The following is a 113865-nucleotide window of genomic DNA, read 5'->3' on the forward strand; positions in this document are numbered from 1 at the left end:
TCCCCGCTCGAGCGCCGGAACACCGTGACCATGACCGTCACCGAGCAGACGCTGTACCTGACACTCAACGGCACGAGCCTGACGACCGCGGTGCACGAACACTCGATCGGCTGACGGTCTGCGCGGCGTCACCGCGTTTCGTCTCGTCGCTGCGCTCCTCGCTCAACGACCCGCGAGGGGCACGAAAGGCCCCGCCCGCAGTAACGCGGGACGGGGCCTTCACGACGGAACGGTCAGCTGGTGAGGTCGGCCGCCGACGGCATCCGACCGGCGATCTCCTCGATCAGGTCGTCGTCGACGCGCGCGTTCTCGAACGGCGCCTCGATCTCGGCCCGGCTCAGCAGCTCGCTCATGCGGCGCTGACGCTGACGCGTGATGAGCGTGACGACGCGACCCGAGCGGCCGGCGCGGCCCGTGCGGCCCGAGCGGTGCAGGTACGTCTTGTACTCATCCGGCGCGTCGGCCTGGATCACGAGGTCGATGTCGTCGACGTGGATGCCGCGGGCGGCGACATCCGTCGCGACGAGCACGTTCACGCGACCCGAGGTGAGGCGCTCGAGGTTGCGCGTGCGCTTGCCCTGGTTCAGGTCGCCGTGCAGCGAGACCGCCGGGATGCCGGCGTCGTCGAACTGCTCGGCGAGCATCTCTGCGTAGGCCCGAGTGCGGGCGAACACGAGGGTCTTGCCCTCGCGGTCGACGAGCGACGTGAGGATGTCGGCTTTGTCGCGGTGCTCGATCACGAGCACGCGGTGCTCGATCGTGCTGGACTCCTGGTCCTCGCCGGCGACCTCGTACACGGCCGGGTCGACGAGGAACTCGTCGACGAGGGCTGCGACCTCACGGTCGAGCGTCGCCGAGAACAGGAGCTTCTGGCTGCCTTCGGCCGTGTGGCGCAGGATGCGCTGCACCGGCTCGACGAATCCGAGCTCGCACATGTGGTCGGCCTCGTCGAGCACCGCGATGCGGCAGTCGGAGAGGTCGAGCTTGCCCTGGTTGATGAGGTCCTCGACGCGACCGGGCGTGCCGATCACGATGTCGACGCCCTTCTTGAGGGCGCCCACCTGGCGACCCTGCGGCACGCCGCCGTAGATCTGGGTCGTGAACAGTCCGACGCTGCGGGCGATCGGCTGGATCGTACGGTCGATCTGCAGCGCGAGCTCACGCGTCGGCGCGAGGATGATCGCGCGCGGCGAGCGTCCGAACTCGCGACGCTTACCGGCCTGCGACTGCAGCACCTTCTCGACGAGCGGTGCGCCGAAGGCGATGGTCTTGCCCGAGCCGGTGCGTCCGCGGGCGAGCACGTCACGACCCTCGAGCACGGCGGGGATGCTGGCGGCCTGGATCGGGAACGGCGTCTCCGCGCCCATGTTCGCGAGCGTCTCGACGATGTTCGACCCGAGGCCGAGGTCGGCGAACGTCACGTCGTTCACCTCGACGGCCTGCACGGCCTTCGCCTCGAGACGCTCGTGCACGACGTCTTCGGTCGGCTCGAAGGATGCCTTCGGCGTCGCGTTCCAGTCGCTGCGGCTCGGACGCGCGTCGCGGCCGGCGCGGTCCTCACGGCGAGGACGCTCGGTGCGGTACGCGCCGCCGGTCGAGGGGCGCGAGCGCTCGTCGCGTCCACCCTCGATCGCACGCTGCGTGCGGTCACGGTCGAAGGCGCGACGGGCACGGTCGGCGTCGTAGGAGCGTGCAGGGCGATCGGATGCTGCGCGGTCGTCGCGCTGCGGGCGCGCATCGCGATCGAAGCGAGGACGCTCGGCTCCACGGTCGGAGTACCGGAGACGCTCGCCACGGTCATCACGACGCGGGGCACGGTCACCGTAGCCACGGTCGTCGCGCTGCGGGCGTGCGTCGCGGTCGAAGCGGCGGCTCCCGCGGTCATCGCGGTCGAAGCGCGGACGCTCGCCACGGTCGTCGCGGCGCGGGGCGCGCTCGTCGAAGCGACGGCCGCCGGACGGACCGTCGTTGCCGTAGCGGGGACGCTCGGGCCGCTCGCCGAAACGAGGGTTCTCGTCGCGACGATGCGGAGCCTCGCGGCGTCCGGACTCGGCGCGGTTGCGGATGCCGCGCGCCTCGTCGCGACCGGCGCGCTCCTGCGAAGACCAGCGCTGCTTCGGAGCCCCGCCCTCATCGGCTGCGCGGTAACCGCGGTGGCCGGGGCTGCGGCTGCCGGGACGGCGGTCGAAGCCGGCCGCCGCAGGACGCCGCTCTCCGGCATCCGCTCGTCCGCCACGGGCGTCGCGGGTGTCGCGGGCTCCGTCGCGTCCGCCGGCGTGACGGTCGTGGAACGAGGTCTTCTTGGCGCCGTAGCGCGGTTCGAAGTTGGCGGCGGGGCGTCCGCCGCGGGGCTTCTTGTTCTTGGGCATGGGATGTCCTTCGAGTTCTCGCACGAGAACAGCGCTGCCGCGCACACGCGCGAGCACCCGGCATCCGATCGAGGAATCGAACTGCGGGTCCGGACTGTCAGCGGCCGGGGCCATTCATGTGATGGTTGATTCACGTCGATCGACGCTCACCATCGGCCCCTGGGCTCACACTTCTTGCACAAAAACGTCCGCGTCCACACGCGGGTGCCCGAAGCCGACACTCCCAGCGTACCGGTCCCGCCTGGGAGTCCGCCTGGCCGCTCTACGATGGCGGTGTGAACTCCGCATCCCCCACCGGCAACCAGGTCCATCTCCAACTCGGCGAGGTGTCGGCGCAGATCGCGCAGGTGGGCGCGTCGCTCCGCTCGCTGCGCATCGGGTCGGTCGATCTGGTCGCGCCGTATCCCGAAGATGCTCCGACGCCGTCGGGCTCCGGCGTGGTGCTCGTGCCGTGGCCCAACCGGGTCCGCGACGGCCGGTGGGACGACGACGGCATCGAACGACAGCTGGCCATCACCGAGCCGAAGTTCGGCAACGCCAGCCACGGCCTACTGCGGTTCACCGCGTACGAGATCACCGAGGGCGCGTCGGCCGCCACTCTGCGCGCATGGGTCGTGCCGCAGACCGGATACCCGTACCTCCTGGAGACGAGCGTCACCTACACGCTGCGCGCCGACGGCATCGACGTCGAGCACGTCATCACGAACCGGTCCGAGACGCCTGCGCCGGTCGCGGTCGGGTCGCATCCGTTCCTCACGATCGGCGATGTCGCCGAGGCGGACCTCGTGCTGCGGGTCTCGGCGGACACGGCGATCGAGACCGACGAGCGGATGCTGCCCGTCGGCACCCACCCGATCGACCCCGCCGTGCGCGACGGGGTGCGCGTCGGCGACGTGTCGCTCGACACGGGATTCATCGATCTCGAGCGGGATGCCGACGGCCTCGCGCGCCACTCCCTCACCGCGCCCGACGGCCGCCGCCTGACGCTGTGGCAGGGTGAGGGCTATGAGGTCGTGCAGGTCTTCACGACCGACAAGTACCCCGGACGCCCGCTCGCCGTCGCGATGGAGCCGATGACGGCTCCGGCCGACGCGTTCAACAGCGGCACGGGACTGCGCCGACTCGCGCCGGGCGAGACCTGGACCCTGCGCTGGGGCATCACACTCGACTGAACCCGCTACTCGGCGCGCTCGCGCAGCTCCCGTCGCGTGAGCTGCGGCGCGTGCGGGAGGCCGGATGCCGGAGCCGACGAGGCTCCGGATGCCGTGGCACCAGCGAGCGCGGGGCCGTCCGTCCCATCGGGGGTGGCGTCTGCGGCATCCGGCGGTGCCGAGTCGCCGCGCTTGCGGGCCTGTCGCCGCTCCTTCGCGCCCTCGACGAGGTTGTACAGCGTCGGGAGCACGATCAGCGTGAGCACGGTCGACGAGAGCAGTCCGCCGATCACGACGATCGCGAGCGGCTGCGAGATGAAACCGCCGTGACCGGTGATGCCGAGCGCCATCGGGGTGAGCGCCAGGATCGTCGCGAGCGCGGTCATGAGGATCGGCCGCAGACGCTTCTCACCACCCGCCATCACCGCCTCGGCGGTCGACAGCCCCTTCTCCCGATACTGGTTCACGAGATCGATGAGCACGATCGCGTTCGTCACCACGATGCCGATGAGCATCAGCACACCGATCAGCGAGGCGACGCCGAGGGGCACGCCCGTCACGACCTGCAGCAGGATCGCCCCGGTCGCCGCGAACGGCACCGAGATCAGCAGCAGCAGCGGCTGACGCAGCGACTTGAAGGTCGCGACCATCACGACGTACACGATGAGGATCGCCGCGAGCATCGCGAGTCCGAGCTGCGAGAACGAGTCTGACTGCTGCGAGGCGACGCCGCCGACCTCGGCCGAGGCGCCGGCGGGCAGATCGACCGCGGCGAGCGCCTCGTTCACCGACTGGGTCGCCACGGCGAGGTTGTCGGATGCCGGGGGCACGGTGATCGTCGCGGTGCGGCGACCCTGCTCGGTGGTGATCGAGGTGGGGCCGTTGCGCTCCTCGACGGTCGCGAGGTCCTGCAGCTGCACGATGCCCGTGGGGGTGGGGATCGTGAGCTCCCGCAGCGCCTGCGCGGTCGTGGGCGGTGTGGCGTTCGCGAGGTAGACGGTCAGCGAGGAATCGTCGATCTCGACCGATCCGAGCTGCTGCGGACGCATGGTGTTCGACACGATCGCGCCGACGGCGACCTCCGACAGACCGCGGGCCGCGGCGGCGTCACGGTCGACGACCACGGCGAGGTAGGGCAGGGCTGCGGCGAGGTTGTCGGTGACCTGGCCGATGCCGTCGCGTCCCTCGAGCTCGTCGACGACGGCCTCGGTGGCGGTGTTCACGTCGTCGCTGCTCGATGCGCTGACGGTGATCTCGATGTCGCTCGATCCGAAGCCGGTGGATGCCGCGACCGACACCTCTCCGACGTCGGTGAGTTTCTCGATCGCGTCCTGCACCTCGGCACGAAGCGCCTCCTGATCGGCGTCGCTGTCGGTGAGCACGGAGTAGGTGACCCCGGCGCCGCCCGAGAACGCGTCACGGAGCGCGGAGCCGCTGGAGCCGATCGACGCCTGCACATGCTCGACGCCGTCGATGTCGAGCAGGGCGTCCTCGACCGCGATCGCGGCCTCCGACTTGGTCTCCAGGCTCGCGGTGGGGCCGAGATCCTGCGTGACGGTCATGGTGTTCTGGCCGGAGTCGCTGAGGAAGTTGACCTTCATGAGCGGTGCGGCTGCGATCGTGCCACCGAGCACCACGATGGCGAGGAGCACGGTGATCCACGAGTGCTTGAGCGTCCACCCCAGGATCGGGCGATAGCCACGCTGCAGACGGGTCGGCGGAGCATCCGGGTGCTCCGGGTCGATCCGCGTGCCGCTGTCGTCGAGCAGCGGCTTGCCCGGGCGGAGGAACCAGTAGGCGAGCACCGGCACGATCGTGAGCGACACGAGCAGCGAGGCGATCATCGCGATCGACACGGTCATGGCGAACGGCCGGAACAGCTCGCCGACCGCGTCGCCGACGAACACGAGCGGCAGGAACACCGCGACGGTCGTGATGGTCGACGAGGTCACGGCCATCGCCACCTCGCGCACCGCGAGGCGGATCGCGTCACCCTTGTCGGCGTCGCCGACGTAGTGCCTCTTGATGTTCTCGATCACCACGATGGAGTCGTCGACCACACGTCCGATCGCGATGGTCAGCGCGCCGAGGGTGAGGATGTTGAGCGAGTAGCCGAACGCCTGGAGTCCGATGAAGGTGATGAGCACGCTCGTCGGGATCGAGATGGCGGTGACGAGCGTCGACCGCACCGACAGCAGGAACACGAGGATGACGAGGACGGCCATCACGAGGCCGAGGAGTCCTTCGGTGGCGAGGGTCTCGATGGACTGCACGATGAACGGCGCCTGATCGAAGATGATCGTGAACTCGGCATCCGGCAGCGCCTCGCCGATCTCGTCGAGCGCGGCGATGATGCCCTGCGAGACCTCGACCGTGTTCGCGGCGGGGAGCTTCGTGATCGAGATCGAGAGGGCGTCCTCACCGTCGACCCGCGAGATCGACGACACCGGATCGCTCTCCTGCACGACGGTCGCGACGTCGCCGATCGTCACATCGGTCCCGACGAGGGGCAATGCGGCGATCTCCTCGACCGAGGTGATCTTCGCGCCCGTCTGCACCGTGAGCGTCTGCCCGTTCTCGGTGATGTCTCCGCCCGGGAACAGGGTGCCGTTCTGCTCGAGCGCGTCGCTGATCGCCTGCGCGCTCTCTCCCTGCGCGGCGAGTGCGGCGACGTCGGGCGTGATGGTGATCCGCTGGCCGACGCCGCCGATGATCTGCGCCGCATTGACCCCGTCGACGTCCTCGAGGTCGGGGATCGCGACGTTCTCGAGCTGGGTCTGTGCGTCGTCGGCGTTCTCGAAGCCGGTCACGGCGACCTGGATGACCGGGAAGTCGTCGACCGACACCGCGAGCACCTGGGGGCTGACGTCTTCCGGCAGCTGCGCCGAGATGCGGTTGATCGCCTGCTGCATCTTCTGCTCGGCGGTGGCGAGGTCGGTGCCGTAGGAGAACGTCGCCTGCACGACCGACGCATTGGTGGTGCTCGTCGCGGTGGTGCTCTCGAGTCCCGGCACGCCCTGGATCGCCGCTTCGATCGGTGTCGACACGTCGTTCTCGACGACCTCGGGAGAGGCACCGGGATAGGTCGTCGTGACGACGAGGTTCGGAAGCTCGAGTGAAGGGATGAGTTCTTGCTTCAGGTTGGTGAGAGCGAGTCCGCCGAACACCGCGGTGACGATCGTGATGAGAGCGATCAGGGCGCGGTTCTTCAGGCTCAGGACGGCGAGTTTCGACACGGATTCTCTCTCTGTCGGTCAGGCGGTTGCGGCGGCGGTGGATGCGGGTGCGGACGCCGGTGCGGGACAGAGGATCCCGGCGAGGGCGTCTCGGATCAGCTCTTCGTCGAGCGGCTCGTCGTGGATCTGCGAATGCCAGAGTACGCCGTCGATGAAGACGGCTGCCGCCCTGGCCCGGTCGCGGCCGTGCACGGGTGCCATGAAGCCGACGATCTCATCGGACCACTGACGCGCGAACGCCCGCACGCGAGGGTCGTGGACGGCGGCGGTGACCACCGCGCGATCGGCATGCACGGCGCGGGCGTCGTCGAGCGCCTGCCGGACGAGACGGGCGATCCCGGTGGGCGTGACGCCCTGGGCGACGACCGCCTGCCGGGTCTCCTCGATGCGCTCCTGGATCTCTGCGGCGAGCGCACCGAGGGCGGCTTCGCGGAGGTCGTCGAGCGTGGCGAAGTACTGCGTCGTGGCTCCCAGCGGCACGTCTGCGCGGCTGGCGACCTTGCGGTGGGTGAGCGCATCGACGCCCGCCTCGACGATGAGTTCCGCGGCGGCTGTGACGATCGCGCGGCGGCGCGCCTCGGGGTCGCGGCGGCGCCGGGTGACCTCGCTCATCCGACCTCCTGTACGGGCGTACATGTACGTTTGTACATTTTGGCCCGCGAAGCTGGGTGTTCGCTCGGCGTCGACCGGTCGGCGCCGTTGACGTCTGCCCTCCGGGAGTTGTGAACGCGCACCCTCTACCGTGTCGGAGTCCCCGCACCGCCTGTCGAGAGTCACATATGTCCGCCTCATCCATCATCCGCGCCGAAGGTCTGGTGAAGACGTTCGGCACCGGCGACGAGATCACCCACGCCCTCCGGGGCATCGACATCGCGTTCGATCCGGCCACCATCACCGCCCTCATGGGCCCGTCCGGCTCCGGCAAGTCGACTCTCCTGTACAACCTCGCCGGACTCGACACCCCGACGGCGGGTCGGTCGCTGCTGCAGGGCGTCGACATCGCGGCCCTGTCTCGGCCCCAGCTCGCGGAGTTCCGTCGCGACCACGTCGGCTTCGTGTTCCAGCAGTACAACCTCATCCCCTCGATCACGGTGTTCGAAAACGTCGCGCTCCCGGCTCGGCTCGCGAAGCGGCCGGTGGATGCGGAGCACATCCGTCGCGTGATCGCAGAGGTCGGGCTGCAGGGGCGGGAGAACCGCATGCCGAGCCAGCTCTCCGGTGGGCAGCAGCAGCGTGTGGCTGTCGCTCGCGTCATGGCCGCACGTCCCGAGATCGTCTTCGCCGACGAACCGACCGGGGCGCTCGACACCGCCACCGGGGCCGCCGTGCTCGCCCTCCTCCGGCGGTCGGCGACCCAGTACGGTCAGTGCGTCGTGATGGCCACCCACGACCCCTCCGTCGCCGCGCAGTGCGACCGCGTGGTGTTCCTGCGCGACGGATCACTGGTGTCGCAGATGGCCTCACCCACCGCGGAGAGCGTCGCCGAGAAGCTCGTCGAACTGCGCGAAGGCGCGTGATCGTGCGCCACCTCGTGATCTCCGATCTCCGGCACTCGCTGCGCATCTGGGCCGGATCGCTCTTCGTGCTCGCCGTCGCGCAGATCTGCTCGATGGTCGTCCTCGGACTCCTCATGGTCGGCGTCGAGAACATGTGGATGCTGGACGCCGACCCCGCGTCCCTCCCCCGCGTCGTCGACGCCGACGGCACCGAGATCCCGCCTGAGGCGGTCGCGTTCACCCCGGGCGGGATCGTGAGCGCGACGTCGGTCAGTTTCGTCATCCTCGCGGTGGTCGCTTCGCTGACGGTTCGCAACGTGATCAACTCGATCGTGTACCAGCGCCGCCGTGTCATGGCGTTGTGGCAGCTGGCAGGGATGACCGACCGGCAGCTCCTGGGCATCCTGCGCGTCCAGGTCGCACTGCTCTCCGGAGCCGCGATCCTGATCGCAGCGCCCGTGGCGGTGCTGCTCACTCCGTCCGTCCTCGATCTGCTGCGCGCCACCGACCTGCTCTTCGCCCCTCCGATGACGACTCGGTACGTGTTCGGAGGCTATGCGATCGGCGCGGCCCTCGGCGTCCTCATCTGCGTCCTCGCCGTGCGCGGCGCGAGCAAGGAGCTGAAGTCGCTCAGTCCGCTCGAAGCGATCCGCTCGGAGGGCGTCCGGGAGATCCCGATGACCCGCCGTCGCTGGATCTCCGTCGGCGTCTGGGGCGTCGTCGGCATCGCGGCCGCGGTCGCGGCTCTCTCGGCGAAGACCCTGTCGGGCGCCAGCGACGCCTCTCTCCTGGCCGCCCTCATGGGCGTCGTGGTGGTCAACGTGGGCGGCCCCGTGCTGATCGGCGGTCTCGTGAACGGCTGGACGAGGCTCGTACCCGAGCATGTCTCGGCATCGTGGTTCCTCGCCCGCAAGACCCTGCTCGCGGCGACGGCCCGCCTCGTATCGACCGTCGGATCCGTCTCGACGGCCGTCTTCCTCTTCGTCGCCATGTTCTCTCAGCAGACCGCCGGCGGTGGCGAGGCCCAGGCAGCGGACTTCGTGCTCATCGCCGGCTTCCCGCTGGCGATCTCGATCGCGGGCTCGATCGTGGCCGTCTTCATGGCGGGCCAGCAGCGCGAACGGGAGATCCACCTGGCCGAGCTCGCGGGCGCGACCCCCGCTCAGCAGACTCGCCAGGCCGTCTTCGAAGCGGTGATCGTCGTCGTCACCGGCGCTGCGATCGGCCTCGCGCTCAGTGTCGTCATGCTCGGCCTGACCATCCCGACCCGGCTCGCCGTCACCGGCGACGGGTCCCTGCACGTCGCGGGAGAGTACTTCGCCGGCATCGCGGCGACGCTGCTCCTGCTCAACATCGTCGCGACCGTCGCGCCGACGCTGATCGCCCAGGCGGCGCGTGACCGGATCGCCGTGCCGGAGTGAGTCAGGCGGCGGATGCCTCGACCTGGCCGCGCTCGAAGTAGGCGACGAGGTCGGCATCCAGCTCAGGGATCTCGATCGCCGAGCCGTCGCCGCGCAGCGACTCGGTCGCGAGGATGCCGGCGGCCACCGCCTCGCGAGCGGCGATCGGCGACGTCTCGGTGAGCCCCCCGTCGCGGACGAACCGCAGGAACTCCGCGACGAGCAGCGCGTCGGCACCCTCGTGACCGGCGTCGACGACCTCGGGCACGAGGAACGTCTCGTCGGCAGCGGCGGCACCACGATGCCGACGGTTCCACAGGCGCACCTCGCTGCCGGCGGTGTCACCGACGTTCTCGATGCGCCCCTCGGTGCCGATCACGGTGTAGTTGCGCCAGTAGTCGGGGGTGAAGTGGCACTGCTGGTACGAGGCGAGGATGCCGCCGGACAGCCGCATGTTCACCATCGAGATGTCCTCGACATCGACCACGGGATTGAGTCCGGTGAGGGAGGCGGGCGGCCAGTTGTCGACGCTGAACCAGTCCGGCATCCGCTCCCCCGGCCGCTCCCGCCGATCGGTGATCGTGCCGTACACGCTGAGCTCGCCCATCGCTGAGACCCGCTCGGTGTAGGCGCCGGCGAGCCAGTGGATGATGTCGATGTCGTGCGCGCCCTTCTGCAGCAGCAGACCGGTGGTGCGGCGGCGGTCGGCGTGCCAGTCCTTGAAGTAGTAGTCACCGCCGTGCCCGACGAAGTGACGCACCCAGACGGCCTTGACGTCGCCGATGCGTCCGTCCTGGATCAGGCCGCGCATGAGCGTGATCACGGGCATGTGCCGCATGTTGTGGCCGATGTAGAGACGGCTGCCGGTGCGGCGCGCAGTGCGCAGCATGGCGTCGGCGTCGGCGAGGTCGATCGCGAGGGGCTTCTCGCAGAACACCGCGACGCCGGCCTCGAGGGCGCGGATGCTGAGTGCGGCGTGGGTGTCGTCCGGCGTGAGCACCATGACGGCGTCCACTCCCGAGGCGAGCAGCTCGTCGAGCGAGTCGGTGACGAGCGCGTCGGGCAGCACGCGGCGCGCGTCGTCGCGCGCCCGCTCCGAGGGGTCGCAGACAGCGGTGATGCGCGAGCCGGCGCCCGGGCGGTGCACTTCGTCGCGGAGAGTGGCGCGCGCGCCGAAGCCGATGATTCCGATGGAGAGATCCACGATGGTCCTTCTGGGGTCGAGAGAGTGTGCGAGACGTCTGCGTCAGCGCGTGCGGGATGCCGGGGCGTCGAGATCCGTCGACGCCCCGGGGAAGAGTGACCACGGGAACTCGTGGGCGAGGGTCGGAGCGTCGTCGGGGGCGAGCGCGCGATCGATGATGATGCGCGCCTGACTCGCGAAGAAGTCGGTCGGGCCGACGGTGGTGAGCGTCGGGGCGACGCGCTGCGCGTCGGGCGTGTTGCCGATGCCGATCACCGCCACGTCGTGCGGCACCCGCAGGCCAAGCATGTGCGCCGCGTTGATCGCGGCGATCGCGGCGAAGTCGGTCGTGGCGTAGATCGCCTCCGGGCGGTCCTCACGAGACAGCAGTCCGACGGCGGCCTCGAACGCGCTCGACTGCGAGTCGCCGTACGTCGCCGTCCACGCGGGATCGACGTCGAGGCCGGCTGCGGCCATGCGGTCGAGGTAGGGCGTGTACCGCGTGATCTGCGTCGGCGCCAGGCGCACCGCGCCCTCCGCCGTGAGAGCGCCGATCCTCGTGTGCCGTTCCAGCAGGTGGTCCATCGCGATCTCGCAGCCGGGGATCGCATCGGAGCGCACGACGTCGAAGCCGTCCGGGTCGAGCGGTCGTTCGGTGAACACGACGAGGCGCTGCCCCCGGCGCACGAGGTCGCCGAGCTTGCCCACGGCGTCTTCGTCGAGTCCGATGCCGTCGAGATACGCCACGTCGCTCTCGACCCGGTCGAGGGCCGCGTGCCAGTCGCCGTCAGCGAGGATCAGCGTCGTCAGCCCGTGCCTATTCGCCTCGACGTTGACGGCGTCGGCGACCGCGAGCGACCACGGGTCGCTGAGCATGTGCAACGAGAGCTGCACCATGCCGGTGCGGCCGGTCCTGATCGCGCGTGCCGCGCTGTTCGGACGGTAGTTCAGCTCGTCGGCGGCGGCCAGGACCTTCGCAGCCGTCGCCTCGGCGACACCGGCGCCGGATGCGGAGCCAGCACGTCCGGAGAACACGTACGACACGGTCGCCGTCGACACACCGGCTCGCTCGGCCACCATCCGCAGCGTCGGTCGTCGGGGTGCGTGCGTTCTGCGCTCCGCCACGGGTCAGCCCTTCGATCCGCTGAACGCGATGCCCTGGATGAACTGACGCTGCAGGATCATGAAGGTCACCAGCATCGGCAGGGTCGCGAGCAGCGCACCGGCCATGAGCACCGGGTAGTCGGTGCCGTGGATGCCGACGAGCTGCGACAGCCCGACCGACAGCGGCATGCGGGCAGGGTCGGTCGTCACGATCAGCGGCCAGAGCAGATCGTTCCAGGACCACAGCACGGTGAACACCACAAGTGCGATGATGCCAGGCTTCGCGAGCGGAACCATGATCCGCCAGAAGGTCTGCCACGGATTCGCGCCGTCGATGCGCGCCGCCTCCTCGAGCTCGGCGGGCATCGACAGGAAGAACTGCCGCATGAGGAACGTGCCGAACGCACTGAAGATGCCGGGGACGATCAGCGCCTGCAGCGTGTTGAGCCACCCGAGCGACTGGATGATCTCGTACTGCGGCAACAGGTAGAGCTGCGACGGCACCATGAGCACCGAGAGGAACACGACGAACAGCGCGTTGCGGCCGGGGAACGGGATGCGGGCGAACGCGTATCCCGCCATGGTGCAGAGCACGACCTGACCGACCGTGCGCCCGACCGTGAGCAGCACCGAGTTCGCGAACATCTGCGCGAAGGGCATCGAGTCGAACACCTCGGCGAAGTTCGTGAACACCCACTCGCGCGGAAGCAGGCTCGGCGGCACCTGCACCGAGTCGGACAGCGTCTTGAACGACGTCAGCAGCTGCCAGATGAACGGGAACACCATGAGCACCGCGCCGACGATCAGCACGAGGTGCACGATCCACAGGCCGCGGTTCTTCGGCGTTCCGGCCGCGCGGCGTCGACGGGAGGCATCGGCGCCCACGATCGCTCGGGTGTCGAGGGAGAGGTCACTCATAGTGCACCCACTTCTTCTGCAGACGGAACTGCACGATCGTCAACGCGAGGATGATGAGCAGCAGCAGGAAGGCGACGGCGGCCGCGTAGCCGCGATCGTTGTCGAGGAACCCCGCTTCGTAGAAGAGGTAGACGACCGTGCGGGTGTTAGGCATGGCCGGGTTGCTGCGCCCCAGCATCATGTAGACGAGGTCGAACACCTGTAGCGCGCCGATCACGCTGATCACGCTGACGAAGAAGATCGACGGCGACAGCAGGGGGATCGTGATGGAGAAGAACTTGCGCACGGGGCCGGCGCCGTCGAGATCCGCCGCTTCCATGATCGTGTCGGGGATGCCCTGGAGGCCGGCGAGGAAGATCACGATGTTCGTGCCGAGCCCCGCCCAGATGCCGACGACGGCGATCGCGACGAGCGCGGTGTTCGGGTCGGTCAGCCAGCTGCGGCCGTCGATGCCCGCGGCGCCGAGCACGGCGTTGAGCACACCGTAGTCGCCGTTGTAGATCATGCGCCAGACGAGCGCGATGGCCGCCGGCATCGTCACCACGGGGATGAAGTACAACGTGCGGTAGGCGCTGCGTCCCTTGAGCCCGGTGGTGTTCAGCAGCGCCGCGATCGCGACCGCGAGCGGGATGCCGATGAGGGCGATCACCGTGTAGATCGCGGTGTTGCGCAGCGCGCCGATCAGCTCGGGGTCCTGGAGAAGGCGCGCGTAGTTCTCGAGCCCCACCCACTCCGAGCCGCCGAACGGTCCGGACTTCGTGAACGAGATGATGAGCGTCCGCACGGTCGGCCACAGGTAGAACACGGCGATGCCGAGCGCGGTGGGGCCGAGGAACACGAGCGCCCACCAGGGCGAGGCGCCGGGGGTGCGTCGGCGGCGGGTGCCGGGGCGCTGCGCCTCCGGCATCCGCTCGGCCCGCACGGCCTCGCGCGAGGCGACGACGGTCATGAGGTCACTCCTGCTCGGCGTCCAGAGCCGTCTGCATCTGCTCGGCGAGGTCCTGCAGCCCGGCTTCAGGCGTGACGGCCCCCGACCAGACCTGCGACAGCACCTCGCTCTCGATGCTCGTCCACGCCGAGGTGTTCTTCGAGACGGGGTAGGGCACGGCGGTGTCGAGCGCGTCGATGTAGACCTGCAGGTCGAACTGCGGCTGCGCGTCGACCCAGGCCTGCTGGGTGTCGCGGAACGCGGGGATCACGGTGCCTGTCTCGGCCTGGATGGTCGCGGCCTCCTCGGCGCTCGCGAACGCGGCGAACGCCTTCGCCTCGGCGAGGTGCGGGCTCTTGGCGTTCGCGACGTTGCCGACGCCGTGGATGACGCTCTGGTTGCCGGTCGGTCCCTCGGGCAGTGGCGCGACGTCGACCTTGTCGGAGATGTCGGCGTTCTCGCCGTAGGCGATCGCAGCCCAGGAGCCGTTCTGGAACATCGCGACCTTGCCGGAGAGGAAGAGGTCTTCGGGATTGGTGTCGGTCATCTGCTGCGCGGTCGGCGACGCCCCCGCCTCGATGAGGTCGGTCCACAGCTCGACGCCCTCGAGTGCCTCGGGGCTGTCGTAGCCCGTGGTCGTGCCGTCGGCGGAGATCACCTCGCCGCCTGCCTGCGCGATCGAGTTGTAGTAGTTCTCCTGTCCGTACTGACTCGCCGCGACGCCGTACTGACCGGTCGCGGGATCGGTGAGAGCGGCGGCCGCGGCGGTGAAGTCGTCCCACGTCCAGCCTGCGGCCGGGTAGGCGACGCCGGCGGCGTCGAACAGCGCCTTGTTGTACCAGAGCGCGACGGTGTCGAAATCCTTCGGGGCGCCGTAGAGCGTGCCGTCGAAGGTGTAGAGGTCGACGAGTCCCTCGGGGTAGTCCGCGGCATCCACCCCCGCGTCGTCGAGCGGGGCGAGCTGGCCGTTGGAGGCGTACAGCTGGAAGTTCGGACCGTTCATCCAGAACACGTCTGCCGCCGAACCGCCGGTCGCGGCCGTCTGCAGCTTCGTGAAGTACTCCTTGTACGGCGTGACCTGGATGTCGATCGTGACGTTCGGGTTCTCCTTCTCGAACGCGGCGGCGATCTCCTCCATCGCGGGCTTCTGATTCTCGTCCCAGATCGCGTAGCTGAGGGTGATGTCACCACCGGAAGACTCGCCGCCTCCGGTCCCCGAGGAGCAGGCGGTGAGCGAGACGACGGCCGCGGTGGCGGCGGCGAGGGCGCCCAGGGCGCGGCGGGAGGTGCGGGGCATCGGTGTCTCCTTCGACGGGTGCGATCGCGTGTTAAACGTTTAGCAGTTAAACGATTAGCAAGAGAGTAGCCCGCAAGCGAGCATCTGCGCAAGAGTCGTCAGAGCTGCGCGCCGAGCAGCAGTCCGGCCGCAGCGGCCGCGACGCCGAGCACCAGCATTCCGACGGCGTCGAAGACGGACGCCGCTCGCTCGCCGTCGCTCCACAGGGCGACGGCGTCGAGCATGGCCGTGCTGAACGTCGTGTACCCGCCGAGCAGCCCGGCGCCGATGATGAAGGCGACATCGGGCAGCGCCGTCGTCACGACGCCGAGGGCGAACGAGCCGGTGAGGTTCACCACGAGGATGCCCCAGGGGAACCGTCGTCCCGCGATCGATCCGACGGCCAGGTCGAGAAGGTATCGCAGCACCGCGCCCGCTCCCCCGGCGAGCGCAGCGCCAAGGAAAAGCAGCGCGCTCACGACGCAGCCTCCGCCGGTCGTGCGGTGCCGCGCGGTCGCCCGAGCCGCAGCCCCAACGCGGCGGCGGCGAGTCCCAGCACGAGGCTGCCCACCGCGTACACCGCGGCGAGCGCGGGCGTGGCGGACCACAGCTCCACGGTGCCCGTCATGAAGGCGCTGTAGGTCGTGAAGCCGCCGAGCACCCCGGTGCCGAGCAGCACGCGCAGATCGGTGCTCTGCGGCATCCGGGCAGCGAGGACTCCGATCAGGAGAGCGCCGACGACGTTGACGACGAACGTGGCGATCGGGAAGCCACCGGCATCCGCGATCCAGAGGCCCAGCGCGAGTCGGCCGGCCGTGCCCACGGCGCCCCCGACGAAGACGAGGAGCACGCGGCGGGGAGTCACCCGGCAACTCTAGCCCCGGTGTCGATCCGCCCCGGAGCGCACCGTCGCAGGGCGACCGGCGAATGTCAACCCGCTGTGCGGTTCGCAGGGTCGAGGCGAACACTGATCACATGAAGCCGCTGTGGAAGCTCGACCGCACTCCGCCCACAGGCACCCCGTTCGACCCCGGCGCTCGACACGACGTCATCGTCGTCGGCGCGGGCCTCACCGGCCTCTCGACCGCCGTGATGCTGACGCGCGCGGGGCTCGACGTCGCGGTACTGGAGTCCGGGTCGGTGGGAGAGCTCGCCTCCGGCGGCAACACCGGGAAGCTCTCCCTGCTTCAGGCGCAGCGGCTCGCCGAGATCCGTCGCCACCACTCCGCGGAGCTGCTGCAGGCCTATGTCGACGGCAATCGGGCGGGCATGGACTGGCTCACCGGCTTCGCCGACCACGCCGGTGTGCCGTACGAGCGACGCATCGACCACACCTACGCGCAGACGGCCGACGGACTCGAATCGGTGCGCGCGCAGCACGCCGCAGCACAAGAGGCCGGGCTCCCGACGCGAATGCTCACGCGCGGCGAACTGAACGTCGACTTCCCCGCCGTCGGCGCCGTGGCGCTCGACGACCAGGTGACGATCGACCCGATGCAGGTGAGCGAGGCCCTGGCGTCGGAGCTCCTGTCCGCCGGCGGCATACTGCACACCGGAGTTCGCGTCACGGCGACGCACGCCCTCCCTGAGCCCCGGGTCGAGACCACCGTCGGACCGATGTTCGCGCAGCACATCGTCATCGCCACCGGATATCCGATCCTCGACCGCGGCCTGTACTTCGCGAAGATGCGGGCGTTCCGTTCGTACTGCGTGTCGTTCCGCGTGCCCGGGGGTATTCCCGACTCCACCTTCATCTCGACCGACCAGCCGACGCGGTCCATCCGGCCCGTCTCGGCATCCGACGGACCGGGAGCCGCGGCGCAGCTGGTCGTCGGCGGCAACGGCCACCCGGTCGGACGCTCCGACGGCGAGCGCGCCGCGGTCGATGAGCTCGTCGAGTGGACGCAGAAGTTCTTCCCAGGGGCCGAGGAGACCCATCGCTGGTCGGCGCAGGACTACGAGTCGCACAACCAGATCCCGTTCGTGGGTGCGATGCCGCGGGGCCTCGGCCGCATCCGCTTCGCCACCGGCTACGCCAAATGGGGACTCTCCAACGCACCGGCAGCGGCACTTCGCCTCACCACGGAGATCCTCGGCGCCAGCTGGCACGACCGGCCCGGCTGGATGGTCAAAATCGGCACGCGCCTGACCGTGCCGGCTGACCTCGCCCGCGGCGCCGTCGAGGGTGTGAAGGTCGCGGCCGCCGCCACCAAGGGCTGGGTGGATGCCGAGAAGACCCCCGTGCCCGTGCCTCGGCCCGTCGAGGGCGAGGGCGTCGTGGCGAACCGCGGCGGTCTTCCCGTCGGCATCTCGACGGTCGACGGTGTCACCAGGGCGGTCGACGCGGTGTGCCCGCACCTCGGCGGCGTGCTCGATTGGAACGACGCCGAGTGCACGTGGGACTGCCCTCTGCACGCCTCCCGCTTCGCCGCCGACGGCACCCGCATCGAGGGTCCCGCGCTGAGCGATCTGAAGAAGCTGCCCCGCGCCCCGGAGGACTGAATCCGTCAGTCGCGGGCGCTAGCCTCCGCGGGCGGCGCATCCCACCCCTGCTGAGGCTGCTCGCACGTCTCTCGGAACACGTACTGCGACACGAGCTTGCGCTGGTGGCTCGACCAATCGATCGCCGGGCGGCGCTGGTCGTGCGGCAGGTAGCCGAGGCGGTAGACGGCCATGAGCTCGAGGTCGTCCGGTACGTGCAGCAGATCGATGATCTCCTCCCACTTGCCGGGCACCTCCATCGGGAACGAGATGAACTGGATACCCATCCCGAGCTCGACCGTCGTGAGCCACACGTTCTCCATCGCGGCGCCCATGCTGAACACCGAATAGAACGACGACAGCTGCCCCGGTCGGTATTCGCTGCGGTCGAGCATGACGCCCAGGAGCAGCGGAGACCCCGCGACGAGCTTGTGATTCTCCTCGCCGAGGGTCTTGGGAACCCCGAAGGTGTTCATGAGCTTCTGCCCGCGCTTCGTGAAGACCTGACTCGTGAACGGCCGAAGGGCCGCAGGGAGCTTGTCGAAGAGCATCCCGCTGCGCTTCTCCTCCATCTCCGCCTGGCTGAAGCGGAAGTACGGCTTGTAGCGCTCGAAGAACGTGCCGTTCGACATCGCCTCCGTCATGCTCTCCCCCGAGATGCGTGCGATCTTGTCGATCGTGTCGCGGTTCTCGATCACGACGAAGCGCCACGGCTGGCTGTTCAGCTGCGAGGGCGCGCGGCCGGCCGCCTCGAGCAGGATGCGCTGATGCTCCTCCGTCACGGGATCGGGCAGGAACGGCCCGTTCGTGGTCTTGCGGCGGCGGATGACATCGAGCAGTTCCATGCGTTCACTTCCGGTCGGAGGGGATGCGCGAGCACACCAGGCCCGCGACGATGAAGGGGGCCGCCGCGAGCGCGACCAGCGGATGCCGACGCGTGTGCGTGCCGAGATACGGGATCGCAGCGAGCGGCACGATCGCCGGAGCGAGGGATGCCGCGGCGCGGCGGCTCGCGGCCCGCGGGCGCGCCCAGAACGCGGCGCTGACGGCGGCGCCCGTCGCGACGGACGTCGTGACGTAGAGCGCGTGGTGCACCCAGCGGAATCCTCGCGTGTCGATGATCCGCGCGGCCACTGCGGTGCCGAGGGCGGCGTTGGCGGCGTAGGCGACCGTCGCCGCGACGAACAGCGGAGCCGCATTCGTGCGCGTGCGACGGTGGGCCATGGCACGACACTACGCCCGGTCCCCCTCCGCCGAGCCACCCCCTTGCGCGCGAAACACCCCTTTGGATACGGGCCGCACGGGGGTGGCTCGTACACAAAGGGGTGTGTCGGCGGGTTCTACAGGTTCGTCTCCGCATACACGCGGAGCGCGTCGCGGACGAACTCGGCGCCGTGCGCGCCGCCGGACGACGTCGCGTAGTTCGCGCCGAAGCGCGGATCTGCGACGTACATCTCGCCGAGACCGATCACGTACGCCTTGACGTCGCCGCCTGGCACCGACGCCGGAGTGCCCGGGATGCCCGTGAGCCACTCCACGTGACGGCGGGCGAGGCCCTGAGTCTCGACGGATGCCGGGTCGACACCGCTCTCGGCGGCGGCGATCCAGTCGCGTCCGAGATCGGACACGCGCTGCTGCCAGTCGGCGCGCTCGGCATCCGTCATCCCGCGCCACCAGCGGTCGCCGTCGGCGTATGCCTGCGGACCCCAGCGCTGCTCGACCTCCTGTTTGTACTGCGTGTGGTCGAAGCCGTCGAACATGTTCTCTGCCATGAGTTGTTCACCTCCTCTCAGTGCGGTGATGGTGTTCTCGACCGACGCGATCTGGCGCGCCAGCCTGTTCTGCTCCTCGCGCAGCAGCGCGAGGTGGGTCTCGAGTGCCGAGGCCTCCGTCGTCGTGCGCGAACCGGTGTCGAGCACCTCGGCGATCTGCGGCAGCCCCAGCCCGAGCTCCCGCAGAAGCAGGATCCGCTGCAAGCGCACGAGCGCGGACTCGTCGTAGTGCCGATAACCGTTCGGTGCGATCCGCGTGGGCGGCAGCAGGCCGATGTCGTCGTAGTGCCGAAGGGTCCTGCTGGTAGTGCCAGCGAGGCGTGCGATCTCCTGGATCGACCAGTCCGTGCCTGCCATGTCCTCTCCTCGATCCGTTCGATGACTCCACCGTAGAAGTTGACGTTGCGTCAAGGTCAACCCCAAACGCAACCGGGAACATCGCGATAATGCTTGACAGCATCGAGATATATCGTGTTACGCTGTCCAAACACGATATATCGTGACCCCTCTCAACACAGGAGAAGCAGACATGACCGAGAAGTGGCTCATCGCCCCGGGCGAGGAACGCGTCATCGACATCGAGAACGTCAGCCGGCTGAAGGTCGGTCTGGTCGGCGGACAGGTCGACGTGATCGCTCACGACGAACCCGGCATCCGCATCGAGGTGCACGGTGTCACCATCAAGGACCTGCGTATCGAATCCCACGACGGCCAGGTCGAGATCGACCACCCGCAGCTGGGCTGGGACAACTTCCTCGAGGTCTTCCGCAACTTCGGCTCCGGCGGACCCAAGGCAGAGGTCAGCATCGCCGTTCCCCGCGCGATCGCCCTCACGCTCGGCGTCGTCAGCGCCGGCGCGCTCGTCTCCGGCATCCGCAACGACGCCCGTCTGAACACCGTGTCGGGCGACATCATCGTCGACACCCTCATCGGCGACCTCACCGTGAACTCGGTGTCGGGCGACGTGCAGGTGCGTGGACTGACCGGCTCGATCACGGCGAACAGCGTCTCGGGCGACGTCGCCGTCACCGGCACCGTGCGCAAGGCCACGGTCGACATCGTGTCGGGCTCGACGCTCGTCGACGCCGCGGGCGACGTCAACACCATCAACATCAACTCCGTCTCGGGCGGCACCACTGTGCGACTCGACGAGTCACTCGCCGCCAACTACGTCATCCGCTCGCTCAGCGGACGACTGCTCATCGACGGCGTCGAGCGCGGATCCTCCGGCATCAACAACTACACCGGCTCCACGGGGGAGCTTGCGGGGCGATTCGTCGACCTGCGCGCGAACTCCGTCTCGGGCGGAGTGACCGTGCTGCGCCGCACCCCCGCAAAGATCGAGAACGACGCCGAATGGGAGGAAGCATGAGTCCCGCCGTCTTCTCCCACGGAGACCTGCGCCTGTACCTGCTGTCGCTGCTCGCCGAAGCCCCGCAGCACGGGTACGGCATCATCCAGGCGCTCACCGACCGCACCGGCGGCACCTACACGCCGAGCGCCGGCACCATCTACCCACGACTCGCGAAGCTCGAGGAAGAGGGACTGGTATCGAAGACGGTCGACGGCCGCACCACCATCTACGCGATCACGGATGCCGGACGCGCCGAGCTCGCAGCGCGCGAGGGCGACCTGGCCGGGATCGAGGCCGGGCTCACCGACTCGGTGCGCCTGATCGCCAACGAGGTGCGTCAGAGCGTCAAGGAGGCGATGAAGAGCCTGCGGGCAGACTTCGCCACCGCCGAGAAGGACGACCGCGCAGCATCCAAGTCGCGCCCGCGCACCGCGGGAGACGACGAACGCATCGTCAGCCGCGAGGAACTCCACCGCGCGGATGCCGTGATCAACGCGTTCCGCGCCCGGATCCGCACCGACCTCCGCACGCACGTGGCGAAGGGCGGCGCACTCCCGGCATCCGTCGTCTCGGAGCTCGAGGACGGATTGGATGCCGCGGCCCGCGGCATCACGACCGCCCTCGCCGCGCTGTCACGCTGACGAACCTCTCGGAAGCCGTCCGTGCGGCTGACGATCCCCCGGCTGGCTGGCCTATGCGTCTCGTATCGCCCGCCAGACGGGGAATCGTCAGCCATCCGTACCGAAGGTCGGGGCTATTCCGTCCAGATCTCCGGCTGCGAGTCCGGCACCGGCTCTTCGAGTGGAACCACGAGCACCGACCGATGCTGCCGGTGAGCGAGACGCGCCGCCACGGATCCGGTGAAGAACTCTCTGATCGACTCTCCGATGCCGCGCTTGCGGGTACCCACCACGATCAGCTGCGCGTCGAGCTTGTTCGCGAGCGCCTTGATCGCGAGCGCCGGATCGCCGACGAGCTGCCGGGCGGTCCAGGTCAGCCCTGTCCCTTCGAGGGCCTTCGCGGCCTCGGATTGCACGGCTTCGAACTCCGCCGTTCCCGCGTCGAAGTTGATGTCGATCGGAGCCGAGTGCACGTATCCGTCCGGATCCTCGTATGTCACGAAACGCGTGACATCGACGTGCACGACGACGAGCGGCACCCGCAGCAGGCGCGCGAAACGCGACGCCTCCTGGATCACACGAGGACTCTGTCCCGGCTGGATGCCGACGATCACCGCCTTCTGCAGTGTCGCGTTCTGGACGGCCTCGTCCGAGGGAGAAGAGGTGTTGTCGGTCATCGAGATCGCTCCCTTCGCCAGGCTTGCTATCAGGCAGTGCGGTCTACCCGCGTGCTATTCTGAATGCTACTCTTACCGGCCTCGAGCCGGTGTCGTGAATGCATCGGGCCCCAGCTAGCCCGCAGCTCAACTCGTGAGGGGGTCTCTGGCATGGGCCGTGGCCGTCAGAAGGCGAAGCACACCAAAATCGCCCGCGAACTGAAGTCATTCAGTCCGTCCGTCAACTACTCGGCACTCGAACGAGAGCTCGGTCACCCGAGCGACTCGGAAGACGAGTACGTCGACAAGTGGGCAGACGAGTACGCCGACGAAGACGAGGACGAACTAGAGAAGGCCTGACCGCCCTCTCGTCTCGTCGTCTCCCCCGTGCACCGCACGGGGGTTTCGTCGTGTCCGGGCACGAATGCCCCGATCCGCGGATTCGGTCCCGATCCGCTGACGGATGCGGGCATTCGGTCCGCCGATCGTGACAGCGTCCGCTGATCGTCGGGAGGAAGGGATCACCAGCGCCCGTAGCGGCGTTCCCAGTCCTCTTCGATCGTCCGGCGGCGACCGGCGACGAGGCCGGCGGGGATCGACAGCACGAGCACGGCGATCACGACGATGATCGGCACCGTCCAGCCGCCGGTGGTCTCGTGCAGGAGGCCGATGAGCAGCGGGAAGACCGCGGCGATGGCGTACCCGACGCTCTGCACGAAGCCGCTGAGCGCGACAGCGCTCTCCGGAGTGCGGGCGCGGACGCTGAGAAGCACGAGACTGAGCGGGAACAGGATGGCCGTCAGGCCGTAGATCAGCACCCAGAGCACCGGGGCCGCGGCCGGTGCGAAGAGCAGTCCGAGGAGGCCGGCGACGCCCGCCGCCACCGCGAACAGGTACAGCGGCCGAGTCGCCTGGAATCGCACGACGAGCACGGGTACGAGCAGTCCGCACGGCAGACCGGCGAGTGCGAAGAGCGACAGCAGGAAGCCGCCTGACGCCGGTGAGACTCCGGCGACGTCGACGAGCAGGGTCGGCAGCCAGGCGAACGCGACATAGGCCACGGTCGAGGAGGTGCCGAACACGAGGGCGAGCGCCCAGGCGAGAGGCAGCCGCCAGAGCCGTCCGAACACACGGGGGTTCGCGGGCACGGTCGCGATCGGACCGGTGGCGACGACTGCCGCATCGAGGCGCTCGTCGACCGGGTCGTTGTCGGGCAGCGCAGGCGCGGCGACGGCCGGAGCGGCAGGGCGTCGTCGATCGCCGACCAGCACGGCGATCCACGGCAGCAGCGCGAGCACCGAGAACAGGCCCCACAGACCGAGCGAGATCCGCCAGCCCAGGGAGTCGGCGAGCGGAACGGCCACGAGCGGCGGCACGAACGTCGAGATCGACAGGGTCGTCGAATACAGTGTCATCATCACGCCGAGGCGGTCGGCGAAGTACTTCTTGACCAGCGGCGGCAGCAGCACGTTGCCCGCGCCGACCCCCGCGAACACGACGACGGTGGCGGCGAGCAGGCTCGTCGAATCTGCGGCGAAACCTCGCAGCAGCAGGCCGATCGACATGAGCGTCAGCGCCGCGACCGCGACCCGTTCGAGTCCGAACCGTCGCTCGACGAGCGGGGTCACGAGCCCGAAGACGGCGAAGCACACCGGAGGCGCGGCGCCGATGAGTCCGACCACGACGGGCGACACGGGGAAGTCCTCCGCGATGTGATCGATGACCGGCGACAGCGATGCCACGGCGGAGCGCAACGAGAACGCGACCAGCACGATACCGATCAGCGCGAGAGCACGGCCCCGCCAGAGCGGTTGCGCGGCCGTCGTCACGAGGTCTGCGACCCCTCCACCCACGCGAGGTACTCGTCGGAGACGGTGCCGGTCACGTACCGGCCGTCGAAGCAGCTCATGTCGAGGTCGGAGAGCACCGACCCCTCCGTGATCGCGGCCTTGAGGTCGTCGACCTCCTGGTAGACCAGGTGGTCGCAGCCCAGCTCCTCGGCGATCTCCGGGATGGTGCGACCGTGCGCGATGAGCTCGTGGCGCGACGGCATGTTGATGCCGTAGACGTGCGGATGCCGTACGGGCGGCGCCGCGGAAGCGAACGTCACCGACGTGGCACCGGCATCCCGAGCCATCTGGATGATCTGCTTCGAGGTCGTGCCGCGCACGATCGAGTCGTCGATGAGAAGCACGTTCTTGCCCTGGAACTCGGTCGACATCGCGTTCAGCTTCTGTCGCACGCTCTTCTTGCGCACCGCCTGCCCCGGCATGATGAAGGTGCGGCCGACGTAGCGGTTCTTGTAGAAGCCCTCACGGTACTCGATGCCCAGCTTGCGGGCGACCTCCATCGCGGCCGGCCGTGCGGAGTCGGGAATCGGCATCACGACGTCGATCTTGTCCATCGGCACATGCTTCGCGATGGTGTCGGCAAGGCGCTCACCCATGCGCAGGCGCGACTCGTAGACGGAGATGCCGTTCATGACCGAGTCCGGCCGCGCGAGGTAGACGTACTCGAACGCGCACGGCGCGAGGGTCGCGTCCGTCGCGCACTGCTTGGTGTGCAGCTCGCCGTCGTTGGTGATGAACACGGCCTCGCCGGGCTCGACCTCGCGGACGACCTCGTAGTCGCCGTTCTCGAGCACCAGCGACTCGCTCGCCACGACCCACTCGTCCTTGCCCTTCGCGCCCTCGACTGTCGACGGACGACGTCCGAGGATGAGCGGACGGATGCCGAAGGGGTCGCGGAATGCGAGCAGACCGTATCCGGCGATCACCGCGATCACCGCGTACGCGCCCTCGATGCGCTCGTGCGTGCGGGCGACAGCCTCGAAGATGCGCTCGGGGTCGAGGTCGACCGTCGACGTGGTGTTCTGCAGCTCTCCCGCGAGCACGTTGAGCAGCAGCTCGGTGTCGCTCGAGGAGTTGAGGTGACGACGATCGCGCTTCGCCATGTCGGCGGTGAGCTCGCGCGTGTTGGTGAGGTTGCCGTTGTGGATGAGGATGATGCCGTAGGGCGCGTTCACGTAGAACGGCTGCATCTCCTCCTCGCTCGACGCGGTGCCCTTGGTCGCGTAGCGGACGTGTCCGAGACCCACGTTGCCGAGCAGTCCGCGCATGTCGCGGGTGCGGAACGCCTCACGAACCATGCCCTGCGCCTTCGCGTTGTGCATGACGCCGTTGGCCTCTGCCGTCGCGATGCCCGTCGCATCCTGACCGCGGTGCTGCAGCAGGAGAAGGGCGTCGTAGATGTCCTGATTGACCGGGGCCGTCCCGACCATTCCGACGATGCCGCACATGGGGGTTTACTTCGCTCCGTCCGCGTAGGCGCCCACGAGGCGCACTGCTCCGCCGTCGACGCCCTTGGCGCCCTGCTCGAACTCCCCCGAGGGTCGGGCGCCGAAGCCGACGGTGCCGACCTGCCACGCGCGCATGCCCTCCGCGTCGAGGGCCGCGATCGCGGCATCCTTCTTGTCCGCCGCGACGACCGCGAGGAAGCCGATCCCGAGGTTCCAGGTCCCCTCCGCGGACTCCAGAGTCGACCCGGCGATGTCGCTGAGCACCCGGAACACGGGGCTGGGCGACCAGGTGCCGCGGTCGACCTCCGCCCAGCTGCCCTGGGGCAGCACACGGGCGAGGTTCGCGGCGATGCCGCCGCCGGTGACGTGGCTGAGGGAGTGCACTCCGCCGTCGAGCGCCGCGATGAGACGCAGGAGAGGGAGGGTGTACAGGCGGGTGGGCTCGAGCAGTGCCTCGCCCCACGTCGTGCCGAAATCGGCGGCGTTGTCGCCGTAGCCGATGCCGGCGTTGGTGACGATGTGTCGCACGAGCGAGTAGCCGTTGGAGTGCAGTCCGCTGGAGGCGATTGCGAGCACGGCATCGCCGTCCTGCACGCGCTCGGCGCCGAGGATCTCATCCGCCTCGACGACACCGGTGGCCGCGCCCGCGACGTCGTAGTCGCGCGGGCCGAGGAGCCCGGGGTGCTCGGCGGTCTCGCCGCCGACCAGAGCGGTGCCGGTGGCGGAGCAGGCCTCCGCGATGCCTCGGACGATGTCGGCGATGCGCTCTGGGAGGACCTTGCCACAGGCGATGTAGTCGGTCATGAAGAGCGGCTTCGCGCCCATCACCACGATGTCGTCGACGACCATGCCGACGAGGTCCTGACCAATCGTGTCGTGCTTGTCGATCGCCTGCGCGATCGCGACCTTCGTGCCGACGCCGTCGGTGCTGGTCGCGAGCAGCGGACGACGGAAGTCGCGCAGGGCGCTGGCGTCGAAGAGTCCGGCGAATCCGCCGACTCCTCCGAGCACTTCCGGTCCGTGCGTCGCACGAACCGACGACTTCATGAGTTCGACCGCGAGATCACCGGCGGCGGTGTCGACGCCGGCTTCGGAATAGGGATTGGTGGGGGAGGCAGCCACCCGTCCAGACTACCGCCCGCCGGGGCACCGGCTCGCCGGTGCCGACGCTCGTCAGCGCGGCATCCGCGGGACCGACGGATCAACCATGGACAGAAGGGGCGCTGCGGGCGAGACTGGCATCCGATGAGCCCGGAAGGGAGCCCAGGTGGGAGCAGCGGAGGAGCAGGTCGACCCCGTGGAGATGGATGCCGTCATGTCGCCGCCCCTGAGCGACGAGCAGTGGGAGCGGCTTGTCGCCGCCGGCACAGCGGAAGACGTCGCGGTGGGCGACTACGTGTTCCGCACCGGGGAGTCGGGGTACGACCTGATCGTCATCGAGTCCGGGGAGGTCGAGATCGTCCGCGACGCGCTCCGCTGGGTGGGAGAGGCGGTCATCACGACCATGGGACCGCGGACCTTCGCCGGGGAGCTCGGTCTGCTCAACGGCCAGGGCGCCTTCCTGTCCGCTCGGGTCACGAAGGCGGGCCGCGTGCATCGCGTGAGCCGAGCGCAGCTGCGCGCCCTCATGAACGAGGACGACGAGCTATGCGATCTGATCCTGCACGCGCTCTGGGCACGGCGCGAATCCCTGCGCACGGGACCCGCGGCCATGACGCTGAAGTTCGTCGGCACGGGTTCCTCGAACGACTTCCTCGCCCTGCGCCGCTTCGCCGAGCGCCTCGACCTCGTGCACAAGGCCGTGGCCCTGCCACCCGGCGACCTCGGCACGCTCGACACGCACGAGATCACGGTCGACGACCTGCCCGTCGCGTTCATCCAGGGTGAGCCGCTGCTCCGTGCGACCCCCGGTCTCGTGGCCGAGCACCTCGGACTGAGCTACCAGGCGCAGGCCGACGAGATCGTCGACCTCGTGGTCGTCGGCGGGGGTCCGGCCGGACTCGCCGCCGCCATCTACGGCGCCTCGGAGGGGCTCAGCACGGTGCTGCTCGACGCCGTCGCCCCGGGTGGTCAAGCGGCGGCGACCTCGCGCATCGAGAACTTCCTCGGCTTCCCGTTCGGCGTGAGCGGCGGGGATCTCATCGGCCAGGCGATCCTGCAGGCGCTGAAGTTCGGCGTGCGGGTCTACGCTCCGTGCGAGGCGACCGGCCTGACGCGGATCGCTCCCGACCTGCTCGACGTCGCCCTCTCGGACGGTCGCCTCATCCGAGCGAGCAGCGTGATCGTCACGTCGGGCGCCGCGTACCGACGCCTCGACCTCGAACGCTGGCAGGACTTCGAGCGGTCGGGCGTGTACTACGCCGCGACCCCGCTCGAGCTGCGCCAGGTGCAGGGCAAGCCGGTCGTCGTCGTGGGCGGCGCGAACTCCGCGGGGCAGGCGGCGCTGTACCTGTCCGCCCACGGATCCCCCGTGCATCTTGTCGTCCGTGGCGACGAGCTGGGCACCCGCATGTCGAGCTATCTCGCCGATCGGCTCGCCGACGACCCGCGGGTGCGCGTGCACACCTCGTCGAACGTCGTCGGCCTCGACGGCGACGGCACACTCGAATCGGTGCGCATCGACACCGTGGGCGACGTCGACGCCCGCGGCCTGTTCTGCTTCATCGGCGCGACGCCGGCGACCTCGTGGCTGCCGACGCTCGATCGCGACCCTGAGGGATTCATCCGCACCGGCACCGACGTCGCCGTGCAGACCCTCGACCAGTGGCAGGGCCTGGGCCGCGAGCCGCTCCCGTTCGAGACGTCGGCACCGCGCGTGTTCGCGGCGGGTGATGTGCGCCGTGGATCGATGAAGCGGGTCGCCGCCGCCGTCGGCGAGGGATCGAGTGCGGTGGCGTCCGTCCACCGCGCGCTGGCCTACTGAGACCGAGTCCGCAAGGGAGAGAGATGAGTACCGACATCGATGTGAACGTCGCGCCGTCCGGCACCGGATGCGTCGAGTGCGACGAGCGGGACGGCTTCTGGGTGCATCTGCGCCGCTGCGCCGCCTGCGGGCACGTGGGATGCTGCGACTCGTCGCCGGGCCAGCACGCGACGGCGCACTTCCAGGAGACCGGGCACCGCCTGATCCAGAGCTTCGAGCCGGGTGAGGACTGGTTCTGGGACTATGTCGACGAGACCGTCCTCGAGGGACCGGAGCTCGCGGCTCCGACCAGCAGGCCGCAGGATCAGCCCTCCCCCGGCCCGGCCGGACGCGTGCCGGCGAACTGGCGCGAGCTCATCCACACCTGACATGACGGATGCGGTGCGGGACCGCGACGGCCCCGCACCGCATCCGACGCGCGTCAGCGCTGATCTGCGACCGCGTCGCGCGCCTGCTCCGCCTCTTCCTTGACGGTGTCGGCGGCTGAGACGGCCTCGTCCTTCACGTGGGACGCGGCATCCGTCACCTCGTCCTTGACGGCCGTCGCCGCGTCCTGCGCCGGTTCCTTGAGGTGCTCCCCGACCGTCTTCGCGACCGACGTCGCCTCGTCGACCAGCGGCTGTGCCTTGTCCTTGACCTCTTCGGCGAGTTCCTTCTCCTTCTGCGAGGCCGGGATCAGCGCCGCCGCGACGAGCCCGGCCGCGAACGCCATCAGCCCCACCGCGAGCGGATTGCCCTGCGCCTTGCGCACGGCGCTGTGCCCGACGCCGCCGACAGCCGAGGCCGCCGTCGAGCCGGCGTCCGACACGGCGTCGCCCGCATCGTCGGCCGCGCCCATGACGCGATCGACGACCGACCGGACGGCACCCTTCATCTTCTTCGTCTGCCGGTGCACGACCTTCGACGGCGTGACCTTGTCGGCCAGGGCGTCGACGTCGCGGCCGAATTCCTGCCTGGTGCGCTCGATGTCGGCGCGGATGGCGTCTGGTGAATCACTCATCGGTTCTCCTCGTTTCTCTTCACGGCGTCCGGGATGCGCTTGACGGTCTCGACCGTGCGCGGCGCCCCCTCGACGCTCTTCAGCTGTGTGCGTCCCATCAGGAACAGGACGAGCGCGATCAGCGCCCAGATGACGGCGACGATCACCGCCGACCAGCCGAGGCCGGTCAGATACCCGAGCGCCCACCACAGGGCGACGGAGAGGAAGAAGACCGCCATGAGCGCCGCGTATCCCGCACCGCCCAGCATCCCCGCTCCTCGACCCGCCCTCGCCGCCGACTGCTTGAGCTCGGCCTTGGCCAGTTCGAGCTCCTGGCGCATCAGCGTCGACAGGTCGGATGTGACCTCTCCCAGCAGATCGCCGAGCGACGTCGTCTCGGCCTTGCGCTCGGAGGGCGTCGGGTCTGTCATGGTCGCTCCTCTCCGGGCGCATCGTGCGCGGCGCCGGCACGGTCATAGAGCGGGGTGTCGCTGCCTTCGAGGGGCGGGGTCACGCCGGTGTCATACCGCGCGCCTCCCGGCGACCCCGGCAGCCCGGTCGGCTCGCCCACCGGCACCGGCGGCACCGGCGGCGGAACGGCACCGGTCTCGCCCGTGCCCGCAGCCGAGGCGGGAGCGGCGGTGCCCGGGCCCGCCGCAGCAGAACCGGGAGCATCGGAAGCCTTCGATCCCGAGGATCCGCTCCCCGAGCTGCTCTCAGCCGCGCTCTCGGACAGCGCCCTCGTCAGCCGCCCGACGACCAGTCCCGCTGCCGCCGCGACGGCGATGAACGTGCCGGGCTTGCGGCGGGCGTAGGAGGTCACCTCCGACAGGAGCGACTCCGGATCGCGATCCCCGATCCAGCCCGCGATGCCCTGCACCCTGGTTGACACCTGACGCACGAGGTCGGCCGCCACGCCACCCTCCGCGCCGTCGGCCATGGTCTTCAGCTCGCCACCCACCGACTGCAGCCCCTCGGCGACGCGCCGCTGCTGCACGGCCGCCTGGTCGCGCAGCTCGTCTCGCGTCTGCCGGTACAGGTCCTTCACCTGATCCTTCGCCTCATGCGCGACGGCACCGGCCTCGGCCTTCGCGGTCTCGACCACGCCGGCCGCCTGCTCCGACGCAGTGCCGGTCAGGCCGATCGCCTCATCCTTCGCGGTCTGCACGACTCCGGAGGACTCCGAGGAGCCTGTGCCGGAGGCCGGAGCCCCTTCGCCATAACTCTGTGACATGTTGTTCCTCTCGCTGCGGCCGGTGCTCACCGGCGTGGGAACGGGTCTACGCCCGCGTCCGAGGCGGGTCGCGAGGGTTGACGTGCGCGCCCTGCGAGGGTTACTGTGCCGCGCGCGCGACCGGAGCCGGATCCGGCTCGGAATCGGCGTCGCGGATCGCGTCGGGACTGCCACGCGGCGGCGAGCGCCGCCTACGATGGGGCCATGGCCGACAAGCCGCAGTGGCTGATCCGCGAGGACGCGAGCGTCTCCGTGCTCGTCGCGCTGGCGCTGCGTCAGGCCATCGGCATCCGCGCTCCCGACGACCTGCCCGGCCTCCGCGACCTGCCGGTCAGGCCGCCGGACGCGACCGAGGTGACCCCGGCGCTCGAGAAGCAGTGGCGCGAGTACTGGGACATGACGGTCGAGCCTCGTGCGCACCCGTCGGGGGTGCCGCTCGAACTCGTCGAGGGGTTCGACACGCTCGTCGCCCTGCCGGCCTCCGGGGCGGAGGAGCTGCGCGAGGCCGTCGCGCCGCACGCAGCATCCGTCCTGCACTATGCGCGCGTCGCGCATGACCGCTATCTGACGTCGATCCGCAGCTCGATGGGCACCCGATCCGGCGCGGGCACGACGAACGGGGAGTCCTACCGCGCGTACGCCAGCGCGATCGCGGAGTTCGAGCGCGACATCGGTCGCCGCGCGCACTCGTTCGAGCTGAACGTGCAGGTGCTGCCGTTCTCGCAGCGCGGCATCTGGTGGATCGGCACCCTGACCGTCGCGGTGACCGACGGTCTGCGTCGCGACGTCGTGTCGTTCGACTCGGCGATCCGTCCGATCATCGCCGAACTCGCCTGACGCGGGCCGTCAGTCGTTGGTGACGATCGTCTCGTGCTCGACGCGCACCGTGCGATCATGGCGCCGGGAGACCCGCTCGAGGATCAGGCCGACGACGCCGCCCAGCGCGAGGCCGACGGGAACCGTCCACAGCAGCAGGAACCCGAACACCTGTCCCGGCGGGTAGACGACGTCGATCGCCTCGGAGGGCTCGTAGCTGCCCACCATGGTGAGGATGCCGGCGACGATGATGCCGAGCACGACGCCGATCCCCATGAACACGCCGTAGCGCGGCACGCGGCGCACGGTCGCCTCGACCGTCTCGGGGGCTTCGTGGGAGGACATGTGTCCATTGTCCCACCGTTGGACGAGACGCGGGCACCGGATGCAGTGCACCGCCCTCCCCGCGTCCGCTGCGGGGAGGGCGGTGCGGCCCCCGGGGATCAGACGCCGGTCGTGACGTCTGCACCCTCCGCGTTCGCCCGGTTGCGCCGAGCGATGAGCACACCGGCTCCCGCGCCGAGCGCGACGATCACGAGACCGCCGACGATCCACGGCCAGATCGGCGCGCTCTCAGCGTCGGCGACGGCGGTGACGGATGCCGCAGCAGTCGTGCCCTCGCTCTCCTGCGCCGGTTCCTCCTCGACCGCGACCCCGCACTCGGTCGTCACCGGGACCGACGCCGTGACCGGGTCGAGTTCCTCGCCTGCGCCATAGGTGCCGAACGCCGCCGCCCCTGCCTCGGTGAGGGTCGCCGGCAGCGCGTCGAGCGACAGCATCCCGTCGACGATGGCTGCATCTCCCATCGCGAACTCCGCGAAGCGCACGCCCTGCTGGTCGACGCCCTGCCCGTCCTGCGTGGTGCCCAGCACGTCGAACACGAGATACCCCGCGTCGCCGGCGAGTTCGAGACGCGCGTTCGACAGGGTCGTGTTCAGCGCACCGCCGTGGCCCGAGAACGCGATGCTGCCGCCGAAGGCGACGAGTCCGGTCAGGCTCTCGTCGTCGAACGAGCCGGTGCCGTTCTGCCAGACGTACTCGGGATAGCGGTACTCCACATCGGAGAGGGTCCAGCCGCCGGCCGCGATGCCCTCGATGTAGGTGCGGAACGACTCCTTGAAGCCCCACTGCAGCGTCGCACCCTCGACCGTGCACTGCCCGATCGCTGCTGCTGCACGGGTCAGAGTGAACTCGAGGCCGCGCGAGACCGAGCCCTGCAGGGTCAGTGTGTGGGCGCCGTCCTCGAGGGTGGCGGGCAGGGAGCCCGACCAGCTCGCGACGCCCGATGCGTCGGCGTCGACGGTGCCCAGCAGCACGGGCGTCGAGTAGACGACGACCTGGATGCCGGTCTCGTTCGGCCGGAATCCGGATGCCGAGATCGTCGCCGATCCGCCGGACTGGAGCGCCACGAGATTCGTCTCGTCGATTTGGATGCCGGTGGTCGCCGGAGGCGTGGCGGGGATCGTCGTCTTCGCCTTCACCGCAGCCGCCGCGACGGTGCCGGTGGTCCCCGCCGGAGCAGCCGCGACCGAGCCGACGGTGAACGTCACCGGGTCGAGTGTCGTCGAGAAGCCGGCGAGCACCCGGTCGCGCCCCTGAGCGGTGAGCGCAGCGGGAGCACCGGAGTAGGTGACCGCACCGTTCGCGGTCACGACGACAGCGCGCGACAGGTCGAGCGTCGCGAACGGCACCTGAGCGCCGGCGTGCGTCACCGACAGGGTCGCCGCGTTCGCCGATGTGACGGTGATCTGCGGGTTGGAGACCGTGACGTCGAGCACGCCGCCGTGACCGGTGAAGCGCACGGCGCCCTGGTAGACGACGCTGCCGAGCCCGCTGGCCGCACTGTAGTCGCCGCCGACCGTCTGCCCGAACTGGAACATGCCGCCGGAACGGGTCGCGCCGCCGGAGACCTCGATCGCGCCCTTGGCGATCCCGCTCGTCACGTAGCTCGTGAACGACGACGAGATCGCCCACCGCAGCGAGCCGCCCGGAACGGGCACGCCGGGCGTCGTGGGCTGCGTCGTCGGCGGGGTCGTCGGCGGTACCTCGACGATCGGTCCGAGCAGTGCGTCCCACTGCTGCGGCGTGATGGTCACCGCGCCGCGTCCGTAGATGGTCTGCGCGGTCGGCATGGTGTGCTGCTGCCACACGATGACCTCGTAGGTCTTGGTGCGGTCGAGCAGCTTCGCGGCGGCCGTGAGGTCGACCGAGAACTCGCCGCCGGCGATCGGGCGCACGTACTGCATGGCAGCGAAACCGCCGCCGGCCGTCACGTCGGCCTCGGTGCCGGTCTCGATCAGTGCGACGTAGGCGCCGGCGATGTCGCCGAGCTTCGAAGCGGATGCCGAAACGGTGAGACCGTCGGCAGCGGTCGCCGCCGTGACGGTCGTAGAGACGACCGGGACGTTCCCGTAGTTCAGCGGGACACTGCGCTCCTGCGCCGCGTTGACCACGCCGCCTGCGCCGTACGTGTACACGCCGTAGGCGCCGGGCGTCGCCGCGGCATCCTTCAGCGTCAGAGTGGCCTGGAAGGTGCCGTCCGCCGCGATGTCGACCCACTGCCCGCGGATCGCGGCCTGGTACTGCGCCGGAACCTGATTCAGCACGGACTCCGCAAGAGCCCACTTCTGCGCGCCGACGGAACGCGTCGAGGACGCGGCGCCGGTCGAGGGCTGCCACTGCGACGCGAAGTTGCCGAACACGACGTAGGTGCCCTGCGGGAGGTTCGAGGGGATCGGAACGCCGCGGCCGCCGACGTTCGCCGTCGGGTCGTAGCCGGTGCCCTTCACGACGACCGTGTCACCGGCCTCCAGCGCGGTCGTTCCTGCGGGCGTCGTGCCGTCGGCGAGGAACACCTCGAGGGAAGGCTCCGGGGGTGCGACCGAGTAGTTCAGGGCGACGCTGCGCTCCTGCGCGGCGTTCGAGACGCCGCCCGCACCGTAGGTGTACACGCCGTACGAGCCCGGGGTGGCCTTCGTGTCCTGGAGCGTCAGAGTGGCCTGGAAGGTGCCGTCCGCCGCGATGTCGACCCACTGCCCGCGGATCGCGGCCTGGTACTGCGCCGGAACCTGGTTCAGTACCGACTCGGCGAGCGCCCACTTCTGCGCGCCGACGGAACGCGCCGAGGAGGCGGCGCCGGTCGAGGGCTGCCACTGCGACGCGAAGTTGCCGAACACGACGTAGGTGCCCTGCGGGAGGTTCGAGGGAATCGGCACGCCGCGGCCGCCGACGTTCGCCGTCGGGTCGTAACCCGACCCCTTCACGACGACCGTGTCACCGGCCTTCAGCGCGGTGGTGCCCGCGGGCGTGATGCCGTCGGCGAGGAACACCGCGATCGAGGGAGCGGCGGGCCCGGGCGTCGTGCCGGGGTCCGTGCCCGGGTCAGTGCCGGGATCGGTGCCCGGGTCAGTGCCGGGATCGGTACCCGGGTCAGTGCCGGGATCGGTACCCGGGTCAGTGCCGGGATCGGTCGTCGCGGGCGGGAACACGGCATCCCACTGCGCGGCCGAGATCGCGACGTCTCCCCGGGCGTAGATGGTGTCGGCGTTCGGCACGGAGTGCTGCTGCCAGATGAGGACCTCATAGACCTGCGAGCGGTCGAGCTTGTCGGCCGGAGCGGTCAGCGAGAAGGAGCTCGCACCGCCGCTCACGGCGGGGAACGGAATCGCGAAGGCGGCGTAGCCGCCGCCGGGGCCGGAGAGTCCACTCTCCGTGCCTTTCACGATCAGGGCGGCGTAGACGCTGGCGACATCGGGGAGTCCGCTCGCGTCGACCCCGACGGTCACGCCGCTCGCGCCGGCCGATGTGACGGAGGCCGCGACCGACCCGCTCGCGGCATGCGCCGGAGGCACGATCACCGCGCCGGCGGCTATCAGGAGGAAGGAGACGAGGGCGGCGAGAAGCACGCGGATGCGGCTGCTCCCCGGGGATTCGATGGCTGTGTCGTTCACGGTTCTCCAGGCGCCGGGCACGCGAAGAGGGTGCGCGCCAGCGGTGCCGCTGTGCAGTCGAGCGAAGGGTGATTGTTGGTTAGGCTTAGCTAAGTAAGCACTGGTCCCGAGACTAGAGGCGGCGGCGAGATCCCGTCAAGTTTTAGGATAGCCTTGCCTAATGCGCCGCGTCCCTGCCGTTCTCCTCGCTGCCGCGCTCGCCCTCGGTCTCGCCTCCTGCGCGACGCCCGGGCCCACGACGCAGCAGGCCGCGGATCTCGATACCTGCCCTCAGGCATCCGAGCCGCTCGCATCCCTCGACCTCGTCGACGATGTGCGTGCCGCCACCGGCGTCTCGACCGCCTGCCTCTCCAGCCACGCGATCGAGCCGGTGACCGACGACGCCGCTCCTGCCCTGCCGGTCACGGTCACGGACGCCGAGGGGCGCGAGGTCGAGATCAGCGACGTCGACCGCATCCTGCCCATCGACATCTCGGGCACGGTCGCGTCGACCGTCTTCGCCCTCGGACTCGGCGACCAGGTCGTCGGACGCGACTCGTCGACGCAGTTCGCCGGGACGGAAGACCTGCCGGTCGTGACCAAGAGCGGCCACACGCTGAACGCCGAGGCCATCCTCGAGCTCGCCCCCACCGTCATCCTCACCGACACCACGATCGGCCCCAAGGAGATCCGCCAGCAGCTGCGCGACGCGGGCATCGCGGTCGTCGTCGTCTCCAGCGATCGACGCCTCGACACCACCGACGAGCTCGTCACCGAGATCGCCGCAGCCCTCGGAGTGCCGTCGCGCGGCAAGGCGCTCATCGAACGGCTGGATGCCGATCTCGAGGCGTCCCTCGCCGAGATCGCCGGGGTGGTCCCCGCATCGGTCGACGACCGCGCGCGGATGCTGTTCCTCTACGTGCGCGGGAGCGCGAACGTGTATTACATCTTCGGCGAGGACTCCGGCGCCGACTCCCTGATCGACGCGGTCGGTGGAGTGGACGTGGCGGGCGAGATCGGCTGGCAGGGCATGAAGCCCATGACCGCCGAGGCGCTCGTCGCCGCCCAGCCCGACGTGCTGGTGATGATGACCGACGGGCTCGAATCCGTCGGCGGCGTCGACGGGCTCCTGGAGCGCATCCCCGCCATCGCACAGACTCCGGCGGGTGCGAACCGTCGCGTGATCGACATGGCCGACAGCGAGATCCTCAGCTTCGGGCCTCGCTCGGCCGAGGTGGTCGGCGCGATCGCGCGCGCCCTCTACGCCCCCGACACGGCCACCGCAGAGTCCCCGAAGTGACCGGCGAGGTCGTCACGCGCACCCCGGGCACCCACCGGGGCCTTCGCTTCACCGTCGTGGTCATCGGGCTCGTCGCCGCCCTCGTCGTCACCTGTATCGCCTCGATCACGAGCGGCCAATACGCCCTCTCCCCCGCCGACCTCGTCGGCGTGCTCCTGAAGGGCGTGGGGATCGACACCGCCTGGGCGCCGACGTCGGCCGCCGACTACGGAGTGATCTACAACCTCCGACTGCCGCGGCTCGTGCTCGGCATCCTCGTCGGCGCCGCCCTCGCCGTGTCCGGCGTGCTCATGCAGGCGATCTTCGGCAACCCGCTGGCGGATGCCGGAGTGGTCGGAGTCTCCTCCGGCGCGGCGCTCGGCGCGGCCGCGAGCATCACGCTCGGACTCGCGTCGTTCGGCATGTGGACGACACCCGTGTTCGCCTTCCTCGGCGGGCTCGCCGCGGTGCTCGCGGTCTACTTCATCAGCCGGTCAGGCGGACGCACCGAGGTCGTCACGCTGCTGCTCACCGGCATCGCCATCAACGCGATCGCCGGCGCCGGCATGGCCTTCCTGACGTTCCTCGGCACCACATCGACACGGGAGCAGATCGTGTTCTGGCAGCTCGGGTCGCTCAACGGCGCGCTGTGGTCGAACACCGCGCTCGTCGCACCGTTGGTCGCGGTCGGGGTGCTCGTCGCCGTGATCGTGTCGTCGCGCCTCGACCTCTTCGCCCTCGGCGAGCGCACCGCCCGGCACCTCGGCGTGAACGTCGAGGCTCTGCGGATGGTGGTCATCGTGACGGTGGCGGTGCTCGTGTGCGCGGCGGTCGCCTTCGCGGGCATCATCGGCTTCGCGGGGCTCGTCGTCCCCCACCTGATGCGGATGCTGATCGGTCCAGCCCACCTGCCGCTCGTGATCTCGTCGGCGCTCGGCGGGGCACTGCTGATCGCCCTCGCCGACCTCGTCGCCCGCACCGCGGTGCCGCTCGCCGACCTGCCGATCGGCATGATCACCTCGCTCGTCGGCGGGCCGTTCTTCCTCTGGCTACTCGTACGAACGCGTCGTCGCTCGGGAGGCTGGGCGTGAACGCGACGGAGGGCGCCGTGCGACTGCAGGCCCGCGCCGTGACCGTGCGCATCGGCGCCGGCCGCGCCATCCTCGACGACGCCTCGATCGACGTCAGGGCGGGCGAGATCCACGCTCTCGTCGGCCCCAACGGAGCCGGAAAATCGACGCTGTTCGGTGTGCTCGCCGGCGACATCCTGCCGCTCGCGGGAGACGTGCTGCACGACGAGACGCCGCTCGCCGGCATCCGCCCGCCCGACCTCGCCCGCGCCCGCGCGGTGCTGCTGCAGGAGAACGCGGTCTCGTTCCCGTTCACTGTGGAGCAGGTCGTGCGCATGGGACGGGCGCCCTGGGCGCGCACCGACGCCGCGAACGACGACGACGCGCTCGTCGCGGCGGCGATGGCGGCGACCGAGGTCACGGAGCTCGCTTCGCGCCCGGTGACCTCACTCTCGGGGGGCGAACGCGCCCGCGTCGCCCTGGCGCGCGTGATTGCGCAGAGCACCGACATCCTGCTGCTCGACGAGCCGACCGCCGCACTCGATCTCAAGCATCACGAGGACGTCATGCGGCTCGTGCGCAGACAGGCGCATGCCGGGGCGGCCGTCGCGATCGTGCTGCACGACCTCAACGCCGCACTCGCACACGCCGACCGGGTGACCCTGCTCGTCGCGGGGAACGTTGCGGCGACCGGCACGCCGGCCGAGGTGCTGACCGCCGAGCGCATCGAAGCCGTCTACGGGCAGCCCGTCGACGTCTTCCCGCATCCCGTCACGGGCGTGCCGCTCGTCGTCGCGCGACGCTAGGGCGCCTGGGTCGGGTGCATGGGGCGCGCCGCCGCCGGGCGTACCAGGGCGGTGCGGTCTGGTTCCGCGAAGCCGAACTGCTCGTAGAGGCCGTGCGCATCGCTGGTGAAGAGAGTCCAGCGGAAGTGGGCACCCGGTCCGTCGTCGATCATGGCCTGCACGATCCGCTTGCCGAGGCCGCGACCTCGATGCGCCTCCAGCACGATGACGTCGGCGAGGTAGGCGAACCCGGAGCCGTCCGACACCGCTCGGGCGAAGCCCACCTGCGCGCCGGTCCGCTCCTCGTAGACGCCGATGACCCGCCACGCATCGCGGATCTGCGCCACGATGTCGTCGCGGCTGCGCCACTTGCCCCAGTACACCTCGCGGAGCGCGGCCCACACCGCGTCGATGTCGATGCGGTCGGGCGAGTCGTCCACGACGTAGCTCATCCGTTCATTCTGCATCGGCCGACGACCGGGTCAGGGACGCAGGGGCAGCACGTCGAGCAGGTCGGCCCGCGTGCCGGAGGCGCGGATGCGGCCGGCGGTCTCTGCATCCGTCCAGTGCTCGACGCCCGTGGCGACGGCGATCCAGGTCGCGGCATCCATCTCGACGACGTTCGGAGGGGTGCCGCGGGTGTGGCGCGGACCCTGGATGACCTGCACCGCCCCGAACGGCGGGACGCGCACCTCGACGCTGTTGCCCGGCGCCTTCTCGTCGAGCAGCTGCAGCAGGTAGCGCACGGCGGTGGCGAGGTCGTTCCTGACCGGCTTCGTCCCGGCGTCGCCGGCGGCACGCACGGCGTCGAGCGCGGCGCGTCCGTCGATGATGTCGATCCTGCGAGGGGGCATGGGATCCAGGGTACGCCGGGCGTCGGCATCCCTCTCCCGTCGTGGATTCGCGCCCGCGTCGCCCGCCGTCGGGGGTCCCGACAGGCATAGGCTCGAGGCGATGACCGAGAATCCCGAGACCCTGCACGGCGCGCGGGCCGAGCTGATCGCCGCGGCGCAGCGCGCGGACGGGTGGGCGAAGCCGTTCCCGCCCCTGGTCGGCGACGCGCACCCGGCATCCGTTCTCGTGCTGTTCGGGCGGCTCGACAGCACGCCGGCGCAGACCGACGAGGCCACGGTCGCCGCCGACCTCGACGTGCTGCTGCAGCGGCGGGCGGCGACCCTGTCGTCGCACCCCGGGCAGGTGTCGTTCCCGGGCGGACGTCGGGAGGAGCAGGATGCCGACGCCGTCGCCACCGCGCTGCGCGAGGCGCAGGAGGAGACCGGCCTCGATCCCGCGGGCGTCGAGGTGCTCGCCACGCTCGGCGAGCTGCCCCTCGCCGCGAGCAACCACGTCGTGACGCCCGTGCTGGCCTGGTGGCGTTCTCCGTCGCGCGTCGCGGCTGTCGATCACGCCGAGACGGTCGAGGTGTTCCGGGTGCCCGTCGCGCAGCTGCTCGACCCGGCGACGCGCTTCACGTCCCGCCTGCACCGGTTCGGCCGCACCTGGCGCGGACCCGCGTTCGACGTCGACGGCACGATCGTGTGGGGGTTCACGGCCATGGTGCTCGACGCCCTGTTCGACGCGACGGGGTGGACGCAGGACTGGGACCGCTCCGCCGAGCGCCCGATCGAGCTCTGAGGCGCCCGCGGTTCTCGCGAACCCACCGTTCCCGTCGCAGTCCGTGCCGTCCGCGGGCTGGACCCGTCCGTTGCCGTCGCAGTTCGTGCCGTCCGATCGATCCTGCGGCGGCACGAAGTGCGACCCGAGCCTCCACGATCGCCGCCGAGGTGTCGCACGCGGCCGCCGTCGGTACCGAGAACCGCCGTCGGTATCGGCACCACGCCGCAGTCGGAAACCCCGCCGTGCGCGTCGGTAGGCTGGTCGGGTGAAGATCCTCGTCCTCGGTTCCGGTGCCCGTGAGCACGCGATCATCCTCGGCCTGCGAGCGGAGCAGACGGATCACGAGATCTTCGTCGCCCCCGGCAACGCGGGTATCGCGCAGGATGCCACCCCGGTGAGACTCGACCCGCTCGACGGCGCGGCGATCACCGAGTTCGCCAACGAGAACGCCGTCGACCTCGTGGTCGTCGGTCCCGAGGCGCCGCTCGTCGCGGGGGTCGCCGACGTTCTGCGCGAGCGCGGCATCCCGGTGTTCGGCCCGGGCAGGGCGGCCGCCCAGCTCGAAGGATCGAAGTCGTTCGCGAAGCGGATCATGGATGCCGCGGGCGTGCCTACCGGCCGCGCCGTGCGCGCCGCGACGACCGCCGAGGTCGAGGCCGCGTTCGACGACCTCGGCGCTCCGCACGTGGTGAAGGCCGACGGCCTCGCGGCAGGCAAGGGCGTCATCGTGACCTCCGACCGCGCCGAGGCGCTCGCCCACGCCGAGCAGTATCTGCCGTCGGGTCCGGTGCTGGTCGAGGAATTCCTGTCGGGCCCCGAGGTCTCGCTCTTCTTCCTCAGCGACGGCGACACGGTGCGCGCGCTGAGCCCCGCACAGGACTTCAAGCGGGCGCTCGACGGCGACGAAGGTCCCAACACCGGCGGCATGGGCGCGTATTCACCCCTTCCCTGGCTCGCCGAGCAGTTCGGCAGCGAGCGAGCCTTCGTCGATGAGGTCACGCGTGACGTGGCGCTGCCCGTCATCCGCCAGCTCGACAGCGAGGGCACCCCGTTCATCGGACTGCTCTACGCGGGGCTCATCCTCACGCAGGCCGGCGTGCGCGTGATCGAGTTCAACGCCCGCTTCGGCGACCCCGAGACGCAGGTCGTGCTCCCGCGCCTCGTGACGCCGCTGTCGGAGCTCCTGCTGGCCGCGGCATCCGGCACCCTCGAGGACCAGCCCGCCCCGGAGTTCCGCGACGACGTCGCGATCACGGTCGTCGTGGCGAGCGAGGGCTACCCCGAGGCGCCGCAGACCGGCCGCCCGATCGAGGGTCTGGCCGAGGCTGCGTCGGTCGAGGGTGTCCGCCTCGTGCACGCGGCGACCGCGAGCCCCGACGCCCCTGGCGGATCGCTCGTCGCGACCGGCGGACGCGTGCTGAACGTCGTGGCGACGGCATCCGACTTCCGCACCGCGCGAGACCGCGCGTACGAGGCGATCGGGCGCATCCGCCTCGAAGGCTCGCACCACCGCACCGACATCGCCGCCCGCGTCGCGGAGTAACGCCGCCTCTCTTCGCCCCGCGAACCACCCCTCTTCGGCCGAGCCACCCCTCTGCGACCCGTTCGCACGGGGGTGGCTCGCGCAGAAAGGGGTGGTTCGGCGAGATGACGAGGACGTGCGCTTGACAGCATCCACTTTCTTCAAGAAAGTAGGAGGATGCCACTCCGCTCCGACTGGTCGACCGCCACGTGTCCGATCGCCCGCTCCGCCGATGTGCTCGCCGACCCGTGGGTCTTGCTGATCCTGCGCGAGCTCTTCTCCGGGCGTTCCCGTTTCGACGAACTGCGCGACGCCACCGGCGCCGCCGACTCCGTGCTCGCCCGCCGCCTCAGCGCCATGACGGGTGCCGGACTCCTCGCCCGCGACACCGAGCGCGGCTACGCGCTGACGGATGCCGGGCGCGAGACGCTGCCGATCCTCCACGCGCTCGCGCGGTTCTCCCGCGTGACCGACCCCGATGGTCCCTGGGGCCTGCAGACATCGTGCGCGAGGTGCGGCGAGGCCGCGGCATCCGTCGACTGGTGCACGCACTGCGAGGCCCCGCTCGACGCGGAGTCGACCCTGTGGGCGCGGCGCAGCTTGGGCGGCGAGCCGTTCGCGCTGGTCACGGGAGTCCCCGCGTGACCGCCGAATCGGTCGAGGAGCCCACCGGCACCTCGGCATCCCGCCCGCGTCGTGTGCATCCGGCGTGGATCGTCGCGCTCGTCGCCCTCATCGCCCTGATCGGCGCCGCCGGCTTCCGCGCCGCCCCGGGCGTGCTCATGCTGCCGCTGCAGGACGAGTTCGGCTGGACCACCGCCGAGCTGTCGCTCGCCGTCACCGTCAACCTGCTGCTGTTCGGGCTCACCGCTCCGTTCGCGGCAGCGCTCATGCAGCGCTTCGGCATCCGAGCGGTCACCGTGACGGCGCTGTTCGTGATCGGCGCGGGCGCGGCGCTGAGCGTGTTCGTCGCGACGCCCGCGCAGCTGATCCTCACCTGGGGCGTGCTGATCGGACTCGGCACCGGGTCGATGGCCCTCGTGTTCGCCGCGACCATCACCGACACGTGGTTCGCGACCCGCCGCGGACTCGTGTCGGGTGTGCTCACCGCGGGCAGCGCGACCGGTCAGCTCATCTTCCTGCCCGTGATCGCGACCTCGGCCGAGCAGATCGGATGGCGCGGAGCATCGCTGGTCATCGCCGGCGGCGCTCTCGCAGTCGTGCCGCTGGTGTGGATCTTCCTGCGCAACCGGCCGAGCGACCTCGGCGTCGGACGCTACGGCGAGCCCGCCCCGACCGTGCCGCCTGCCCCACGCCCGCGTGGCAATGCCTGGGGTGCCGCGCGACTCGCGATCACGACGCTGCGCGACGCCTCACGCACGAAGACGTTCTGGGCCGTCGCGATCGGCTTCGCGATCTGCGGCGCCTCGACCAACGGACTGATCGGCACGCACTTCATCCCCAGCGCCCACGACCACGGGATGCCGACGACCACTGCCGCGGGCCTCCTCGCCGTCGTCGGGATCTTCGACATCGTCGGCACCGTGTTCTCGGGCTGGCTCACCGACCGGGTGAATCCCCGCATCCTGCTCGCGGCGTACTATGCGCTGCGCGGGGTGAGCCTGCTGTTCCTGCCGAACCTGCTGTCGGCGGAGGTGCAACCGAGCATCATCGTGTTCATCGTGATCTACGGCCTCGACTGGGTGGCGACCGTGCCGCCGACGATCGCCCTGTGCCGCGAGGTGTTCGGAGACCGCGGACCGCTCGTCTTCGGCTGGGTGTTCGCCGCGCACCAGATCGGCGCCGGCATCGCCTCGGTGCTCGCGGGCATCGTGCGCGACCAGACCGGCCAGTACACGATCGCCTGGTTCGCCGCGGCGGGGCTGTGCGCGGTGGCTGCGCTGGTCAGCGCGACGATCCGTCGGCATCCCGCGCCCACCCCGCTGTCCTGACGCCCTCTCTCCCCCTCGCACGCCCTCTCACGACCGCCGAACCACCCCCTTTTTGCCGAACCACCCCCTCGCAAACGGTGTGCGAAGGGGTGGTTCGGTGCGAAAGGGGTGGTTCGCGGGGAGAAGGGGCGGGTCAGAGCACCTTCGAGAGGAAGTCCTTCAGACGCTCGTTCTTGGGGTCGCCGAACAGCTCGGCAGGCGGGGCCTGCTCGACGACCACTCCGCCGTCCATGAACACCGTGCGGCCCGAGACCTCGCGCGCGAAACCCATCTCGTGGGTCACGAGCACCATTGTCATGCCGCCCGACGCGAGGTCGCGGATGACCTGCAGCACTTCGCCGACCATCTCGGGGTCGAGTGCGCTGGTCGCCTCGTCGAAGAGCATGATCTCGGGATCCATCGCGAGCGCGCGGGCGATCGCCACGCGCTGCTTCTGACCTCCAGAGAGGGATGCGGGCTTCGCTCCTGCCTTCTCCGAGAGACCCACCCGGTCGAGCAGTGCGAGGGCGCGCTCGCGGGCCTCGGCCTTCGACAGCTTGCCCGTCTCGACCGGAGCGAGCGTGATGTTCTCGAGCACCGTCATGTGCGGGAACAGGTTGAAGTGCTGGAACACCATCCCGATGCGCTGGCGCACGTCGTCGAGCTTGACGCTCTTGTCGGTGAGGTCGACACCGTCGATGACGACGTGTCCCGACGTAGGCTCCTCCAGCTTGTTGAGGCAGCGCAGCAGCGTCGATTTGCCGGATCCCGACGGGCCGATGACCGCGATGACCTCGCCGTCTTCGACGGTGAGGTCGATGCCCTTGAGCACCTCGTTGTCGCCGAAGGACTTGTGCAGGTCCGTGACCTCGATCTTGCTCATGCGTTGAACGTCCTCTCCAGGCGGTTCGCGAGCAGCGTCAGCAGCGTGATCACGACGAAGTAGATGATGGCGACGATCGTCAGCACCTGGGCCGACAGGTACGTCGAGGCGATGATCTGCCGCGACTGGAACGTGAGCTCTGCCAGGCCGATGACGCTGATGAGCGACGTGTCCTTCAGGGTGATGATGCCCTGGTTCACGAATGACGGGATCATGATGCGGAACGCCTGCGGCAGCACGACCTTGCGCATGGTCTTCCAGTGGCTGAGACCCAGCGAGCGCGACGCCTCGTTCTGACCGGGGTCGACGGCCTGGATGCCGCCGCGGATGATCTCGGTCATGTAGGCACCGGTGTTCAGCGAGAGCGTGATCGCTCCGGCGACGAACGGGTCGAACGTCAGGCCGGGGAACAGCTGCGGCACGGCGAAGAAGACGAAGAACGCCTGCACGAGGATCGGGGTGCCGCGGAAGACGAACACGTAGGCGGTGGCGATCCAGCGGAACGGCGCGATGCGCGAGATACGGCCGAAGCCGAACACGAGTCCGAGGATGAACGCCGCCACGATCGCGACGAGGGTCGCGAGGATCGTGAGCCACAGACCCTGCATGAGGGCCGGCCAGTACTTGATCGCGACGGAGATGATGTCGGTGGCCTGCGCTGACCCGCCCTCCCCGCCATCGCCTTCGGCGAGATAGCGGTCGACGATCTCGTCGTACTCACCCGAGTCCTGCAGGTTCTTGAGTCCCGCATTGAACATCTCGATGAGCTCGGGGTTCTGTCCCTTGTTGACCGCGAAGCCGTACTCGCCGCCGAGCTCGGGCTCGCCGACGAGACGGAAGCCCGACCCCTGCTGGATGCCGTACGCGAGCACGGGGAAGTCCTCGAAGTAGCCGACGGCCTGGCCTGCCTTCACGGCATCCACCATGTCGGTCGTGTCCTGGTACGGCGTGATGCGGAAGCCGTACTCGTCCTGGTTCTCCTCGGCGAAGGTCTGCCCCTGTGTTCCGGTCTTGACCGCCACGGCCTCGCCGTCGAGGTCGTCGAGCGACTGGATGTCGCTGGAGTCGAGCACACCGAGCTGGATGCCGCTGGTGAAGTACGGGTCGCTGAAATCGAAGGTCTGCTTGCGCTCGTCGGTGATCGACATGCCGGCCATCACCGCGTCGACCTGGTTGGCCTGCAGCGCCTGCACGGCCGCGTCGAAACCGAGCTGGCGGATCTCGACCTCGAAACCCTGGTCCTCCGCGATCGCGCGGAGCAGGTCCATGTCGATGCCGACGAGGTCGCCGTTCGGGTCGGTGAACTCGAACGGCGCGAAGGTGGTGTCGGTGCCGATGACGTAGGCCTCGCCGGTGGTGTCGGCGTTGGCTGCGGTGGCCCCGCCGAGCAGAGCGCCCGCGGCGACGAACGCCGTCAGCGCCATCGCGCCGACGGTGCGGCCGAAGCGGCGCAGGCGCGCGGTCGCGGGGAAGGGATTCGGGATCACGACGGATGCTCCTCGGATCGGATGATGCGACCGGACAGCCGCCGAGGTTCAACCCTACTTGGCGCGCGCTTCCGTGCCCGCGAGGTCGATCCAGTAGCGCCGGAGCATCGCGTGCCCTCGCGCGCTCTGATCGCGGACATCCTGCAGCACTCCGCCCGCTCGCTCGATCGTGCGGTAGGAGCCGACGTTGTCGTCGTCGCAGGTGACGAGCACCCGATCGAGACCGAGTTCGCGGGCGCGATCCAGCGCGAGCGCGAGGCCCGCCGAGGCGTATCCGAGCCGACGCCGTGACGCACGTACCGAGTATCCGATGTGACCGCCCACCTCGCGCAGGTAGTCGTTGAGCTCGTGCCGGAACGAGACGAATCCGACGACCTCGCCGTCGTCGACGATCCAGTACAGGTCGTTGTGCACGGAGTCGTCGGGGAGCTCGGCCGAGGTGTCGGCGAGCAACTCGGACTTCGCGACGAGGGCGTCGAGCGTCTCACGGTCGGGCGTGACAGGGGCCTGGAGCCCGGATCCGTCCACATGGCCGTCGCCGAACTCGGCGACGGCCGAAGCCCAGCTGTCGAAGAGGGCGGACGTCGGGCGGACGAGCTCTACGGTCATCGCCTGATGCAATCACACCCCGTCCCGCCCGCCAAACCGCGCGCCGCGTCGGCTGGCGGCGGACGCACCGCGTTTCGTCTCGTCGCTGCGCTCCTCGCTCAACGACCGCAGAGCTTTCCCTTCCGGGTCGTTGAGCGAGCGAAGCGAGACGAAACGCGCCAGCCGCGCTCAGGCGGAGGGCGCGGGGTCGGCGGCGGGAGCGGATGCGGCGGGCGCACCGGCATCCGTCGCCTTGGGCGCTCCGCGGAGGAAGAACGCCGCGATCAGTCCGATGACGATCACGCTCGCCGGCAGCAGGATCGCCTGCGACATGGCAGCCGCGAACCCGTCGGCCACCTGCGGGGGCAGAGAGCCGCCCGAGCTGATCGATCCGGCGGAGTCTCCCATGCCGGGCAGGTTCGCCTCGAGGCGTGCCTGCATGAACGTCGCGATCGCGGCGGATCCGATGACGGAGCCGATCGTGCGGGTCGTGTTGTAGATGCCGGCGCCGGCACCTGCTTGACGCATCGGAAGGCGACGCGTGGCCGTGGTGGCGAGCGGCCCCCACATGCCCGCGCTGCCGATCCCGAGCAGCGCCGACGGGAACAGGAACATCCAGATCTCGGTGTCCATGCGCACGAGCGACGAGTACCAGGCGAGCGCCGAGGCGAAGATGACGAGGCCGGGGATGAGGATGAACCGCGGGTCGGTGCGGTCGAGGATCTTCCCGGCCAGCGGGGCGAGCACGCCCGAGAACACGGCCATGGGGATCATCAGCAGCGCCGCCTGGGTCGGGGCGAGTCCGCGCGCGATCTGCAGGAAGAACATCAGCGGCAGCGACATGCTCGTCACCGCGAAGCCGACGGTCGCGATCGCGACGTTGGCCCCCGAGAAGTTGCGATCGCGGAAGAGCTCGAGCGGCACGAGCGCCTCGCTCTTCGTCTTCCACTGCTGCAGGATGAACAGCCCCATCACGACGACGCCCGCGATGATCAGACCCCACACCGAGATCGGGCCCCAGATGACGCCCCAGTCGTACTTCTCGCCCTCCTGCAGTCCGAAGACGACAAGGAAGATCGCTAGTGCGCTGAGCAGCACGCCGAGGATGTCGAAGCGGTGCGGGTGCGTCTGCAGCTTGGGCACGAGGATCCACGCGGCGATGAACGCGATGACCCCGACGGGGAGGTTCACGAAGAAGATCCACTCCCATCCGAGGCCGTCGACGAGGACGCCGCCGAGCAGCGGGCCGACGAGCGTCGCGACACCGGCGGTCGCACCCCACAGACCCATGGCAGCGCCGCGGCGGTTCGGCGGGAACGTGCGCGTGATGACCGCCATGGTCTGCGGCGTCATGAACGCCGCGCCGAGTCCCTGCGCGGCGCGCGCCACGATCAGCCCCTCGAGCGAGGTCGACAGACCGCACCAGAGCGAGGCGAGCGTGAAGATCGCGAGTCCGATGAGGTAGATGTTCTTCGGGCCGAAGCGGTCGCCGAGGCGTCCGGTGATGAGCAGCGGCACGGCATAGGTGAGCAGGTAGGCGCTCGTGACCCACACGACGTTGTCGAGGTTGTTGGTGTTCGGGTCGAGTGCGGCCTTGATCGCCGGGTTCGCGACCGAGACGATGGTCGTGTCGACGAGGATCATGAAGAAGCCGATGACGAGCGCCCAGAGGGCGGGCCAGGGGCTCGCGGGGCGCTGTCCGGCGGCGAAGGTCCCGGTGTCGGGTCCGGTCGCCTGACGGGATTCGGTCATTGCTGTGCAGCCTTTCGCTGAGCGAGATAGCGATCTGTGTCGGTGAAGGCGGTCGGCCCCCAGGGGAGGTCGTCGCCGTCGAGTCGAGCGAGGAGCGAGTCGAGCCAGCCCAGTTCCGCGCCGAGCAGGACCTCTTCCCTCTCGATCTCGACGAGCACCTGGGCGGGGACGCCCTTCGCCCTGGCCTTGTCGAGGCCGTGGCGGTGCAGGTCGTGGGTCTCGACGAGTGCGGCGCGACGCTCCTGCAGCAGGGTGCGCACGTCGTCTCGTTCGAGGTTGTGGGATTCGGCGAGCGCGATGCGGAAGTCGGTCTCGCGGTCCACACGCGGCAGCTCTCGGCGCACCCACGCGATGACGGTGTCTCGACCGGCATCCGTCAGCGTGTAGGTCGTGCGCTCGGGACGATTGCCGTCGCGGTCGATGCCGACCTCGTCGATCAGCCCGGTCTTCTGCAGCCGGGAGACGGTGTGGTACAGCGTCCCGTTGGTGATGGCGATGAGGCGGTCGTCGTGGCGGGCTCGCAGCAGACGCACCATCTCATAGGGGTGCATGTCGCTCTCGCGCAGCAGCGCGAGCACCATCACCCCCATGGGCGTGAGTGTGTCGACCGGGCTCTTCACGACATCCTCCATCTCGACTAGTCCACGTGGACTATACGCCTGATCCAGGACCGGTCACAAGCTCGGCACCGCCCCGACCGCGAAAAGAACCGCCGCCGCGGAAAGCGGCGACGGTCCTTGGGTCGTGCGGACGTTCAGGAGGTGTACGCGGAGAGACTCGCGATCCGCGGTGCCGTACCGGCGGCTCCCTGGATCAGCAATCGCACCGCCGTCGTCGCCGTCGGAGCGAACGTGATGTCGCCCGTCGGAATGGCCGAGCCCGAGGCCACGTCGACCCACGTCGACCCGGACAGAACCTGCACCTTGTACGACGTCACCTTGTTCGCCGCGGTACTCGCCTCGCCGACCTTGACCTTCGAGATGCTTCGCGCCGAGGGGAGGGTTGCCTGGAGCCAGGCATCCCCATCCGCCAGATCCACCGCGCCGCGCGCCGACTCGTGGTTCGGCGACCAGTATGTCGACGCCGTCGAATCCGCCGCGTATGCAGCGATGATCGCCTTCTCGTATCGCAGGTTGCCGTTGGCGTCGACCATGACAGAGTTGAGCGCCTTGAGTTCGTTGCGCCAATCCCCGGTCGGAGACTGGCTCGCCGGGATGGTCGCGAACTCGCGGCCGGACCAGAGATTCGTCGACCCGTTGTAATCGGCCGAGACGCTGCTGGAAGCACTCATCGTCGCACCGAGGACGAGGTCGCGGTTCGGCACGGCCCGCGAACCACCGGTGGGCGTGAGGACGTAGCCGGTCCCCGCCGCCATAGCGACGTTCACGGAGCCCGCCGATACAGGGAGCGTCTGCACGAAACTGCGTCCTTCGGTGGTGAGTTCGTACAGGTCGACCGACGACGCGGAGGCCAGCGCCGCGGGCAGCTTCCAGCTCTTGGTGGAACCGCCACCGCTGTACAGCAGAACGCGGTTCGTACCGTCGTAAGCGGGGATGAAGCGGTCGGTCCCGTCGGCGATCCTCAGACCGGCCGACGTCACGGTGAACGCACCGCTGGACTTGTCGATGGCGAAGGTGGTGTCGCCGCCCCACCGCGTGACCCATCGATTGTTCGCGGCGTCGTCCTGATAACCCAGGATCCCCTTGTCAGCCAGGTATCCGTTCAAGTAGCTGTACAAGAAGGTCATCCGCTGCAGCCGCTCAGACGCGAGGTTGCCACCGCCGTTGAGATTCGTGGTGATGCTCGCGTTGACGTTGCTCGTGTTCACGTTGTCGCTGTAGACCGTGCCCCACAGGAAGTCGACCGGCGGGGTCGCGTAGTTCCTCGTGCCGCTGAGGATGGCGTTCCCCGCCGTCAGGAATCCTTCGATGATCCCCGGCGACTGATTGTTCTTGAAGAGGAATCCTCCGGCGGTGTACTTCTGTATCTGGAAGTACTCCGTGGCCGCGGTCGTGCCGAGGACCTTCCAGTGGTCGATCTCCTGTGCCATGGCGTAGTTCTGATCGAGCACCGTCCGACCGCAGCACGGGTAGGCGAGCATCACATCCTGATAGATGAACTTCGGGGTGTAGAACCGCTGAACGAAGGCGTTCTGGCGGTTCGCCGGCGCACCCGACTCGAGGTCCGCGAACGAATCCATCTTGTACGCGTTCCAGCCGAAGACGCCGGACCCGTACTGGATCTCACCTGTCGACGAGCTCCGGTTGCCGAAGGGACTGGCCCCCGTGTTGCGGAGATAGGCCGGGCTGATGTCTGTCATGTCCGTCATGTTCACGTGGAAAGACAGGTCTCCGCCCAGGGCGTCGATCTGCTGCTTCGCGGCAATCATGTCGGCGTCGGTTCCGATAGCAGGGTTGAAGGGCACCTCGTTGAAGCTCGGCCATCCGTAGTCGTGACCTCGGCCCTGCCACCCGACGTACTCGTAGGACTGGCGACCGATGCCGTCGGTCAGCCCCTTGACCTCGCGTTGGATCTGCGTCAACTGGTCCAGCGTGGTGTAGGGGACGGTGAAGCCCTGATTGCTCCCCGCGTTGAACCCCGGGCCCGGGAACGCGCCGTGCACCTGGGACCAGTTGCCTCCGTCGAAGAAGTCGCGCACATCGGTCGGGAGTTGCGGGAGCTGGGTCTTCACCCAGAGCGCACCGTCCTGCCAGTCGACCTTGGCATCGGCGTTGGCGTCCACGCCGAGGTACACCCGGCTCTCCGGGATCTGCGGGGTGTGGGTTCCGAGCGCCGTCTCGCGCGTGGAGCGCATGCCGTTGAAGAATCGCCAATCGAAGGCGGGAGAGGAGATCGTGCCGACGGTCGACCCGGCACCGTCCGCACCGACCGCGATCGTGTACGGGTTCGAATAGGAGTTGGGCATGTAGATCGCCCCGACCACACCGGAGGTGTAGGCGAACGCGTTGGCCATCTCGGGCTTGCTCAGCGACGTCGACGCGGCAACCGGTGTGAAGGTCTCATCACCGCCACGGGCACCGGCCACGGTTGCCCCGGTCTGCCCGCTGCTCACGGACAGTGCGGGTGTGCTGAGGCGGACCGCGAAGCGATGTGTCTCCGCGTCCCCGGACACCGCCGACAGCCGGGTCGTCGCCACGCTGCCGACCACGGACAGATCGTAGGTCAGCGTCACCGTCCTGGCGCCGAGGCCTCCCGTTCCGTCCGGGTCCACGCCGGGAACGGTGAGCACCCAGCGCGCCGCGTTCGTGGCTGTCTTCGAGAAGGTCGCCGTCGATGCATACGAGACGTCGTTGATGATGACGCGGGGCTCGGCAGCACCCCCGCCGAGCTTCTGCCCACCAGGGGTGAGCGTGTAGCCGAGCACCTGCGGGAACGCCTTGTCGACCTCGACGGAGAGCGACGACGACGCGACTGCATCCTTCTGCAAGACCGCCGCAGGGGCCTCGGCGGCGTAGCTCAGGTCGTCGATCGTCGCATCCACGATGCTCCATCCGACGATGCCGATCCGCCCGAGAGTGGCCGGCTGCCCTGTCGACGCGCGCACGTGGGGGCGCTTGCCGCTGTAGACCACCGCACCGTCCAGTGTCACTGCGAGGTCGTCGCCGAAGTACGAGACCGCGAGCAAGTGCAGCCCGGCGCCGAGGTTGATGTTGGCGGCGACGTCGCCTCCGCTGGGCGCGAGGATGATGTCCTTCGTCGCGCCCGCGATCGTCTCGCGGATTCGGACCTGTGAGCTCGACTCCATGGCGACCCACGAGTAGTTGCCGGCATCTGCCATCCGGAATCCCAGCCCCACTCGGAATGCGCTCGCGCTGGCGACCGTGAACTTCGCAGCCGCGTGACCGTTCGTCCGGCTCTGCACCGTGTCCTCGCGGAACAGCAGGTCGCCTCCGCCCGCCGCAGTACTGCTCAGACGCGCCGTCCCGTTGCTCCCGGTCAGCGCGGAGGTCGAGCCGGTCGATGAGATCTTCGTGAATCCGCCGAGCCCGCTCGTGAAGTCGTTCTTATAGGCATACGTGTCTCGCGGCGTCGAGGTCAGGTCGTCGTACTGCGAGTCGGTGTTGGACCACGCCGCGATGCCCGCTCGTCCCGCGACGGGGGCCGCCCCCAGGCGGGGACGGTTGCCGTCGTACACGGTCGCTCCGTCCAACGACACTCGGATGCTGTCGCCGCGGTACGTCACGGAAAGGGCGTGAGTACCCGCGGAGACCGAGATGGTCGCCGGGATGGTGGCCCCGTGCGCGGGGTTGCCGACGATCACATCCGAGAACCGGCCGCCGATCATCTCACGGATGCGGATCGTGTCGGCGGAATCGATCGCTGCGAAGGAGTAGTTGGTGGCGTCGACGCCACGGTAGACAACGCCCGCCCGATACTGAGCCGAGACGGTGAGCTTCACCGAGACGGTGCCGTCGAGCGTCACCGGGCTCTGGGAATCGGTGCGGAACGCCTGTCCGACGCTCGAGCCCACTATGCTCGCGCGTTGGTTCGCCGAGTCCCACGAGAGGGTGCCGACATCGTCGGGCATGATCTTCGTGAACTGTGCGGTGGTATCGGTGGCGAAGCCGTTCACATACGTAGGGATGTCCGCTGCCACCGCTGGAGCCATCGAACCCGCTGCCAGCGCCGAGGTGGCGATCACCGCCACCAGCGCGTGCCTGAACCGCCGGACCTTCATGCTTCGTTGCATCGTCGTTCCTCTGCTTCGTTCTCTCATTCCGACTCGTCGCGGCGCGACGGCGGCTCTTCGCTGATGGATCGCACACGGATCTCCAGCACGGAATCGATCGGATCGGGCACCGGATAGGTGAACGAGTCGTCGGGCCCGAACGCCGCGAATGCCCCGCCGGGGTACGCGTGCACGACCCAGGTGTGTGCGAGCTGCACCACGCTGCCGTCGTGGAGCCAGCGAAGCGACACGATCTCGTCGGGCGCGAGACCGGGGAGAGGCAACGGTCCCAGTGGGGGCTCGAGCACGTGCGCGTAGATCACGTCGCCTCGCCGGGTGTAGTAACCCCATTCGGGCTTGGGGAGTCCGGCAGGACCGGCGCCATGAATACTGCGACCGTTCCGTTCGAGCCAGGATCCGACGGCTGCAAGGTCCTCGATGCTGCGTCGGGGCCACTCGCCTCGACCCGTCGGGCCAACGTTCACCAGCAGATTCCCGCCTTTGCTGACGCATTCGACGAGCTTGCGCACCAGCTGGGTCGGAGTCTTGAAGTCGACATCGAGCGGGTAGTAGCCCCAGTGGTTGTTGTGGGTGATGCATGCTTCCCACGGCACCGCGCGCCCCCGCGCATCCCGGATGCCGTCGGCGGGGATGATCATCTCCGGGCTGACGAAGTCGCCCGACCACGGCGTGGGCTCCGCTGACACGAGACTGCCGAACCCGGCGCCACTCGTCTCGAGACGGTTGTTGACGACGATCCCCGGCTGCAGCGATCGGACGATCCCGATCAGCTCCTCCGCCCGCCAGTCTTCGGGCCGCCGACCGTGGTACCGCTCATCGCCCGGGTAGGTCATGTCGAACCAGAAGAGATCGAGCGGACCGTATCCCGAGCACAGCTCCCGCACCTGGGCGTGCATCATGTCGACGTAGGCACTCCACTCGTGCGGATAGCCACGCATCGCTTCGTCATCACGCCGCGGGTGCGTCCAGTCGCGATAGGCGATGTAGTCCGGGTGATGCCAGTCGATGAGCGAGTAGTACAGGCCCACCTTGATTCCGCGGCTGCGGAAGGCGTCGAGGAACTCGCGGACCAGATCACGGTCGACGCCGTGATGCATCACGCCGAAGTCGGACACCGCGGTGTCCCACAGCGCAAAGCCCTCGTGGTGGCGCGTCGTGAGGACGGCGTAGCGCACCCCCGCGTCCACCGCATGGTCCGCCCATTCCTCCGCGTCGTACAGATCCGGCCGGAATCCGTCGACGAAGGTCTGATACTCATCGGGGGTGAGCCGCGCCTCCGACTGATACCAGGCGTCGCGCCCGCTGGCGGAGAAGGCTCCGAAATGGATGAACAGTCCGAAGCGGTCATGTCTGAACCACGCGGATCGAGGGAAGTGATCGGTCACCGAGTCGTCATGCGTCATGACGGTTGCACCTCCCAGGAGACGTCCTGATGCGACGGTCGCGAGTCATCCGGAAGTCGAGATCACGCGGAACCGCCTCGGTGCGCACGATGTGGTCGCGAAGGGCCTCTTCCTGCCCGATGTCGCCGGATCGCGCGACCATCGCTGTGCGAAGGTCCCACCATGTCTCATGCAGGCTCACCTCACCCTCGCGCAGGTCCGCGATCTCGAGTCCGCCCTCGAGAATCGAGGCCGCTCTCGAGAGGTCGCCGGTGCTGATGCATGCCCGAGCCTCGGCGTACAGCACTCGCGGGTCGGAGCGCGTCGGCTCCGGAAGCGCGCGCACGATCTCGAGAGCCCGCTCTGCCCGGCTGGCGTCGAGGAGCACTCCGAGGGCTTCGACGACGAGCTGCCGCATCGTGGGATTCAGTGCGAGTGCCTGCTCGTATCGGTCGACCGCCTCATCCAGGTGGCCGAGATGCGCCGCCAGGGCGGCGAGGTTCCGCAACGCGAGCACGTTGGGAGCCCTTCGCACGGAGAGGAGCCAGCTGGCTTTGGCTCCGTCCCGGTCACCGCGCGCCGCGAGAAGGTTTCCGAGGAGCGCGGGCTCGACCCACCCCTTTCCCTCGGCGAGCACGTCCTCCCACTCTTCTGCGATCTCCAGGGATCGCGGGAAAGACGTCGGATCGGTGTGCGGGAACGTCCCACTGCGATGGAGTGCGATCCACTCCTCCTGCTCCTCGGCGACGGAGCTGTTCGGATACGGCGTCGCCGGGTCCAGCGGTGCGTCCCACGACCCGCCCCCGCGCAGGAACCGATCGAGCGCTCCCCATCCGGACCCCTGGTGCAGCGTCTCGCTCACGGGACGGGAGGGCAGATCCGAAGCCCGCGCCGCCGCCAGATCGTCGCGAGGCGCCATCCGCTCCACGGCGCGTGCGGCGGCGTCCCGGGCATCGGTCCACGCACCATGCGCGTTCTCCGGAGCGAGATCCGCGCGACCGTATGCCTCGACCCATCGACGCTCGCCGCGCGCCGGAACCGGAAGGTGCTCGAACTGCGTGCGGGCGAGGCCGGCCTGGATCTCGATGTACGACTGGCCGGGACCGTTCAACCACTCCTGCCAACGCTCGCCCCCCACTCCTCTGCCCCAGAGGAAGAGCTTCCGGCCCCGGAGTTCCCCGGACGAGCGCTGTGCGAGTCCGACCCCGTCATCATCGACCGCCACGATCCAGGGTGTGGGCTCGTCGGCGACGTCGAAGAAGTAGTCTGCGGCGTCGAGCGAGCGACCAGGGTAGGAGACATCGACGCGCGCTCCTTCGTCGATGATCGGAACGGCCTCCAACCGCTGAGAGTACGCATACGCCCACGCGCTCTCCGCCGGTACGATGACGCGCGTCCGGTCGGTCTGGGGCACCGCGATGTTGCTCCACCAGTAGCTCGGCCGGTCTTCCGTCGACCCGTTGACGATGCGACCGTGGACGTAGAGCGCCTGCGAATCCTGAGGGAGATGGGCGTCGATCTGGTAGGTCATCCGCCGGATGCGATCGAACTCCCAGAGGCGCAGGGCTCGCGAGCCGTCGTCGAGGTCGACGGCTGCCGCGTGCACGGGGCTGAATGTTCCGGGGCTGTGCCCGATCGTCCCGACGTTCCATTCGATGCCGCCCGAGAACCATGCGTTGCGCAGCGCGAGGTTGGCCGGCTGCAGTACAGCATTGCGGAACAGCAGCTCTCGACCGGTGGGGACGTGCACGAGAGACCACAGTCGCCCACCGACACCGAGAAGGAACGTGGCGCGGAGATGCGCATTCTCGAGGATCGCCACGGGATGCTCGGCCTCAGCGCGGATACGACCGTAGCCGTCCTGAAAGAGGTACGGCGCGATGGACTCGACCCGCCCGTACTCGGCGTTCCGACGGATCTCGTCCGGCGCATCGGACATGTCGACGCTGTAACCGCTGTTCCCGGTGCCGAACAGCGGCGGCAACGGGTTCTCTTCCCCGACGGGTGCTGTGAGTATGCGGATGCGATCGGTGCGGAGGGTGCTCATCGAAGCGATGCCTTTCCTGGAGAGGTCATTTTCCGGATCCCAGCGTCATGCCCTCGACGATCCGCCGACCGAGCGCCAGATAGGCGATCAGGATGGGCAGCGTGACGAGGATCACCCCGGCGAAGAGCCCGCCCCAGTTGGAGGTGTACTGCATGGTTCCGTAGAGCCCGAGAAGGGAGACGGGCAACGTCTGTTTGTCGTTCTCGGTGATGAACACCAACGCGACGAGCGTCTCGTTCCACACACCGAGCAGTGTCAGGATGAACGCCGTCGTGACCCCCGGCCTCGCCATGGGGAGCATCACCTGGAAGAAGGTGCGGACCGGTCCGGCGCCGTCGAGGGCTGCGGCCTCCTCGACCTCGGACGGCAGGGAGCGGAAGAACCCCGAGAGGAGGAACACGGCGAACGGCAAGCCCGTCGCCACGTAGACCAGGTAGACGCTGATCCGGTCGTCCCACCAGCCCACCGTGCCGTACATGAAGCTCGAGATGTTCTGCATCATCACGAATACGGGTATGAGGACCGCCTGGACCGGAATGCCCATCCCGACGACGAAGGCACTGGTCAGCGGGCTCGCGAAGCGATGCCGCGTGCGGCTGAGCGCCTGGCCTGCCAAGGCCGCCACGACGAGGATCGTGAGCGTCGCCGCCAGACAGACGACGATCGTGTTGAGGAAGCCGTAGCCGAGCTGCCCCACCGTCAGAGCGCTGACGTAGTTGTCGAGGTTGAACGATCGCGGGAGGGCGAACGGGCGGGTGAAGATCTCCGCGCCGTTGCGGAACGACTGCAGCAGGACCCAGAGGAACAGGAGGACGTTGAAGCCCCCGGCGATCCAGATCAGCGGAGCGATCGCCCGTCCGAACCATCCGGACCGGCGGGTGCCCTTTCTGCGCCGCGTTCGAGCACGGCCCGCACGCTGCACCTGCAGCAGCGGGAGCGGGAGCACCGCTTCAGAACTCGAGCGCGTCACGGCGCATCGCCCTTCTCACCGCGACCACCAGCATGCCGATCAGCAGAACCATGAACACTCCCATCGCGCTCCCGTACCCCATCTCGTACGCGGGGAACGGCCCGCCCGTCGTCGCGGCCCACTGAGCGACGGCGATCGTGCTCGACGACGCGGCGGGAACTCCGGCGACACCGGTGAAGGCGACGACCAGATCGAAGACGCGGATCGCGCCGATGAGCCAGAGCACCACCGCGATGGTGACGATGTCCCAGCTCAGCGGCAGGGTGACATGGATGAACTTCTGCCAGGCGTTCACTCCCGCGAGGTCGGCATCCTCGTAGAAATAGGGCGGGATGCGATCGATCCCCGACATCAGGAGCACCACGAAGAAGCCGATGTTGATCCAGACGACGGCAGCCATGATGGTGCGGAACTGGTTGTCCGGCCCCAGCCAGTCGATCGCGAGAGCGCTCAGTCCCACCGCTCGGAGGATGGTGTTCACCGCGCCCTTGGGCGCGAGCAGCAGCCCGAAGGCGATGCCCATGACGATCGGCGAGATCAGGTAAGGGAGGAACAGCAGCGACCGGAGGGCCTCACGGTGCCGCAGCTCTCGAAGCGCGACGGAGAACGCGAACGCGATGGTGAACACGACCACCCCGCAGACGACCGCGATCACCAGGGTGTTGACGAACGCGACTCGGAAGTACGGGTCCCGCAAGAGGCGGGCGTAATTGCCGATCCCGATGAACTCCATGTCGGATCCTGCGCCTGCCCAGCGTGTGAAGCCGGCCACGACTGAGAAGAGCGCCGGCGCGATGAAGAAGGCGAGGTAGAGGACGACCGCCGGAAGCGCGAACGGCCAGAACATGCGCCGTCGCTGTCCCTCCAGGGTGGACCTGCGGCCCGGGTGCCGGGCCGCCCGGGCCGCGGGTGCCGAGGTGGCGGTCATGTCAGTCCTGCGCCGCCAGAGTCTCGACCGTGCGCTGCTTCAGCGCCTCGGCGAAAGCGTCGCCGTCGTCGAACTTGCCGTTGAAGAGCTCGCCGACGATGGGGAAGAGCACCTGATTGGCCCAGTTCGGGTTCGAGATCGTCGCGTCGGGCGCGGTCACCAGCGAATCCGCTTCGACCCCTGCGGCATACTCCGCCGCGAAGTCCGCGAGCACCGCGGGCGGCTCGATGTCCGCGCGCGGCGTGAGATTGTCCGCGTCGGAGGCGATTCCCGCCATCTGATCCTTCGCCGTGAAGAACCGGATGAACTCCTTGGCAGCCTCGGCGTTCCGCGCCTTCGACGGGATCGCGAAGCCGAAGTCATCCACCCACACGACATCGTTGCCGGCGCCGCCTTCGGCCGCCGGAAAGGGGATGGACCGGTAGTCGATGACGGATTCCACATCGATCCCGGACTTCTCGAGAGCGGACCCGGTCTCACTCGGCGCCCACGTTCCCATCGCGAGGAATGTCGAGTCGTTCGAGCCGTCGGCCCAGGCGGTCTGCTGGGCGGGCCATTTCGTTCCGGCGAAGTCCTCGGGGAGGTAGCCGGCCTCGATGAGCGCGATCACCTCATCGGCCGCCGCGACGATCGCAGGATCCTTCGCACTCTCGCCGGTCTCGTCCGTGGAGATGGCGACGACGGCCTCTGCACCGCCGTGACGGATCGCGGCATACGTGAACCAGTAGTTCTCGTAGTACGGCTGATCCCCGTCGACGGCGATGGGCGATCCGCCCGCGGCCTTGAGCTCGCCCAGCTCCGCGGTGAAGTCCGCCCAGGTCGCGGCAGTGAGGTCGGGCACCTTCAGCCCGTTGTACCAGAGGGTCACACCCGTGACCTCGTAGGGGACGAGGATCGGCTCGCCGTCGTCGTTCGTGTAGAGCTCCGCCACGGCCTCAGGGATGACCTCACGGATCTTCTTCTCCTCACCGACGGGGTTCGAGTCGTACACGTCATCGAGTCCGAGGACGCCGTCGGTCGCGGCGAAGCTCGACTGGATCGCGGATCCCGCCTGATCGAACAGGTCGGGCGGGTTTCCGGCGGCCAGGCGCGGCGTGATCTGCTGGATGACCTCGCGGCCACTCCACTGCACATCGACCTCGATGTCCGTCGAGCTCTCGAATTCCTCGATGGCAGCGGCCAGGACGACCTGCTGCGGCTCGCCCTCTTTCCACATCGACCAATAGGTGAGCGTCCCACCGGGCTCGCCGTCGTCACCCTGTTGCGGCGCGCAGCCGGCGAGCCCGCCGGCGCTGACGGCCGCCAGTGCCGCGACGATGCCAGCCGTGCGAGTGACCTTGCGATTGCGTGCGATCATCTTCGATCCTCCTGGAGCGTTCTCGGGTCAGCGCGTGCGTCGGCTCCCCCAGCGGTTGCGATGAGTCACCGTAGCACCGAATTGGCAGCGCTAACAATGAACAGGCAGAATACTGCTGAGGGGTGATCGCGACGCGGCGGCTTGTCAGCGCGCGCCGCGGGGCGGCGGTGCCGTCGTCGAGCGCAGCAGGAGTTCGGGAACGATGACCTGCTCGGCGAGGGGCTCGTCCGCTTCGCCGATCCTCCGCAGCAGGTAGCGGGCCGCGCGGGCCCCGCGCTCGGCCAACGGCTCATCGATCGAAGACAGCGGCGGCGACATCCATTCGGAGAAGCGGCTGGCCGCAGCGCCCATGACGGACATCGCGTCCGGAACACTCACGCCGGCGACCGACAACCGTCGCAGCACGCCGAATGCCATCTCGTCGCCGGCGACCAGGACAGCCGTGGCACGGGAGTCGAGCAGTCGCTCGGCGAGGGCGTATCCGGACTCGGGAGTCCAGTCTCCGGCGAGGACCGGCGGGATCTCCTTGCCCGATTCCTCGAGCGAGGACCGCCAGGCCTCGGTCAGGCGTGCTCCTCCGGAGCCGGACATGTAGTGCACGGTCGAGTGGCCGAGATCGAGGAGGTAGCGCACGGCGTTGCGCGTCGCGGTCTCACTGTCCACGGCGATCGCATCCGCCCATTCCGGACGGTGGCCGTCCACCGCGATCGACGGGACCTCCGCGAGAACCGCCTCCAGCTCCGGAGAGGTCTCGTCGAGGGTGAGGGCGAGGACGACCCCTGCGACGGATTGATCGAGGAGCCGCGACACCGCGGCGGCGATATGCTCGGGCGCCTCGGACGCGGCGGTGACCATGTTGAGCGTGTATCGCGCCTGTTCCGCGACCGCGGAGATGCCGGTCATGACCTCGAAACGGAATGACCCCTGCCCGAGAGCGACGACTCCGATCGATCGCGACCGACCCGAAGCGAGCGCCGCCGCTGCCGTGTTGCGCCGGTAGCCGAGCTCCCTCACTGCCGCGAGAACCTTCTCCCTGGCCGACGCCGACACGTGCGGATAGCCCCGCAGCGTACGCGAAACGGTCTGGGGCGATACACCGGCGAGACGGGCGACGTCCTGCATGTCCGGCCCCGGCGAGCGCGAAGCCTTGGCGCGATCAGGGGTGGTCATGAACGGTTTCCTCGCATGGAGCCATTCTCGTCGCCCATCCGACCTCCCGGCGACTTGCCCTCACAACCGACTCAGCTCTTGAGCTTGCGCAGCGCCGACCCCTTGTGCGCCGCCTCGTCTCCGCTCTTCTCCGACTTCACGATGAACGCCGGCTCGTCGGCGGATGCCGTGAACTTCTGCCCCGCGAACTCGAAGTCGGCGGTCTTCTTCTGCTGCACGGTTCCGCGGGTGCGCCCCTGCGAGGTGTTCCAGCTCACCCGGTCGCCCTTGGACAGGTCCTTCGACATGATTCCTCCGCTCGTTCCTTCGAGCGTCGCGGACAGCGGATGCCGATACCAGCCCTTGACACGGGGCGGAAGGCCGCTCGACGACCCGCGATAATGGGCGGGTGAGCACACCTTCCGACAGCACTGGTTCCGTCAGCAGCAGTCCCGCCAGCACCGCGCAGACGATCCCCGGCTGGCGTCACCTGTACTCGGGCAAGGTCCGCGACCTGTACGCGTCCGCCGACCCCGGAGACACACGCATCCTCGTCGTGGCGTCCGACCGTGTCAGCGCGTTCGACTTCGTGCTGTCGCCCGGGATTCCACAGAAGGGCGCCCTGCTGACGCGGCTGAGCCGCTGGTGGTTCGACCGCCTCGAGGTGCCGAACCACCTCGCCGAGGGCGACGTGCCGGCCTCGGTCGCCGACCGCGCCATGCTCGCCCAGTCGCTCGAGATGCTGCCGATCGAGTGCGTCGTGCGCGGATACCTCACCGGCTCCGGATGGGCGGAGTACACCGAGAGCGGCACCGTGTGCGGCATCCCGCTGCCCGCAGGCCTGCAGAACGGCGACCGTCTGCCCGAGCCGCTGTTCACCCCGGCGTACAAGGCGCCGATGGGCGAGCACGACGAGAACATCACGTTCGAGAAGGTCGAGGAGCTCGTCGGCCCCGAGCGCGCCGCCGAGCTGCGCGACGCGTCGCTCGCGATCTACGGTCGCGCCGCCGCGATCGCCGAAGAGCACGGGCTCATCCTCGCCGACACGAAGTTCGAGTTCGGCACCGATGTCGACGGCGTGCTGCGCCTGGCCGACGAAGTGCTCACGAGCGACTCGTCACGGTATTGGGATGCCGAGGCATGGCAGACCGGGACGACGCCGAGCGCCCGCATGGCCAGCTTCGACAAGCAGATCGTGCGCGACTGGCTCGCCGCGAACTGGGACAAGCAGGGCGAGCCGCCGGTGCTGCCCGACGATGTCGTCGAGCGCACCGCCGACCGTTACCGCGAGCTGATCGAGCGTCTAAGAGCTTGACGCGCGCCCATCTTCACTCACAGGCCGCGAAGGAGATCTCACGCAACGAAGGACCCACCCCCGGTTTCGGTACTTCGATACGGGAGATCTCCTTCGTTCCGTGTGCGCGGTCGAGCGGCCACCGCACCCAGGGAAAACTCAGGAATCGGTAGTGTTGCTCCAGCACTCCCTCCCTCCCCCGATACCTGAGGAGCCCGCATGCCCCTGTGGAAGATCCACGGAAACGGCCGCACGGTCGAACCCGGCGCCGTCGTCACTCCCGCCGAGCGCCTGAACTGGCCGGCCACGATCACCATCGGCGCACAGCACGTCGTCGCGATGTTCGGCGCGACGTTCCTCGTGCCGACGCTGACCGGCTTCCCCGTCTCGACGACCCTGCTCTTCAGCGGTCTCGGCACCCTGATCTTCCTGCTGATCACGAAGAACCAGCTGCCCAGCTACCTCGGCTCGTCGTTCGCGTTCATCGCGCCGATCACCGCCGCGGTCGCCGCGGGCGGCACGGGTTCGGCCCTCGCGGGCGTGGTCGCCGTCGGCATCCTCCTCGCGGTTGTCGGCCTCGTGGTGCAGTTCGCCGGCCTGCGCTGGGTCGACGCGCTGATGCCCCCGGTCGTCGCCGGCGCGATCGTCGCACTGATCGGCTTCAACCTGGCGCCGACGGCGTGGAACAACTTCCAGCTCGACCCGGTGACCGCGACCATCACGCTCGTCGCCATCATCCTGTTCGCGGTGCTGTTCCGCGGGTTCCTCGGCCGCATCTCGATCTTCCTCGGCGTCGCGGTCGGCTTCATCTGGGCCGCGTTCAACGGCTCGTTCGACGTGCCGAACGCGCTGCGCGGCGACAAGACGCCCGCCGAGCTCATCGCCGACGCACCCTGGATCGGCCTGCCGCAGTTCCAACTCCCCGACTTCGTCGAGCCGGGCACCTGGTCGACCATCGCGATGTTCCTCCCCGTCGTGCTCGTGCTCATCGCCGAGAACGTCGGCCACGTGCGCGGCGTGGCGACCATGACCGAGGATGCGTCGATCAACAAGCACACCGGACGTGCACTCATCGCCGACGGCGTGGCCACGACGATCGCTGGTGGCTTCGGCGGCTCCGGCACCACGACCTACGGCGAGAACATCGGCGTCATGGCCGCGACCCGCGTCTACTCGACAGCCGTGTACTGGGTGGCCGGACTGTTCGCGATCCTGCTGGCGTTCTCGCCGAAGGTCGGCGAGGTGTTCAACTCGATCCCCGCCGGCGTGCTCGGCGGCGCGACCACCGCGCTGTACGGCCTGATCGGCATCATCGGCATCAAGATCTGGGTCGACAGCAGGGTCGACTTCTCCCGTCCCGTCAACCAGTACACGGCTGCGGTGTCGCTCGTGATCGGCATCGCCGGCTTCTCGATGAACCTCGGCGACTTCGCGTTCGGCGGCATCGTGCTGGGAACGGTCGCTGCGCTGCTGATCTACCACCTCGGCAACCTCATCGCGCGTGCGCGCAAGACGGGCGCCGACGACCCGAGGCCGCTCGAGGCGGTCGGTCCGCTCGGGGGCGACCCCGCCTGACCGGGCGAGATCCGGCCGACGGTTCGGATCTCGGATGCTGCGCGGAGCGGCATCCGAGATCCGAGCCGCCGTCCGTCTCTCAGCAGCTGCGCACGGCGCGGATCGCTCGGATCCGCAGGTCCGCGTCGCGCGGCGGAAGGTCGAGAGGCAGCGGCGCCGCGGGCTCCGGAAGTCCGTAGAGCCGGTGCATCCAGCGGCGGGCGTCTTCGAGCGGGAAGGATTCGCCGTATACCGCGTACTTGATGATCGCGCCCTCGAGGGTGCTGCGCAGCATGACCTCTTCGAGCGCCGGGTCGACGGCTCCTCGCTCGCGGAAGAGCTCGCGCACGATGTTCTCGGACTCGGTGGCCTGCCGGCCGAAGCGCTCCTCCGACTCGGCGAAGAGTCGGTGCGTGACCGGCTGCTGCTGCATCGAGAGCACGGCACGCTGCACGGGCATCGCGAACCCGGTCGCCATGAAGACGCCGTCGATGATGCCGGCGAGCCGCTCGTCGGGGGTGCCAGGCACCTGCGGAATGCCGAACAGCATCTCGAACCATCGGTCGATGACCGCGGAGATGAGCTGGTCCTTGCCGCCGAAGTGGTAGTTCGCGAGTCCCTGCGCGACGCCGGCACGGCGGGTGATGTCGGAGATGCTCGCTCCCGCGACACCCTTCTCCCCGAAGAGTTCGATCGCCGCGAGGAGGATCTTCTCGCGAGCCCGTTCACGGGCCTGCCTGTTCTGCTCGTCGGAACGGGCCATGGTGTCCACTTCCCCAGGATCGGACGACATCGAGATGATGCCAAACCACTACACTAATCCTTGAACGCGCATTCAATGTTTCGGGATCGGTCACATGACCGACTGCTCGCGCACACCACACGGGTGCGGGCCCCCTTGGAGGGGCGTCGGGTCCGCACCCGTGTATCTCTCGCTCGGGTCAGGCGGAGCCGCGCACGACCAGCTCGGTCGGCAGGATCGTCGTGGTCTCGGGCGCTTCACCGGCGAGATTGCGGAGCAGCACGCCCGCCATCGCCTCGCCTTGCGCGTACATCGGCTGACGCACGGTCGTCAGCTGCGGATCGGTCGTGAGCGCGACCGAGGAATCGTCGTACCCCACCAGCGCCACGTCATCGGGGACGCGGATGCCGGTGGCCCGGAGAGCCGTGAGCGCCCCCCTCGCCATGAGGTCGCTCGCCACGAAGATCGCGTCGGGGGTACCGCTCGCGAGGATGCGGCGTGCGGCATCCGCCCCGCTCGCCTCGCTGTAGTCGCCGGCCTCCTCGGCGAAGGGAACCAGCCCCGCGTCCGCCAGCGCATCGCGGAAGCCCTGCAGCCGGTCGCCCGACGACGCCATCGTGAGCGGTCCGGTGATCGTTGCGATGCGGCGGCGGCCGGTGCTCAGCAGGTGCTGCGTCGCAGTCCGCGCGCCGGCCACGTTGTCGACGTCGACGACGTAATCGCCCTCGCGGCGATGCATCGGCCGACCGCCCCACACGACGGGCACCGCGTCGGCCACACGCTCGATGAACGCGTCGATCGTGTGGTGCGAGACGATCAGCGCGCCGTCGACTCCGCCGTTGCGCACGAAGCTCGCCATCTTGTCGCCCGGGTCGTCTGTCGCGATGAGCAGGTTGAGGAGGTAGTCCGAACCGCGCAGGGCGCCCGTGATGCCCGCGACGATCGCCGCGAAGAACGGATCGCCGAAGAACGTCGTCGTGTCCTCCGGCACGATCAGTGCGATCGCGTGCGTCTGGCGGGAGGCGAGCGACCGCGCCGCCCTGTTGGGCACGTAGTTGAGCTCGGCGATCGCGCGCTGCACGGCGTCCAACGCCTCCGGGCTCACCGCGGTCGAGCCGTTCACCACGCGTGACACCGTCGACCGGGACACCCCGGCCGCCGATGCCACCTCTTCGATGGTCGCGCGAGTCGCCACGGCTCTCCCCTCCACCCGGCCGACGGTCGGGTCTTCGCAGATCCGCCGACCCGGCGTCAGAGCGCCCGGGCGGCGATGATCCGAGCGTACTCCCGGCCCGAATCCTTCACGCTGCGCTCCTGCGTGTCGTAGTCGACGCGTACGATGCCGAAGCGCTTGTCGTATCCCCAGGCCCACTCGAAGTTGTCGAACAGCGACCAGTAGAAGAAGCCGCGCACGTCGACCCCCGCCTCCGCCGCGTCGAGCACCGCCGTCAAGTGCAGTCGCACGAACTCGGTGCGGTCCTCGTCGTGCACGCGGGTCTCGCCGTCTTCGACCACGGCGACGTCGTCGTAGGCGGCACCGTTCTCGGTGACGTAGAGCACGGTGCCCGCGGGCTCGGCGTACTCCGTCCACACGCGCTGCAGCAGCCGGGTGAGGCCCTCGGGCTGCACCTCCCAGTCCTGCGCTGTGCGCGGCAGGCCGCGCTCCACCGGATGGATGCCGGCGCTCGACGGGTACGGGCTGCGGGCGGGTCGGTCGGTCACCGGCACGCTCACGTGCGGCGGTTCCGCCGACGCCTCGCCCGCGACGAGGTCGCCGTGGTAGTAGTTCACTCCCTGCGTGTCGATGCGCTGCGCGATCGTCTCGAGGTCGCCGTCGTGCACGGCATCCTCGAACCGTGTCACGGCCTCGGCGTCGACCGCACGGATGTCCTCGACGATGTCGCCCGGATACTGCGCGCGGTAGATCGGGTCGAGGAACCAGCGGTTGAACTGGCCGTCGACCCGCCGCGCGGCGTCGACGTCGGCCGGGTTCTCGGGGTCGGCCGGATCGGCGACCGTGTGATTCAGCGTGATGCCGAGGTTGAGGCCCGCATCGCGCCTGCGCAGTTCGCGCACCGTCTCGCCGTGTGCGAGCAGCAGGTGATGCGAGGCGAGCAGCCCCTCGGCGATGCTCGTGTGGCCGGGCGCGTGCTCCCCTCCCGTGTACGACAGGAATGACGAGCACCACGGCTCGTTGAGCGTCGTCCACACGTTCACGCGGTCGCCGAGCGCGTCATGCACGCTGCCCGCGTACTCGAGGAAGCGCCCGACGGTGTCGCGGTTCGTCCAGCCGCCCGACTCCTGCAGCGCCTGCGGCATGTCCCAGTGGTACAGCGTCAGCCAGGGCAGGATGCCGGCATCGAGGAGTTCGTCGACGAGTCGGCTGTAGAAGTCGACGCCCTTCGCGTTCACGGCGCCACCGTCGGGTCGGACCCGGGACCACGAGGTCGAGAAACGGTATGTCTGCAGACCCAGGTCCTTCATGAGCGCGACGTCCTGCGGGTAGCGATGGTAGTGATCGCATGCGACGTCGCCGTTCTCGCCGCGCACCACCGCACCGGGCTCCCTGCTGAACGCGTCCCAGATCGACGCCGTGCGGCCGTCCTCGAACGCCGCCCCTTCGATCTGATAGGCCGCCGTGGCGGCTCCGAACAGGAAGTCGTCGGGGAAGGCACGCGTCATGGACGTCATCCTTTCACCGCGCCCGCCATGATGCCACTCACGAGCTGACGTCCGGCGACGACGAAGAGCGCGAGCAGCGGCAGCGTCGCGAGCACGGCGCCGGCGAGCACGATCGAGTAGTCGATGTAGTAACCCGACTGCAGCTGGCTGAGAGCCGTCTGCAGGGTCGGATTCTGCGGCGAGAGCACGATGAGCGGCCACAGGTAGTCGGTCCACGCGGTCATGAACGTGAAGAGCCCGAGGATGGCCATGGCCGGGCGCGCGGCGGGCACCCCCACGGTGAGGAAGGTACGGAACTGGTTCGCGCCGTCGACGCGGGCAGCCTCGATCAGCTCGTCGGGGATCACGTCGACGAGATACTGCCGCATGAAGAAGACGCCGAACGCGGTGACGAGGGTCGGCACGATCACGGCCCCGATCGACCCGGTCCATCCCAGCTCCCGCATGAGCATGAACAGCGGGATGATGCCGAGCTGCGTGGGGATCGCCATGGTCGCGATCACGAACACGAGCAGGCCGTCGCGTCCGCGGAAGCGCAGCTTGGCGAAGGCGTATCCGGAGAGCGTCGAGAACGTGACGACCGAGACCGTGATGATGGCCGAGATGAGGAACGAGTTGCCGAGCGCGAGCCAGAACGGAATGGCGTCGAGCACCTTCGCGGCGTTGGCGAAGAAGTTGCCGCCGGGGACGAGCGGAAGCGTCTCGCCGCGCGTCGCATTGGTGCCGCTGGCGACGACGATCGACCACCACAGCGGGTAGACGCTGCCGATGATGAACGCTGCGAGCAGCCCGTAGGTGAGGAATCCGGGGCGGCTGCCGATGCCGGCGGTCCCGCTGGACGCACCTCGGCGCCGACGGATCCTCTCGGGGACGCTGAGTGCCATCGTGGCGGTCATCGCGCGCTCTCCTTGCTGGTGGTGCGGGTGCGGCGCCGGACGGAACGGCTGCGAGGGCCGTCTCCCGTCGAGATGCGTCGCGAGATGAGGAAGTTGATGACGCCGATGCCGACGATGAGCAGGAAGAGCAGGATCGCGACGGCCGACGCCTCGCCGAGGTCTCGACGGAAGAACGCCATCTCCCAGAGGAACAGCACCGTCGTCTGGAACTGCCGGTCACTGCCGCCGATACCGCCCGCTGTCGACACGTCGAAAAGCCGGGGCTCGGCGAAGATCTGCAGGCCGCCGATCGTGGCGGTGATGATCACGAAGATCAACGTCGGCCGGATCGTGGGGATCGTGATGGAGAAGAACCGCCGCGCCGCGCCCGCGCCGTCGAGCGCAGCCGACTCGTACAGGTCGCGCGGCACGGCCTGCATCGCCGCGAGCAGGATCAGCGCGTTGTAACCGGTCCAGCGGAAGTTCACCATCACCGCGATGGCGATGTGCGACAGGAACGTGTCGTGCTTCCACTGCTGGTCGGCGATGCCGATGAGGTTGAGGAGATTGTTGGCGAGGCCGTCGGCCTCGTTGAAGATGCTCGAGAAGATGATCGCCACCGCGACCGGCGTCACCACGAACGGGATGAGCACGCTCATACGCCAGAACGTCGGCGCCCGCAGGCCGCGATCGAGCAGATAGGCGATGAGGAGTGCGATCGCGAGCTGCGGGATCGCGGAGAGCACGAAGATGCTCAGGGTGTTGCCGATCGAGTTCCAGAACATCCCATCGGCGAGGATCTCGGCGAAGTTGCCCACGCCGACGAACTCGCCCTGGCCCTTCAGCAGGTCCCACTCATGCACCGCGACCCACACCGTGTACAGCAGAGGGAAGAGCCCCACGAGCCCGAACAGCAGGAAGAAGGGCGAGATGTAGAAGTACGGCGAGGCGTTCTGGTCGAACCGCGAGAGACGGTGCCGCCAGGAACGCGGCGGCGTGGCATCCGTCTTCGACGCTGCGGATGCCGTCGCCGGACGCTCTTGGGTGAGAGTCATGAGGATTCCTTGTCGAGGTGCTTCGACAGGCTCAGGGCCGCTGTGGCCCTGAGCCCGTCGACGGGCGGTCTCGCGGTCAGCCGACCAGCTCGTTCAGCAGGTCGATGGCCTGCTCCCACGCACCCTGGGTGTCGGTCTCGCCGCGGTCGAGCGCGCTGAGCGCCGGGCCGAAGACGTTCTCCTGGATGACGGAGTCGTCAGCGCCCTTGAACTGCGCCACCACGCCCTTGGCGCGCTCGGCGAGGATCGCCCCGGTCGGCGCGTCGTTGAAGAACGCGTTGGGCGTGGCATCCGCCGACAGCGTCTCCTGGGCCTTCACGGTCGACGGGAAGTTGCCGGCAGCCGCCGACTGCTTGACCTGCTGCTCGGGCTGCGTCAGCCAGTCGGCGAGCTCGGCGGCCGCCTCCTTGTGCTGCGAGGTCTCGGGGATCGAGAGGAACGCGCCACCCCAGTTGGCCGCGCCGCCGGGGAAGACGTCGGCGAAGTCCCAGCCGGTCGTGGCGTCGCCGCCGCCGGCCTCGACCTGACCCTGCACGACGCCCAGCATCCAGCCGGGGCAGACGAACGTGGCGAAAGTTCCGTCGACGAACGACTTTCCGCCGTTCCAGTCCCACGCGGTCTGTGCCGCGGACTGGCCTCCCTCGGTCGCCGCGCCCAGCAGCTCGAAGCGCTCCTTGAGCTCGGCATTGTCCTCGACGTTCAGCTTGCCGTCGGCGGTGTAGTACCCCTCCTCGAGTTGATTGACCATGGCGTTCCAGACGAAGCCGGAGTGGTCGTACCAGGCCTTGCCGGTCTTGGCGGTGTAATCGGCGCCGACCTGGAAGTAGTTCTCCCAGTCGCCGTCGAGCAGCTGGGCGACGGACTCGCGATCGCTCGGCAGCCCGGCTGCCTCGAACGCGGCGCCGTTGTAGCAGATACCGCTCGGACCGATGTCGGTGCCGTAGCCGATCACGCGGCCCTCGGCATCCGTCGCCTGTCCGTACTTCCAGTCGACCCAGTCGCCCTTGCGGTCCTCGATGCCGTAGTCGCGGAGGTCGACGAAGGTGTCGGAGACGTCCATGACGGCGCCGAGCCAGCCTTCCTCGATCGCGACGATGTCACTGAGCCCGGAGCCCGCGGCGATCTTCGTGAAGGCGTCGGTGCGGGCGTTCCCGCCGGTATCGATGTTGGTCGCCTCGATCGTGATGTTCGGGTGCGCCTTCTCGTACTCGTCGTAGAGGTCGTCGTAGCCGAAGGTGCCGAACGTGGTGACGGTGAGCGTGATGTCGCCGTCGCCTCCTTCGGCGTCACCGGAGCCGGTCGCTGCGCAGCCGGCGAGGGCGAGAGCGGAAACGGATGCCGCGGCTGTCGCCGTCAGGATCCGGGTGCGGGCACGTGTGTTCACAGGTCACTCCTTTGTGGTGGGTCGTGCGGTGGTAGTGCAAGGTCGGGATCTCGTGGGAGCGCTCCCACGACGTTGGAGCGACTCTATGGGAGCGCTCCCACGGATGTCAAGCGCCGCGATCTGGTGAACCTCTGCGGCCTCCGGCAACTTCTGCGGCCATGATCCGCGTATGAGGCCGCAGAAGCGGCATTCGCCCGAAATTCTTGACCGGGAGCAGACGGCGTACCCTTGTCCGGTGCCCGACACCGAACTCTCCCCCGCCCTCGTCCGCGCCGCCTCGCTGATCCGCAGCATCCCGGACTACCCGGAACCGGGCATCGTCTTCCGCGACATCACGCCGCTGCTGGCGGATGCCGAGGCGCTGCGCGTCACGACCGAGGCCATCATCGAGCCGTTCGCCGGGCAGTTAGACGTGGTCGCCGGCATCGAGGCGCGCGGGTTCATCCTCGCCGGCGCCGCGGCGATCGCGGCGGGTGTCGGTCTCATCCCGATCCGCAAGGCCGGCAAGCTGCCCCGCCCCGCAGCATCCGTGGACTACGCCCTCGAATACGGCACGGCGACGATCGAGATGCACGACGACCTCCCCGCAGGGTCCCGCGTGCTGCTGATCGACGACGTGCTCGCGACCGGGGGAACCCTCGCCGCCGGACGCCAGCTCGTCGAGCGCCTCGGCAGCCACGTCGCCGGGATCTCGGTGCTGTTCGAGATCGACGGCCTCGGCGGACGCGAGGCCATCGGCGACCTGCACACGGTCTTCCACTCCGCCTGACGCACAGGCCGAGCGCCGTCAGCCCAAGGCCGTCCGCACCGCGGCGGCCGTATGCGCCAGTTGGTTCATCGCGACCAGCACACGATGCTGGGCGGCCGCCGCGACGAGCAGGTTCCGCGCGACCGTATCGAGCGTGCCCTCGGGATGGATCGAGTCGAGGTCGGCCACGGCGATCGGCTCGAGTGCCTGCGCATAGTGCACGAGATCCCCGAGGTCGTACGCGTACCCCACGCGCGCCGACTGGGCGAGCGCCCGCACCAGCGCCGAGCCGGCGACGCTCCCGAACGGCACCCAGCCCATCTTCGCGTGCAGCTGCGCCAGCAGCGCCTCCTGCTCGGGGTCGGACTCCTCCGTGGTGCTCATGCCTGTGGCGAGGACCTGGCACGCCTGCATCACGTCGAGCGGCGCAGCATCCGGCCGATCGATCAGATCGGTCAGATCGCGGATCTGCCGGATGGAGACGTCGAATTCAGTGCGGAGCGTCTGAATGAGGGCCACGCGCTCGCAGTGCCTCTCACCGTAGACCGCCGTGGTCTGATTGCGCAGCTCGCCGGGCGGCAGGATGCCCTCACGCATCCAGAATTTGAGCGAAGCGCTGCTCGCGCCCGTGCGCTCAGCCAGCTGCGCGAGCTTCATCGGATCGTCCTCCGTGATCGTGCTATCCAGGATGCGGCCATCGGATAGCGACCCTATCCTGCCAGCATGGACCTCCTCCACATCCTCATCCCGATCCACGCGGTGGCGGCCTCGTTCGTCATCCTGCTCGGTCCGGTCAACTTCTTGCGTCGACGGAAGGATGCCGCCCACCGGTTCCTCGGCCGCACCTTCGCGGTGATGATGTACTTCGTCTGCGTCTCGGGGCTCTTCATCTACGAAGGTGGTGGATTCACGATCTTCCATGGCCTCGCCGTCTTCACGCTGATCACGACGACCCTCGGCATCCGGGCGATCATGCGCGGCGACGTGAAGGCGCACCGCGGCAACATGATCGGCTCCTGGGCGGGGACCGTCGCCGCAGGCGCCTTTGCCGCACTGGTACCGGGTCGCGCCATTCCGACCCTGGCCGTCGGCGACCCCGCCCTGTTCTGGGCGATCGTGGCGGCGATCGTCATCGCCGCGACGCTCTGGGTGCTCGCCGTGCTCTCTCCGCAGGGACGCCGGTTCCTCGACGGCCGCGCCCGCGCTCGCGCCGCGCGGAAGCGCTCGGCATCCGCCTCCTCCTCCGCATCCGAGACGCCGGAGGTGGCCGCAGCCCCGGGACAGTAGACTGGAGTGGCCCGTCCGCCCGCGACTCCTGGAGCCGTCATGCCCACCATCGTCGTCGACGTCATGCCCAAGCCCGAACTGCTCGACCCGCAGGGGAAGGCCGTCTCCGGAGCGTTCGCGCGCCTCGGCGTCGAGGGCTTCACCGACGTCCGCATCGGCAAGCGCTTCGAGCTCACGGTCGAGGGCGAGGTCACCGAAGAGGTGCTCGCCGAGGCCCGCCGCATCGCCGACGAGGTGCTGTCGAACTCCGTGATCGAGGACGTCGTGGGCGTCGAGGTGGCGGAGTGACCACGCGCATCGGGGTCATCACGTTCCCGGGTTCGCTCGACGACCGCGACGCGCAGCGCGCCGTGCGCATCGCCGGAGCCGAGCCCGTCGCACTGTGGCACGGATCGCACGACCTCGAGGGCGTCGACGCCCTCGTACTGCCGGGCGGATTCAGCTACGGCGACTACCTGCGCGCGGGCGCGATCGCCGCTCTGTCGCCGATCATGGCCGAGGTGAAGGATGCCGCGGCGAAGGGGATGCCCGTGCTCGGCATCTGCAACGGCTTTCAGATGCTCGTCGAGGCGCACCTGCTGCCCGGCGGCCTGATCCGCAACGACCACCAGCACTTCGTGCGGCGCGACCAGAAGCTCGTCGTCGAGAACTCCGACACCGCATGGACCAACCGGTTCCGCACCGGCCAGGAGATCGTCATCCCGCTGAAGAACGCCGACGGCGGCTACATCGCCGACGACGAGACGCTCGACCGCATCGAGGGCGAGGGCCTCGTGGCGTTCCGCTACGCGGGCGTCAACCCCAACGGGTCGCTGCGCGACATCGCGGGTCTGACGAACGAGGCGGGCAACGTCGTGGGTCTGATGCCCCACCCCGAGCACGCTACCGAGCCGGGCTTCGGCCCCGACACGACCGCCGCGATGCGCAGCGGTGTCGACGGCCTCGACTTCTTCACGAGCGCGGTGGCCGCGGTCGCCCGCGTCGCCGCCTGACGCGCTCCACCCTTCCCCTGCCCGAGCCACCCCTTTTCACGCGAGCCTCCCCTGTGCGTACGGCACGCGCGGGGGTGGCTCGGCGCAAGAGGGGTGGCTCGGCGCGCGAGTGGGGGCGCGGGGCGAACCTGACACCTCAGCGGATGCCGAGCTCCTCGGCGACCACGAGGGCGGTGCCGCCGAGCAGCACGATGTCGTCGCCGCGCACGGCCACGCGGATCTCGAAGTCGTCGGTGACGATCGCCAGCGCCTCGTGCTCGATCGCCGCCTTCGCCGCCTGGAGGAAGACGTCGCCGACCACGTCCGGCGGCCCCGACAGCACGACCTGCTCCAATCCGAGGGCGGCGACGACCGGCGTGAGCACCCGTCCGAGCGCCTGACCGGCTGCGGCGAGCACGGCGTCGGTGTCGCCTTCGGCATCCGCCAGTCGGCGGCGCAGGAACGGGGTCGCGGCGACGACCTCTAGGCATCCGCGCCGACCGCAGCGGCACACCTCGCCGCCCTCGTCGACGAGCACGTGCCCGATCTCTCCCGCGGTGAAGCGCTCGCCGGTCACGAGCGCCCCGGCGACGATCACGCCGCTTCCGATGCCCTGGCCGATGCGCACGAGGGCGAGGTTGTCGACGACCGGCTGCCCGTAGGTGCGGGCGGCGAGCGCGGCGGCGTTCGCATCGTTCGCCACGTGCACCGGCACGGGCACGACGGCCGACACGGCCGCGCCGACGTCGAGGTCGCGCCAGCCGAAGGCGACGGCTTCTCGCACGACGCCGTCGGCGTTCACGACGCCGGGTGACCCGATGCCGACGCCCAGCACGCGCACGGTCGACCGCTTCACGAGGGCGGATGCCAGCGCGCACACCTTCGCGAGCAATTCCTCGCCGCGTGCACCGTCGGTCGGCACGCTCATGGTGTGCACGACGTCGCCGACGAGGTTCATGATCGCGCCCGTCAGCTCGGCGTAGGCGGAAAGGTCGAGGGTGACGACGTGGTACGCGTCGGGGTTCAGCGCGATGAGGGTGCTCGGCTTGCCGACGCGGCCCTCGGGACTCGGGCCGCTCTCGCGCACGATGCCCTCCGCGGCGAGATCGTCGACGATGCGCGACACGCTCACCCTGGTGAGGTCGGTCGCCCGCGCGAGGTCGGCGCGACTCATCGGGTCGCTGCGGAACAGTGTGCGCAGGATGAGGGAGCGGTTGGCCCGCCGGGTGTGCTCCGGCAGGGCTTTCTCCCCTCCGGCCCTCACGAGATGCCCAGTTCGGCCGACAGCACCGCGACCAGCGGTCCCTGCAGCGCGAGCAGCGCGCCGTCCGACGCGATGTCGACGCCGATCGAGCTCGTCGTGGAGGGCAGCGTGCGCTCGGCCAGGTGCACACGGGTGCGCTGCGCGAAGTCCTCGTCGTACACGTCCTCCGGCCCGACGATCACGACGTGGGTCGCTCCGAGCAGCGAGATGATGGGCGCGACGGCGGCGGCGAGAGCATCCGCCGCGTCGTCGATCACGTGCATCCGCTCCTCGCCCGCGTCGAGCCGGCGCCGCAGGGCCGGCACCGCGACGATCGCGTCGAGGCAGCCGGCGCGTCCGCAGAGGCACTCGGTCTCGCGACGGGGGTCGACGACCACGTGCCCGATCTCGCCGGCCGTGAAGTCCATGCCGTCGATGAGGTTCTCCCCCACGATGAGCCCGGCACCCGCTCCGCGCTGGATCGTGACGATGAGGATGCTGCGGCCGTCGTTCTCGCGGAACGTGTGCACGGCCAGCGCCATCCCGTTCGCGTCGTTGACCACGTGCACCGGCAGATCGAACCGGTCGCCGAGCGCCCTGCGCAGATCCGTGTCGAAGAGTCCGAGGTGCGGGGCGAAGCGCACGACGCCCTCCCGGTCGACGACGCCGGGGCTTCCGACGCCGATGCCGAGCACCGGGGCGGGAGCGAGGGCGAGGAGCTCCTCGGCGAGCGCGATGGCCTTCGCGACCGCGTCGGCTCCCCGCTCGGTCATGATGTCGACGCGCTTCTGGTGCACGACTCGACCCCGCAGGTTCATCACCGCACCGCGGAACGACAGGGTGTCGGACAGATCGAGGCTGATGATGGAGCGCGAGTCGTCGTCGATCGCCACGAGGGTGGCCGGCTTGCCGACGCGCACGTCGGTCGAGTGTCCGAGCTCGGCGAGGATGCCCTGCTCGATGAGGTCGGCGACGATCGACGAGACGGTGACCTTGTTCAGCCCCGATCCACGCGCGATGTCGGCGCGACTGCGCGGCCCGTCGTGGAAGAGGCTCTGCAGCAGCAGGGCGCGATTGCGCAGGCGGTTGTGCTCGGGGAGCGCCTTGGTCGTGATGCGGAGATCGGCCACAGCCCATTGTCTCCCGACACGCCGATCCGTCCAGCCCGGCTCCCGAGCAGCCGGAACGACGGACGGATCGGCGTGCGGTGCGACGGACGGATCGGGGTCGTGATCGGAATCCATCCCCCGCGCTCAGCCCTTGACGGCGCCGGCCGACATGCCGGTGACGAGGTTGCGCTGAATGATCATGAAGAACACCACGACGGGCAGCGAGAACAGGGTGGCCGCGGCCATCTGCCCGCCGTAGTCGGTGCCCATGTCGCCGCCTACCGACACGGTGAAGGAGTTCAACCACACCGGCAGCGTGTAGCTCGCCTGATCCTTCATGAACGTGAACGCGACGATGTAGTCGTTCCACGCCGCGATGAACGCGAACACGCTGCTCGACACGATGCCCGGCATGACCAGAGGGAACAGCACGCGGGTGAGCACCTGCCAGGTCGAGGCGCCGTCGATGCGCGCCGCCTCGTCGATCTCGATCGGGATGGCGAGGAAGAAGCCCCGCATGACCCAGATCGAGAACGGCAGCACGCTCGCGACGTACGCGAAGATCAGTCCCCAGTAGGTGCCGAGGAGCCCCATCGAGTTGAAGATGAGGAACTGCGGGATGAGCAGCGCGGTGCCGGGGAGCATCTGCACGATGAGGATGAGCACGAGGATCGGGCGGCGCCCGCGGAAGCGGAACCGCGACAGCGCGGCAGCCGCGAAGATGCCGAGCACGATCGCGAAGATCACCGCTCCGGCCACCACGATCACGGAGTTCTGCAGGTAGACGAGGAATTGCCCCTTGCCGATCGCCGTGAAGAAGTTGTCGAGCGTGGGCGACTCGGGGATGAAGTGCGGCGTGGTGCTGAGCATCTCCGACCGCGGCTTGAACGCGGTGTTCACCATCCAGTAGACGGGGAACGCCCACACGACGCAGAAGACGATCGCGATGGTGCTGCTGATCCAGGGGCGCCGACGCAGGCGGCGGGTACGGGTGGTCATCAGAGGTCCTCTCCCGAGCGCACGAGGTTCCGGATGTACAGGGCGCTGAGCGCCGCGAGGATGATCGTCGAGGCGACCGCGATCGCCGACCCGGTGCCGATCTGCAGGTTGCCCGAGAACGCCGTCGTGTAAGTGAAGACCCCGAGGGTCGAGGTCGCGCCGTTCGGTCCGCCCTCCGAGATCAGCCAGATCTGGTTGAAGACGTTGAAGTCCCAGATGATCGAGAGCATCGTCACGAGCAGAAGCGTGGGAGCGATCGAGGGGAGCACCACCACGCGGTAGACCGTCCACTCCGAGGCGCCGTCGAGGCGGGCGGCCTCCTTCAGCTCGACCGCGACCTGAGTCTCGGCGGCGTACAGCGTGAGGGCGATGAAGGGCACCGCGCCCCAGACGACGAGCAGCCAGATGCAGATCCAAGCGAGCACGGGATCGGACGCCCAGTCGCGGCTGGTCATGTCGCCGAAGACGCGCAGCTGCGTCAGCATCCAGTTGATGACGCCGTACTGCGGCTGGAACAGCCACGACCACACGATCGACGAGGCGACGTTGGGCATCGCCCAGGCGAGGATCAGCACGACCGTCGTGACGTGCCGGAGAGGCGTGGGTAGGCGGGTCATCAGATGCGACATGCCGGCGCCGATCGCGACGCTGCCGACGACGAGCGCCGCGGTGAAGACGATCGTTCGGAGGAGCGAGAGCCAGAAGCCCTCGTCGGCCAGCACGGCGGCGTACTGGTCGAGCCCGACGACGTCGAAGGCGCCCGTGAACAGGGTGCGCTGGTTGTAGTTCGTGAACGACGTGAAGACGAGGAACCCGATGGGCAGCAGCGTCACGAACACGATCATGAGACCCGCGGGGGTCAGCAGCCAGAACGGCGCGGACGACCGGGTGGTGCCGCCGGAGCCTCGCGCGGGAGCAGCGCGGCGTGGGGAGGATGCGGGAGCCGGCGGGGACTCGACTGCGGTGGTGGCCAAGGGCTCGCCTTTCGTCGGAGCGGACGGGCCGTCGGAGAGGCGGCCGGGAGGTCGAGGGGAGGGATGCCTCGCGCTCGGCGCGAGCGCGCGGCATCCCGGGGATCACTCGATGTTGAGCGTCTTGTCGGCGTCGGCGTCGAAGTCCTTCGCCGCGTCCTCGACGCTCTTCGAACCGGAGGCGATGGCGGAGAACAGGCCGTTGATGGCCTTGTTGCTCTCGATCGTCGTCCAGTTCGCGTTCGCCGGTGTGGCCTTCGACCGCAGGGCGGCGGTGAAGAAGCTCGACCGCACCTCGTCGACCGACTCCTGAGCGAACTCGATGCCCTCGACGCTGTTCGGGATCCACCCGTCGACGCCGTACACGTAGTCCTTCTGGATGTCGGGGCTCGTCGCGATCTTCACCCAGTTCAGCGCGAGGTCGGAGTTCTTCGACTTCACCGGCACGGCCCAGTCGGAGCCGCCGAGCATGACCGGCTGCGCCTCGCCCGAGATGCCGGGCAGCGGGAACGTGCCGAGGTCGGCCTCGAGGTCGGGGTTGATCTTGAGGATCGCGCCGGTGTTCGTGTTGAGGATCGCAGAGGTCTTGCCGTCGGCGAAGAGCTGGCTCTGGTTCGGCTCGAACGTGTCCAGGGTCGCGGATGCTGCGGTCGAGTACTCGTTCTGGAACTCCTTGAAGGCCGTCAGACCCTCGATCGCCTCATCGGACGAGAAGCCTGACTTCCACTCGCCGTCGTCGTCGGTTGCGATGTCGCCTCCGGCGTCCCACACGAACTGCATGCCCGCGTAGAAGTACTGGCCGGGGAGGTAGAACGCCGAGAAGTCGGAGGTCTGGGCGTTGGCGGCCTTCACCTTGTCAAGGGCGGCCGTGAGCTCGTCGAACGTCGTGGGCACCTCGGTGACCCCGGCTGCCGCCCACATCGCCTTGTTGTAGATGACGGCACGGGCGCCGGCGAAGCCCGGAACGCCGTACAGGTCGCCGTCGATCGTCGCGGGGTCGACGAGTCCGTCGAGCCAGGTCTGGCCCTGCGCGAGGTCGTCCTTGTACGGGGTGAGGTCGAGCAGACCGCCGGTCGCCGCGTAGCTCGCGATCTGCGTGTTTCCCACATCGACGACGTCGGGCGGGGTGTCGGTGGCGAGGGCCGTGGTCAGCTTGGTGGTGATGCCGTCCCAGGTCTGCGACTGGATGGTGACCTCGGCTCCGGTCTGCTTCGTGAACTCCTCGTTGATCGCCGCGAGCGTCTCTTCGGTGTAGTCGTTCTGCATGACCCAGACGGTGAGGGTCTCGCCCTTGCCGTCGACCTCGGGGACCTTGCCGTCGCTGGGGGCGCCGGCGTTGCCGGTGCCGGCGGAACCCGAGCACGCGCTGAGCGCGAGGACGGAGGCGATGCCCAATGCACCGACAGCCGCCATTTTCTTGATTGTCACGTGAATCTCCTTGGTAGGTGGGATACCGCATTCGGATACGTCGATGTGTCGAGCGGTGAAAGTTAGTACACATCTGTTGCATATCCTTTGTCAATCATTATGTTGGTATTAGTTGAACCGTGACGTTTCCGCCATATGACGGCGATGTTTCGCCTTCGGGCCCTGCAGTCGCCGCGTGAATTAGGTCACTTTATTTACTAACTATTAGGGCATGTAACCAACTAATTCATGCCACCGCGAAATCACCAGGGAGTCGCCGAGAAATGCCCACCCTTCTACCCCGTCCCGCCGATCAGGAATTCGCCGACGGAGAGTTCGAACTCACCCACGACAGCGCTCTGTCGACCCACCCCGACCTCGTCCAGCCGGCGCAGCGGCTCCAGGAGCGACTGCGTGCGGCGACCGGCTTCCTGCTGCCGCTCGAAGTGACGGCCGGGGTATCCGACACGCCCGCGGCCATCCGGCTCGACCTCGACGCGGCCCTCGCGGTCGAGGGCTTCGCGCTCGAGACCATGCCCCGGGCGGTCCGCATCGCCGCCGCGACCGATCGCGGCGCGCACTGGGCCGTGCAGGCGCTGCTGCAGCTGTTCCCCGCCGCGGTCCACCGCCGGTCGCCGGCCCCCGGCATCCGCTGGACCGCCCCCGCCACCCGCGTCGCCGACGCACCGAAGTTCCCCTGGCGCGGTGCGATGCTCGACGTGGTGCGCCACTTCGCCCCGACCCGCGACGTGCTGCGGTTCATCGACCTGCTCGCGATGCACCGCCTCAACACGCTGCACCTGCACCTGACCGACGACCAGGGCTGGCGCGTCGAGATCGCCCGCTACCCGCGCCTCACCGAGGTCGGCGGATGGCGCCCCGAGACGCAGCTCGGCGCCGCGCACGGCTCCGACACCGACGGACGACCGCACGGCGGCTTCTACACGCAGGACGACATCCGCGAGATCGTCGCCTACGCGGGCGCGCGCGGCATCACCGTCGTCCCCGAGATCGAGCTTCCGGGGCACGCGCAGGCCGCGGTCGCCGCGTACCCCGAGCTCGGGGTCGGCGACAGCGCGCCGACCACGCCGTGGACGCTGTGGGGCATCAACCCGGTGATCTTCAACGTCGAGGAGTCGACCATCGGGTTCCTCTGCGACGTGCTCGACGAGGTGATCGACCTCTTCCCCTCCGAGTACATCTGCATCGGCGGCGACGAGTGCCCGAAGATCCAGTGGGTGGAGGACGCTCGCACCCAGGAGCGGATGCGGGAGCTCGGCCTGCACGACGAGGAGGAGCTGCAGAGCTGGTTCGTCAGCCGCATCGGCCAGCACCTGGCGTCCCGCGGCCGCAAGCTGCTCGGGTGGGACGAGATCCTCGAGGGCGGCCTCGCCGACGGGGCGACCGTGCTGTCGTGGCGCGGACGCGTGGGCGCGCTGACCGCTGCCCGGTCGGGCAACGACGTCGTGGCCTGCCCTGAGGACACGGTGTACCTCGACTACCGTGAGTCCGACCTGCCGTCGGAGCCGATCCCCACCGGCACCGTCACGACCGTCGAGAAGGCCTACTCGTTCGACCCCGTGCCCGCCGAGCTCGACGCCGAGCAGGCGACGCACGTGCTGGGCGGACAGGCCAACCTCTGGACCGAGCACATCGACTCGATGCGCGGCCTCGACTACCGCGCGTTCCCGCGCCTGGCGGCCGTCGCCGAGGCGCTGTGGACCACCGGCGACCGCGACTACGAGGAGTTCGCACCGCGGCTCGCCGAGCACCTCGCGCGTCTGGATGCCGCGGGCGTCGAGTACCGGCATGCTGACGGCCCGCGTCCGTGGCAGGAGCGGCCGGGCGTCAGCGGACGGACGCGGTCGGTCGAGGAGGCAGCCGCGCACCTCGCCCGCATCACCGCCAATATCGGCTGAGCGGCGCCGGCACCGCCGCCTTCGCGTCGAGCCACCGCCTTACCGCCGAACCACCGCTTGCAGCGTCGAGCCACCCCGTTAGCGTCGAGCCACCCCCGTGGGTACGGCCCGCACGGGGGTGGTTCGGCGCGAAAGGGGTGGCTCGGCACTCGGGAGCGGGCGGGCGCGAGCGCGCGGGATCAGGGCGCGGGGAGTGTGAAGGGGTTGTCGCCGGCGGCGGCGAGCAGGTACCAGGCGGTCGTCCCGGTGTGCAGGCTCGCGTAGTACAGGTCGCCGAACCCGGAATCGAGGCCGTCGGCCGAGGTCGCGACGATCCCCTTGCCGTCGCCGTTCGGTGCATCGCGCTGCGCGAGGCGGATGCTGTCGAGCAGCGACTCCGCGGCATCCGCATCGCCGAGTCCGTCGCGCAGTCGCAGCGCCAGCGCCAGGTGCCCGCTGCCCTCGAACCAGACCTTCGACACGTCCACGTCGCTGATCGACGGACCGCTGTACGGGCCGTCGGTGGCGATGAGGTTCGAAAGGGTCCAGTCGAGGGCGGTGCCGAAGCGGGCGTCGCCCGTGCCGAGGTAGCTCCAGGTCTGTGCATCGAGCGGCTTGGGGTGCGTGTTGACGGTGCTGCCGTCGAGCAGGGTACCGGTGTCGACGTGTCCGTCGGCGGACTGCATGGCCGCGACGAAATCGGCCGCAACGGTCGAGCGCTGGGCCCACACCGGGTCGCCCGTGAGCGCCGCGAGCTGCCCGAAGAATCCCGCGATGTCGCTGTTGTGCTCGGTGGACTTCCACACGAGGGAGGTGCCGTCCTCGAGCTGCCCGCCCGTGTAGCCGTGCGGGGCGCGGGCCATGTCAGCGGTGTTCGACTGAATCCACTGCGCGATGTCGAGGGCCCCGTCGAGGTACTTCTGCTCGCCGGTCGCGTGGAACAGCCGCGCGAGCGCCATCCCGACCCAGGCCTGGTTGCCGGTGAACGTGCCGGGGCCGGTGATCTCCATGCGTCCCTGGCGGATGCCGTGCGGCTCGTACGAGGTGCGCACCCGGCCGTCGCCGATCGGGTCGTTCTCCTGCACGAAGAGGAGGGTGTCGCCGATCGCCTGCGCGCGCCGCAGATCGTCGGGCAGTCCGCGCGCCGTGTAGGCGATGATCACGAGGGCGTCGTCGTAGACGAACGACGGGGTGAAGTCCCAGGTCGGAAGGTCGGTGAAGAATCCGCCCTGGTAGCTGCGCGGAAGACACATCCCGGCTCCGTCGCAGAACTCGTCGACGCGCCCGTCGAGGAACTCGTAGGCGAGCGAGACGGAGAGGCTGGGGTCGGGCACGTTCGCCTCCGAAGCCGGATCGTCGGCCGAGGCGACCGCGCTGGAGATGACGGAGGCGGCACCCGCGAGCACGGTCGTGGCGACCACCATCGCAGCGACCATCCGCCTCATCGGACGGCGCGCGATACCGGACATCATGACCCCCTCGGTCGGAACCGCGCGATGCGACAGCGCGGGCGACCTACAGGTCACCTCAGCATGGTGACAGCCGAACGGCGGAAGCAGTAGAGGCGAAGGTCTATGTTCCTGCATCCATTCGTCCGGGCCCTCGCGGCGCCGAGGCCCATCCCCCGCGCCGAGGCCCACCCTGGCCGACGTCATGAGTGGTGGGTCTGGGCACGCGGGGTGGGCCTGGGCACGTGAGAGCGCGGAACGCGTCTGTCCCGAAACGATTCGATCCCCGCTCTCCCTTTCCGTTAGCCTGATGCCATGGCACAGCTTGAGCAGATCGCAGCCCCCGGTTCAGAGTGGTGGCGCAGCGCCGTCATCTACCAGATCTACCCCCGCTCGTTCGCCGACGCCTCGGGCGACGGCATCGGCGACCTGCCCGGCATCACGAGCCGCCTCGACTCGCTCGAGGAGCTCGGCGTCGACGCGATCTGGCTGAGCCCGTTCATGACCAGTCCGCAGCGCGACGCCGGCTACGACGTCGCCGACTACCGCGACGTCGATCCTCTCTTCGGCACGCTCGACGACTTCGACACCATGCTGAACGAGGCGCACCGCCGCGGCATCCGCGTCATCGTCGACCTCGTGCCGAACCACTCCTCGGCCCAGCACGCGTGGTTCCAGGCCGCTCTCAAGGCCGCGCCCGGCAGCCCGGAACGCGCTCGCTACATCTTCCGCGACGGCAAGGGCGAGAACGGCGAACTCCCGCCGAACAACTGGGAGTCGGTCTTCGGCGGCGGCATGTGGGAACGCGTGACCGAGGCCGACGGCACTCCTGGTCAGTGGTACCTGCACATCTTCGACCCCACGCAGCCCGACTTCGACTGGACGAACGAGGAGGTCCGCGAGGAGTTCCGCTCGATCCTCCGCTTCTGGCTCGACCGCGGGGTCGACGGATTCCGTGTCGACGTGGCGCACGGCATGATCAAGGCCGACGGTCTGCCCGACTACACCCCGCCGGCCGACGCCGACTCGATGGGCGGCGGTGAGGCGAACGTGCCGTACTGGGGCCAGGACGGCGTGCACGACATCTACCGCGACTGGCACCGCGTGCTCGCCGAGTACGACGGCGATCGCGCGCTGTGCGGCGAGGCGTGGATGCCGACGCTGAAGCAGACCGCGCTGTGGGTGCGACCGGACGAGATGCACCAGACGTTCAACTTCCCGTACCTCATGACCGAATGGGATGCCGAGGCGCTGCGCGACGTCATCCGCGAATCGCTCGACGAGTTCGGCGCCGTCGGCGCCCCCAGCACCTGGGTGCTGTCGAACCACGACGTCGTGCGGCACGCCTCGCGCCTCGCACTCACCGAGGAGAACCCGCAGGGCGACGGCATCGGACCGCTCACCCCGAACAAGCCCGACACGGCGATCGGTCTCGCTCGCGGACGCGCGGCGACGACCGTCATGCTCGCCCTGCCCGGTTCGGCGTACCTCTACCAGGGCGAGGAGCTCGGGCTGCCGGAGGCGATGGAGATCCCCGACGCGTTCCGCCAGGATCCGACCTGGTTCCGCACCAACGGCGAGCGCTACGGTCGCGACGGATGCCGTGTGCCGATCCCGTGGGAGGCCGACGCCCCGGCATTCGGATTCAACGAGAGCGGGGCGTCGTGGTTGCCGCAGCCCGCGGACTGGTCGACCTACGCGCGCGACGTCGAGGAGAAGGACGAGACCTCGACTCTCGCGCTCTACAAGCGGCTGCTCGCCGTGCGCAAGGAGCACGGCTTCGGATCGGGCTCGCTCGTCTGGGAGGACGCGGGTGCGGATGCCGTCGCCTTCCGCCGCGGCGCGGTGCACGTCGTCGCGAACCTCGGCACCGAGCCGCTCGACCTTCCGGCCGGTGCGACGGTGCTCGTCGCGAGCCAGCCCTTCGAGGGCGACGCGCTGCCCGTCGACACGGCCGTCTGGTACACGACGGCCTGACCCGGCATCCACCCGTCCTTCCACTCGCGTCGAGACCCACCACGCGCGTCGAAACCCGCCAGCAGCCCCGTGCGGGGTGGTGGGCCTGGACGCGGGAGGTGGGTCTCGGCGCAAGGAAGGCGGGAGCGGAAGCGGGAGGGGATGAGGGCGAGGGAGGTGTGGGATGCTGAGGGCATGGCCACCGGCATCCCCTCCGTCCTGTTCGTGTGCGTGCACAACGCCGGCCGCTCGCAGATGGCCGCGGGGTTCCTGCGCGACATCGCCGGCGACCGCATCGAGGTGCGCTCGGCCGGATCGCTGCCCGCCGAGCACATCAATCCGGTCGCGGTCGAGGCGATGGCGGAGCTCGGCATCGACATCACCGCCGAGTCGCCGAAGGTGCTGACGACGGATGCCGTGCAGGCGTCCGACGTTGTGATCACGATGGGATGCGGCGACGCGTGCCCGTTCTTCCCGGGGAAGCGCTACGAGGACTGGGCGCTCGACGACCCGGCCGGTCAGGGGATCGAGGCGGTGCGGCCGATCCGCGACGACATCCGCCGCCGCATCCGCGCTCTCGCCGCCGACCTCCTGACCTGACGCGCGCCCGCTTCCTTTCGCCGAGCCGGGTCAGGGGACGATCAGACCCGCGGTCTTCTCCTGCGCCAGCTGGAAGCGACGCTGTACGTCCTGCCAGTTCACGATCTCCCAGAACGCCTTCACATAGTCGGCGCGCACGTTCAGGTAGTCGAGGTAGTAGGCGTGCTCCCACACGTCGAGCTGCAGCAGCGGGGTGACGCCGAGGGGAGCGTTGCCCTGCTGGTCGAACAGCTGGAAGATCACCGGGCGGGCGCCGACCGAGTCCCAGGCGAGCACCGCCCAACCCGAGCCCTGCACGCCGAGCGCCGTCGCGGTGAAGTGCGCGCGGAACGCGTCGATCGAGCCGAACGCGTCGTCGAGCGCCGCCGACAGCTCGCCCTCGGGGTTGCCGCCGCCCTCCGGCGACAGGTTCTGCCAGAACACCGAGTGGTTGATGTGGCCGCCGAGGTTGAACGCGAGGTCCTTCTCGAGCTTGTTCACGGCGGTGAGGTCGCCCGCGTCGCGCGCGGACGCGAGCTGCTCGAGCGCCGTGTTCGCGCCGGTGACGTACGCCTGGTGATGCTTCGAGTGGTGCAGCTCCATGATCTTGCCGGAGATGTGCGGTGCGAGCGCCGAGTAGTCGTACGGGAGCTCGGGGAGGGTGTACGGAGTGGACATGGTGATTCCTTCCTTCGATGGTCGGGGACGGGAGCCCGTCAGTCCTGCTGGGTGGGCAGCGAGTGGAACCGGCGGTCGATGTAGACGAGCGGGCGTCCCGGCTGGCCGAGCAGCACCTCGTCGACCTCGGCGATCACGACGGTCGACGATCCGACAGCGACCGTCGTCATGGGGTGACACCGCATCGCGACGCGCGCCTCGCGCAGGTACGGCTCGCCGGTGGGCAGCGCGCTCCAGCCCTGCGCGTCGGTGAAGCGCTCGGCTCCACTGATCGCGAAGCTCTGGGCGAGTGCGGAGTGCTCGTCGTCGATCAGGTGCACGACGAAGCTGTCGGACGACAGGATCGCCCCGGCGCTGCCGGTGGCGCGGGTGACCGAGAACACGATCGCCGCCGGGTCGACCGCGACGGACGCGACGCTGGATGCCGTGAGCCCCACTGGTCCGTCGGGAGTCGTCGCCGTGATGATGGCGACGCCCGCCGGATGCTGGCGGAACGCGGCCTTGAGTCCTTCGCCGACGGGCGACGGGACCGGTGCGGGCGGCGGGGTAGTGGTCATTCGTGTGCCTCCTGCGGCGGGAGTGCGGCGACGATCGGGTGGTCGTGCTCGATCATGCCGACCTTGGCGGCGCCGCCGGGGGAGCCGATGTCGTCGAAGACGTTCGCCTTGTAGTAGTCCTGCCATTCTGGCGGCAGATCGTCCTCGTAGTAGATCGCCTCGACCGGACAGACCGGTTCGCACGCGCCGCAGTCGACGCACTCATCGGGGTGGATGTACAGCGTACGCTCGCCCTCGTAGATGCAGTCGACCGGGCACTCGTCGATGCAGGCGCGGTCCTTGACGTCGACGCAGGGCAGCGCGATCACATAGGTCATCGAGTGGGCTTCCTTCGAGTCACGGTTCCACCGTAAGACCTCAAGTACACTTGAGGTCAAATCATGGAGACCCCTTGACAGCGCGCAGCGATTCCGACCGCACCCCGCACGCCCCCGACGAGCCGCTGACGATCGGCGAGATGAGCCGGCGCACCGGCGTCGCTCCCTCGGCCCTGCACTTCTACGAGAGCCTGGGCCTGATCGCCTCGACGCGGTCGCCGGGAAATCAGCGCCGCTATGCGCGGCACATGCTGCGACGGGTGTCGCTCATCACGGTCGCGAAGCGCCTCGGCATCCCGCTCTCCGACGTGCAGGAGGCCTTCGCCGACGTCCCTCTCACGCAGACCCCCAGCCACGACGACTGGCAGCGCGCATCGCGCCGGTGGAAACGCGAACTCGAGAAACGTCGAGAGGGCCTTGAGCGCCTCGAGCGCGAACTGACCGGATGCATCGGCTGCGGCTGCCTATCGATGAAGGCCTGCGGGCTGCTCAACCCCGACGACGCGCTCGGCACGCGCGGCGCGGGCCCGCAGCGCCTGCAGGACTGAGCGGGGCCGCACCCCCTCCCTGACACCGCGCCGACCCACCCACTTCTGCTCGAGCCACCCCTCTGGGGCCGGTCTTTGAGGGGTGGCTCGGCCACAGTGGGGTGGTTCGACGCCGGCGGCGGTCTCGCGGCACGGAGGGAAGGGATGCCGCGACGAGTCAGCGCACGGCTGCGCGAGTAGGCTCGGGGCCATGACGATCGACCTCGAAGCGCTCTACATCGACCTGCACCAGCATCCCGAGCTCTCGTTCCAGGAGACCCGCACCGCCGGCATCGCCGCCGCACACCTGCGCGACCTCGGACTCGACGTGCAGGAGGGCGTGGGGGTCACCGGAGTGATCGGTGTGCTCGAGAACGGCGACGGCCCCGTCGTGTGGGTGCGGGCCGACATGGATGCCCTGCCCGTCGGCGAGGAGACCGGGCTCGCGTACGCCAGCACCGCGACCGGGATCGACCCTGCCGGCAACACCGTGCCCGTCATGCATGCGTGCGGCCACGACATGCACGTGACCGCCATGATCGGAGCGGTCGAACGTCTCGTCGCCGACCGCGCCGACTGGTCCGGCACGCTCGTCGTGATCATCCAACCCGCAGAGGAGTACGGCGCCGGAGCGCGCGCGATGCTCGACGACGGCATCCTCGACCGTCTCCCCCGCCCCGACGTGGTGCTCGGCCAGCACGTCACGCCGCTGCCGGCCGGCACGATCGGCGTGCGCCCGGGCACGCAGATGGCGGCATCCGACGGACTCACCGTCACGCTGCACGGGCGTGGCGGGCACGGCTCGCGCCCCCACTCGACCATCGACCCCGTCGTCATGGCGGCGGCGACGGTCATGCGGCTGCAGACGATCGCGTCGCGCGAGGTCGATCCGCGCGACGTCGCCGTCGTGACGGTCGGATCGATCCACGCGGGACTCAAGAACAACATCATCCCGGCCGAGGCGAAGCTCGAGCTGAGCCTGCGCTACCCCACCGACGAGATGCGCGACAAGGTGCTCGCGAGCGTCGAGCGCATCGTGCGCGCCGAGGCCGCGGCATCCGGAGCGGAGCGCGAGCCCGAGATCCGCACCGACCACACCCTGCCACCGACCATCAACGACGCCGAGGCGACCGCGCGGGTGACCACCGCGCTGCAGAAGGCGCTCGGCGAGACGGCGGTCATCGACCCCGGCATGTTCACCGGCAGCGAAGACGTGTCGTGGTTCGCCCGCGACTCGGGCGCGCCGCTCGTGTTCTGGTTCTGGGGCGGCGTCGACCCCGCGAAGTTCCAGGCGGCGATGGCGGCGGGCACGCTCGACAAGGACATCCCCACCAACCACTCGCCGTTCTTCGCACCTGAGATCCACCCGACCATCGAGGTCGGCGTTACCGCACTGAGCGCCGCGGCACGGGAGTTCCTGGACTGACGGCGGAGGTTACTCCTGCGGCCAGGAGTGACTTCTGCGGCCACGAGCAATTTCCGCGGGCAGGCGCGGCCGCGATGGCCGCAGAAGGTGACGATGGCCGCAGAAGTTGCCCCGTCGCGGCGGGCGAAGAGAGGGAGAGCGAATGGGTGCTGCCGCAGCATCCGTAGGCCGCCTGCTGGTCATCGGCGAGCTCTGCGTCGATCTGATCATCGAGACGGGCGACGAGATCCGGTTCGGGCAGCACGAGCAGATCGTGCCGCGCACGACGCTCACGATGGGCAGCTCCTCGGCGATCACCGCATGCGGCGCCGCAGCCCTCGGCATCGACACGCGCCTGATCAGCGTCCGCGGTGATGACACGTTCGGACGGTTCCTCGACGAGGAGCTGCGGCGACGAGCGGTCGACACGTCGGGTGTGCGAATCGACGGCTCCCTGCCCACCGGAGCGTCCACCCACCTCACGCGCCCGGACGGCGACCGCGCCATCCTCACCTCGATGGGGTCGATCGGCACGGTGCGCGCCGCAGACGTCACGACGGCGGACCTGACGGATGCATCGCACCTGCACATCGGCAGCTACTTCCTGCAGCACGCGCTGCAGGACAACGCCCCGGCGATGTTCGCGGCGGCGCGCGCCGCCGGGGTGCGGACCTCGCTCGACGGCAACTTCGACCCGGCCGAGCGGTGGGACTCCGGCATCCGGGCGCTGCTGCCTCACGTCGACGCCTTCTTCGGCAACGAGGAGGAGTTGACGGGGATCGCAGGTGTCGCAGGCATGGACGACGCCGTCAGGGAACTGCTCGGGATCATGCCCCGGGGTGCCGTGGTGGTGGCGAAACTCGGTGCCGACGGAGCGTATGCGGCCCGCCTCTCGGACGGAGAGGTCGAGCGCGTGCGCGTCGCCGTGCCGCCCCTCGACGGCGAACTCGTGGATACCGTCGGCGCCGGCGACACGCTCGCCGCCGGGTTCATCGCCGGGATGCTGCACGGGATGCCGGTCGAGGATTCACTGCGCCTCGCGGTGGCCTGCGGCACGGCGTCGACCCGCGGCAGCGGCGGGGTGGGGGCACAGCCCGACTGGGAGGCGGCGACAGCACTCGCCGCACGCACCGCCGTCATGCCGTGAGAGCGGGGATTAGAGCCTGCGGGCGGTGATCCCCTCGTCGCCGTGCGACTGACGCAGGATGCGCAGACACCGGGAGCAGAGGATCTCGACCTGCCGCGGATGTCCCTCCCCGCAGAGGCAGTCGATCGACACGCGCCACTTCGCGCGGCGTCCGCATGGCGCATAGCCGCTGTCGTCCCCGTGGTCGCATTCGCAGCGCTGCCGCCCGCGGTCGAGGCCGGGGAGCTCGTCCACGTCGACGACGCTCTCGGTGTCTGGGGCGGCAGTCGTCACCAGGCGATGCTCCCAGGACTCTGCGGGCGTCGCAAGCCGAGGTCGAGCGGGAGCGCTCAGCCGCCGATGGCGTTCATGCCACGAGCGGGCTGGAGGAAGGAGGGGTCGTTGATCGCGTGACCTGGCAGCTTGCCGTGCACGCACGAGCGCAAGAGCGCCTCGATCGCAGCAGCACGCTCGATCGGCGCGACCGACGCCGCGGTGTCGCGCAGCACGCCCGTGAGGTCGTATTCGGCGTTCGAGAAGAGGCAATTGCGGAACTGTCCGTCGGCAGTCAGGCGCAGCCGGTCGCACGCCCCGCAGAACGGCGCGGTGACCGAGGCGATCACGCCGACCTCGTGCGGGCCGCCGTCGATGCGCCACTTCTCGGCAGGCGCCCCGCCACGGCCAGGCACCGGATCGAGCTGCCAGCGTTCGCCGAGCTTCTCCAGGATCTCCTCGCGGGTGACCATCGTGGTGCGGTCCCACGTGTGGCCGGCATCCAGCGGCATCTGCTCGATGAAGCGCAGCTGTGCGCCGACGTCCATCGCGAACTGCACCAGATCGGCGAGCTCGTCGTCGTTGACGCCGCGCATCGCGACGGCGTTGAGCTTGAGCGGGCGGAGCTCGGATGCCGCGGCCGCGGCGATTCCCTCGAGCACATCGTCGAAGCGGTCGCGGCGGGTCAGGTCGGCGAACTTCTGCCGGTCGATCGTGTCGATGCTGATGTTGAGCCGCGTGAGGCCCGCTTCGATGAGCGCGGGGAGCTTGTCGGCGAGACTGATGCCGTTCGTCGTCATCGCGACCTCGACCCGGCCGTCGGGACCCTCGATCCGGGCGATGCGGTGCACCACGTCGACGATGTCGCGGCGGAGCAGGGGCTCGCCCCCGGTGAGGCGGAAAGTACGGATGCCGAGGTGCGCGGCGGCCTCGGCCACCTCAACGATCTCGTCGGTCGAGAGGATGCTGGAGCGCGCGAGCCACTCGTTGCCCTGCTCGGGCATGCAGTAGGTGCAGCGCAGTGAGCAGCGATCGGTGAGCGAGATGCGCAGGTCTCGGTGCACCCGCCCGTGGGTGTCGACGAGCCGGTCGCCCATGGTCGCGAGAGCAGCATCGGAAGCGGTCGTCCGCCGCCCGATCGCGACCGGAACCGCGGTCATCGCCTCACCCCGTTCCCCGCCATGGTTCGACACTAACTCGGGCCGGAGGGGTCGGGGCCCGTTCCGGCATCCTGACCCGCTTCCTCCTCGCACCGCCACCTGCGCCGACCCACCCCTCTCTGCGCGAGCCACCCTCTTCCACGCCCGCCGCAAAGGGGTGGCTCGGGCGCAAAGGGGTGGGTCGGCGAGCGGGGTCAGGATGCTGCGACGAACCGCACGTGCTCCGGGGCGACGTGCAGGGTCAGCGCGTCACCGGGGCGCAGGGCGCCGGCATCCGACAGCGACATGTCGACGGCGCCGAGATCGGTCAGCACGCGCACGCCCGCCAGCGTCGGTTCGATTCGCCTCGCCACAGCCCGCCACGAGTTCACGGCATCGCCCTCATCCACCACGAGCACGTTCCCTGGCCGGAAGACGGCGGCCAGCGCGGTCCCGTCCACGGCGGCGAGCGCCTTCGATGCGGCATCCGCGGCGAGCAGCCCCACCTCACCGCTCCGCCATCCGCCGCCACTCGCGGCTCCCTCGATGCGGTTCACGCCGGCGATGGACGCGACGAAGGCGGACACCGGCGCGGCGAGCACGTCGCGCACGGCGCCCTCCTGAGTGACCCGCCCGGCCTCGATCACGACCAGCCGGTCGGCGAGGGCCACCGCATCCGCGGCGTCGTGCGTCACCGCGACGGTGGTCGTATCCGCGAGTTGCTCGCGCAGCATCCGTCTGATGTCGCCGGCGGTGTCGGGATCGAGCGCCACGAGCGGCTCGTCCAGCAGCACGACCCGCGGCGAAGCGGCGAGCGCTCGAGCCACGGCGACGCGCTGGGCTTCGCCCCCCGAGAGCTCCTGCGGGCGGCGGTCCCCGGAGCCCGGGAGCCCGACGCGCGCCAGCCAGTCGTCCGCGTCCCGTCGCGCCTCGCTCGCAGGGATGCCCGCAGCACGGGGCCCGAACGCCACGTTCTCGCGCGCGGTCAGGTGCGGAAACAGGCGCGGGTTCTGCCCCAGCAGCACGATGCCGCGTCGCATAGGCTCGGTGCGGACACGCGGCTGCGTCGCTCGGTCGACGACCCGGCCGCCGACCTCGATCTCGCCCTCTCCGATCGGAACGAAACCCGCGAGCGCCTGCAGCAGCGTCGACTTGCCCGCACCGCTCGGGCCCATGATCGCGACGGTCTCTCCCGCGCCGACCCGCAGCGCGACGTCGACGACGAAGTGCTCGCGCGGCACGACCACCCGTGCACCGAGGGCGCTCACCGCGCTGCTCCCGGCCGCCAGCCGCGCACGAGCAGCAGCACGGCGATCGCCGCCGCGAGCAGCAGCAGTGCGAGGGCGACCGCGGTGCCCTGCGAGACGCCGGCGCCGTTGAAGGCCGTGTAGATCGCGAGCGGCATCGTCTGGGTCACGCCGGGCCGGTTGCCGGCGAACAGCGCGGTCGCGCCGAACTCCCCGATCGCCCTCGCGAAGCAGAGCACCACACCGGCGACGATGCCCGGTGCGGCGAGCGGGAGCGTGACGCGACGCAGGATCGTCCAGCGGCTCGCCCCGAGCGCTGCGGCGGTGCGCTCGTAATCGACCCCCGAGGAGCGCACGGCGCCTTCGACCGCGAGCACGAGGAACGGCAGCGCCACGAACGTCTGCGCGAGCACGACGGCCGGGGTGCTGAACGAGATCCCGAGTCCGCCGAGCCACCCTGCCCGACCGAAAAGGTAGAGCAGCGCGACGCCGCCGACCATCGGCGGAAGCACGAGTGGCACGGTGACGGCTGCGCGGAGCACGGCGGCGAGACCGGGCCCCGAACGGGCGATCATCAGCGCGAGGGGCACGCCCACGACGACGCAGAGGAGGGTCGCGAGGAGTCCGGTGCCGAGCGAGAGGAGCAGCGCCGACCGCGCGGCCTCCGACGTCACATCGGCGAGGAACGTCGACCACTGCACGCGCGCGACGAGCGCCGCGAGCGGCAAGATCAGGAAGGCGAGGCCTACGAGCGCCGGCGCCACGATCGCACGCGGCGCGTATCCGCGCGCGTCCGTGCTCACGGCGCTCCGAAGCCGTGGCCCGCGAGGATCTTCTGGCCGGCGCCCGACAGCACGAAGGCGACGAACGCCTCGGCGGCGGCGGCATTCGGAGCACCGTCGAGCGTGGCGATCGGGTAGCGGTTCACGACATCGTCGGCGCCGTCGGGCACGATCGCTTCCACGTCCTCGCGGTCGACCACGTCGGTCGCATAGACGAGTCCTGCATCCGCCTCGCCGGTCGCGACCTTCGTCAGCACGGCCGTGACGTTCTGCTCGAGACTCGCTGCCTCGACCGCGACGTCGGCATTCGACAGCAGGGTGGTGGATGCCGCGCCGCACGGCACCTCGGGAGCGCAGAGCACCGTCGTGACGTCGACGAGGTCGGCGAGGCTCTCGACGCCGCCCGGGTTCCCCGCGGGAACGGCGATCACGAGCGTGTTCGAGGCGAACAGCGTCGGATCCGTCGCGAGATCGGCGAGCTTCTCCATGTTCTCCTCATCCGCCGACGCGAACACGTCGCCGGGTGCCCCCTCCTGCAGTTGGGTCACGAGCGTGGACGAGCCGTCGTAGACGGGGCTGAAGGTCACGGCGGGGTTCTCGTCGGTGAAGGCGGCGCCGATCTCGTCGAACGCGGACTGCAGCGACGCGGCCGCATAGACCGTGAGGTCTCCGGACAGTGCGCTGCCCTCGGCCGCGGGCTCGTCGGCCGTCGATCCGGACGAGGACGAGCACCCGGTGAGGGCGAGCACGGCGAGCGCGAGCACCGCGGCGGATCGGAGCAGCGAGCGCGTCATGTCAGCCCTTCGGCACGTCGACGACGACGTGGGTCGCCTTCACGGATGCGGTGGCGAGGGAGCCGACCTCGAGGTGCAGTTCCCGGGCCGCCTCGGCGGACATGAGCGAGACGACGCGATGCGGCCCGGACTGCAGATCGATCTGCGCCATCAGCCCGTCGATCTGCACGCGGGTCACGATGCCGACGAAGCGGTTCCGGGCACTCGACAGCGTCCCGCCGGGATCGGTCGCCTCGTCGGCGAGGGCGAGCGCCCGGGCGGCGAGCGCGTCACCGGGGATCTCGGCGGGCACCGCATCGGTGATCGGGAGCAGCCCCTGATCGATCCAGCGGCGCACGGTGTCGTCGCTGACCCCGAGCAGCTGGGCCGCGCGGGCGATGCGGAAGCTCTGCATGCTCAAAGATTACCGCGTTTGCGGATGAATATGTCGTTTTTTTCCGCATGCGCGGGAGCCGATCGGCAGTCGTCGTGACGTCGCCGTCGCCGCCGAGCCCGCCAGCGGCCCGAGGGGGCACAATGATCGGAGCGACGAGCATCACGAGGGAGTGCCATGGGAGAGCAGGCTGCACCGCCCCCGGTGGTTCCGGACGACATCGACGACCTCATCCGTCGTCTCCGCGCCTTCCGGGCGGTGCCCGTGCCCGACGGTCACGGATGGAACCGTGGCGTGGAGAGCGGATACGTGGAATCGCTGATGGACTACTGGGCGTCCGAATACGACTGGCGCGCCCAGGAGGAGAGGATCCGCGGCCTCGGATGGGAGTTCGCCGGCGCCTCCCCTTCGCTGCGGGTCGTCCACCGGCCCGCCAGGGAAGCGCGAGCCACCGTGCTTCTCCTCCACGGTTGGCCCGACTCGGTGCTCCGTTTCGAGAAGATCCTCCCGCGCCTCGACGACGTGAACGTGGTCGCACCGGCACTGCCCGGCTTCCCCTTCGCGGCCCCCGTGCCCGAGGGAGGCATGTCCTCCGTCGAGATGGCGGCAGCGGTCGCCGACGCCATGTCGGATCTGGGATACGCGCGTTACATCGTCTCGGCCGGCGACGTGGGGTGCGACGTCGCGGAGGCGCTCGCCGCAGCTCATCCTGATGCGGTCGCGGCCCTGCACTTGACGGATGTCTCGCAGTACCACTTCCTCGTCGATCCGCCCGAGGACCTTTCGCCCCAGGAACGAGAGTACGTCCGGTACGGCCATCGCTGGCAGGCCGCAGAGGGCGGATACATGCACGAGCAGTCGACGAAACCGCACACCGTCGCCGTCGGGCTGGGCGACTCGCCCGCGGGCCTTGCAGCATGGATCCTCGAGAAGCTGCGCGCGTGGACGGACTGCAACGGCGACGTGGAGTCGGTCTTCACTCGTGACGAGCTCTTGACATGGGTCTCCGTCTACTGGTTCGGGCGCTGCATCGGCACCTCCTTCACGCCCTACGCGGCGGCAGGAGCGAAGTCGTGGCCGAAGATCACCACACCGACGGTGTTCACCGTATTCGCGAAAGACCTCGTCAACGCGCCCCGAGACTTCGCCGAGCGCTTCTTCGCCGTCGAGCAATGGACGGAGTACGAACGCGGAGGACATTTCGCGGCCTGGGAACAGCCCGACGCCTACCTCTCAGGCATCACCTCCGCCATCGACATCGCCACAAGACAGGGCGACGCACGTGCGACGCGCCCGTAGGCACGGAGTCGTGCCGCGGGCGATCCCGCTCGGCCGCCGACGCGCAGGGGGCCGGCCGTAGTCGCACGTCTCGAACACTCGGCCAGTTCTCGCGATCGCGCTCGTCGCCGGTCATCACGACATAGCCTGGTGCCATGCAGCCGCTCGTCAGCCCCGCACCCGCCCTCGACCCCGCGGAGCTCGTGCGCACCGCGCGTCACGCGGTGCTAGCGGGCATCGGCGAGGAGGGGCAGCGGCGACTCGCGGCATCCCACGTCGCCGTCGTCGGAGCCGGCGGCATCGGCTCTCCCGTGCTGCTCGCGCTCGCGGCCGCCGGGGTCGGCACGATCACCGTGATCGACGACGACGTCGTCGAGCTCACGAACCTGCAGCGTCAGCTCGCGCACCGGGCGGAAGACGTGGGCACCGCGAAGACGGCCTCGGCCGTGCGGGCGATCACGGCGCTCTCCCCTGGGGCGACGGTGGTGCCGATGCCCGTGCGGCTCGACGCCGCGAACGCGACCGGTCTGTTCGAGGGCGCCGACGTGGTGGTCGACACGAGCGACTCCTTCGCGACTCGACGCGATGTCGCCGCGGCGACGGAGGCGCTCGGCATCCCCCTCGTGTGGGGTGCTGTGCAGGAATGGCACGCGCAGGCGACCGTGTTCTGGTCGGCGCCGCCCGCCGGTCACGATGCCGTCGTGCTGGCCGACCTCTTCCCACCAGGGACCGAGGGCGAACCACCCAGCTGCGCGCAGGTCGGCGTGCTCGGCGCGCTGTGCGTACAGATCGGCGGGATGCTGGCGGGCGAAGTCGTGAAGCTCGTCACCGGAGCGGGCGAACCGCTGCTCGGTCGCCTCGCCGTGATCGACGCGCTCACGGCGCGACAGCACGAGATCGCGATCCGTCCGGCGGTGACGGCGTGAGCGCCCGCCGCACGGTCGAGGAACAGCTCGCACGCGTGCTCGACGCGGTGCGGAGGCTCCCCGCCGAGCAGGTGCGGATCCAGGATGCCGCCGGCCGCACCCTCGCGGCGGATGCGACCGCCGCCCACGACATCCCGCTGTTCGACAACTCCGCGATGGACGGGTTCGCCGTGCGCGCGGCCGACGTCGCCGCGGCGTCGGCCGCGAGTCCGGTGACGCTGCGCGTCGTCGCCGATCTGCCGGCGGGGGTGTCGGACGATCCGGCGCTCGGCGCGGGCGAGGCCGCGCGGATCATGACGGGGTCTCCGGCGCCGACCGCCGCCGACGCGATCGTGCCGTTCGAGGACACGGCGGGCGGTCTCGCCGATTCGCTGGGCGAGGTGCGTGTGCTGCGGGCTCCGACACCCGGGGCGTTCGTGCGGCGCCGCGGCGCCGACCTGCGCGCGGGCGACACCGTGGTGCGCGCGGGCGAGCGCGTCGGTGCCTTCCAGCTCGCCGCGGCCGTCGCAGCCGGCATCGACCGGGTCACCGTCACCCGCGCTCCGCGCGTGGCCGTCGTCTCGACGGGCAGCGAGCTGCTCTCTCCCGGTGAGACTCCCACGCGAGGCCGCATCCCCGACTCCAACGGCCCGCTCCTGCAACAGCTCGTGGCGGATGCCGGCGCCGAGGTCGTGCTCGTCGCCCGGGTGCCCGACGAAGCGGATGCCGTCGCCGCCGTCACGGCCGACGCGGTCTCGCGCGGCGCCGACGTGATCGTCTTCACGGGCGGCGTGAGCGCGGGCGCGTACGAGCCGGTGCGCGGCGCGTTCGACGGCCGCGGGGAAGTGGAGTTCGCGAGCGTCGCCATGCAGCCGGGCAAACCTCAGGCGTTCGGGGCTCTGGGCGGGGACACCCTCGTCTTCGGCCTGCCGGGCAACCCCGTCAGCGTGGCCGTGTCGTTCGAGGTCTTCGTGCGACCGGCGCTGCTCGCGCTGCAGGGTCGCGCCGAGATCCACCGTCCGCGTGCCTCGTTCACCGCCGACGCCGACTGGACGACGCCGCCGGGACGCCGTCAGTACCTCCCCGCCGTGGTCGACCTCGCGGCTCGCACCGTGCGACCGGCGACCGCAGGCGGATCCGGCTCGCACCTCGCCGGCGGCCTCGCCCGCGCGCACGCCTTCGCGATCGTGCCGGCCGAGGTCGAGCGCGTCGCCGTGGGCGACCCGATCGATGTCATGCTGGTCGGATGAGCTTCCCGCATCTCGACGCGTCAGGGCGCGCGCACATGGTCGACGTGACCGGCAAGCAGCCGACAGTCCGCACCGCCACCGCCCGCGGCTTCGTGCGGTGCAGCGCCGAGGTCGTCACCGCGCTGCGCGACGGCACCGCACCGAAGGGCGACGTGCTCGCGGTCGCCCGCATCGCCGGCATCCAGGCTGCGAAGTCGACGCCCTCGCTCCTGCCCCTCGCCCACGTGATCGGCGTGCACCGCGCGAGCGTCGAGCTCGACATCGTCGCCGACGGCGTGCACATCGAGGCCACCGTCGGCACCGCCGACCGCACCGGCGTGGAGATGGAGGCGCTCACCGCGGTGTCGGTCGCCGCCCTCGCCGTCGTCGACATGATCAAGGGCCTCGACCGCTCCGTCGTGATCGAAGACGTGCGGATCGTGGCGAAGTCGGGCGGACGCTCGGGCGACTGGGTGCGCGAGGGTGAGACGCGATGACGCGCGTGCGCTACTTCGCCGCGGCGGCCGAGGCCGCGGGCACGGATGCCGAGGAGCGCTCGGAGAGCACGCTGACCGCGCTTCGTGCAGCGGTGGTCGCGCAGCATCCGGCACTCGCCGCCATCCTGCCGCGGTGCGCCGTGATGGTCGACGGCGTGAGGAGCGACGATGACCGACCGCTCGACGGCGTCGAGCTCGTCGACGTGCTGCCGCCCTTCGCCGGCGGCTGACCCCCTTCCCCCACACCCTCTCGTACCGTACCCACGCCCTGCCGCCCCCGCCCTGCCGCGCCCCCTCACTCCACGCCGAGCCACCCCTTTCTGCGCGAGCCACCCCTTTCCGCGCGGTACACAGAGGGGTGGCTCGCACAGAAGGGGGTGGCTCGCGCAGAACGGTGACGGGGCGCGGGGGCGACGGGACGGTGAGGGGCGCGCGGGATGCCGGCGCGGGCGCGCGTCAGCCGCCGATGCCCTTCCACAGCGTCGAGCCGTCGGATTCGAGCTGACGCTTCCACACGGGAAGGTCCCGCTTGATGTCCTCGATCACCGCACGGCACACCTCGAACGCCTCGGCGCGGTGCTCGGCGGCGACGGCGATGATCACCGCGGCGTCCCCGACTGCGAGCCGGCCGATCCGGTGGCTCACGGCGACGTCGACGCGCGCCGCGCCCACGGCATCCGCCCCCGCCTTCTCTGCGATCGAGCGCAGCACGGCTTCGGCATCGGGATGCGCGCTGTACTCGAGGCCGACGACGGGCGTCTCCGCGTCGGGGTCGTTGTCGCGCACGCGGCCGATGAAGGTCGTGACGCCGCCGAGCGCCGGGTCCTCCACAGCCCGCAGGTGCGCGTCGAGGTCGAGCTGCTGCTCCGAGATGGCTGCCAATCGGACTGTGTTCATCAGTGGTCCCCTCCGTCGAGCTGCTCCACGATGTGCCGAGCGACGCCCAGCACGACCGGCACACCCGAGGCGACGGCACGCGTCGACCCGGGAAGATTGACGATCAGCGCCCCGGCCGGGTCCACGACGCCCGCGAGCCCGCGCGACAGCACCGAGAGCGGGGTGTCGGCGAGGCCGCTGCGCCGCAACTCCTCCGCGAGGCCGGGCACCTCGCGCGTGATGACCTGTCGGGTCCCCTCGGGCGTCAGGTCGCGCGGGGCGACTCCGGTGCCGCCGGTCGTGACGATGAGGCGCACCCCTCGCGCGACAGCGCGGCGCAGCGCGTCGGCCACGGAATCGATGCCGTCGGCCACGATCTCGGCATCCGGGCAGTGCCACCCGGCATCCCGCAGCAGACCGACGGCGATCGGACCGCCGCGGTCCTCGCGCTCCCCCGCGAACGAGCGATCCGAGACCGTGATCACACACGCGGGGAGCGACGTCATGGCTCCACCCTAGGCGCAGGCCACCCGCCGCGCACGGCTCAGGCGACCCGGATCAGCGAACGCTGCCAGCCGGTCGATCCGTCAGGGGCGATGGGCGCGCGGTCCTCGATCTGCAGGTCGCCGTTCTTGTTCACGGCGCGCACGGCCACGTAGTGGGTCCCGGGTGTCGCGTCCCACTCGAGGAACCACTGCACCCAGGTGTTCTCGTTGACGGGGGCCGAGAGGGTGGCCGGCGTCCAGTCGCCGTTGTCGATGCTGACCTCGACGCGCTCGATGCCGACCGTCTGCGCCCACGCGACTCCGGCGATCGCGATCCTGCCTGCGTCGACCGCCGCGCCGAGCTTCGGGGTGTCGATACGCGACGAGAACTTGATCGGGGCCTCTGCGCTGTACCCGCGCGGGGTCCAGTACGCCTCGTCCTTCTCGAACGTCGTGACCTTGAGCTCGGTGACCCACTTCGTCGCCGAGACGTAGCCGTACAGGCCCGGCACGACCATACGCACCGGGAAGCCGTGCTCCGGGGGCAACGGCTCTCCGTTCATGGCCACCGCGAAGATGGCGTCGAGGTTGTCGTCGGTCAGGGCCGACAGCGGGGTACTGGCCGTGTACCCGTCGACGCTCTTCGAGAGCACCATGTCGGCATCCCCCTTCACGCCGGCTTTCTTCAGCACGTCCCGTACCGGCACGCCGAGCCACTTCGCGTTGCCGACGAGCTCGCCGCCGACCTCGTTCGAGACGCAGGTGAGGGTGATGACGTACTCGTCGAGTCCCATGTCGAGCAGGTCCTGGAAGCTCATCTCCACGCGCTCGTCGACCATGCCGTCGATCACGAGTCGCCATGTCTCGGGGTCGACGGTCGGCACCGTCAGCGCGGTGTCGACGCGGTAGAAGTCCTTGTTCGGGGTGAACAGCGGGCTGATCCCTTCGATGTCGAGCTCGGCGCCGTTCGGGATCGTGACGGTCGATTTCGGCTTCGGCAGCGTGAGGTTGTCGCGGATCGCCTCGACCGAGGTCACGGCCATGCTCACGGCGCGAGACGCGACGCCGACGATGACGGCGGACGCTCCGGCTATGCCGGCGAGCAGGAAGAACTGACGACGGCCCATCGCCTTCGGCGCCTCCTGGCCGTCGGCCGGGATGACAGCGGCCTTCCAGGCGCGCAGACGTCGCGACAGCATCACGAGGATGACGGCTCCGGCGGCGGCTCCGAGCAGCGGGGGGAGGAAGCCGAGGGGGCTGACGCCGGCGCGGGTCACGACCGCGGCGGTCGAAAGGGCACCGGCGATCACGATGACGACCACGCCGAGCGGCGGACGCACGTACTCGAGGATGCCGCCCACCGCCGATGCGATCACGACGGCCAGACCGAGGCCCGCGAGCAGGGCGATCTTGTCGTATTCGCCGAACGTCGCGATCGCGAACTCTTTGAACGGCTGCGGCACGATGTCGATGACGAATCCGCCGACCGCGAGGACGGGACTCGCCGACCGCGCGAGGATCAGGGCGAACAGCTCGGCCACCGCGAGGAACACCGCCCCGCTGACGAGTCCGGCCAGAGCGGCCCAGGCGAAGAACCGCTTGCCTCCCTGCGTGCTGCGCTGCGCCATGATGCACTCCTCCACCGTGTGTCTCACCCTGTTCGGAGCAGATGGAGGATCGGATGCCGAGGCAACTTCTGCGGCCATGGTCGCGTTCTGCGGCCATGGCCGGATCTACTGGCCGCAGAAGCGACCCCAGGCCGCAGAAGTTGCCCGCCCGGGCAACCCGGCCGGGGCGAGCCTCAGACCTGCACGACGTGGGGCGGCGGGGGCGGCGGCAGTTCGCGCCGGGGCACGCCGTGCGCCTCGCGGTGCAGGCGCTCCATGCGGCTGTCGAGCTCGGCAGCGGCCTCCGCGGCATCCGTCAGGCTCTCGACGAGGTGCGAGGGCACCTGGTTCGAGAACTTGTAGTAGATCTTGTGCTCGAGACTGGCCCAGAAGTCCATGGCGATGGTGCGGAACTGCACCTCGACCGGCACCGACAGCGCTCCGGTCGAGAGGAAGACCGGCACCTCGATGATCGCGTGCAGGCTCTTGTATCCGTTGTCCTTGGGCTGGGCGATGTAGTCCTTGACGGTGCGGACGGTCACGTCGTCCTGCGCGGTGAGCAGATCGAACAGACGGTACACGTCGGCGACGAAGCTGCAGGTGACGCGCACGCCGGCGATGTCGGTGATCTCCGCCCGGATTCGCTCGAAGTCGGGTTCCTCGATCCCCTTGCGGGCGATCTTCTCGACGATGCTGTCGGGCGTCTTCAGGCGGCTCTTGACGTGCTCGATCGGGTTGTACGAGTGGTGATGCGTGAACTCGTCGCGGAGGATGCCGATCTTCGTCTCGACCTCCCGCATCCCGAACTCGTACTCCCTCAGGAAGCGCTGGAATTCGTCGCGGAGCTCCCGAGTCTGCTGGATCGCGTCATCGGTGACCTGGAGGGACGTCATGGCTCCGACGTTACGCGTTCGTGATCGGAAAGGGCTGTGGATCTCCGATGTCGCGTGTCGCGCACCTGACACCATCGCGCACCCTTGACCGCATCGGCCGACCGGTCTAGAACGGAGCACATGACGAGCCCAGGCGAGAAGTGGACGCACGCGTACGTCGAGGCGTGGCGGTCGAACGACCCCGACCAGATCGGCGCGCTCTTCACCGACGACGCGCGGTACCTGACCAGTCCGGACGCGGAGCCTCGGGTCGGACGCGAGGCGATCGTGACCGGCTGGCTCGACGACCTCGACGACCCGGGCACCTGGTCGTTCGAGTGGTGGATCGTCCGGGAGGATGCCGGGTTCGTCGCCGTCGAGGGCCGCACGAAGTACCCCTCCGAGCGCCACTACCTCAACCTGTGGATCGTGCGATTGGATGCCGACGGCCGGGCGACCGAGTTCACGGAGTGGTACATGCCGCGTCCGCACGAGGACTGAGGGCGCCGCGGGCGTGAGGATTCCGTTAGGGCGGCACGGCGCGCCGTAGGGATTCCGTGAGGATGACGTAAGCGAAGCGTCAGCGGGCGTAGAGTCGCCCGACGTGTCAGATGAATCACGCGAGACCACGGACGCTCCTCCGCTCGCCAAACGCATCCTCATCGGCGAACCGCTGACGAGCCAGCAGGTCGACGATCAGCTGCTGCCCAAGAAGATGGCGCTGCCGATCTTCGCGTCGGACGCGCTGAGCTCCGTGGCCTACGCGCCGCAGGAACTCGTGATGATCCTGCTCATCGGCGGTCTGACCTTCCTCTCCTTCACGCCGCTGGTCGCGACGGCGGTCGTCGTGCTGCTCATCGTCGTGGTGCTGAGCTACCGGCAGCTCATCAAGGCCTACCCGTCGGGCGGAGGCGACTACGAGGTCGCGTCGAAGAACCTCGGCGAGATCCCGGGCGTCGTCGTCGCGGCCGCGCTGCTGGTCGACTACGTGCTGACGGTCGCGGTCTCGGTCTCATCGGGCGTCGACAACATCATCTCCGCCGTTCCCGGTCTCGACCCGCTGCGCGTCGAGCTCGCCGTCGGGTTCGTGATCCTCATCATCATCGTGAACCTGCGCGGGGTGCGCGAGGCGTCGCTCGTGTTCGCAATCCCCACCTACGTCTTCATCGGCTCGGTCGGCTTCATGATCGTGACCGGGCTGATCCGAACGGTCCTCGGAGATGCGCCGGTGGCGTCGAGCGCCGAGTTCGCCGTGCACTCGGAGGACCTCGGGCAGGCGGCCGTGATCCTCCTGATCCTCCGGGCCTTCTCGAGCGGATGCTCCGCCCTCACCGGCGTCGAGGCCGTGTCGAACGGCGTGCCCGCCTTCCGCACGCCGAAGATCCGCAACGCCCAGACCACCCTCGTGCTCATGGGGTCGATCGCCGCGTGCCTGTTCGCCGGGCTCACCGCCCTCGCGCTGATCGCCGGCGTGCACTACGCCGAGAACCCCTGCGACCTGGTCGGCTTCGACTGCTCCAATCCCCAGCCGAGCCTCATGGCGCAGATCGCCTCGGCGACGTTCGGCGGCGGCAGCATCCTGTTCTTCATCATCCAGGCGGCGACCGCCTGCGTGCTGCTCCTCGCGGCCAATACCGCTTTCAACGGCTTCCCGCTGCTCGGGTCGGTGCTGGCCCGCGACGGCTACGCGCCGAAGTCGCTGAACACCCGCGGCGACCGGCTCGTGTTCTCGAACGGCATGATCGTGCTCGGTATCGCCGCGATCGCCGTGCTCGTGGTCTTCCAGGCGCGGCTCACGACCCTCATCCAGCTGTACATCATCGGCGTGTTCGTGTCGTTCTCGCTCGGACAGATCGGCATGGTCCGGCATTGGCGGCGCGTGCTGCGAGGGCCTGCGGAGACGTCGAAGGATGCCGGAGTCGACGGCGCCTCGGCATCCGACCGCCGCTCGGCGAGGGTCGGGCTGGTCATCAACTCCGCGGGCGCGACCCTGACGGTGCTCGTGCTGGTGATCGTGACGATCACCAAGTTCACGCACGGCGCATACCTGGTGTTCTTCGCCATCCCGATCCTGGCGTTCCTCATGATGGGGGTGAAGCGGTACTACCGCGACGTCGAGCACGAGATCGCGATCGACGACACGACGAAGTTCGGGGCGACGGGCGACTTGGCGATCGTGCTGGTCAACCGGCTGCAGAAGCCGGTCGCGAAGGCCGTGGACTATGCGGTCGCCGCGAAGCACGACAAGACGATCGGTCTGCACGTCGCCGTGGCATCCGACGACGTCGCCGAGCTGCAGAGGGAGTGGCGCGACCACCTCGTGCCGATCCCGCTGGTGATCGTGGAGTCGCCGTATCGCGCGTTCGCGCAGCCGGTGGCGCAGTTCATCAAGCAGTACCGGGCGAAGCACGGCGCCTCGGTCGTGACGGTGTACCTGCCGCAGTACATCGTCGGGCACTGGTGGGAGACGTTCCTGCACAACCGCCGCGCCCGCCGCATGGCCAACCAGCTCATGCTCGTGCACGGGGTGACGATCACGCTCGTGCCCTGGCTGCTCGATTCGTCGGAGCTCATCTACGGGCGCCGGTCGCGTCCGCTTCCCGGACAGGAGCGCGCCGGTCGACCGGTCGTCGTGAACGGGCGCCGCGCGCACCGGCCGGAGGGTCCGCCCGAGGCCTGAGGGCCGTGCGTGGGCCGCGCCTGCGCCGTCGCCCGCGCCGCCGCCGTGGCCGGGGCCGTGGCCGTGGCCGGCATCCGCGACGTGGCCGGGCTTCCGCGACGCAGGCCCACCTTCCGGGCCGAGCCCACCTTCCGGGCGCAGTTGCGGCCAGGTCGCGATCGCCCGCCTCCGCTCCGGTCGCAGAAGGTGCCGTTCGTAGGGGATCTGCGCGGCACGACGTGCGACCCGAATGACCGACGGGCGGCGCAACACGGCACGAAGTGCGACCCGAATGACCGACGGGCGGCGCAACACGGCACGAAGTGCGACCCGAATGACGGATCGGCGCGCTGATCGAGGTCAGCCGGCGACGAGCGCGAGCACGAGAGTCGCGACCGACACGGTCGGCACGGCCACGGCCGCGCCCCAGAGCATCAGGTCCCGCCAGCGGATCTCGACACCCAGCGACACGACCCGGTGATGCCACAGGAGTGTCGCGAGCGACGCCCACGGCGTGATCAGCGGCCCGAGATTCACGCCGATCAGCAACGCCATCAGGGCGACAGGATCGGATGCCGCCGGCTCGAGGATCAGGTACGCGGGCAGGTTGTTCACCCCGTTGGCGGCGAGCGCTCCGACCGAGGCGAGTCCGAGCAGTTGGCCCACGCCGTGGCCGTCGGTCGCAAGGGCGGAGAGGGCATCGAGGATGCCGTTCGCGTGCGCCGTCTCGACGAGCACGAACAGGGAGGTCGCGAGTCCGATCGCCTGCCACGGCACGAGAGACAGGCGCAGCACGTGGCGTCGGCGCACGGCGAACAGCGTCACGAGCAGCACCGCGGCGACGGTCGCCGGGATCCACACGTCGTGCGTGAGCGCCAGCAGGGGCATGAGGAGGACGAGGATTCCCGCGGCTCCCCAGAACAGGACGCGGTCGGACGCGGCGGCAGCCGACGGCATCCGATATCCGCTGAACAGCGTGCGGCGGTGCACGATCGTGAGCAGGGCGACCGGCACGATGATGCCGACGAGCGTCGGCGCCCAGCTGAGCGCGAGGAAGGATGCCGGTGACGCGCCGATCGCCGGAGCCGCCAGCAGGTTCGTCAGGTTCGAGACGGGCAGTGCGAGGGATGCCGTGTTCGCGAGCCACACGGTCGCGAGGGCGAACGGGATCGGTGAGACGCCGATGCTCTGCGCGAGCACGACGACCACCGGCGTGACGATGACCGCGGTCGTGTCGAGCGACAGGAACACCGTGCTCACGACAGCGAGCAGCACGACCGAGGCCCAGAGTGCGATGACGCGTCCGCGTCCCCAGCGAGCGAGACGCTGCGCGACGACGTCGAACACCGCCGCATCGCGCGCCAGCTCGGCGACGATGGTGATCGCCACGACGAATCCGAGAACGGGTGCGATCCGCGCGCCGAGCGCCCCGGCGTCCGACGCGGGGAGGATGCCGAAGACGAGGCAGATCGCGGCGACCGCGACGAGCACCAGGACGATGATGATGCCCGGTCCCAGCCGTCGTCGCGTCGCGCTCACTTCGTGAGTGTACGGCCCGGAGGGGCGGATCGCGTCACCGGCCGAGAGCCGACGGCGCGGAGTCTAGGATTCAAGGGCGGGACCGGGGATTCCTCGGCGAGGAGCGAACGCGCACGACCGAGCCCGATCCGCGCCGATGAGCGGGAGGGCGAATGGCGGCATCCGGCACGCGCGGCAGGCTCCGCGTCCTGCTCGGCGCAGCCCCCGGGGTGGGCAAGACGTTCGAGATGCTCTCCGAGGGACGACGGATGCTCGACGAGGGCCGCGACGTCGTGGTCGCGCTCGTCGAGACCCACGAGCGCGCAGCGACCAGGGCGCTGACCGCCGGCATCCCCGAGGTACCCCTTCGCGCCGCCCTGCATCGCGGGATGCCGGTGACGGAGATGGATGTGGAGGCGGTGCTCGCGCGGCATCCCGAGATCGCGCTCGTCGACGAGCTCGCCCACACCAACGCCCCGGGGTCGACTAATGCGAAGCGGTGGCAGGACGTCGAGGTGCTGCTGGATGCCGGCATCGACGTCGTCACGACGCTGAACGTGCAGCACATCGAGTCCCTCGGCGCCGTCGTGCAGAAGATCACCGGGGTCGCTCAGCAGGAGACGGTGCCGGATGCCGTGGTGCGGGCTGCGGACGAGATCGAGGTCGTCGACCTCGCCCCGGAGTCGCTGCGCGACCGTCTCTCCGCCGGTCTGGTCTACCCGGCCGAGCGCGTCGATGCGGCGCTGTCGAACTACTTCCGCCTCGGCAACCTCACGGCGCTCCGCGAGCTCGCACTGCTGTGGCTCGCCGACGAGGTCGACTCGGCACTGCGCAGCTACCGCGCCGATCAGGGCATCGAGAGCACCTGGCAGGCGCGGGAGCGCGTGGTCGTGGCGCTCACCGGCGGCCCCGAGGGCGAGACGCTGCTGCGCCGAGGTGCGCGGATCGCGGCGCGCGCCGCCGGCGGCGAACTGCTCGCGGTGCACGTCGCCGCGCAGGACGGACTGCGTGACGCGACGCCGGGTGCTCTCGCGGCGCAGCGGTCGCTCGTCGAGTCGCTCGGCGGGACGTTCCACCAGATGGTCGGCGACGACATCCCTGGCACCCTCGTCGAGTTCGCACAGAGCGTCGACGCGACGCAGCTCGTGATCGGGGTCAGCCGACGCGGTCGCATCGCCGCCGCGCTGACCGGACCGGGTATCGGCGCCGAGGTCATCCGCCGCTCCGGCGACATCGACGTGCACATCGTCACGCACGCCGCGGCCGGCAACCGCGTGCGTCTGCCGCGCATCACCGGCGGCGCGCTGGGCTGGCGCCGACAGGTGCTCGGATTCGCGGTCGCGCTCGTCGTCGGGCCGATTCTGTCGTGGGTGATGTTCACGTTCCGCAGCCCCGAGTCGATCACGGCCGAGGTGCTCGCCTACCAGCTGCTCGTCGTGGTCGTGGCGCTCGTGGGCGGCCTGGGGCCGGCCGTCTTCGCCGCCGTGCTCTCGGGCATCACCCTCGATCTGCTCTTCGTCGCGCCGCTGTTCACCATCACGATCGCGCACCCCCTGCACGTGCTCGCGCTGGCACTGTACGTGCTGATCGCCGTGCTCGTGAGCATCATCGTCGATCAGGCCGCCCGACGTGCCCGCACCGCGCAGCGCGCCGCCGCGGAGGCCGAGCTGCTCGCCGCCGTCGCGGGGAACGTGCTGCGCGGAGACAACGCGGTGCTCGCCCTCGTCAGCCGCACGCGAGAGGCTTTCGGACTGGCGGGCGTGCGACTCCTGACACCCGACGGCGAGGTGCTCGCGAGCGACGGCGAACCCGTGCCCGACGGCCGAGTCACCCGCGTCGCGGTGGGCGGCGCATCACCCGCGGTCCTCGAGCTCAGCGGAGAACCCCTCGACAGCCCGGCCCGGCGACTGCTCGACGCGATCGTCGCGCAGCTCGCGGCGGCGATCGAGCACACCGACCTGCGGGCGACGGCGCGGGAGGCCGTGGCCCTCGCCGAGACCGATCAGGTGCGCACGGCGCTGCTGTCGGCCGTGAGCCACGATCTGCGGCGACCGCTCGCCTCGGCCGTCGCCGCGATCGGCGGGCTCCGTGGGGCGCACGCGCTGTCGGCATCCGATCGCGAGGAGCTGCTGGCGACCGCCGACGAGAGTCTCGCGACGCTGACGGCCCTGGTCACCGATCTGCTCGACGTCAGCCGGGTGCAGGCCGGGGTACTCGCGGTGTCGGCGATGCCGATCGACGTGGCGGACCCCGTGCTCGCGGCGGTCGACGAGCTCGGCCTCGGTCCGAGCGACGTCGAGCTGGCACTCGACCCCGACCTCCCCGCGGTGACCGCCGACCCGGTGCTGCTGCAGCGCGTGCTCGTGAACGTGGTCGCGAACGCCCGCCGCCACGCGCCGGACGGCAGCCGCGTGCTCGTGTCGACCAGCGCGATCGACGACCGAGCCGAGATCCGGGTCATCGACCGCGGCGCGGGGATCCCGACCGAGAATCGGGATGCGATCTTCCAGCCGTTCCAGCGGCTCGGCGACACCGACAACACCACCGGGCTCGGGCTCGGGCTCGCTCTGTCGCGCGGATTCGCCGAGGGCATGGGCGGTAGCCTGACACCGGAGGACACCCCGGGCGGTGGACTCACGATGGTGATCTCGCTGCCGCTCGTCGGCGCCGACACGGAGGGCACGGAGTGAAGCTGCTCATCGCCGACGACGACCCGCAGATGGTGCGGGCGCTGCGCATCACGCTGGCGGCGCACGGCTACGAGGTGGTGGTCGCAGCCGATGGAGCCGCGGCTGTGGCGACGGCCGCGGCATCGCACCCCGACCTGATCATGCTCGATCTCGGGATGCCGCAGCTCGACGGCATCGAGGTCATCCAGGCCCTGCGCGGATGGACGAGCGTGCCCATCATCGTCGTCTCCGGGCGCACCGGCTCCGCCGACAAGGTCGAGGCGCTGGACGCCGGCGCCGACGACTTCGTGACCAAGCCGTTCCAGGTCGACGAGCTGCTCGCCCGGCTGCGCGCGCTGTCGCGACGAGCGACGCCGGCCGGGGAATCCACCGTCGGTTTCGGAGACGTCGTCGTCGACCTCGCCACGAAGACCGTCACACGCTCGGGCGCGCGCGTTCACCTCACGCCCACCGAGTGGCGGATGCTGGAGCATCTCGCCCGGCATCCCGGCGCCCTCGTCACCCGGCAGGACCTGCTGAAGGAGATCTGGGGCAGCGAGCAGGTCGCCGACTCGGGATACCTGCGGCTGTACATGTCGCAGCTGCGCAAGAAGCTCGAGCGCGAGCCCGGGTCGCCCGAGCACCTGCTGACCGAGTCGGGGATGGGCTACCGACTCGTTCTCTGAGGGGGGAGCGCGCTGCTGCGGCTGCGGAGCGCTGACGCGCCGACAACTTCTGCGGCCTTGGGTGACTTTGGCGGCCGTAAAGCGCCGCAGCGGCCGCAGAAGTTGACTCGGGCCGAAAACGTCACGCGCCGGAGGGGCGCCGCGGGCGCGGGGGTCAGCCGACGCGCGTGCGGGTCAGCGGGAGACGGATGCCGCGCGGCGGCGCCGCAGCACGCCGACGACACCGGCGAGGACGAGCGCGGCGGCGACGACGATTCCCGCGATCGCGGTGACCGTGCTGTCGGGTTCGCCGGTGAGGCGTCCGACCGCGAGCCACGAGAGTCCCCAGGCGGTGGCGAGCGACGGGGCGATCCGCTTCAGCACGAGCGCGCTGGCGACCCCGATCACGAGGACGACGGCGAGCACGGCGACGGCCCAGACCTCGGCCTGATCCGCCCAGTCCGCCGGGGCGGTCTGCGTGAGCCAGGCCGCGGCGTTCGCGACGGTCGCGATCGTGACCCAGCCGAAGTGCAGGCCGTTGGCGCCGTCGACGACGATCCGCTCAGGCCAGGTGCGCGGGCTGTGGCGGTTGAGAAGCACCATGACCCGGGCGAGAGCGGCGAGCAGCAGCGCGATGACGAGCACAGTCAGCGGCAGGGTGAGGAACTGCGCCGTCACGAGCCACAGACCGTTGAGAACCATGGTCGCGGCGATCCACCATCCCGCCGTGCGCTGACGCTCGTTGTCGCGCTGCGCGGGCAGCGCCTGCCACACGGTGTACGCGATGAGTCCGAGGTAGATGAGCGACCAGATCGAGAACGCCGGGCCGGCCGGCGCGAGGTACGAGCCGGATGCGGAGAGCGCGCCGTTCTGCAGCTCGTCGACGGACGTGCCCCCGACTGCACCCGACCCGACGGTGGCGGCGATCAACATGAAGACGGCCGCGGCTATGGTCACGGCCTGACGGATGATGTCCTTCGAGCGGGATTCCATGCTGGGCACGGTACGCGCCAGCCGAGCCGTCAGCCAGAGCCTTGACTCTCGCTTGGCTAACGTCTAGCCTGGCTAGCTAAATGCGGGTGGTTGACGCACCGCGGTGTCGATCAGCACCTCGGCGGCATCCCGCGCCTGCACCGCGACGGACGAGTCACCGGAGATCGCAGCCGTGCTCTGCGCGCCCTCCGCGAGGATCGACAGTTGCGCGGCGAGGGAGGCCGGCGCCCCGGCATCCGTCACCAGTCCCGTCATGTAACGCTGGAACGACGCCTTGTGCTCGCGCACGATCTCGGCGACCTCGGGATTCGTGCCGCCGAGCTCGCCGAAGGCGTTGATGAACGCACAGCCGCGGAAGCCGTCGGAGCAGAACCAGTCCTCGAGGTAACCGTAGACGGCGAGCAGGCGGTCGCGCGGATCAGCTCCGGCATCCACCACCGCACCGGTCAGTCCGGACTCCCACTCCCCGTGCTTACGGGCGAGCACGGCGGTGACGATGTCGGCTTTCGCCGGGAAGAGGGCGTACAGCCGGCGCAACGACACGCCGGACGCCGCGCGCAGCTCGTCCATGCCCACGGCCGCGTATCCCTTGCGGTAGTAGAGCTCCTCCGCGGCGGAGAGGATGCGCTCCCGAGCCTCTTCTTCGGTCATGTCCAAGAGTTTACTTGACATGAGAACGAACGTTCTCTAGATTGAACACATCGAGCGAGAACGATCGTTCTCACCAGAACCGAAAGGATCAGGATCATGGGTTACATCACCGTCGGAAACGAGAACAGCACCCCGATCGAGCTCTACTACGAGGACCAGGGATCGGGTCAGCCGGTCGTCCTGATCCACGGCTATCCGCTCGACGGCCACAGCTGGGAGCGCCAGACCCGCGAACTGCTCGACCAGGGTTACCGCGTCATCACGTACGACCGCCGCGGCTTCGGCGGCTCGTCGAAGGTGAACGCCGGCTACGACTACGACACCTTCGCCGCCGACCTCAACACGGTGCTCGAGACGCTCGACCTGCGCGACGTCGTGCTCGTCGGTTTCTCGATGGGCACGGGCGAGCTCGCCCGTTACGTCGCCAAGTACGGTCACGAGCGCGTCGCGAAGCTCGCATTCCTCGCCTCGCTCGAGCCGTTCCTCGTGCAGCGTGACGACAACCCCGAGGGCGTGCCGCAGGATGTGTTCGACGGGATCGCCGCCGCCGCGAAGGGCGACCGCTTCGCGTGGTTCACCCAGTTCTACAACGATTTCTACAACCTCGACGAGAACCTCGGCTCTCGCATCAGCCAGGAGGCCGTGACCGGCAGCTGGAACGTCGCCGTCGGCAGCGCGCCGGTCGCCGCCTACGCCGTCGTGCCCGCCTGGATCGAGGACTTCCGCGGTGACGTCGAGGCCGTGGCCGCCGCCGGCAAGCCCACCCTGATCCTGCACGGCACGAAGGACAACATCCTGCCGATCGACGCGACCGCTCGCCGGTTCCACCAGGCGGTGCCGGAGGCCGAGTACGTCGAGGTCGAGGGCGCGCCCCACGGCCTCCTCTGGACCCACGCCGACGAGGTCAACGCCGCCCTGAAGGGCTTCCTCACCAAGTAATACCGCGCCGAGAACAGGACATACGCCCGAGATCAGGAGGATTCGCGCAGAATTCACCTGATCTCGGGCGTTGTTCCTGATCTCGGGCCAGGCATCCGCCGCCGGACTCAGCCGCGCATGGCGACGCCGCGGCGCCAGTAGCCCATGAAGGCCACCTGCCCGCGGTCGATCCCGAGGTCCTTCACGAGGTGGCGGCGCAGGGTGGTCACGACGCCGCTCTCCCCGGCGATCCAGAAGTACCGCTCGGCCGGGGCCTCCGCCACCGCGATCTCCTCCCCGAGTCCGGAGTAGTCGGGGGTCTCCCACAGCAGATCCTCGGACTCGATGTCGGTCACGTCGACGTCGTCGCCGGCATCGGCGTCGCCGAGGTACTCGAGCACCGCCGGGATCAACTGCAGACCGTGGGCCTGCTCGTCCGTGCGGGGCAGCCACCGCACCTCGAAGCCCGCTGGCGCGTCGATGGCGAGCACGTCGTGCTCGGACGGCACCTCGATGAACGCACAGCCACGAAGGTCACGCGGAGCGTCTTCGAGGATCCGCGCGATGGCCGGCGCGGCCGTCTCATCGCCCGCGAGCACGACGGATGCTGCGGTGCCCGGCTCGAACTCCGCTCCCCCGTGCGCGGAGGCGGGGATGCCGCGCCGCGGCCCGACGATGAACAGCTCCTGTCCGACTGCGGCCGCGTCGGCCCACCGCGACGCGGGTCCGGAGAGCCCGGGCGCGAGGTGCAGTACGAAATCGACGTCGAGCTCGGTGCCGGCATCCGTCACCCGCAGCTCGCGCACCGAGTACGTGCGCATCGAGCCGCGCTCGTCCTCAGGTACGGCCAGGTACGAGGCCCACCAGTTGTCGGTGTCGCGGTCGAGGTCGGGCAGGACACCGGATGCCGGGGGGAAGACGATCTTGATGCGCGAGTCGAACACGTCCCCCGGGGTTCCGAACTCGAACAGCTCGTGACCGCCGAAGGTCACGCGCACGAAGTTCGGCGAGACGCGGTCGACCGCACGCACCTCGGCGCGCGCCAGCACGTAGGTGGGACGCTCGGTGGTGGTCTCAGCGGACATGGTGCCTCCCGATCGGCGTGACCATCGGCTTTCCTGATACCGGGTCTGTGGTGATCTGATTCGCGAGGCCGAAGACCTCTTCGACGTGCTCGGCCGTGACGACCTCCTGCGGCGTGCCCGTGACGTGCACGCGGCCGTCCTTCATCGCCACGAGCTCGTCGGAGTAGCGGGCGGCGAGGTTCAGGTCGTGCAGCACCATCACGATGGTCGTGCCGCGCGAGACGCTGAGGTCGGTGAGCAGGTCGAGCACCTCGACCTGGTGCGCGACGTCGAGGAACGTGGTCGGCTCGTCGAGCAGCAGGATGTCGGTCTCCTGGGCGAGGGCCATCGCGATCCACACGCGCTGACGCTGCCCGCCCGACAGCTCGTCGACGCTGCGGTCGGCGAGCTCGGTGGTGCCGGTGGCCGCGAGGGCATCCGCCACGACCTCGTAGTCGTGTGTGCTCCACCGCGACAGCATCTTCTGATGCGGATGCCGACCGCGACCCACCAGGTCGGCCACCGCGATGCCCTCGGGCGCGACGGGCGACTGGGGCAGCAGACCAAGGATGCGCGCGACCTCCTTGGTCGGTCGGGCGTGCACCGACTTTCCGTCGAGCACGATCTGACCGTCAGTGGGCGAGAGCAGTCTCGCGAGCGACCGGAGCAGCGTCGACTTGCCGCATCCGTTCGCGCCGACGATCGTCGTGATCCTGCCCGGGGTGATGGCGAGATCGAGCCTCTCGATGATGGTGCGGTCGCCGTAGGCGAGCGTGACGGACTCCGCCGTCAGGGTGTGCGACTCGGTCACAGAGAGCCTCCCGAGCGATTGGTGCGAACGAGCAGGTAGATGAGGTACGGGGCGCCGAGCACGCCGGTGATGACACCCACGGGGTAGCGCTCGCCGAACGCGAACTGGCCGAGCAGGTCGCTGCCGAGAACGAGCACGGCACCGACGAACGCGCTGGGCAGCAGCAG

Annotated in this window: 109 protein-coding genes (2 of these 109 cut by a window edge); 40 read left to right on the forward strand and 69 right to left on the reverse strand. The window is 69.6% G+C overall.

Going from position 1 to position 113865, the window contains the following annotated elements; all coding sequences use genetic code 11:
- Positions 1–114, forward strand: the end of a protein-coding gene (locus M3195_RS00720; RefSeq protein ID WP_251584234.1) for a YaeQ family protein. The gene continues 426 nt to the left of window position 1, outside the view; the window shows 114 of its 540 coding nt (coding positions 427–540); its start codon lies beyond the left edge, outside the window; the stop codon is at positions 112–114.
- A 119-nt stretch (positions 115–233) separates the two neighbouring features.
- On the opposite strand, the gene M3195_RS00725 is transcribed toward M3195_RS00720, so the two are convergent.
- Entirely contained in the window at positions 234–2369 is a 2136-nt protein-coding gene (locus tag M3195_RS00725; protein WP_251584240.1) for a DEAD/DEAH box helicase, read from the reverse strand.
- Positions 2370–2644: 275 nt separating this feature from the next.
- On the opposite strand from M3195_RS00725, the gene M3195_RS00730 reads away from it, so the two are divergent.
- Positions 2645–3541 (forward strand): aldose 1-epimerase family protein, encoded by an 897-nt coding sequence (locus M3195_RS00730; RefSeq protein ID WP_251584242.1) that lies wholly within the window; start codon positions 2645–2647, stop codon positions 3539–3541.
- A gap of 5 nt (positions 3542–3546) precedes the next feature.
- Here M3195_RS00730 and M3195_RS00735 read toward each other — a convergent pair whose 3' ends face one another.
- Entirely contained in the window at positions 3547–6756 is a 3210-nt protein-coding gene (locus tag M3195_RS00735; protein ID WP_251584245.1) for an efflux RND transporter permease subunit, read from the reverse strand.
- An 18-nt stretch (positions 6757–6774) separates the two neighbouring features.
- Positions 6775–7368: a TetR/AcrR family transcriptional regulator gene (locus M3195_RS00740; protein WP_251584246.1), complete on the reverse strand. Its 594-nt coding sequence runs from the start codon at positions 7366–7368 to the stop codon at positions 6775–6777.
- Between the two features lie 167 nt (positions 7369–7535).
- Between M3195_RS00740 and M3195_RS00745 the strand changes: the two genes are divergently transcribed.
- Both M3195_RS00745 and M3195_RS00750 read left to right on the forward strand, forming a co-directional pair.
- On the forward strand, positions 7536–8273 hold the full coding sequence (locus M3195_RS00745) for an ABC transporter ATP-binding protein (RefSeq protein WP_251584248.1): 738 nt from the start codon (positions 7536–7538) through the stop codon (positions 8271–8273).
- A 2-nt stretch (positions 8274–8275) separates the two neighbouring features.
- Positions 8276–9673 carry an FtsX-like permease family protein gene (locus tag M3195_RS00750; RefSeq protein ID WP_251584250.1) on the forward strand — a complete coding sequence of 466 codons (1398 nt, stop codon included), beginning with the start codon at positions 8276–8278 and terminating at the stop codon, positions 9671–9673.
- A 1-nt stretch (position 9674) separates the two neighbouring features.
- Here M3195_RS00750 and M3195_RS00755 read toward each other — a convergent pair whose 3' ends face one another.
- The 7 genes from M3195_RS00755 to M3195_RS00785 form a co-directional block, all read right to left on the reverse strand.
- The gene (locus tag M3195_RS00755; RefSeq protein WP_251584253.1) at positions 9675–10856 is read right to left on the reverse strand and encodes a Gfo/Idh/MocA family protein; all 1182 of its coding nucleotides are present in this window, start codon (positions 10854–10856) and stop codon (positions 9675–9677) included.
- Positions 10857–10898: 42 nt separating this feature from the next.
- Entirely contained in the window at positions 10899–11960 is a 1062-nt protein-coding gene (locus M3195_RS00760) for a LacI family DNA-binding transcriptional regulator (protein WP_251584257.1), read from the reverse strand.
- Positions 11961–11963: 3 nt separating this feature from the next.
- Positions 11964–12857 (reverse strand): carbohydrate ABC transporter permease, encoded by an 894-nt coding sequence (locus tag M3195_RS00765; protein WP_251584266.1) that lies wholly within the window; start codon positions 12855–12857, stop codon positions 11964–11966.
- Entirely contained in the window at positions 12850–13806 is a 957-nt protein-coding gene (locus M3195_RS00770; RefSeq protein ID WP_251584268.1) for a carbohydrate ABC transporter permease, read from the reverse strand. The genes M3195_RS00765 and M3195_RS00770 overlap by 8 nt, the downstream gene beginning before the upstream one ends.
- Before the next feature lie 4 nt (positions 13807–13810).
- Positions 13811–15082 (reverse strand): ABC transporter substrate-binding protein, encoded by a 1272-nt coding sequence (locus M3195_RS00775; RefSeq protein ID WP_251584270.1) that lies wholly within the window; start codon positions 15080–15082, stop codon positions 13811–13813.
- A gap of 98 nt (positions 15083–15180) precedes the next feature.
- Positions 15181–15540 carry a fluoride efflux transporter FluC gene (locus tag M3195_RS00780; protein ID WP_251584280.1) on the reverse strand — a complete coding sequence of 120 codons (360 nt, stop codon included), beginning with the start codon at positions 15538–15540 and terminating at the stop codon, positions 15181–15183.
- The gene (locus M3195_RS00785; protein WP_251584282.1) at positions 15537–15926 is read right to left on the reverse strand and encodes a fluoride efflux transporter FluC; all 390 of its coding nucleotides are present in this window, start codon (positions 15924–15926) and stop codon (positions 15537–15539) included. Before M3195_RS00785 ends, M3195_RS00780 begins: the two co-directional genes overlap by 4 nt.
- Positions 15927–16036: 110 nt before the next feature.
- Between M3195_RS00785 and M3195_RS00790 the strand changes: the two genes are divergently transcribed.
- Positions 16037–17563 (forward strand): FAD-dependent oxidoreductase, encoded by a 1527-nt coding sequence (locus M3195_RS00790; RefSeq protein ID WP_251584284.1) that lies wholly within the window; start codon positions 16037–16039, stop codon positions 17561–17563.
- A 5-nt stretch (positions 17564–17568) separates the two neighbouring features.
- On the opposite strand, the gene M3195_RS00795 is transcribed toward M3195_RS00790, so the two are convergent.
- From M3195_RS00795 to M3195_RS00805, 3 genes are all read right to left on the reverse strand, one after another.
- Positions 17569–18387 carry a nitroreductase family protein gene (locus M3195_RS00795; protein WP_251584286.1) on the reverse strand — a complete coding sequence of 273 codons (819 nt, stop codon included), beginning with the start codon at positions 18385–18387 and terminating at the stop codon, positions 17569–17571.
- 4 nt (positions 18388–18391) lie between these two features.
- On the reverse strand, positions 18392–18766 hold the full coding sequence (locus M3195_RS00800; RefSeq protein ID WP_251584287.1) for a hypothetical protein: 375 nt from the start codon (positions 18764–18766) through the stop codon (positions 18392–18394).
- Positions 18767–18882: 116 nt separating this feature from the next.
- On the reverse strand, positions 18883–19671 hold the full coding sequence (locus M3195_RS00805; protein ID WP_251584288.1) for a MerR family transcriptional regulator: 789 nt from the start codon (positions 19669–19671) through the stop codon (positions 18883–18885).
- 172 nt (positions 19672–19843) lie between these two features.
- On the opposite strand from M3195_RS00805, the gene M3195_RS00810 reads away from it, so the two are divergent.
- Both M3195_RS00810 and M3195_RS00815 read left to right on the forward strand, forming a co-directional pair.
- Positions 19844–20686, forward strand: a complete 843-nt coding sequence (locus tag M3195_RS00810; protein WP_251584290.1) for a DUF4097 family beta strand repeat-containing protein — start codon at positions 19844–19846, stop codon at positions 20684–20686.
- Positions 20683–21309, forward strand: coding sequence for a PadR family transcriptional regulator (locus M3195_RS00815; protein ID WP_251584293.1), 627 nt, complete (start codon positions 20683–20685; stop codon positions 21307–21309). The genes M3195_RS00810 and M3195_RS00815 overlap by 4 nt, the downstream gene beginning before the upstream one ends.
- Before the next feature lie 113 nt (positions 21310–21422).
- Here the strand turns inward: M3195_RS00815 and M3195_RS00820 are convergent, their stop codons facing one another.
- Positions 21423–21965 (reverse strand): universal stress protein, encoded by a 543-nt coding sequence (locus tag M3195_RS00820; protein WP_251584295.1) that lies wholly within the window; start codon positions 21963–21965, stop codon positions 21423–21425.
- 150 nt (positions 21966–22115) lie between these two features.
- On the opposite strand from M3195_RS00820, the gene M3195_RS00825 reads away from it, so the two are divergent.
- Positions 22116–22304 (forward strand): DUF3073 domain-containing protein, encoded by a 189-nt coding sequence (locus M3195_RS00825; protein WP_096716204.1) that lies wholly within the window; start codon positions 22116–22118, stop codon positions 22302–22304.
- Positions 22305–22465: 161 nt separating this feature from the next.
- Here M3195_RS00825 and M3195_RS00830 read toward each other — a convergent pair whose 3' ends face one another.
- From M3195_RS00830 to purM, 3 genes are read right to left on the reverse strand one after another with little or no spacing between them, the layout of a single operon-like run.
- Positions 22466–23797: an MFS transporter gene (locus M3195_RS00830; protein WP_251584296.1), complete on the reverse strand. Its 1332-nt coding sequence runs from the start codon at positions 23795–23797 to the stop codon at positions 22466–22468.
- A complete protein-coding gene (gene purF, locus M3195_RS00835; RefSeq protein ID WP_251584297.1) occupies positions 23770–25242 on the reverse strand; it encodes an amidophosphoribosyltransferase in 1473 nt (490 codons plus the stop codon). The genes M3195_RS00830 and purF overlap by 28 nt, the downstream gene beginning before the upstream one ends.
- Before the next feature lie 6 nt (positions 25243–25248).
- Positions 25249–26364, reverse strand: a complete 1116-nt coding sequence (purM, locus tag M3195_RS00840) for a phosphoribosylformylglycinamidine cyclo-ligase (protein WP_251584298.1) — start codon at positions 26362–26364, stop codon at positions 25249–25251.
- Between the two features lie 145 nt (positions 26365–26509).
- Here purM and M3195_RS00845 point away from each other — a divergent pair, with 145 nt between their 5' ends.
- Together M3195_RS00845 and M3195_RS00850 are read left to right on the forward strand one after the other, a co-directional pair.
- Positions 26510–28165, forward strand: a complete 1656-nt coding sequence (locus M3195_RS00845; RefSeq protein ID WP_251584303.1) for an FAD-dependent oxidoreductase — start codon at positions 26510–26512, stop codon at positions 28163–28165.
- Between the two features lie 23 nt (positions 28166–28188).
- Entirely contained in the window at positions 28189–28533 is a 345-nt protein-coding gene (locus M3195_RS00850) for a UBP-type zinc finger domain-containing protein (protein WP_251584305.1), read from the forward strand.
- A 53-nt stretch (positions 28534–28586) separates the two neighbouring features.
- Here M3195_RS00850 and M3195_RS00855 read toward each other — a convergent pair whose 3' ends face one another.
- Genes M3195_RS00855 through M3195_RS00865 form a run of 3 tightly spaced genes read right to left on the reverse strand, consistent with a single transcriptional unit; the run spans position 28587 to position 30378 of the window.
- On the reverse strand, positions 28587–29165 hold the full coding sequence (locus tag M3195_RS00855) for a DUF3618 domain-containing protein (RefSeq protein WP_251584307.1): 579 nt from the start codon (positions 29163–29165) through the stop codon (positions 28587–28589).
- A complete protein-coding gene (locus tag M3195_RS00860) occupies positions 29162–29575 on the reverse strand; it encodes a phage holin family protein (protein ID WP_096716209.1) in 414 nt (137 codons plus the stop codon). Before M3195_RS00860 ends, M3195_RS00855 begins: the two co-directional genes overlap by 4 nt.
- Positions 29572–30378 carry a hypothetical protein gene (locus tag M3195_RS00865; protein ID WP_251584309.1) on the reverse strand — a complete coding sequence of 269 codons (807 nt, stop codon included), beginning with the start codon at positions 30376–30378 and terminating at the stop codon, positions 29572–29574. Before M3195_RS00865 ends, M3195_RS00860 begins: the two co-directional genes overlap by 4 nt.
- Before the next feature lie 204 nt (positions 30379–30582).
- Here M3195_RS00865 and M3195_RS00870 point away from each other — a divergent pair, with 204 nt between their 5' ends.
- The gene (locus M3195_RS00870; protein ID WP_251584311.1) at positions 30583–31215 is read left to right on the forward strand and encodes a zinc-binding alcohol dehydrogenase; all 633 of its coding nucleotides are present in this window, start codon (positions 30583–30585) and stop codon (positions 31213–31215) included.
- A 9-nt stretch (positions 31216–31224) separates the two neighbouring features.
- Here the strand turns inward: M3195_RS00870 and M3195_RS00875 are convergent, their stop codons facing one another.
- Together M3195_RS00875 and M3195_RS17020 are read right to left on the reverse strand one after the other, a co-directional pair.
- Positions 31225–31539: a potassium transporter Trk gene (locus M3195_RS00875; protein ID WP_251584313.1), complete on the reverse strand. Its 315-nt coding sequence runs from the start codon at positions 31537–31539 to the stop codon at positions 31225–31227.
- A gap of 98 nt (positions 31540–31637) precedes the next feature.
- Complete coding sequence (locus M3195_RS17020; protein ID WP_251584315.1) at positions 31638–35144, reverse strand: HtaA domain-containing protein; 3507 nt, start codon at positions 35142–35144, stop codon at positions 31638–31640.
- Positions 35145–35304: 160 nt separating this feature from the next.
- Between M3195_RS17020 and M3195_RS00885 the strand changes: the two genes are divergently transcribed.
- The 3 genes from M3195_RS00885 to M3195_RS00895 are packed head-to-tail and all read left to right on the forward strand — an operon-like array spanning position 35305 to position 38278.
- Entirely contained in the window at positions 35305–36423 is a 1119-nt protein-coding gene (locus M3195_RS00885; protein WP_251584317.1) for a heme/hemin ABC transporter substrate-binding protein, read from the forward strand.
- Positions 36420–37493 (forward strand): FecCD family ABC transporter permease, encoded by a 1074-nt coding sequence (locus M3195_RS00890; RefSeq protein WP_251584319.1) that lies wholly within the window; start codon positions 36420–36422, stop codon positions 37491–37493. Before M3195_RS00885 ends, M3195_RS00890 begins: the two co-directional genes overlap by 4 nt.
- Complete coding sequence (locus M3195_RS00895; protein ID WP_251584321.1) at positions 37490–38278, forward strand: heme ABC transporter ATP-binding protein; 789 nt, start codon at positions 37490–37492, stop codon at positions 38276–38278. The genes M3195_RS00890 and M3195_RS00895 overlap by 4 nt, the downstream gene beginning before the upstream one ends.
- Here the strand turns inward: M3195_RS00895 and M3195_RS00900 are convergent.
- On the reverse strand, positions 38275–38709 hold the full coding sequence (locus tag M3195_RS00900) for a GNAT family N-acetyltransferase (protein WP_251584323.1): 435 nt from the start codon (positions 38707–38709) through the stop codon (positions 38275–38277). The genes M3195_RS00895 and M3195_RS00900 overlap by 4 nt on opposite strands.
- Positions 38710–38739: 30 nt before the next feature.
- On the reverse strand, positions 38740–39111 hold the full coding sequence (locus M3195_RS00905; protein ID WP_251584325.1) for a sterol carrier family protein: 372 nt from the start codon (positions 39109–39111) through the stop codon (positions 38740–38742).
- A gap of 100 nt (positions 39112–39211) precedes the next feature.
- Here M3195_RS00905 and M3195_RS00910 point away from each other — a divergent pair, with 100 nt between their 5' ends.
- The 4 genes from M3195_RS00910 (at position 39212) to M3195_RS00925 (ending at position 43348) form a co-directional block, all read left to right on the forward strand.
- On the forward strand, positions 39212–39892 hold the full coding sequence (locus tag M3195_RS00910; protein ID WP_251584327.1) for an NUDIX hydrolase: 681 nt from the start codon (positions 39212–39214) through the stop codon (positions 39890–39892).
- A gap of 247 nt (positions 39893–40139) precedes the next feature.
- On the forward strand, positions 40140–41417 hold the full coding sequence (gene purD / locus M3195_RS00915) for a phosphoribosylamine--glycine ligase (RefSeq protein WP_251584333.1): 1278 nt from the start codon (positions 40140–40142) through the stop codon (positions 41415–41417).
- Between the two features lie 156 nt (positions 41418–41573).
- Entirely contained in the window at positions 41574–42041 is a 468-nt protein-coding gene (locus M3195_RS00920) for a winged helix-turn-helix transcriptional regulator (protein ID WP_251584335.1), read from the forward strand.
- Entirely contained in the window at positions 42038–43348 is a 1311-nt protein-coding gene (locus tag M3195_RS00925) for an MFS transporter (RefSeq protein WP_251584337.1), read from the forward strand. Before M3195_RS00920 ends, M3195_RS00925 begins: the two co-directional genes overlap by 4 nt.
- A 133-nt stretch (positions 43349–43481) precedes the next feature.
- Here the strand turns inward: M3195_RS00925 and M3195_RS00930 are convergent, their stop codons facing one another.
- The 13 genes from M3195_RS00930 to M3195_RS00990 all read right to left on the reverse strand — a co-directional run bounded on the left by M3195_RS00930 (position 43482) and on the right by M3195_RS00990 (position 60889).
- Entirely contained in the window at positions 43482–44210 is a 729-nt protein-coding gene (locus tag M3195_RS00930) for an amino acid ABC transporter ATP-binding protein (protein ID WP_251584338.1), read from the reverse strand.
- Positions 44207–45697 carry an amino acid ABC transporter substrate-binding protein/permease gene (locus M3195_RS00935; RefSeq protein ID WP_251584339.1) on the reverse strand — a complete coding sequence of 497 codons (1491 nt, stop codon included), beginning with the start codon at positions 45695–45697 and terminating at the stop codon, positions 44207–44209. The genes M3195_RS00930 and M3195_RS00935 overlap by 4 nt, the downstream gene beginning before the upstream one ends.
- 54 nt (positions 45698–45751) lie before the next feature.
- Positions 45752–46306: a GNAT family N-acetyltransferase gene (locus M3195_RS00940; RefSeq protein WP_251584340.1), complete on the reverse strand. Its 555-nt coding sequence runs from the start codon at positions 46304–46306 to the stop codon at positions 45752–45754.
- Positions 46307–46474: 168 nt separating this feature from the next.
- Positions 46475–48037, reverse strand: a complete 1563-nt coding sequence (locus tag M3195_RS00945) for a DHA2 family efflux MFS transporter permease subunit (protein WP_251584344.1) — start codon at positions 48035–48037, stop codon at positions 46475–46477.
- Positions 48034–48669, reverse strand: coding sequence for a PadR family transcriptional regulator (locus tag M3195_RS00950; protein ID WP_251584346.1), 636 nt, complete (start codon positions 48667–48669; stop codon positions 48034–48036). Before M3195_RS00950 ends, M3195_RS00945 begins: the two co-directional genes overlap by 4 nt.
- A gap of 122 nt (positions 48670–48791) precedes the next feature.
- Positions 48792–52748: a discoidin domain-containing protein gene (locus M3195_RS00955; protein WP_251584350.1), complete on the reverse strand. Its 3957-nt coding sequence runs from the start codon at positions 52746–52748 to the stop codon at positions 48792–48794.
- Positions 52749–52771: 23 nt separating this feature from the next.
- Positions 52772–54151 (reverse strand): alpha-L-fucosidase, encoded by a 1380-nt coding sequence (locus M3195_RS00960; protein WP_251584352.1) that lies wholly within the window; start codon positions 54149–54151, stop codon positions 52772–52774.
- Positions 54141–56177, reverse strand: coding sequence for a DUF5107 domain-containing protein (locus M3195_RS00965; protein ID WP_251584354.1), 2037 nt, complete (start codon positions 56175–56177; stop codon positions 54141–54143). Before M3195_RS00965 ends, M3195_RS00960 begins: the two co-directional genes overlap by 11 nt.
- A 25-nt stretch (positions 56178–56202) precedes the next feature.
- Positions 56203–57147, reverse strand: coding sequence for a carbohydrate ABC transporter permease (locus M3195_RS17025; protein WP_251584356.1), 945 nt, complete (start codon positions 57145–57147; stop codon positions 56203–56205).
- Entirely contained in the window at positions 57128–58075 is a 948-nt protein-coding gene (locus tag M3195_RS00975; RefSeq protein ID WP_251584358.1) for a carbohydrate ABC transporter permease, read from the reverse strand. Before M3195_RS00975 ends, M3195_RS17025 begins: the two co-directional genes overlap by 20 nt.
- A 1-nt stretch (position 58076) precedes the next feature.
- A complete protein-coding gene (locus M3195_RS00980) occupies positions 58077–59432 on the reverse strand; it encodes an ABC transporter substrate-binding protein (RefSeq protein ID WP_251584359.1) in 1356 nt (451 codons plus the stop codon).
- A 144-nt stretch (positions 59433–59576) separates the two neighbouring features.
- Positions 59577–60602 carry a LacI family DNA-binding transcriptional regulator gene (locus M3195_RS00985; protein ID WP_251584360.1) on the reverse strand — a complete coding sequence of 342 codons (1026 nt, stop codon included), beginning with the start codon at positions 60600–60602 and terminating at the stop codon, positions 59577–59579.
- A 71-nt stretch (positions 60603–60673) separates the two neighbouring features.
- Positions 60674–60889, reverse strand: coding sequence for a hypervirulence associated TUDOR domain-containing protein (locus M3195_RS00990; protein WP_251584361.1), 216 nt, complete (start codon positions 60887–60889; stop codon positions 60674–60676).
- A gap of 101 nt (positions 60890–60990) precedes the next feature.
- Here M3195_RS00990 and M3195_RS00995 point away from each other — a divergent pair, with 101 nt between their 5' ends.
- Positions 60991–61896: a phosphoribosylaminoimidazolesuccinocarboxamide synthase gene (locus tag M3195_RS00995; RefSeq protein ID WP_374209296.1), complete on the forward strand. Its 906-nt coding sequence runs from the start codon at positions 60991–60993 to the stop codon at positions 61894–61896.
- A 198-nt stretch (positions 61897–62094) separates the two neighbouring features.
- Entirely contained in the window at positions 62095–63450 is a 1356-nt protein-coding gene (locus tag M3195_RS01000) for a uracil-xanthine permease family protein (protein ID WP_251584362.1), read from the forward strand.
- Positions 63451–63529: 79 nt separating this feature from the next.
- Here the strand turns inward: M3195_RS01000 and M3195_RS01005 are convergent, their stop codons facing one another.
- From M3195_RS01005 to M3195_RS01030, 6 genes are all read right to left on the reverse strand, one after another.
- Positions 63530–64192, reverse strand: a complete 663-nt coding sequence (locus M3195_RS01005; protein ID WP_251584363.1) for a TetR/AcrR family transcriptional regulator — start codon at positions 64190–64192, stop codon at positions 63530–63532.
- A gap of 178 nt (positions 64193–64370) precedes the next feature.
- Positions 64371–65366 (reverse strand): LacI family DNA-binding transcriptional regulator, encoded by a 996-nt coding sequence (locus M3195_RS01010; protein ID WP_251584364.1) that lies wholly within the window; start codon positions 65364–65366, stop codon positions 64371–64373.
- Between the two features lie 56 nt (positions 65367–65422).
- Positions 65423–66853, reverse strand: coding sequence for a GH1 family beta-glucosidase (locus M3195_RS01015; RefSeq protein WP_251584368.1), 1431 nt, complete (start codon positions 66851–66853; stop codon positions 65423–65425).
- 5 nt (positions 66854–66858) lie between these two features.
- Positions 66859–67749, reverse strand: coding sequence for a carbohydrate ABC transporter permease (locus M3195_RS01020; RefSeq protein ID WP_374209297.1), 891 nt, complete (start codon positions 67747–67749; stop codon positions 66859–66861).
- Complete coding sequence (locus M3195_RS01025; protein WP_251584369.1) at positions 67746–68783, reverse strand: carbohydrate ABC transporter permease; 1038 nt, start codon at positions 68781–68783, stop codon at positions 67746–67748. Before M3195_RS01025 ends, M3195_RS01020 begins: the two co-directional genes overlap by 4 nt.
- A 76-nt stretch (positions 68784–68859) precedes the next feature.
- Positions 68860–70167 (reverse strand): ABC transporter substrate-binding protein, encoded by a 1308-nt coding sequence (locus tag M3195_RS01030; RefSeq protein WP_251584370.1) that lies wholly within the window; start codon positions 70165–70167, stop codon positions 68860–68862.
- A gap of 235 nt (positions 70168–70402) precedes the next feature.
- Between M3195_RS01030 and M3195_RS01035 the strand changes: the two genes are divergently transcribed.
- A complete protein-coding gene (locus tag M3195_RS01035; protein ID WP_251584371.1) occupies positions 70403–70936 on the forward strand; it encodes an adenine phosphoribosyltransferase in 534 nt (177 codons plus the stop codon).
- 18 nt (positions 70937–70954) lie between these two features.
- Here the strand turns inward: M3195_RS01035 and M3195_RS01040 are convergent, their stop codons facing one another.
- Positions 70955–71572 carry a MerR family transcriptional regulator gene (locus tag M3195_RS01040; RefSeq protein WP_251584372.1) on the reverse strand — a complete coding sequence of 206 codons (618 nt, stop codon included), beginning with the start codon at positions 71570–71572 and terminating at the stop codon, positions 70955–70957.
- A gap of 66 nt (positions 71573–71638) precedes the next feature.
- Here M3195_RS01040 and M3195_RS01045 point away from each other — a divergent pair, with 66 nt between their 5' ends.
- Genes M3195_RS01045 through purQ form a run of 3 tightly spaced genes read left to right on the forward strand, consistent with a single transcriptional unit; the run spans position 71639 to position 73194 of the window.
- Complete coding sequence (locus M3195_RS01045) at positions 71639–72202, forward strand: DUF2306 domain-containing protein (RefSeq protein WP_251584373.1); 564 nt, start codon at positions 71639–71641, stop codon at positions 72200–72202.
- A 39-nt stretch (positions 72203–72241) separates the two neighbouring features.
- On the forward strand, positions 72242–72490 hold the full coding sequence (gene purS / locus M3195_RS01050; RefSeq protein ID WP_251584381.1) for a phosphoribosylformylglycinamidine synthase subunit PurS: 249 nt from the start codon (positions 72242–72244) through the stop codon (positions 72488–72490).
- Positions 72487–73194, forward strand: a complete 708-nt coding sequence (gene purQ / locus M3195_RS01055) for a phosphoribosylformylglycinamidine synthase subunit PurQ (protein ID WP_251584383.1) — start codon at positions 72487–72489, stop codon at positions 73192–73194. The genes purS and purQ overlap by 4 nt, the downstream gene beginning before the upstream one ends.
- A 136-nt stretch (positions 73195–73330) precedes the next feature.
- On the opposite strand, the gene M3195_RS01060 is transcribed toward purQ, so the two are convergent.
- The 5 genes from M3195_RS01060 to M3195_RS01080 form a co-directional block, all read right to left on the reverse strand.
- Complete coding sequence (locus tag M3195_RS01060; RefSeq protein ID WP_251584385.1) at positions 73331–74437, reverse strand: ROK family transcriptional regulator; 1107 nt, start codon at positions 74435–74437, stop codon at positions 73331–73333.
- On the reverse strand, positions 74434–75546 hold the full coding sequence (locus M3195_RS01065; RefSeq protein WP_251584386.1) for an ROK family protein: 1113 nt from the start codon (positions 75544–75546) through the stop codon (positions 74434–74436). Before M3195_RS01065 ends, M3195_RS01060 begins: the two co-directional genes overlap by 4 nt.
- 123 nt (positions 75547–75669) lie before the next feature.
- Positions 75670–76524, reverse strand: coding sequence for a carbohydrate ABC transporter permease (locus M3195_RS01070; RefSeq protein WP_251584387.1), 855 nt, complete (start codon positions 76522–76524; stop codon positions 75670–75672).
- A complete protein-coding gene (locus M3195_RS01075; RefSeq protein WP_251584388.1) occupies positions 76524–77498 on the reverse strand; it encodes a carbohydrate ABC transporter permease in 975 nt (324 codons plus the stop codon). The genes M3195_RS01070 and M3195_RS01075 overlap by 1 nt, the downstream gene beginning before the upstream one ends.
- 102 nt (positions 77499–77600) lie before the next feature.
- Entirely contained in the window at positions 77601–78923 is a 1323-nt protein-coding gene (locus tag M3195_RS01080) for an extracellular solute-binding protein (RefSeq protein ID WP_251584389.1), read from the reverse strand.
- A 263-nt stretch (positions 78924–79186) separates the two neighbouring features.
- Here M3195_RS01080 and M3195_RS01085 point away from each other — a divergent pair, with 263 nt between their 5' ends.
- Entirely contained in the window at positions 79187–80821 is a 1635-nt protein-coding gene (locus tag M3195_RS01085) for a beta-N-acetylhexosaminidase (protein ID WP_251584402.1), read from the forward strand.
- A 179-nt stretch (positions 80822–81000) separates the two neighbouring features.
- On the opposite strand, the gene M3195_RS01090 is transcribed toward M3195_RS01085, so the two are convergent.
- Positions 81001–82236 carry a hypothetical protein gene (locus tag M3195_RS01090; RefSeq protein ID WP_251584404.1) on the reverse strand — a complete coding sequence of 412 codons (1236 nt, stop codon included), beginning with the start codon at positions 82234–82236 and terminating at the stop codon, positions 81001–81003.
- A 327-nt stretch (positions 82237–82563) separates the two neighbouring features.
- Here M3195_RS01090 and M3195_RS01095 point away from each other — a divergent pair, with 327 nt between their 5' ends.
- A complete protein-coding gene (locus M3195_RS01095) occupies positions 82564–84225 on the forward strand; it encodes a glycoside hydrolase family 13 protein (protein WP_251584405.1) in 1662 nt (553 codons plus the stop codon).
- Positions 84226–84366: 141 nt separating this feature from the next.
- A complete protein-coding gene (locus tag M3195_RS01100; protein WP_374209298.1) occupies positions 84367–84804 on the forward strand; it encodes an arsenate reductase ArsC in 438 nt (145 codons plus the stop codon).
- A 30-nt stretch (positions 84805–84834) separates the two neighbouring features.
- Here M3195_RS01100 and M3195_RS01105 read toward each other — a convergent pair whose 3' ends face one another.
- From M3195_RS01105 to fdxA, 3 genes are read right to left on the reverse strand one after another with little or no spacing between them, the layout of a single operon-like run.
- On the reverse strand, positions 84835–85461 hold the full coding sequence (locus M3195_RS01105; RefSeq protein ID WP_251584407.1) for a superoxide dismutase: 627 nt from the start codon (positions 85459–85461) through the stop codon (positions 84835–84837).
- Between the two features lie 38 nt (positions 85462–85499).
- A complete protein-coding gene (locus tag M3195_RS01110) occupies positions 85500–86018 on the reverse strand; it encodes a flavin reductase family protein (RefSeq protein WP_251584409.1) in 519 nt (172 codons plus the stop codon).
- Positions 86015–86335: a ferredoxin gene (gene fdxA, locus M3195_RS01115; protein WP_251584410.1), complete on the reverse strand. Its 321-nt coding sequence runs from the start codon at positions 86333–86335 to the stop codon at positions 86015–86017. Before fdxA ends, M3195_RS01110 begins: the two co-directional genes overlap by 4 nt.
- A gap of 74 nt (positions 86336–86409) precedes the next feature.
- Between fdxA and soxR the strand changes: the two genes are divergently transcribed.
- The 3 genes from soxR to M3195_RS01130 all read left to right on the forward strand — a co-directional run bounded on the left by soxR (position 86410) and on the right by M3195_RS01130 (position 89414).
- Complete coding sequence (soxR, locus tag M3195_RS01120; protein ID WP_285885264.1) at positions 86410–86883, forward strand: redox-sensitive transcriptional activator SoxR; 474 nt, start codon at positions 86410–86412, stop codon at positions 86881–86883.
- 190 nt (positions 86884–87073) lie between these two features.
- Positions 87074–88288 (forward strand): amidohydrolase, encoded by a 1215-nt coding sequence (locus M3195_RS01125; RefSeq protein WP_251584412.1) that lies wholly within the window; start codon positions 87074–87076, stop codon positions 88286–88288.
- Positions 88289–88430: 142 nt separating this feature from the next.
- Positions 88431–89414 carry a carbohydrate kinase family protein gene (locus M3195_RS01130; protein WP_251584414.1) on the forward strand — a complete coding sequence of 328 codons (984 nt, stop codon included), beginning with the start codon at positions 88431–88433 and terminating at the stop codon, positions 89412–89414.
- A 9-nt stretch (positions 89415–89423) separates the two neighbouring features.
- Here M3195_RS01130 and M3195_RS01135 read toward each other — a convergent pair whose 3' ends face one another.
- The 6 genes from M3195_RS01135 to M3195_RS01160 form a co-directional block, all read right to left on the reverse strand.
- The gene (locus tag M3195_RS01135) at positions 89424–89687 is read right to left on the reverse strand and encodes a hypothetical protein (RefSeq protein ID WP_251584416.1); all 264 of its coding nucleotides are present in this window, start codon (positions 89685–89687) and stop codon (positions 89424–89426) included.
- Between the two features lie 56 nt (positions 89688–89743).
- The gene (gene moaA / locus M3195_RS01140; protein ID WP_251584418.1) at positions 89744–90826 is read right to left on the reverse strand and encodes a GTP 3',8-cyclase MoaA; all 1083 of its coding nucleotides are present in this window, start codon (positions 90824–90826) and stop codon (positions 89744–89746) included.
- A 194-nt stretch (positions 90827–91020) separates the two neighbouring features.
- A complete protein-coding gene (locus M3195_RS01145; RefSeq protein ID WP_251584420.1) occupies positions 91021–92073 on the reverse strand; it encodes a sulfate/molybdate ABC transporter ATP-binding protein in 1053 nt (350 codons plus the stop codon).
- Complete coding sequence (gene modB / locus M3195_RS01150) at positions 92070–92855, reverse strand: molybdate ABC transporter permease subunit (RefSeq protein WP_251584422.1); 786 nt, start codon at positions 92853–92855, stop codon at positions 92070–92072. Before modB ends, M3195_RS01145 begins: the two co-directional genes overlap by 4 nt.
- Positions 92852–93628: a molybdate ABC transporter substrate-binding protein gene (gene modA / locus M3195_RS01155; protein WP_251584423.1), complete on the reverse strand. Its 777-nt coding sequence runs from the start codon at positions 93626–93628 to the stop codon at positions 92852–92854. Before modA ends, modB begins: the two co-directional genes overlap by 4 nt.
- A 1-nt stretch (position 93629) precedes the next feature.
- Positions 93630–94022, reverse strand: a complete 393-nt coding sequence (locus M3195_RS01160; RefSeq protein WP_251584424.1) for a TOBE domain-containing protein — start codon at positions 94020–94022, stop codon at positions 93630–93632.
- Positions 94023–94178: 156 nt separating this feature from the next.
- On the opposite strand from M3195_RS01160, the gene M3195_RS01165 reads away from it, so the two are divergent.
- The 5 genes from M3195_RS01165 to M3195_RS01185 all read left to right on the forward strand — a co-directional run bounded on the left by M3195_RS01165 (position 94179) and on the right by M3195_RS01185 (position 98140).
- Positions 94179–95300, forward strand: a complete 1122-nt coding sequence (locus M3195_RS01165) for an epoxide hydrolase family protein (RefSeq protein WP_251584425.1) — start codon at positions 94179–94181, stop codon at positions 95298–95300.
- Positions 95301–95434: 134 nt separating this feature from the next.
- Positions 95435–96205: a HesA/MoeB/ThiF family protein gene (locus M3195_RS01170; RefSeq protein WP_251584426.1), complete on the forward strand. Its 771-nt coding sequence runs from the start codon at positions 95435–95437 to the stop codon at positions 96203–96205.
- A complete protein-coding gene (locus tag M3195_RS01175; RefSeq protein ID WP_251584427.1) occupies positions 96202–97434 on the forward strand; it encodes a molybdopterin molybdotransferase MoeA in 1233 nt (410 codons plus the stop codon). Before M3195_RS01170 ends, M3195_RS01175 begins: the two co-directional genes overlap by 4 nt.
- Complete coding sequence (moaC, locus tag M3195_RS01180) at positions 97431–97910, forward strand: cyclic pyranopterin monophosphate synthase MoaC (RefSeq protein ID WP_251584428.1); 480 nt, start codon at positions 97431–97433, stop codon at positions 97908–97910. The genes M3195_RS01175 and moaC overlap by 4 nt, the downstream gene beginning before the upstream one ends.
- The gene (locus tag M3195_RS01185) at positions 97907–98140 is read left to right on the forward strand and encodes a MoaD/ThiS family protein (RefSeq protein ID WP_251584429.1); all 234 of its coding nucleotides are present in this window, start codon (positions 97907–97909) and stop codon (positions 98138–98140) included. Before moaC ends, M3195_RS01185 begins: the two co-directional genes overlap by 4 nt.
- 226 nt (positions 98141–98366) lie before the next feature.
- On the opposite strand, the gene M3195_RS01190 is transcribed toward M3195_RS01185, so the two are convergent.
- The 4 genes from M3195_RS01190 to M3195_RS01205 form a co-directional block, all read right to left on the reverse strand.
- Complete coding sequence (locus tag M3195_RS01190; protein WP_251584431.1) at positions 98367–98807, reverse strand: molybdenum cofactor biosynthesis protein MoaE; 441 nt, start codon at positions 98805–98807, stop codon at positions 98367–98369.
- Complete coding sequence (locus tag M3195_RS01195; protein ID WP_251584433.1) at positions 98807–99292, reverse strand: MogA/MoaB family molybdenum cofactor biosynthesis protein; 486 nt, start codon at positions 99290–99292, stop codon at positions 98807–98809. The genes M3195_RS01190 and M3195_RS01195 overlap by 1 nt, the downstream gene beginning before the upstream one ends.
- A gap of 38 nt (positions 99293–99330) precedes the next feature.
- A complete protein-coding gene (locus M3195_RS01200; protein ID WP_251584435.1) occupies positions 99331–100899 on the reverse strand; it encodes a molybdopterin-dependent oxidoreductase in 1569 nt (522 codons plus the stop codon).
- A gap of 173 nt (positions 100900–101072) precedes the next feature.
- Positions 101073–101771 (reverse strand): GTP pyrophosphokinase, encoded by a 699-nt coding sequence (locus M3195_RS01205; RefSeq protein WP_096713865.1) that lies wholly within the window; start codon positions 101769–101771, stop codon positions 101073–101075.
- A 120-nt stretch (positions 101772–101891) separates the two neighbouring features.
- On the opposite strand from M3195_RS01205, the gene M3195_RS01210 reads away from it, so the two are divergent.
- Both M3195_RS01210 and M3195_RS01215 read left to right on the forward strand, forming a co-directional pair.
- The gene (locus M3195_RS01210; protein WP_251584437.1) at positions 101892–102251 is read left to right on the forward strand and encodes a nuclear transport factor 2 family protein; all 360 of its coding nucleotides are present in this window, start codon (positions 101892–101894) and stop codon (positions 102249–102251) included.
- A gap of 103 nt (positions 102252–102354) precedes the next feature.
- Complete coding sequence (locus M3195_RS01215; RefSeq protein WP_374209299.1) at positions 102355–104430, forward strand: APC family permease; 2076 nt, start codon at positions 102355–102357, stop codon at positions 104428–104430.
- Between the two features lie 339 nt (positions 104431–104769).
- On the opposite strand, the gene M3195_RS01220 is transcribed toward M3195_RS01215, so the two are convergent.
- Entirely contained in the window at positions 104770–105948 is a 1179-nt protein-coding gene (locus tag M3195_RS01220; protein WP_251584439.1) for an SLC13 family permease, read from the reverse strand.
- A gap of 152 nt (positions 105949–106100) precedes the next feature.
- On the opposite strand from M3195_RS01220, the gene M3195_RS01225 reads away from it, so the two are divergent.
- Together M3195_RS01225 and M3195_RS01230 are read left to right on the forward strand one after the other, a co-directional pair.
- A complete protein-coding gene (locus M3195_RS01225) occupies positions 106101–108617 on the forward strand; it encodes an ATP-binding protein (RefSeq protein ID WP_251584441.1) in 2517 nt (838 codons plus the stop codon).
- The gene (locus tag M3195_RS01230; RefSeq protein ID WP_308211561.1) at positions 108614–109282 is read left to right on the forward strand and encodes a response regulator; all 669 of its coding nucleotides are present in this window, start codon (positions 108614–108616) and stop codon (positions 109280–109282) included. The genes M3195_RS01225 and M3195_RS01230 overlap by 4 nt, the downstream gene beginning before the upstream one ends.
- A 174-nt stretch (positions 109283–109456) precedes the next feature.
- On the opposite strand, the gene M3195_RS01235 is transcribed toward M3195_RS01230, so the two are convergent.
- Positions 109457–110254, reverse strand: coding sequence for a tryptophan-rich sensory protein (locus tag M3195_RS01235; RefSeq protein WP_251584443.1), 798 nt, complete (start codon positions 110252–110254; stop codon positions 109457–109459).
- Between the two features lie 72 nt (positions 110255–110326).
- Complete coding sequence (locus M3195_RS01240; protein WP_251584445.1) at positions 110327–110905, reverse strand: TetR/AcrR family transcriptional regulator; 579 nt, start codon at positions 110903–110905, stop codon at positions 110327–110329.
- Positions 110906–111001: 96 nt separating this feature from the next.
- Here M3195_RS01240 and M3195_RS01245 point away from each other — a divergent pair, with 96 nt between their 5' ends.
- Positions 111002–111844 carry an alpha/beta fold hydrolase gene (locus tag M3195_RS01245; protein WP_251584446.1) on the forward strand — a complete coding sequence of 281 codons (843 nt, stop codon included), beginning with the start codon at positions 111002–111004 and terminating at the stop codon, positions 111842–111844.
- A gap of 107 nt (positions 111845–111951) precedes the next feature.
- Here the strand turns inward: M3195_RS01245 and M3195_RS01250 are convergent, their stop codons facing one another.
- The 3 genes in view from M3195_RS01250 to M3195_RS01260 are tightly spaced (each overlapping or abutting the next) and all read right to left on the reverse strand, a layout consistent with a single transcriptional unit that may run on beyond the window.
- Positions 111952–112908, reverse strand: coding sequence for a siderophore-interacting protein (locus tag M3195_RS01250; RefSeq protein ID WP_251584448.1), 957 nt, complete (start codon positions 112906–112908; stop codon positions 111952–111954).
- Complete coding sequence (locus tag M3195_RS01255; RefSeq protein WP_251584450.1) at positions 112898–113698, reverse strand: ABC transporter ATP-binding protein; 801 nt, start codon at positions 113696–113698, stop codon at positions 112898–112900. The genes M3195_RS01250 and M3195_RS01255 overlap by 11 nt, the downstream gene beginning before the upstream one ends.
- Positions 113695–113865, reverse strand: the final stretch of a protein-coding gene (locus M3195_RS01260) for a FecCD family ABC transporter permease (protein ID WP_251585317.1). 891 nt of this gene lie beyond the right edge of the window; the window shows 171 of its 1062 coding nt (coding positions 892–1062); the start codon falls outside the window, past its right edge; its stop codon occupies positions 113695–113697. Before M3195_RS01260 ends, M3195_RS01255 begins: the two co-directional genes overlap by 4 nt.

Source organism: Microbacterium hydrocarbonoxydans, assembly GCF_023715885.1.
Lineage (GTDB): Bacteria > Actinomycetota > Actinomycetes > Actinomycetales > Microbacteriaceae > Microbacterium > Microbacterium hydrocarbonoxydans_C.

Coding starts and splice junctions, on each gene's coding strand:
- M3195_RS00725 (WP_251584240.1), bottom strand. CDS start 2,369: ATGCCCAAGAACAAGAAGCCCCGCGGCGGACGCCCCGCCGCCAACTTC.
- M3195_RS00740 (WP_251584246.1), bottom strand. CDS start 7,368: ATGAGCGAGGTCACCCGGCGCCGCCGCGACCCCGAGGCGCGCCGCCGC.
- M3195_RS00745 (WP_251584248.1), top strand. CDS start 7,536: ATGTCCGCCTCATCCATCATCCGCGCCGAAGGTCTGGTGAAGACGTTC.
- M3195_RS00765 (WP_251584266.1), bottom strand. CDS start 12,857: ATGAGTGACCTCTCCCTCGACACCCGAGCGATCGTGGGCGCCGATGCC.
- M3195_RS00770 (WP_251584268.1), bottom strand. CDS start 13,806: ATGACCGTCGTCGCCTCGCGCGAGGCCGTGCGGGCCGAGCGGATGCCG.
- M3195_RS00775 (WP_251584270.1), bottom strand. CDS start 15,082: ATGCCCCGCACCTCCCGCCGCGCCCTGGGCGCCCTCGCCGCCGCCACC.
- M3195_RS00790 (WP_251584284.1), top strand. CDS start 16,037: ATGAAGCCGCTGTGGAAGCTCGACCGCACTCCGCCCACAGGCACCCCG.
- M3195_RS00795 (WP_251584286.1), bottom strand. CDS start 18,387: ATGGAACTGCTCGATGTCATCCGCCGCCGCAAGACCACGAACGGGCCG.
- M3195_RS00800 (WP_251584287.1), bottom strand. CDS start 18,766: ATGGCCCACCGTCGCACGCGCACGAATGCGGCTCCGCTGTTCGTCGCG.
- M3195_RS00805 (WP_251584288.1), bottom strand. CDS start 19,671: ATGGCAGGCACGGACTGGTCGATCCAGGAGATCGCACGCCTCGCTGGC.
- M3195_RS00810 (WP_251584290.1), top strand. CDS start 19,844: ATGACCGAGAAGTGGCTCATCGCCCCGGGCGAGGAACGCGTCATCGAC.
- M3195_RS00815 (WP_251584293.1), top strand. CDS start 20,683: ATGAGTCCCGCCGTCTTCTCCCACGGAGACCTGCGCCTGTACCTGCTG.
- M3195_RS00820 (WP_251584295.1), bottom strand. CDS start 21,965: ATGACCGACAACACCTCTTCTCCCTCGGACGAGGCCGTCCAGAACGCG.
- M3195_RS00825 (WP_096716204.1), top strand. CDS start 22,116: ATGGGCCGTGGCCGTCAGAAGGCGAAGCACACCAAAATCGCCCGCGAA.
- purF (WP_251584297.1), bottom strand. CDS start 25,242: ATGTGCGGCATCGTCGGAATGGTCGGGACGGCCCCGGTCAATCAGGAC.
- M3195_RS00850 (WP_251584305.1), top strand. CDS start 28,189: ATGAGTACCGACATCGATGTGAACGTCGCGCCGTCCGGCACCGGATGC.
- M3195_RS00855 (WP_251584307.1), bottom strand. CDS start 29,165: ATGAGTGATTCACCAGACGCCATCCGCGCCGACATCGAGCGCACCAGG.
- M3195_RS00860 (WP_096716209.1), bottom strand. CDS start 29,575: ATGACAGACCCGACGCCCTCCGAGCGCAAGGCCGAGACGACGTCGCTC.
- M3195_RS00865 (WP_251584309.1), bottom strand. CDS start 30,378: ATGTCACAGAGTTATGGCGAAGGGGCTCCGGCCTCCGGCACAGGCTCC.
- M3195_RS00870 (WP_251584311.1), top strand. CDS start 30,583: ATGGCCGACAAGCCGCAGTGGCTGATCCGCGAGGACGCGAGCGTCTCC.
- M3195_RS00875 (WP_251584313.1), bottom strand. CDS start 31,539: ATGTCCTCCCACGAAGCCCCCGAGACGGTCGAGGCGACCGTGCGCCGC.
- M3195_RS00885 (WP_251584317.1), top strand. CDS start 35,305: ATGCGCCGCGTCCCTGCCGTTCTCCTCGCTGCCGCGCTCGCCCTCGGT.
- M3195_RS00900 (WP_251584323.1), bottom strand. CDS start 38,709: ATGAGCTACGTCGTGGACGACTCGCCCGACCGCATCGACATCGACGCG.
- M3195_RS00905 (WP_251584325.1), bottom strand. CDS start 39,111: ATGCCCCCTCGCAGGATCGACATCATCGACGGACGCGCCGCGCTCGAC.
- M3195_RS00910 (WP_251584327.1), top strand. CDS start 39,212: ATGACCGAGAATCCCGAGACCCTGCACGGCGCGCGGGCCGAGCTGATC.
- M3195_RS00920 (WP_251584335.1), top strand. CDS start 41,574: ATGCCACTCCGCTCCGACTGGTCGACCGCCACGTGTCCGATCGCCCGC.
- M3195_RS00930 (WP_251584338.1), bottom strand. CDS start 44,210: ATGAGCAAGATCGAGGTCACGGACCTGCACAAGTCCTTCGGCGACAAC.
- M3195_RS00940 (WP_251584340.1), bottom strand. CDS start 46,306: ATGACCGTAGAGCTCGTCCGCCCGACGTCCGCCCTCTTCGACAGCTGG.
- M3195_RS00945 (WP_251584344.1), bottom strand. CDS start 48,037: ATGACCGAATCCCGTCAGGCGACCGGACCCGACACCGGGACCTTCGCC.
- M3195_RS00950 (WP_251584346.1), bottom strand. CDS start 48,669: ATGGAGGATGTCGTGAAGAGCCCGGTCGACACACTCACGCCCATGGGG.
- M3195_RS00955 (WP_251584350.1), bottom strand. CDS start 52,748: ATGCAACGAAGCATGAAGGTCCGGCGGTTCAGGCACGCGCTGGTGGCG.
- M3195_RS00960 (WP_251584352.1), bottom strand. CDS start 54,151: ATGACGCATGACGACTCGGTGACCGATCACTTCCCTCGATCCGCGTGG.
- M3195_RS00965 (WP_251584354.1), bottom strand. CDS start 56,177: ATGAGCACCCTCCGCACCGATCGCATCCGCATACTCACAGCACCCGTC.
- M3195_RS00975 (WP_251584358.1), bottom strand. CDS start 58,075: ATGACCGCCACCTCGGCACCCGCGGCCCGGGCGGCCCGGCACCCGGGC.
- M3195_RS00980 (WP_251584359.1), bottom strand. CDS start 59,432: ATGATCGCACGCAATCGCAAGGTCACTCGCACGGCTGGCATCGTCGCG.
- M3195_RS00985 (WP_251584360.1), bottom strand. CDS start 60,602: ATGACCACCCCTGATCGCGCCAAGGCTTCGCGCTCGCCGGGGCCGGAC.
- M3195_RS00990 (WP_251584361.1), bottom strand. CDS start 60,889: ATGTCGAAGGACCTGTCCAAGGGCGACCGGGTGAGCTGGAACACCTCG.
- M3195_RS01000 (WP_251584362.1), top strand. CDS start 62,095: ATGCCCCTGTGGAAGATCCACGGAAACGGCCGCACGGTCGAACCCGGC.
- M3195_RS01005 (WP_251584363.1), bottom strand. CDS start 64,192: ATGGCCCGTTCCGACGAGCAGAACAGGCAGGCCCGTGAACGGGCTCGC.
- M3195_RS01015 (WP_251584368.1), bottom strand. CDS start 66,853: ATGACGCGTGCCTTCCCCGACGACTTCCTGTTCGGAGCCGCCACGGCG.
- M3195_RS01020 (WP_374209297.1), bottom strand. CDS start 67,749: ATGACCGCCACGATGGCACTCAGCGTCCCCGAGAGGATCCGTCGGCGC.
- M3195_RS01025 (WP_251584369.1), bottom strand. CDS start 68,783: ATGACTCTCACCCAAGAGCGTCCGGCGACGGCATCCGCAGCGTCGAAG.
- M3195_RS01040 (WP_251584372.1), bottom strand. CDS start 71,572: ATGAAGCTCGCGCAGCTGGCTGAGCGCACGGGCGCGAGCAGCGCTTCG.
- M3195_RS01045 (WP_251584373.1), top strand. CDS start 71,639: ATGGACCTCCTCCACATCCTCATCCCGATCCACGCGGTGGCGGCCTCG.
- purS (WP_251584381.1), top strand. CDS start 72,242: ATGCCCACCATCGTCGTCGACGTCATGCCCAAGCCCGAACTGCTCGAC.
- M3195_RS01070 (WP_251584387.1), bottom strand. CDS start 76,524: ATGACCACCCGTACCCGCCGCCTGCGTCGGCGCCCCTGGATCAGCAGC.
- M3195_RS01085 (WP_251584402.1), top strand. CDS start 79,187: ATGCCCACCCTTCTACCCCGTCCCGCCGATCAGGAATTCGCCGACGGA.
- M3195_RS01090 (WP_251584404.1), bottom strand. CDS start 82,236: ATGGTCGCTGCGATGGTGGTCGCCACGACCGTGCTCGCGGGTGCCGCC.
- M3195_RS01095 (WP_251584405.1), top strand. CDS start 82,564: ATGGCACAGCTTGAGCAGATCGCAGCCCCCGGTTCAGAGTGGTGGCGC.
- M3195_RS01100 (WP_374209298.1), top strand. CDS start 84,367: ATGAGGGCGAGGGAGGTGTGGGATGCTGAGGGCATGGCCACCGGCATC.
- M3195_RS01105 (WP_251584407.1), bottom strand. CDS start 85,461: ATGTCCACTCCGTACACCCTCCCCGAGCTCCCGTACGACTACTCGGCG.
- M3195_RS01110 (WP_251584409.1), bottom strand. CDS start 86,018: ATGACCACTACCCCGCCGCCCGCACCGGTCCCGTCGCCCGTCGGCGAA.
- fdxA (WP_251584410.1), bottom strand. CDS start 86,335: ATGACCTATGTGATCGCGCTGCCCTGCGTCGACGTCAAGGACCGCGCC.
- M3195_RS01125 (WP_251584412.1), top strand. CDS start 87,074: ATGACGATCGACCTCGAAGCGCTCTACATCGACCTGCACCAGCATCCC.
- M3195_RS01130 (WP_251584414.1), top strand. CDS start 88,431: ATGGGTGCTGCCGCAGCATCCGTAGGCCGCCTGCTGGTCATCGGCGAG.
- moaA (WP_251584418.1), bottom strand. CDS start 90,826: ATGACCGCGGTTCCGGTCGCGATCGGGCGGCGGACGACCGCTTCCGAT.
- modA (WP_251584423.1), bottom strand. CDS start 93,628: ATGACGCGCTCGCTGCTCCGATCCGCCGCGGTGCTCGCGCTCGCCGTG.
- M3195_RS01160 (WP_251584424.1), bottom strand. CDS start 94,022: ATGCAGAGCTTCCGCATCGCCCGCGCGGCCCAGCTGCTCGGGGTCAGC.
- M3195_RS01165 (WP_251584425.1), top strand. CDS start 94,179: ATGGGAGAGCAGGCTGCACCGCCCCCGGTGGTTCCGGACGACATCGAC.
- M3195_RS01170 (WP_251584426.1), top strand. CDS start 95,435: ATGCAGCCGCTCGTCAGCCCCGCACCCGCCCTCGACCCCGCGGAGCTC.
- moaC (WP_251584428.1), top strand. CDS start 97,431: ATGAGCTTCCCGCATCTCGACGCGTCAGGGCGCGCGCACATGGTCGAC.
- M3195_RS01185 (WP_251584429.1), top strand. CDS start 97,907: ATGACGCGCGTGCGCTACTTCGCCGCGGCGGCCGAGGCCGCGGGCACG.
- M3195_RS01190 (WP_251584431.1), bottom strand. CDS start 98,807: ATGAACACAGTCCGATTGGCAGCCATCTCGGAGCAGCAGCTCGACCTC.
- M3195_RS01195 (WP_251584433.1), bottom strand. CDS start 99,292: ATGACGTCGCTCCCCGCGTGTGTGATCACGGTCTCGGATCGCTCGTTC.
- M3195_RS01200 (WP_251584435.1), bottom strand. CDS start 100,899: ATGGCGCAGCGCAGCACGCAGGGAGGCAAGCGGTTCTTCGCCTGGGCC.
- M3195_RS01205 (WP_096713865.1), bottom strand. CDS start 101,771: ATGACGTCCCTCCAGGTCACCGATGACGCGATCCAGCAGACTCGGGAG.
- M3195_RS01210 (WP_251584437.1), top strand. CDS start 101,892: ATGACGAGCCCAGGCGAGAAGTGGACGCACGCGTACGTCGAGGCGTGG.
- M3195_RS01225 (WP_251584441.1), top strand. CDS start 106,101: ATGGCGGCATCCGGCACGCGCGGCAGGCTCCGCGTCCTGCTCGGCGCA.
- M3195_RS01235 (WP_251584443.1), bottom strand. CDS start 110,254: ATGGAATCCCGCTCGAAGGACATCATCCGTCAGGCCGTGACCATAGCC.
- M3195_RS01240 (WP_251584445.1), bottom strand. CDS start 110,905: ATGACCGAAGAAGAGGCTCGGGAGCGCATCCTCTCCGCCGCGGAGGAG.
- M3195_RS01245 (WP_251584446.1), top strand. CDS start 111,002: ATGGGTTACATCACCGTCGGAAACGAGAACAGCACCCCGATCGAGCTC.
- M3195_RS01250 (WP_251584448.1), bottom strand. CDS start 112,908: ATGTCCGCTGAGACCACCACCGAGCGTCCCACCTACGTGCTGGCGCGC.